We start from the raw sequence: 115,343 nt of genomic DNA on the forward strand, positions 1-115,343 counted from the left end.
ATAAATCAGTAAATAAAGAGAAATCAGAATTGATTATAAAAAAAAGGAGCTGTCCCTTTTGAGACAGCCCCGTTTTTTTATTTCCTGTGCAAGCGGTATTTTTCCCATTCGGTAATTAATTCAATAAAAAAACCTGCCTTTTGAAGGGCAGGTTCTTAAAAAAAAATTACAACACGAATTACTATTGTTGAATCAATAGTTTCTTTACAATTCCTTCAGATGTTTTTATCAGGTACATACCTGTTGCAAGTTTTGCAGTATCAATAGTAAGGGCTTGTTTGGCACTGTGTACCATTTTACCACTGTAATCATAAACCTCAATATCGGCAGCACGATTAAAGTAAACAACACCGGCTACAGACGGGTTAGGGAATACCACGAAAGAGGCAGGCTTGTGGGTGAAGTTTTCTGTACCAAGGTTTTCTGTATTTACCGAATAAATGGTAAGCGTACCGCTTATTTCATTAGCTACAATAACATAAGGTGTTTCATCCGGGCTGTCTGTTTCACTAATAAAAATGATACCTTCCGGGCCGTTATCGCCACCGTAAGCGCTTACGCTGCGTGGATTTTTATAGTCTACAAATGTAACATCGTCCGGGTCAGTAATATCATATACCATAACACCACCAATACGTTCAAGGCCTATAATGGCAAATGTTCTGCCCATCATTTGTGCAATCGCTATACCTTCCGGCTCAGGGCCTTTGGCGCGGCTACGGCCTTTTTGTTCATTATCTTCGTTATCGGCATTAAATATATCGGTAAAAGCTTCGGCAGTATACATTTCAAAATCATCGCCGCTATCAAATACCATTTCTCCGGTATCAGCATTAAAGATTGAGAAGGAACGTGCGCCCATACCATAAATTTCTTCATAAGCAGTACCAGCGTCATTCATTCCGTTTACATTGGTAACCCTCAGCCTTCCGGCATTAAATTTATTTTTAAGCATTTCAGCCTGAGGAAATGCAGTTGCATCAAGATTATAACTTTCGTCTCCTATTGTAGTCCTTTCAGAAAAACCTGAATAATCTTTTTCGTCTCCTTCGTTGGCAGTAACTATGTAATTAGTACCGTTTACGCTGTAGTGGCCAATACCATCAGGCGTAAAAAATGTATTTACCGGCCAGTTGGCTATAAGTATTTCATCACTTTTATCAGATATATCAAAACCATTACCCGGCAGGCTCATATCTTTAGTACCAAGTCCCCAAACGCTTGAAATAGCTCCAGTAGTAAGGTCAATTTCAGCAATAGCATTATTTTCCTGAAGCGCTACCCATGCTTTAGCTGAGTCATCACTACACGTAATATATTCCGGTTCAAAATCCTGAGAAAGTGTGCTGGTAGCTTTTACTTTACGTACACCCTGTGCCCAAAGTGTTTCTTCCTGGCCGTTATATGCTGTAAAGAAAAGTGTATTTACGTTAGCATCAGTAAGATTTTCAATACCACCAGTAATATCTATAATACTTACCGAACCTTCGGGGTCTACTGTATAATCATCAGATGGCTGGCCCTCGTTTGCGGTAAGCACTTTTGTACCATCTGGGGAGAAAGATACATTGTCTGGCAGTGCACCAACGCCTACCTGCTTTATAAACGTACCGTTAGTATCAAAAAATACTACTGTGCCATCAAGTTGCTCGTTTGCATTAGGCGAGGCAACCGCTACAATACCATTCATAACCGCAACGCTGGTAACACCTCCATAGGTATTCATATCTACAGAGCTAATGGTTGATGGCGCTTCAGGGTTTGAAAAGTCAATAATATCAAAACGGCCTTCAACAGCGCTGGTGGCAAATAAGCGTTTTGTTACAGGGTCATACACCACAATTTCGCACGTGCTGTTGTTTTCGCCTGAAGGGTCAAAACTCATTACATACTCCATTTGTATGTCCTGGTTTGGTACAGGGGCTGTAACATCATTATCTTTAATATAAATGGTTGCAAAAGAATCGCCTTCTATTGAAAGCCCCTGGGGATTTTCAAGGCTGATTACAAAATATTCTGCTTTTTGCTCAATTTCAGTGTCATCGGTTATCTGGATTGAGATAGTTTGCTCTGTGCTGCTTGTGGCAGTAAAATTAAGTGTTTGGGTAGTAACCGTAAAGTCATTACTATCTGCCGTGCTGAATGGTGCAGGTTTAACCACTACATCTACCGAACCTACGGCAGGGTTTGTAAGGTCAAGCATAAAGTTTATGGTACCGGCATCTTCATTTACTACCATAAAGTTTTCTTGCATAGCAACAGTAGTATCTAAAATACCTCCAATTACATTAGCCTTAACAGTTATGTTGTCAAACCTGTTATTTCCGCTATCTCCTGAAGCGTTATCGCCACCGAAGTTTATTTTTACAATAAAATCAGGATTATTGTCAGCACCTTCTATGCCGGAAAAGTCAAGTGTTACCAAATTGTACACATCTTCCTCTGGATTATAGGCTACCGTTCCCAGGCCGGCATTAGTATAAGTAGTGCCACCATCTAAGCTATAGGAATAGTTTTGTTCTGTAGCGCCAGATCCTGTACGTGTAGTGGCAAACGCAACTACTACATTTTCATATCCGGTTGTGGGAAAAGCAATAACAAGAGAACGTGTATTGCTGGGGTTACGCGGACGAAGGCCATAGCCTGCTACATCTCCATTTTGTGCATTCACAGTAGCATCACTGTTAACCCTGTCTACATATCCGTTGCCGGTACCAGGATAAGTAATAGAGGTAGTGCCTGTAATTAAAGAATAATCAGCCGTTACAGCATTTGTTAATGTACCATTTGGCAGATTATTAAAATTCCAGTAATGAATTAAAGTTTGTGCACCCGCAACATTGGCAAAAAGGCCAAAAAGCAGGATTACCAGTGCTTTTTTGTAATTGTTTGACATGAGCTTTGTGTTGTTGTTAATATGAACTGCAAAAGTCGATGTCTTAATTTACCTGACTGTTAATGTAATAAAAACGATATATTACAATAAGGTTTAGGTAATGTAAATTTTTGAGTGGTATTTTATGATAGTGTAAATATTTTGTTTATTTAAAAACAAAAGCGGCACTAAAATGTGCCGCTTTATATAATATGTATAGTTTACATAACTATTATTCAATGCCTTTAACAATTTCAAGAAAGTCACTTGCCTTTAAAGAGGCACCACCAATAAGTCCGCCGTCAACATCTGGCTTAGAGAATATTTCTTTTGCATTGGCCGGCTTTACACTGCCTCCATATAATATAGAGGTATTTTCGGCAACCTCAGCGCTAACTTCTTTTAATAAATTACGTATAAAAGCGTGCATTTCCTGAGCTTGTTCGGGTGATGCAGTTTCGCCTGTTCCAATAGCCCATACAGGTTCATAAGCTAATACTATATTATTCCATTCTGCCTGCGGTATATGGAAAAGCCCTTCACGTATCTGACTTTCTACCAAATTAAAATGATTACTACTTTGCCTATCGGCCAATTCTTCACCAAAGCAAAAAATTACCGTAAAATTATGTTTAAGGGCTGTGGTAACTTTTTCTGCCAACAGGGCATTAGTTTCTCCAAAATAAGCACGCCTTTCAGAGTGGCCCAATATAACCGTGTTTACTTTAATGCCTTTTAGCATATCGGCACTTACCTCTCCGGTATAAGCGCCGCTTTCAGCCTGGTGCATATTTTGCGCTGCAACAATAATATTACTATTATGCGTTTTGGCTACAGCGGCCTGTAAGTTTACAAAACCGGGTGCTACAACAATTTTAGCTGTGGTAAATTCCGGCTTAGTAGCCAGTATTTCATCTAAAAGAGTTTCTGTCTCCTGTAGATCATTATTCATTTTCCAGTTTCCTGCAACGATTTTTTTCCTCATTATTTCAGGGTATTTAGAGTGTTTATTAAATTTTCGTCATCTGCTTCAATAGCACGGAACAGCACAATATTTCCCTCTTTATTTACCACCATATAACGTGGAATCCAGTCCAGTTTAATATCTTCAGCAAAAGCGCCTTTTTTCATATTAGCGCCTACATGATAGTTATCGCCCTTTGTGCCAAAAGTTTCAATACCTTTTTTCCACGCATCTGTTTCCCGGTCATACGATAAGAACAAGTATTTGACATTTGGGAATTGCTCCTGTAAAGCATGTAATTTAGGCATGCCTGCTTTACAATCGGGACACCATGATGCCCAAACATCTATTACAACCACATTACCTTTATATTTTTCAAGAATATCTTTAAAGGCCAATTCGTTACCATCAACAGCTGTCATTTTTGCTTCGAGGGCTTCCTTGCCAAATTCAGTTTTGTCTTTTTTTTCTGAGCAGGAAATCATAGTAAATAGTATAGAGAGTAAAAGTAATTTTTTCATTTTTAATATATAATTATTTATAGCAAAGTTATGATTAAATCTTCAGATTTTGTGGGTTATGATAAACGTATCCTCGGGTCGAGATACGCATAAATGATGTCGACAATAATATTAATAATTACAAAGGTAGCCGCTATTACTAAAACCGCACCCATTATAACAGGCAGGTCCAGCGTATTTAAAGCTTCTACAACCTGTTTGCCTAAGCCGTTCCACCCAAAAATATACTCTACAAAAACAGCCCCGGCCAGCATACTGGCAAACCAACCCGAAACAGCTGTTACCACTGGGTTGAGTGCATTTTTGAGTGCGTGTTTCCTTATTATTTTTGACGGGCTTAGCCCTTTTGCTTTTGCGGTACGGATGTAATCCTGTCCCAATACTTCAAGCAGCGAATTACGCATCAGCTGCGTTACCACACCAATGGGGCGTATACCCAGCACTATGGCAGGAAGAATGAGGTTTTTCCATTTTATGTAGGAGCCATTACCAAAATCATCTACCTCATACAGGCTTCCGGTCATGTTCAGGTGGGTGTACTCATGTAACAGAAAACCAAATATCCAGGCAAACAAAATTGCAGCAAAAAAAGAGGGTAGGCTCATACCAAGTGTACTAACAAGCGCAATAAGCCTGTCCAGCCATGTATCTTTATACAATGCGGATATAATGCCCAGTAAAATACCGATAGCAATGGCAATAATAATAGCGCTGCAGGCCAGTACAATGGTATTTGGCAGGGTATCGCTAATAACTTCGGTTACTTTTTTGCCGCTTTTCTGGAAACTTTCCCGCAAATAAGGTGTTTTTATTACTGTAGTAGTTGTAGTACCGATAGTAAAAAGTGTTGCGGCATTATATTTTCCTTCTGTTAAGTAAGTATAATCATTATGATGTGTACTATGAAACGAAACAGGGGAGAGGTCGTTTAAATAATATAAATATTGTGTAAGTATGGGTTTATCAAATCCATATTTTTTACGGATAATATTTAATTGCTCGCTGTTTTCATTCTGGTCCAGCATCATGCGCGCCGGATCGCCCGGTAATACCGTAAATAAAAAAAAGATTACTGTTACCACGCCAAAAAGGGTAAGCAGCGCATATCCCGCTTTATATAATAAGTAGCGAATCAAATTATCCTTTTTTGCTTGTAAACCTCACAATGGCTACTACTGCGGTAACTGCTGCCAGGATAAGGCATAAATAACCTATCCACGGACCTATAGTATCCAGAAACGAGCCGTCATTTTTACGCTCTTTAGTACTATTTACTACTCCTAAAAGTAGTAAGGCACCTATTGGGAAAAGTATAGTAAATGGCTTAAAGCGGTTTTCTTTATTTTCAGGTTGATTTTGCATAATAAATTATTTTTTAAGGGCCGTTTTAAGTTCTGCAGGGTTAAATTTATTTTCGTTGATGCCTTCCCATTCTTTAACAACATTTCCGTTCCATATATATAGTACGCCCGGGGTATCTTTACTCATACCCAGCACTTTCCAGAAGGTGGCAATCTCTATTATTTTATAAGGGTATTTAGCACCGGCATACTCAAAAAAGTCAGGAATCAAATCGGCTTCTTCATTCATAAAGATAATGCGTATTTCGGGGAAGTCCTTATTGTTCTTTTTCAGTTCGGTAAGTTCTTTGGCAGCATCACGGCAATGTTCGCAACCCGGAACAAACAAAGCAATAATCTTTTTGCCCTTATCGGCATCGGCAAAATACTTAGAATAAGGTGATGTTTTTTGCGCAGGGCCCTGTGCAACAGGGGCAGGAGTTGGTTTTTGTACCGGCTGCATTACAGTATCTTTTGGCTGTTGCTCTGCTGGCATTGTGGTGCTTTCGTCCGGTGTTTCGTCTGATATGGTTTCCAAAGGCTCTTCGGTAATTATGTCGCCTTCTACCTCTACAGGGGTAATGGATTCAATGTCTTCCTGTTCTTTTATAGGGGCTACAATAAATATCCCGGCTATGGTAACCGCCAGTACTGCCAGCAATACCCAAAATTTATTTTTATCATAGCTTTTTAGTAATAGTATGTAAAGCCAAATCAATAACCCAAGCAATACAATGTTTTTAAAAACCGATTCTAACGGTGTCATAGGTAATAAATCACCAAAACAGCCACAATTGCCATTGTTACCTGTGGTTGCAATTGTAACTATAAGATGGACAGTAAATACTACCAATAAACCCATGGTGGCAGGCACTACAAAGCGCTTTAAGTAATTGCGTTGCAACATTAAAATTCCCAATGCCAGTTCTGCGCCAATAAGTATGCGTGAAAGAAACACCGCTAACCCGTTTGAAAAGCCAAGAGGCAGCAGTTGCTTAGCTTCAAAAGTAGTTATGGCAAAATAGGGTGAGGGATACATTTTTGCCACTGCCGATAGCAGAAACATAAAAGCTACTATTATGCGTAATATCCAGGAAATTGTAATTTTATTATTGTTCATTGCGTTAGTTTTATTCAAAAATAAAAATTAGGAGGGCTGTTTTTGTTAACAACATGTTATTGGGCAAAACCCATGTGTATCAATGCAAAAACAGCATAATTAAGCATGTCCTGATAGTTGGCATCTATACCTTCGCTTACCAGTGTTTTGCCTTTGTTATCTTCAATTTGCTTTACACGAAGGATTTTTTGCAAAATCAGGTCGGTTAAAGAACTTACCCGCATATCACGCCAGGCTTCACCATAATCATGGTTTTTTGCCATCATTAATTCTTTGGTAAGCGCTACTTTTTCGTCGTAAAGGCGTGTACCTTCTTCAACATTCAAATCAGGCTGCCAGGCTACGCCCAGTTCCATTTGTATAAGGGCCATAACTGAGTAATTGATAATCGCTATAAACTCGCCCTGTTCATCTTCGTTTACCATACGCACCTCATTTTCCTGTAGGCTGCGTATGCGCTGTGCTTTTATAAAAATCTGGTCGGTTAGCGAGGGCAGCCTTAGTATACGCCACGCACTGCCATAGTCTTTCATTTTATTGATGTAAAGTTGCCGGCAAACGGCAATTACCTTATCGTATTCCTGAGAGGTGTTACTCATTTAAGTACTATCTTTGTGTAGAAATTTTTCAAATGTACTAAAAAAACGCCCTTTGCTAAAAGGGACATGTAAAAATTGCATGCATGCTGATAAACTGTAAAGGCAAACTGGTTAACCTGGCTACCCCAAAAGTGATGGGTATTTTAAACTGCACACCCGACTCTTTTTTTGATGGTGGTAAGTATAAAAATGAAAAGCAATTACTGCAACAGGCCGAGAAAATGCTTACAGAAGGCGCTGATTTTATTGATGTTGGTGCCTATTCTTCTAAACCTAATGCTGAATTTGTTAGTGAGGATGAGGAACTGAAACGCATTGTGCCGGTAGTTGAACTGGTATTGAAATATTTTCCCGAAACAGTTATTTCAGTAGATACTTTCCGGGCAAAAGTTGCCAAAACTACTATTGAAGCCGGTGCTGCTATTGTGAATGATATATCGGCAGGATTGCTGGATGAAAACATATTGGAAACCGTTGGTAAGCTAAAAGCGCCTTATATAATGATGCACATGCGGGGTACACCGCAAACCATGGTGAAGCTAACCGATTATGATGACATTGTACAGGAAATGCTGTTTTATTTTTCCCAACGCATTGACGAAGCTTATAAGCACGGCATAAATGATATTATTATTGACCCCGGTTTTGGTTTTGCCAAAACACTGCAACAGAATTATGAGGTGCTGAATAAACTGGAACTTTTTAAAATTACGGATTTGCCTTTACTAGCAGGTGTTTCGCGAAAGTCTATGATTTATAAGTTGCTGAAAAACAAACCAGAGGATGCTCTTAACGGAACTACTGTTTTAAATACAGTTGCCCTGCAAAAAGGCGCTAAAATACTACGGGTACATGATGTAAAAGAAGCGGTAGAAACTGTTAAAATTATGATGAATTTTGAATTATAAATTTAAATTATTGCTACACTTATTTAAAATAGTATTTACTGGTGGTGATAGGGTTCATTACGTAATATCGTAAAAGCCCGGTATACCTGCTCGGTAAAAAACAGGCGTACCATCTGGTGGCTGAATGTCATGGCCGAAAGTGATATTTTACCCTGTGACTGTGCATACACCGTATCACTAAAGCCGTAGGGACCTCCAATAACAAATACTAAAGTCTTTATACCGCTGTTCATCTTTTTTTGCAGGTATTCGCTAAAACCCACACTGCCAAAAGTTTTACCGTTTTCATCCAGTAAAATAAGCTGGTCGGATGGGGAGAGCTTGGATAGGATTAACTCGCCCTCTTTTTCTTTTTGTTGTGCCTCGCTCAGGTTTTTTACATTCTTTATATCGGGTATAATATCCATATCAAACTTAACATAAAAGCCCAACCGTTTGGTATAGTCATCAATCAGCAATTGTAATGCTTTATTGTCGGTTTTTCCTATGGCGATGAGTTTGATGTTCATAATTATGGGTTGCTAAGAGACAAAGTTATTCTTCGCATGGCTTTAAATCGAGTTTTTGTAGCCCTGAACGATATTTTTCCGAGATAAATACCTTTTCTCCATTACTTCAAGATACATTAATATGGTTTTCAAACAGTATAGCCTCAAGGCTATCAGTGTTTTTTGTGCATAAAGCAATATCTTTTTTAAAATCAAAGCTAAATGTTCCATCACCTTGATAGTATTCAAACTCATTTCTAAAGGTTTTTAAATACTCAATATTACGTTGAGATAACCAATCTAATTTTAGTGTTTCATTTAATCTATTTACTGTAGTCTTCTTTTTTCCGGCTAATGTCTCTAACATTGTATAATTGATAAGTTCATACAAGTCTTTCTCATTTTTTTACATCAATGGCTTTTGAAATCTTATAAGCTTTTAGATATTCTTCCTGTGCGAGGTCATATTTACCCTGTAAATCAAGTATGCTCCCTTTCGCTTGAAAATAAAAAACGGAATTTTTTTCACTTTCAGGGGTGCCTTCTAATAATTCAAACGCTTTATCAAATTTTTTTTGTTCGCTATAAATACCCATTAAAGTATAACGATATTTAATATTGTTTTTATCTAAAGCAAAAGCTTTCTGAAAAAAAAATTCAGCAGAATCAACTTTCCCTTGTCCTCTATAAAGATTAGCTTTGTTTGCATATCCCACAGCAGTTGTCCTGTCCGTTTCAGTTACTCTTTTATGGCAACTGGTAAATACCGCTGTTATTATTAAAATTGGAATTATAATTTTTTTCATCTGTTTGTATTAAACTTTGAACTCTCCCACTTTGCTACTTTGAAACCAAAGCTAAAAACTCATCTTCGTTTATAATAGTTATCCCCAGTTTACCGGCTTTTTCCAGCTTGGCAGGGCCCATGTTATCCCCGGCTACTACATAATCGGTTTTAGAGGAGATAGAACTGCCTACCTTACCGCCGTTGTCTTCTATAGCTTTTTTAAGCTCGTCACGGCTGAATTTACTAAATACACCTGAAACTACCAGTGTTTTACCGGCAAGAATATCACTAACCGATGTATCGGCAGTATGCACGCTCTCAAGCTGCACGCCATAGCCTTTCAGGCGCTCAATAAGCTCGCGGTTCTTTTGGTTTTCAAAAAAGTCAATCACGCTTTGCGCAATACGCTCGCCAATTTCATCTACTAAAACCAGTTCCATTAAAGAGGCATTGGCAAGGTTATCTATAGATTTATAATGTTTTGCAAGCTTTTTGGCAACAGTTTCACCCACATACCTGATGCCTAATGCATATAATACCCGCTCAAAAGGTATCTGTTTAGATTTTTCTATCCCATCAACAAGGTTCTGGGCTGATTTCTCTGCCATACGTTCCAGAGGAATAACCTGTTCGGTAGTGAGGTCGTATAAATCGGCATAATTGTGAATCAAACCGGAATTATAAAGTAGGGCAACGGTTTCACCGCCAAGCCCCTCGATATCCATGGCTTTGCGTGAAATATAATGTTGGATTCTGCCTATAATCTGGGGCGGACACCCATAAAAGTTAGGGCAGTAATGTTGTGCCTCTCCCGCTTTACGTTCTAATAGTGTATCACATTCCGGGCAATGGGTAATATAATGCGTTGGCTCGCTATCTGCAGAACGCTTTGTAAAATCTACCGCTATAATTTTAGGGATTATTTCGCCGCCTTTTTCCACAAAAACCTCGTCGCCAACGCGTATGTCCAGTTTTTCAATCTGGTCGGCATTATGCAGCGAGGCCCGTTTTACCGTAGTTCCGGCAAGCTGTACAGGTTCTAAATTTGCCACGGGTGTAATTGCCCCTGTACGCCCCACCTGGTAGCTAATGCTGTTTAGCTTGGTACTTACACGCTCTGCCTTAAACTTATAAGCTATGGCCCAGCGTGGACTTTTTGCAGTGTAACCTAATTCTTCCTGCTGGTGTATGTTGTTAACCTTAATCACTACGCCATCAGTTTCATAGGGCAGGTCGTGCCTGTGTATGTCCCAATGGTTAATAAAGGTAAGCACCTCTTCCATGTTTTTGGCAAGGTGCGCTTCTTTGGGGACTTTAAAACCCCATTCGCGGGCTTTTTCCAGCCCTTCATATTGTGATTTAATAGATAAATTGGGTCCTATGATAGAATACAGCAAACAGTCTAACGGACGTTTGGCTACTTCGGCGCTATCCTGTAATTTCAGGCTGCCCGAAGCTGTATTACGCGGGTTAGCGTAAGGTGTACCCCCGGCTTCTATAATTTCCTGGTTCATGTGGGCAAATCCTTCAAGTGGCAATATAATTTCACCGCGTATATCAAACTTTTCAGGATAATTGCCCTTAAGCGTAAGGGGAATAGAACGTATGGTTTTTATATTGGTAGTAACTTCATCGCCCTGAAAACCGTCGCCGCGTGTAACAGCGCGTGCAAGTTTCCCATTTTCATAACTCAGGCTTATGGATGCCCCATCATATTTAAGCTCACAGGTATATTGCACATCTTCAGTGCCTAATCCGCGATAAACACGCTGTTCCCATTCCAGCAGTTCTTCTTTAGAATAGGAGTTATCCAGCGAGTACATGCGGTATTCATGTACTACCGTATTAAAGTTTTTGGTTATGGCGCCACCTACCCGGTGAGTGGGGGAGTTTTCATCAAAATACTCAGGGTTCTGGTTTTCAAGCTCCTGTAATTCTTTAAGCTTTATATCAAAATCGTAATCGGATATTACAGGGTTATCAAGTACGTAATAATTATAGTTATGCTGGTTTAGCTCTTCGCGCAGTGCGTTTATTTTTTGTCCTATATCCATTTTCAGGTAGTATGTTTGCCCCGCTAATTTAAAAACTTTTGGCCATTACAAAACAGCCCGGCTTAAGAGTTTTTAATTATGCTATTAAAACTCCGACTGGTGTTCGCGTTTAATATCTTCGCTTTCCCAGGCATGGTCTTGTGCGCCCAGTTGTGTATATAAGTCGTTCTTAATAAGTTGCTCCTGTATTTCAATTTCCTGAAGGGTGCCCATAAGCAATGCTTTTTTATCGTGCCTTTTTTCGGCAAGCCTTCGTGTGGCATCTTCATCATATTTTATAAAACGCTGCCCCTGCCGGGTAGCTGTATAGCGGCGGTGCCCCATTTCTACAAGCGCTTCAACGCCTAAATGCACCGCGCTGTACAGGTTTTCGCGGTAAAAATCGCTAATACCCATACCTACAAGCTCAAAAGCATCGCTGCGGTTTTTTGCCCTTGCCAGTATTTTAAGATGCGGAAAATGCTTTTTGATGGTTTTTACAACCTGAAGGTTTACCCTTGGGTTATCAATGGCTGCCACAAACAATTTGGCATCATCGCACCCGGCAGCTTTAAGCAATTCCAGTCGCAGGGCATCACCATAGTACACTTTAAAGCCAAGTTTACGCAACGAGTCTACCCTGTCAGAATCCATGTCCAGTACGGTAGCAGGTATTCCGTTAGATTTTAAAAGACGCCCGATAGTACTGCCAAAATTACCAAATCCGGCAATTATTACCTCGTTTTTATCATTTTCCTCAATATCATCGTACTTATCTTTATTTGATCGTTCCCTTGTGCCAAAATAGGGGGCTATCCAATATTCATTTATCAGGAGCAGGAAGGGGGTACCTATCATACTCAGGGCTATAACAGCCATCATTTGGTTGGCAAGCATGGTTGCCATAAGGTTTAGCTGCACGGCAAAGCCCAGTATGACAAAGCCAAACTCACCGGCCTGGCTCATGGCAAAAGAAAAAAGAAGGTTTTGGTCCTGGCTTTTTTTATAAATTTTACCCACCAAAAGCAGCAGGAAAAATTTTATGATATTAAAAATAGTACAAAACAGTATAATAAATACAGGGTCGGCTAAAATAAGCGTAAAGTTTATAGAAGCTCCCACCCCCATAAAAAACAAGCCTAACAATAAACCCTTAAACGGGGCAATGTCGCCTTCAAGCTCGTGTTTAAATTCGCTGTTTGCCAATACCATACCGGCTATAAAAGCACCAAGCGCGGGGCTAAGCCCCACAAGCTGCATCATAAAAGAAACCCCCATAACCAGTAAAAGGGCAGAGGCGGTAAAAAGTTCCTGCAGGCGGGTTTTTGCCACTATGTGCAATAATGGAATTATAAAATACCGCCCACCAAGATATACAAGACCTATTGCACCAAATACAATGAGCGCCTGTAACCAGCCCGCAAGGTCTGAAATTAGTGACTGGTTAATATTTTCATTTCGTATTTCGCCTCCGGCGAGTAATGGCAAAATAGCCAGTATAGGGATAACAGCAATATCCTGAAACAGTAATACCGCAAATGATGAACGCCCCATAGAGGTTTTGGTTAATCCCTTTTCGCTCAGCGTTTGCATTACAATAGCTGTTGAAGAAAGGGTTAATGCCAGAGCTATAATAAGCGTGGTTTGCCAGTTCCAGCGCAATACCAGTGAGCAAGCCATAAAAAGCACAGCCGCTGTGCCCACAACCTGTAAAGACCCCATGCCAATAATAAACCGGCGCATACGCCAGAATTTCTGTGGTTCAAGCTCCAGGCCAATAAGAAACAGCATCATTACGACACCAAACTCAGCAAAATGCATAATATCCTGCCCTTCCTGCCCTATAAGCCCCAAAACATAAGGCCCTATAATTATACCGGCAAAAAGATACCCTAATATTGAACTAAGCCCAATTTTTTTAGCAATGGGTACACATATTACTGCAGCAAGCAGGTATATTATCGCCTGGAAAAAAAATCCTTCTGTCATGAGGTTTATATTAGTTTAGTTTCGAGCCAGTCATTAAGATAGGGATATTTATTAACTTCTTTTATATCCACCTGCTTATATTCCAGGTACTGCAGCATCTGGGCATATTTTTTTGCATAGCTATTATAATCTTCCTGCTGCATAGAGTGTGTACCATGCACTACAAATGGGGGAATGTACCGCATATTGCAAACCCGTGCCGTTTGGCAAAAAGGCTCTAATAACTGCATCATGGTAAAGCGGTCGCGCCCCCCCGGATTATAATTTTCGCGTATGCCTCCCGTAGTAATAACCTGTAGCAGTAATTTGCCTTTCAGGGCAACGCCATCCCGCCCATACGCCCAGCCATGCTCCAGTACAATATCAATCCATTGTTTTAGCAACGGGGGGCAGCTATACCAGTACATAGGGTGGTGCCAAATAACAATATCATGCAAGAGCAATAATTCCTGCTCACGCCGCAAGTCTATATCAAATTCAGGATATTCCTGGTACAGGTCATGAAACGTAATATTTTCAGATTGTGGAATATGCCTTACCAGCGCCTGGTTGGCGTTTGATTTTTCAAATAGCGGATGCGCAAAAATTATAAGGATTTTGTTAGGCATAAAGTACGAATAAAACCTGCATAAAATTATTGAAAATATCAGATGATTCTCTTAATTATAGTAGAAAAACCTGATATTTTCAAAAATAGGTTTTATGCGTTTCGCCCCAATGTACTTTAAAGTAGCTTTAACATTTAGGGTTGTATCCCCAAATAATTAGCCGGGGTAATTTTTAGTAGCTCCTGCTTTACTTTATCATTAACCTCAAGGGTGCCTATAAAAGTATGTATAGCTTCTTTATTTATTACGGTATTAGTGCGCGTAAGGGCTTTAAGCGCCTCATACGGATTAGGATAGCCTTCACGACGTAGTATGGTTTGTATAGCTTCGGCAACTACTGCCCAGTTTTTCTCTAAATCTTCGGCAAATTTATCAGCATTAAGCAACAATTTATTTAGGCCTTTAAGAGTAGCTTCAAAAGCTATAAGCGTATGCCCAAACGGTACTCCAATGTTGCGCAATACCGTACTATCGGTTAAATCGCGCTGTAGCCTTGAAATTGGCAGTTTGGCGGACAGGTGTTCAAACAGAGCATTAGCAATGCCCAGGTTGCCTTCGCTGTTTTCAAAGTCTATAGGGTTAACCTTATGCGGCATGGCAGAAGAACCTACTTCTCCCGCTTTTATTTTTTGCTTGAAATAATCCATAGATACATACGTCCATATATCACGGTCAAGGTCAATTAATATGGTATTGATGCGTTTAAGGGCATCAAAAAACGCTGCAAAATGGTCGTAATGCTCAATTTGCGTGGTGGGGAATGAGTGTTTTAGTCCCAAAGTACCTTCAACAAAATCCATCCCGAATTTACGCCAGTCATTTTGCGGGTAGGCTACAAAATGCGCATTAAAATTTCCTGTAGCACCGCCAAATTTTGCCGCAAAGGGAATGTTGTGCAGGTAGCGCAATTGCTCTTCTAAACGTTCAACAAAAACATGAATTTCTTTACCTAAACGGGTAGGGCTGGCAGGCTGGCCGTGTGTGCGCGCCAACATAGGCACATCGGCCCACTCGGTGCTCAACTCTTTTAATTTGGCAATAACGTTTATAAGCAGTGGCTTATACACTTCCTCATAAGCCTGCTTGGCAGAAAGTGGTATGGCAGTATTATTAATATCCTGGCTGGTAAGCCCAAAGTGTATAAACTCTTTATATTTTTCAAGGCCAAGGTTGTCAAAAGCTTTTTTTATAAAATATTCTACAGCTTTAACATCGTGATTGGTAGTTTTTTCTATTTCCTTAATAGAAAGGGCATCTTGTGTATTAAAACTTTTATAAATATACCTCAGTTTATCAAAAACATCCTTCTCTATATCTGCGAGTTGCGGCAGTGGCAGTTCACAAAGTGCAATAAAATACTCTACTTCTACAAGTACGCGGTATTTAATAAGTGCTTCTTCAGAAAAATAAGCTGAAAGTGATTGGGTTTTGCTCCGGTACCTGCCATCAACAGGCGAAATAGCGTTCAGTTCAGATAGTTGCATAAATATTTGTGCTGTATTATTTATGCACGCAAATATAAGCCTTTTGCCGTAAACAATAAACATTAGTTTTTAGCCAAAAGATAATGCGGTATAAATAAGCCGTTTTTAGGGCTTTATAGCTGTAGACATTATGATTATAAATAGCTATATTTGCACCCTTAAAAAAACATTTTCTAAATGAAAGCAGGTATAGTAGGATTACCAAATGTGGGTAAATCAACCCTTTTTAACTGTCTGTCAAACGCTAAGGCACAAAGTGCTAATTTTCCTTTTTGTACCATAGAGCCAAATATTGGTGTGGTAAATGTACCTGATCCAAGGCTTTTAAAGCTGGAAGAGTTAGTAAACCCAGAGCGTGTGCAGCCTGCTACCGTAGATATTGTTGATATTGCAGGCCTTGTAAAAGGCGCCAGCAAAGGCGAGGGGCTGGGTAACCAGTTTTTGGGTAACATACGTGAGTGTAACGCCATTATACATGTACTGCGTTGCTTTGATAATGATAATATTGTACACGTAGACGGTAGTGTAAACCCTATACGCGATAAAGAAACTATTGATATTGAGTTACAGCTTAAAGATCTTGATACGGTTGATAAGCGACTTGAAAAAGCCAAAAAAACGGCCAAAGTGGGCAACAAAGAAGCCCAGGCAGAAGTAGCTTTGCTTGAAAGGATAAAAGAAGCCTTGCTTCAGGCTAAGTCGGCACGTACTGTAGTACCTCAAAATGATGACGAAGTAAAACTACTTGAAAGTTTTCAGCTTATAACCACTAAGCCGGTACTGTATGTTTGTAATGTAGATGAGGGCGCTGCCGCTACCGGGAATAAATATGTGGAGCAGGTGCGCGAACTGGTTAAGGATGAAAATGCCGAGGTTATGTACCTTGCCGTAGGCACCGAAGCCGATATTACCGAACTGGAAACCTATGAAGAGCGCCAGATGTTTTTAGAAGACCTGGGGCTTACTGAACCGGGGGCTTCTGCATTAATACGTTCGGCTTACAAGCTATTAAGCCTGCAAACATACTTTACTGCAGGTGTTAAAGAGGTAAGGGCATGGACTATTAATATTGGCGATACTGCTCCGCAGGCCGCAGGCGTAATACATACCGACTTTGAAAAAGGCTTTATACGCGCCGAGGTTATAGCGTATGACGATTATGTTGCCTATGGTACCGAAGCTAAAGTGAAAGAAGCCGGTAAGCTAAGGGTAGAGGGTAAGGAATATATTGTAAAAGACGGTGATGTAATGCATTTCCGCTTCAACGTGTAAATTAGTATTGAGATATAAGAATTGAGTATAGAAATAGATCCCGCCAATGGCGGGGGTTATTCTTGAAATCCAATAGTAAAATTTTTAATTAATTCCTCCGCACTGTATATTTCAGCATAATTTTCGATTGAACCAATCTCAAATCTTAATGGAAGATTTTCTTTAGTCCAAACAATGATCCTATATTCCTTTTGATAACTTAATAGATGGTTCTTATGGAAAAGTGATAAATTAATATCTTTATTTGTGAATTTTTTATAGCTAACAATTTTATGAGAAAAAGTATAATTCATCTCAGTAAGTTTAGCAAAAATTGAGTCTACAAATTTTTTTGCATCTTTTATAACTACACAATGAGTCCCAAAATTCAACATCCTTTTATCTATTCGATGCAAATTCTTTCTATGAAGTAATAAATCAGAAATTGCGTATGTAGAATAAATATTACCTATGTGTCCTTTGTGATATTTTCTAAACTGAGTATGATTAGGATTTAGAATAAATTGTTTATCATCAGCTTTTAAAATTAATTGTCCATTTTCAAAATTTTTTATTTCAAAGGCTCCCTCATATATATCTCCCACACCTTCTTTTTCATAATTATTAAACCATTTAATTGTATTCATATAGATTTCGCCTTTGGTAAAAAGTTTTTCAATATTATTTTTATCTCCAAATTTTATTAAAAAGTATTACCTCTATAGCCATAATCATATTAAATAAATTACAGTAGTGTTATTCCATTTACTGCCTACTTCATATTTATCTTAAATTTAATAAATTCATATTGTTATAGTGCGCATTTATGTATAAATTCGGATTTCTTTTTTTAAAATAACTAAGTAATATATGCACTTATGAAAATAATAGCCTTAGCAGGAAGCAGCAGTAACACATCAATAAACAAGCGTTTGGCAACTTATGCCGCAGGGCTTTTTGAGAGTGGTGAGGTAGAGGTACTTGACCTGAACGACTACGAGCTCCCGTTATTTAGTGTAGATAAAGAAAAAGAATTGGGGCAGCCCGAAACAGCGCATGCGTTTTTGGAAAAAATAGGTTCGGCAGAAGTGATAGTGCTTTCTGTTGCAGAGCATAATGCAGGGCTTACCGTAGCCTTTAAAAACATTTACGATTGGGCATCGCGCCAGCACAAAAAAGTTTGGCAGGATATACCTATGCTGCTACTAAGTACATCGCCCGGCAAACATGGCGGCAAAAATGCTATGGAAGCAGCTAAAATCAGTCTTAAATGGTATGGAGGTAACATTCGCGCTACATTTTCGCTACCATCATTTAATGAAAATTTTGATACCGAAGCCGGTAAAATATCCAATAAAGATTTAGATGACGCGTTAAAAGCTATTGTACAGAATTTTGATTATGGCAAAGAAACTTAAATGGCTGTTACGGTTCACACTGCGCTTTATGGCGGCTATTGTTATATTTGTGGTAGTATATCTGATTGCTGTTTTTGTTTTATATCATATTCCCGTAAACACAAACCCGGAAAAAGGTGAAATCCCTATATACATTAATACAAACGGGGTACATACCGATATTGTAGTACCTGTACATAATGAAATAAAAGACTGGCGGCAGGATATACTTTTTGAACATACCCTTTCAAAAGATAGTACGGCACGGTTTGTGGCGTTTGGCTGGGGCGATAAAGGTTTTTACCTTGACACGCCAGAGTGGAGCGACCTTAAAACAAGCACTGCATTTAAGGCTGCTTTTTACCTGGGTACATCAGCCATGCATACCCGCTTTTATAATAGCCTTGCCGAAGATGATGAATGTGTAAGAATAATGATTACCAAAACAGATTATGCTGATTTAGTGGAGTATATAGAAAATAGTTTTTCACACACTGTTGACCGTAAAGTGGAATATATTGAGGGTGCCCATTATAACCGATATGATGCTTTTTATGAAGGCATGGGGCGCTATAGCCTTTTTTATACCTGCAATACCTGGGCTAATAATGCCCTTAAGGCGGCACACCAGAAAGCGGCTTTATGGACGCCGTATGACAAGGGTATTTTTTATCAGTATAAATAGCTTTTCAGCTTATTGGCAAAGTATTTGTATTTAATGTTTTATGAAAAAAATACTTGTTTTATTTATCTGTTGTTGTTTTAATTTAACTGCTGTGGCCCAGGATTTTGCCAAAGTTGATGCTGCGGTTAAAAATTATCCTGCTTCTTTTGCCACCCCCGATAAATTTGCTGAACGGGTTAATGCCGATTTTAAAAATGATGAAGAAAAGGCCCGCGCCATATTTACATGGATAGCCACCAATGTAAAATATGACCTGGCTGCCTATGGCGTTAATGAAAAGCCTGTGGCATATTCTTTTAAAACAGAAGATGAAAAGCGGGCTAAGCAGAAAGAATTCAGGGATGAGCTTGCCCTTAAAACCCTTCGCTCTAAAAAAGGGGTATGCCAGGGATATTCAACTTTATTTCTTACTATAGCCGAAAAATGCGGGTTGGAAGCCGCTTTTATATCCGGTACCTCAAAATCGCACCCTATGCATATAGGCAAAGCCCCCGGCGCGAGTGACCATGCCTGGAATGCCGTAAAAATTGGTAATGAGTGGAAGCTATTGGATACGACCTGGGGGGCAGGGGTAGTAACAGGTGCGCGCCCGGCATTTCAGTTTAAATTTAATGATGCCTACTTTTTTGCCGAACCGGATGTGTTTTTTTTAAATCATTTTCCGGATGATAAAAGATGGCTCTTAACTGCCAAAACTGAAAAAGATTTTGAAAACCTGCCTTTGTTTTACGGTAATTATCTTTCTGAAGGGTATGAGTTTGTAAGCCCTGTAACGGGTACAATTTCCAATCCTGCTGTGCAGGTGGCCGATTTTAAAATTAAAAACCTTAAACCCGGCGATAAGGTGCATTATGTTTTTAGTAACGAAAAAGTTTTTAAAGAAGCTGTTTTACAACAAACAGGCACTATAGCCGAATTTAAAGTACCGCTACCACTAAGGGCAAACGGTACACTCACAGTATATATTAACCAAAAATCGGTAGCAGCGTACCGGATAGAACGTTAATAAATTAGTCAGTAAATAATCTGCCGGAGTGTTAAGATACTTTTAATAAGTTTCTTTCATCCGGCTTTCATTTTTTGTGCAGATATAATATATTAGCAGAAAATCCCTTGTTTTATGGCGGCACAAGATCAGTATACCGAAGATAACATACGTTCACTCGACTGGAAAGAGCACATCCGTATGCGTCCCGGTATGTATATTGGAAAGCTGGGTGATGGCTCTTCGCCGGACGATGGTATTTACATCCTTATTAAAGAGGTGATAGATAACGCTATAGACGAGTTTGTAATGGGTACCGGTAAGACTATAGAGGTTACCGTAAAAGATAAAACCGTTACAGTACGCGATTACGGGCGGGGCATACCCCTGGGCAAGGTGGTAGATGTGGTGAGTAAAATGAATACTGGTGGTAAGTATGATTCGCGCGCATTTAAAAAATCGGTGGGATTAAATGGTGTGGGTACCAAGGCTGTTAATGCGCTTTCCACTTTTTTCAGGGTAGAATCTGTTCGCGATAACCAACAGAAAGCCGCAGAATTTTCCGCAGGTGAAATTACACTTGACGAAGAAGTAATAGAAACCACCAAGCGCAAAGGTACCAAGGTAACTTTTGTGGCCGATGATACTATTTTTAAGAACTATAAGTACCGTAATGAGTACATAGTAAAAATGCTTAAAAATTATTGTTACCTGAATACAGGGCTTACAATAATTTTTAATGGGGAAAAATTTTTTAGTGAGGAAGGCTTAAAGGATTTACTTTCTGAAAACATACAGGAGGAAGACCGCATCTATCCCATCATCCACTTAAAAGATGAAGATATAGAAGTTGCTATGACACATAGCAAAACCCAGTACAGCGAAGAATATTATTCGTTTGTAAACGGGCAAAATACCACACAGGGCGGTACACATCTGGCAGCCTTTAGGGAAGCTATAGTACGTACGGTAAAAGAGTTTTACAACAAAAATTTTGAAGCGGCCGATATACGAAAATCTATTGTGAGTGCCATAAGCGTAAAGGTTGAAGAACCGGTTTTTGAGTCACAGACCAAAACCAAGCTGGGTAGTACCGATATGGGACCAAACCTGGCTACAGTACGCACTTTTATAAACGATTTTGTAAAAACCAAGCTGGATAATTTTTTGCACCGTAACCCCGAAGTTGCCGATGCATTACTGAAAAAGATATTACAGGCAGAGCGCGAGCGTAAAGAGCTTAGCGGCATACGCAAACTGGCGCGAGACAGGGCCAAAAAAGCCAGCCTGCATAACAAAAAACTGCGCGACTGCCGTGTGCATTTAACAGATAGCAAAAATCCGCGGAGTTTAGAAAGCACCTTGTTTATTACCGAGGGAGATTCTGCTTCGGGCTCCATAACCAAATCGCGCGATGTAAATACCCAGGCTGTATTTAGCCTGCGCGGTAAGCCGTTAAACTCGTATGGCATGAGCAAGAAGATTGTGTACGAGAATGAGGAATTCAACCTGTTGCAAGCCGCTCTTGATATAGAGGAAGATATGGAGGCATTGCGCTATAACAACATAGTTATTGCTACTGATGCCGATGTTGACGGTATGCACATACGCCTGTTACTAATTACATTCTTTTTACAATTTTTTCCTGAACTGATAAAAGAGGGGCATTTATACATATTGCAAACACCACTGTTCAGGGTGCGAAATAAAAAAGAAACTATTTATTGTTATAGTGACGAGGAGCGAAAGGCAGCCATAGAAAAACTTACCGGTAAGCCCGAAATAACCCGATTTAAAGGTTTGGGTGAAATAAGCCCCGATGAGTTTAAACATTTTATTGGAGAAAATATACGCCTTGACCCTGTAATGCTGGATGCCGCCACTTCTATACAAAATATGCTGGAGTTTTATATGGGTAAAAACACGCCGGACAGACAGGAGTTTATCATCAACAACCTGAAAGTAGAGCTTGATGTGGTGGATAAATAATGTAAAACATCCGATAACAGTGTACAGCTAAAATAATGTCATGACAAGATATGACAAAAGAATATTAAAATTCAAATAGTTATTTGAAGCAATTAAATGAGCGAAGATAATTTTGAGCCTTTAGAAGGAGAACATTTTTACAACAGGGAAGACAATTCCGGCGATACCATTACCAAGGTAACCGGTATGTATAAAGACTGGTTTCTGGATTATGCTTCATACGTAATTCTGGAACGTGCAGTGCCCGCTATTGAAGACGGCTTTAAGCCCGTACAGCGGCGTATTATGCACTCCCTTAAAGAGCTTGACGACGGGCGCTATAATAAAGTGGCCAATGTGGTGGGGCATACTATGCAGTACCACCCACACGGTGATGCCTCTATAGGCGATGCCATGGTACAGATAGGCCAGAAAGAACTGCTTATAGATACCCAGGGTAACTGGGGTAACATACTTACGGGAGATGGCGCTGCAGCATCGCGTTACATTGAGGCACGCCTCAGCAAATTTGCTTTAGAAGTTTTATACAGCCCAAAAATCACTACCTGGCAACTCTCTTATGATGGCCGCCGTAATGAACCGGTAAACCTTCCTGTAAAATTTCCGTTATTATTGGCACAAGGTGCCGAAGGTATTGCAGTAGGTTTATCTACAAAGGTATTGCCCCATAACTTTAATGAGCTTATAGATGCCTCTGTAAAAGTTTTAAAAAACAAGCCGTTTACTTTATATCCCGATTTTCCTACGGCAGGTATTGCCGACATGTCTAATTACAACGACGGTATGCGCGGAGGGCGTGTACGGGTGCGTGCAAAAATATCGCAACTGGATAAAAGTACTCTGGTTGTCACACAAATACCCTTTACTACTAATACCTCTACTTTAATAGACAGTGTCCTTAAAGCCAATGAGAAAGGCAAGATAAAAATTAAAAAAATAGAAGATAATACCGCCGCAGAAGTAGAGATTCTTATCCACCTTCCGCCGGGAGTATCGCCAGATAAAACCATAGATGCACTGTACGCCTTTACAGCCTGCGAAACTTCGGTAGCACCACTGGGCTGTGTTATTGAAGACCAAAAGCCATATTTTGTAGGGGTGAGCGACATGCTGCGTATTTCTACCCACCGCACAGTAAACCTGTTGCGGAGTGAGCTTGAAATTCAGTTAGCTGAACTTCAGGAACAATGGCATTTTCAATCGCTTGAGCGTATTTTTATAGAAAACCGTATTTATCGCCTGATTGAGGAAGAAGAAACCTGGGAGGGGGTAATACAGGCTATTGATGAAGGATTGAAGCCTTTTACAGCCCACCTGAAACGTGCGGTAACCAAAGAGGATATTGTAAGGCTTACAGAAATACGGATTAAGCGTATTTCTAAATTTGATATTGATAAGGCACAACAGAAAATAGAAGCCCTTGAAGGCGAAATCGAACAGGTAAAACATCACCTGGAGCATATTATAGATTTCGCCATTGATTACTTTATGAACCTGAAAGCCAAATATGGTAAGGGCAGGGAGCGTAAAACGGAATTGCGTAGTTTTGATAATATTGAAGCTACAAAAGTAGTATTGCGTAACACCAAACTCTATGTAAACCGCGAAGAGGGCTTTGTGGGTACCGGGCTTAAAAAAGATGAGTATGTTGCCGATTGCAGTGATATAGATGATGTGATTGTATTTTTGCGCGACGGAAATATGATGGTAACTAAAGTTGACGTAAAAACCTTTATTGGCAAAGACATCATTCATGTAGCTGTATTTAATAAAAATGATAAGCGTACCATTTATAACATGATATACCGCGATGGTAAAAGCGGGCCAACTTATGTAAAACGTTTTAATGTAAGCAGCATCACACGGGATAAGGCGTATGATATGACACAGGGCACCAAAGGCAGCCAGGTATTGTATTTTTCTGCTAACCCAAATGGAGAGGCCGAAGTGGTAACCATTTTATTACGCCAGACCGGAAATATTAAAAAACTTAAGTTTGACCTTGATTTTGCAGAAATAGGCATTAAAGGCAGGGCATCACGCGGTAACACGGTTAGCAAATATCCTATTAAGCGTATTGAACTGAAAGAAAAAGGTATTTCCACCTTAAAACCACGCCGCATTTGGTTTGATGATACGGTACAACGCCTGAATGTAGACGGCAGGGGCGAGCTTTTGGGCGAATTCAGGCCTAACGACCGATTGCTTATCATAAACCAAAATGGCAAGCTGAAAACCATTATACCCGAACTTACTACTCATTTTGATGAGGGCATGATTGTTTTGGAGAAATGGGTACCCAAAAAACCGGTTTCTGCTATTTATTATGATGGTGAAAAAGAACGGTATTACATAAAACGTTTCCTTATTGAAAATGAAAATAAAGAGGAGCTTTTTATAACCGAGCATCCTAATTCCCAGCTTGAAATTGTAAGTACCGATTACAGGCCGGTAGCCGAAATTATATTCCCGAAAATTAAAGGGGTACAAAAAGAAACATTAACGGTTGACCTTGAAGATTTTATTGCCGTTAAAGGTATTAAGGCGTTAGGAAACCAGCTCACTACAGATAAAGTAAAACAGGTAAACTTATTGGAACCATTGCCTTATGAAGCCCCTGAAGAGGAGATTCCGGAAGAAATGGATGTTAAAGGTGAGGTTGACCTGACTGATGAAAACACCAATATATCTTTGGATGAGGATGGACAGATTATTTTAAGCCTGGAATAGTATACACAAAATAAAAGAGTGCTTAATTGCACTCTTTATTCTTTATAAAAACTTAGCTTTTAGTTCAGGTGTGGGTATCATACAGGCCTCTTTTTTACCATACCATTTGTAGCGGTTACGTGCCACGTAGTCATATACCGAATTTGATATAACATTCGGTATAAATTTAAGCAGGCTAAGTAAGTTATAGCCACCACTTAAATCTTTAGAAATATTTAATGCTGCTTCAGCTTTGTAATAGTATGATTTTCCGGGAATATATAATATTATGGAATCCGTTTTGGAGGTATCAATACTTATATAGCTAACAATTTCCTGGCCTAACTCCGATTGCAGTGCCACAAACCTGAACACATCTTTTTTATCGTGTTTAATTATAAACTGCACAGCGCTGTCACACAGGTTACAAACCCCGTCAAACAAAATAATTTTTTTATTTTCTGGTAATTTCATTGTTTCAGGTTAAAGTTTTGTTTATAAACTATACTGCACAATTATGTGTTAATAGCTAAAGGCTTACAGCTATTTCTTCACAGCTTCAACCAGTTCCAGCGATTCTAAATCAACTTTACTGGTAAATATACCGTAATTTACCGTTGCCTTATTTTTTTCAATAGCATCAAGCGTACCAACAGCCTTGCCGTCTATCATACGCACGCGGTCACCAATTTTAATAGGCGCTTTAGGTTTTGGTGTAGCAGCTTCTTTAATCTTTTTCTCCTTTTTTACCTGGCGGATTTCGGCTACTTTTTCTTTTACCTCGGCTATTATCTGCTTTTGTACCACCTCTTGTTTCTTTTTTTCTTTCGGCAGCAGTTTTTTGCGTTTGGAGTTTTCAATCTCTACCGTTTTAAGCAGTTCGCCAATAAGCTCTTTTTTATTCTTATTATTAAAGTATTTTTCACTTAACTCATCCAGTTTTTGGCCCAGGTAAATAAGGCGCTGGTTGGCATCATATAACTCCTGGTAGCTTTCCAGCTTTTGCTGTATACGTGTGTTGATGTTTTCCATCTTTTTGCCTTCCTCCCGTGCGCGCTGTTCTTCTTCTTTTAAGGTTTGCGAGGTTTTCTCCAGCTTAGAACGTTCTTTTTGCAGGTTGGCAATAGTTTTATCAAAACGTACCTTGCCTTTTTCTATTTTCTTTTTAGCGCGGTTTATTAATCCGTACGGAATACCGTTTTTTTGTGCCACTTCAAACGTAAACGAGCTACCGGCCTGGCCCAGTATCAATTTATACATCGGCTCCAGTGAACGTTCGTCAAAAAGCATGTTGGCATTGGTAGCAAAAGGCAATTCATTAGCCAGCATTTTTAAATTGGTATAATGTGTGGTAATGATACCAAAAGCTTCCCTATGATAAAATTCTTCCAGAAATGTTTCGGCCAGCGCGCCACCCAACTCAGGGTCTGACCCGGTTCCGAATTCATCAATAAGAAAAAGAGTTTTATCGTTACACTTTCTTAAAAAGTAATTCATGTTTTTAAGGCGGTAGCTGTAGGTACTCAGGTGATTTTCTATACTCTGGTTATCGCCAATATCAGTAAGTATACGGTCAAACAAAAAAGTCTCGCTACGCTCATGAACAGGTATCAGCAAGCCGCTTTGCAACATTAGTTGTAGCAGCCCTATGGTTTTGAGTGTAATACTTTTACCCCCGGCATTGGGGCCTGAAATAACAATAATGCGGTTATCCTGCGCCAGCTCTATAGTTTGCGGGTATACCGGCTCATTTTTTCTGCGGTTATTTACATAAAGTATGGGGTGGTAAGCATCCCTGAAAAACATACGCTTTTCTTCGGTAATGTTGGGTAGCAGCCCGTTAATCCTCTGGGCATATTTGGCCTTGGCCGAAACTACATCTATAGCGGTTAAAAATTCCTGATAATCATTTAATAACGGCACAAACGGGCGTATCAGATCGGATAATTGTTTGAGTATGCGCTTAACTTCTTCTTTTTCTTCATATTCAAGGTTATTCAATTCCCTCGAATAGCGCAATGTGGCTTCGGGTTCAATATAAGTAATACTGCCCGTTTTAGAGCTTCCTAATATAGAGCCTTTTACTTTACGGCGGTACATGGCCAATACGGCAAGTACACGGCGGTTTTCTACCACGCTTTCACGTATATCGTCAAGGTACCCCTGGCTGTTGTATTGTGTAAGGGCAGCGGCAAAGCTTTGGTTTATTTTTCCTTTAACCTCATTCATCTGCCTGCGTATAAGTTGCAGGTTTGGCGATGCTTCATCTTTCACCTCGCCGTATTTATCAATTACCTTATCAATAAGTTTTGTAATCTCTTTGGTATACTCCACTTCGCCAGCACGGGTGTGGAGGGTGGGGTAGTAGTCCTCAAACTTTTCAAGAAATTTTATAAGCGTATTGGCTGTTTCAGAGAGTATTGCTATCTTTCTGAATGCGGCTGCATCAAGGTAGCTGTCTTCTATTGCAAGAAATTTTATCTCTTTTGATATAAGTTCAAATCCATGGTTGGGCAATGCATTATTATTAGCAAAAGAGGCAACATACTCTGATGTTTGCTTAAGCGCATCCATAAGCTGCTCTTTATTTTTAAAGGGCGCTATCTGCAACGCTTTTTCACGGCCGGGATCTGTACTGCAGCCAGAAGCTACTGTTTCAAGCACGGTACCGAATTCTAAATCTTTTAAGGTTTTATCTGTAATACTTATCATTACTGTTTTTAAAGCAAATTCTATGCAAAAATACTATATATTGGCACTTACTGCACAAATGGCAGTAAAGTTTAAAAGTTTATGGCTGCCATGCCGGTAATTATTATATTTGTGAGACAACCTGAAATAATGAATATAAATATAGAGCCCTCCTGGGAAAAAGTACTGGATAGCGAATTTGATAAGCCCTACTTTAAAAACCTGATTGATTTTGTAAAAGAAGAATATAAAAACCATGTTTGTTATCCGCCCGGGAAACAGATTTTTGCTGCTTTTGACCATTGTCCTTTTAATAAGGTAGAAGTTGTAATAATAGGGCAGGACCCTTATCATGGCCCTAAGCAGGCTAACGGGCTTTGTTTTTCGGTTAATGATGGTATACCCATGCCACCATCTTTGGTAAATATCTTCAGGGAAATTGAACAGGACCTTGGTAAGTCTTTTCCGCCAACCGGAAATTTAGAACGCTGGGCAGAGCAGGGAGTGCTTTTACTAAATGCAACATTAACCGTAAGGCAGGGGCAGGCGGGCAGCCATCAGGGTAAAGGCTGGGAAACTTTTACCGATGCTGTAATACAAAAAATATCTGACGAAAAGGAAAATGTAGTGTTTTTACTTTGGGGCGGATTTGCCAAAAAGAAAGGGGCACGCGTAGATAAAAGTAAACACCATGTATTAGAATCGGGGCATCCTTCTCCTTTAAGCGCCAATAAAGGGCATTGGTTTGGCAATAAACATTTTAGCAAGACAAATGAATTTTTAGCAAAAAACGGCAAGAAAACAATAGTATGGTAAAGGTCTATATAACCTAAGTAGCTTAATGTGTGTTATTTAATTAAATGTTAATGCCCCTAAAATTTCTTCGCTCATAAACGGCCCGCCAGGATAACGTGCGGTATAATCAAGGTTGAGCCATACCTGGCCATACTCGTCTACATGGTAATGTACTTCGTGCCCACGGCTTTCATCAGCAAAAAGCTGTTCTTTAATCAGGTAATTTGCAATTTCAAGGTCAGCTTTATCGCCCACCAGCATTTCAGGGTATAAATGCCCACCGGTATGTATAATTCGTGGTGTACCACCCACGGCCCTTATACACGCAGCCATTAATATGGCATGGTCATCACAATCTCCGGCAAAATGCTGTAACGATTCGTCAGCAGTTGCAATATATTCAGCATTATGTGGGTCATTAACATATATCCAGCGGTTACGGATGTCTTTAAAAACGGAGAAACACTGAATCATCCGGCGTTCTTTTTGGAATCCCTTAATATCCCTGAAATATTTTGTGGCAGCCCCCACGGCATAATTGCGTACCTGTGGATTGTTATAATCTACCGCATCTATAATTTTACTTTTATTAGGGAATGGCAGTAATTTAGATAAAATTACCCCCTGTGGGTTAGGGTCATATGCCATAGTATATACCATAGCCTGGTATTCTTCATATACCGAACGAAAACCATAATCGCCAAAAAGAGAACCAAACAATAGCGCAAGCACATAAAAGCCTATACAAATTATAAGTATTTTTTTTAATACCGTAAGTATAAGCTGTATTAACGTTACAAGGGTAATAAAAATTAAAACCCGGTCTATATGCAGTGGCCACTCCGGGTCTATAAGGTTTTGGTGCAGTATGATGAAAACAGGTATGGATATAAGCAGGTTTAAAATAAAAATGATAATGGAATCCCATGGCTTCGGGATGCGAAGCTTTTTAAGCAGGTTTTTTATTTTGGCAAGAAATTCCTTCACCATACGTTAAGGCAGCAATATCATCCTGCCACATTTTCAAAACTTAATTTACGGTCTATTATATTCAGGTCAAGTAATTGCTCCTGTACGGTATACAGTATATCTTGTGTGAGTTTTTGATCTGACCATTGCGTTAAAGACAACCATTCAGCAGTATCTTCTTCTTTTTGCCCGTAACGTGCTGCTAATATCCGTGTAATATTTTTTATTTCTTTAAAACCAGAAGTTTTAGTATTTATAACATCTAATATTGTTCCAATTATTTGGGGGCTGTTAACTAATACTTCATCTCTCACAGCAATAACAAAACTGGGCCAGGGGGTGGGGCAGTCTGCCACACGGCGAAATATACCTTGGTCTACTATAGGCTTTGTCATAAAACGTTCCCACATAAAATAATCGGCCGTGCCATCGGTTAATGACTTTATGGCGCCATCAAGCGTATTTATCACCTCAAAACGCAGGTTGGCTGTGTCCCAGCCTTCATTTTGTGCATTTACAAATGCCATAAGGTGCGATCCGGAACCATAACGGCTTATAGCGACAATTTTATTTTCCAGGTCGCCCAGTGTGATATAGGCAGAGCGTGCTGCCACATGTATACCCCATATAAGCGGCGATTGAACGTAAACCTGCACAATTTTAGAGGGGTTGCCTGCAGTAATATCTTTTACAATACCTTCAGTAAGTATTACGGCAATGTCTGTTTCGCCATCGCGCAACATCTGGCAAAGCCTGCCGGTACCTTCGGGTACATCCGTCCATTTTACATCAACACCCTTTTCTGCAAATTTACCTTCTTCTATGCATAGCCGCCAGGGTAAGTTAAAATGTTCCGGTACGCCTGCTATATGTATTTTACCCATTATAAACTTTCTGATATTTTATTTAATGCAAATTCAATTAATTTATTTACAACAACATGAGGGTCATTACTAAAAGTGCCACTTTCACGGTTTGCTATAATAGCACTTAGCGAAATGGCATTATGCCCCAGTAACCCGGAAAGGCCATAAATAGCTGCTGTTTCCATTTCGAGGTTGGTAATACGGTTACCGTTATAACTAAAACTATCTAATTTATGGTTGAGTTGCCTGTCCTGAATATCCAGCCGCAGTATGCGCCCCTGTGGCCCGTAAAAGCCGGGTGCTGTGGCGGTAATGCCTTTGTGAATTTCTTCTGAATCAAAAATTTCCATCAGTATTTCACTACCCTGTATGGCATATGGGCTGCCTTTGTGACTGTCCCAACCGGTATGGGCTATAAAAGCATCCTGAAGCGCCTTATCTGATAAGCCATTAACAATATACGAGCGCAGCATGTTATCCATACCAAGGCCGTAAGATGACATTACAAAACTGTCTACCGGTATATTGGCATGTAAAGAACCCGAAGTGCCAATGCGGATAATATTTAACGGGGTTAATACTGCCTTAGGCTCACGTGTTTCAAGATCTATGTTTACTAATGCATCCAGCTCATTTAGTACAATATCAATATTATCAGGCCCTATACCGGTTGAAAGCACGGTTAACCGCTTACCTTTATAGATACCCGTCTGGGTTTTAAATTCACGCTTTTGTGTAGTAAACTCTATAGTATCAAAATGCTGGGTTATTTTTTCAACCCGGTCAGGATCACCTACAAAAATTATAGTAGAGGCAATGTTTTCCGGCCTGAGGTTAAGGTGATAAATGCTCCCGTCAGGGTTAAGTATAAGTTCAGATTGTTTGATTTCCATTTTACTATTGCTTTAACCGCCTACACGTTTAACTATATAACCTTCTTTACCAAGATAGTCCATAACTTTATCCCTGAAATTTCCCTGAATAATAATTTCGCCATCTTTTGCCGATCCGCCAACGCCGCACAAGGTTTTCAATTTTTTAGCCAAGGCTTTCAGGTCATCATCTGTACCTTCAAACCCTTTTATTACAGTAGCAACTTTACCGCCACGATTTTTTTTATCCAGGTGCGCTTCAAGTCGCTGCTCATTATTAGCAAGTGTTTCCTGCTGTTGCTCATTACTATCAAACTCAAAATCACTATTTGTAGAAAATACAAAGCCTCCTAAATCTTCCAGGCTGTTACTTTTTTTTGCCATAATTCAAACTTTATAAAAAAAGGCATCAGGCGTAAAAACCCAATGCCTTTACAGGTATAAATTTATGTATTATTTTTTAATCAGGCCTAAATCTACAAGGCGTTCATATAGGAATTCTCCCGCTGTGATATCCTCATATAATTTAGGATGTTCATCATCAATACAATTTTCTAAACAATCCAGTTTCATTTCGCTAATTGGGTGCATAAAAAATGGTATAGAGTAGCGTGAGGTGCCCCATAATTCACGCGGCGGATTTACCACCTGGTGTATGGTACTTTTAAGTTTGTTGTTGGTATGGCGGCTTAACATATCACCTACGTTTATTACCAGTTCATCTGGCTGTGCAATGGCATCTATCCATTCGCCTTTATGGTTTTGTACCTGCAGCCCTTTGCCCTGCGCACCCATTAACAGGGTAATAAGGTTAATATCGCCATGCGCAGCAGCACGTACCGCATTATCCGGTTCCTGAGTGATGGGAGGGTAGTGTATGGGGCGTAATATGCTGTTGCCTTCAGCTACATATTTGTCAAAATAAAACTCGTCTAACCCTAAATACAGTGCCAGTGCACGCAATACATATACACCAGTTTTTTCAAGCATTTTGTAGGCTTGTTCACCAACTTTATTAAACTTAGGCAACTCTTTAACTTCAACATTTTCAGGATATTCCCCTGCATATTTAGAACCTTCCGGAAGATACTGGCCAAAATGCCAAAACTCTTTAAGGTCGCCTTCTTTACGGCCTTTGGCGTGTTCTTTACCAAAAGAAACATAGCCACGCTGCCCACCAATACCGGGAATTTCATATTTCTCTTTAACTTCTACCGGCAGATTAAAAAAGTTACGCACTTCTGTATATAACTCGTCTACAAGTGTATCATCCAGAAAATGCCCTTTTAGTGCCACAAAGCCTATATCTTCATAGGCTTTACCGATTTCATTTACAAATTTTTGCTTGCGTTCCGGGTCACCCGAAAGGAAATCACGCAGATCCACACTGGGGATGTTTTGCATAATAATCGTTTATTGTTAATACGTTTACAGGCTAATAGCTGTAAATACAAATGTAAGGATTATTTCTTTTTTGAAAGTAGTGTATTATACCCTCAAAAAATAAGATTAGGTAATGAAAGCATAAAGATTAACTAACAGACCTGTTAATTATTAAGCTGATTTTTGGAGAAACCAAATTACTATGAAAACACAAAACAACAGCAGGAGAAAGTTTATACAAACAACATTGTTAGCCGCCGGGGGTATTATGCTGGCCCCTAATTTTATAAGCTGTGAAAGCGATGACAATAGTGCGCCTGATTATAATCCGTCAGATTTTACAAATAAAAATTTTGACCATGGTATTGCCAGTTTTGACCCTACCAGCACATCGGTTATTATATGGACACGATACAACAGGGCAAATGCAGAAATAATATGGGAGGTGGCTACAGATGAAAATTTTAATACTGTAATCAGGACAGGTAAACTGACAACAGATGCATCAAGAGATTATACTTTGGCTGTTGAGCTTACAGAGCTTGAAGCCGATAAAAAATTGTATTACCGTTTTGCCAATACTGATGACAAGGCTATTTCTGTAACCGGAGAAACCAAAACAATGCCGGTTAATGCAGCTTCTGTAAAACTGGCTGTTTGCTCGTGCTCTAATTACCAGGCCGGATATTTTAATGTATATGATGCCATGGCAAAATCTGATGCTGATGTTATTGTACACCTCGGAGATTATATATATGAATATGAAGCAGGCGGATATGGCGCTACACCCGAAAATGCTTCTTTAGGAAGAAAACACCAGCCTGCAACTGAAATTCTTAGTTTAGAAGATTACAGGACACGTTATAAGCAATACAGGACAGACGTTTCATTACAGCTTGCCCACCAAAAAAAACCTTTTATATGCGTTTGGGATGACCACGAAATTGCCAATGATACCTATAAAAACGGTGCAGAAAATCATACTGAAGCTACCGAAGGAAGTTTTGAAGTAAGAAAACAGCATGCTTTGCAGGCATACAGCGAGTTTATGCCTTTCTCAAGGCAGGATGAAAGCAATAACGCTTTGATATACCGTACTGTTACCATTGGCGGGCTGGTAAACCTTATTATGCTGGATACCCGCGTAATTGCCCGTCACAAGCAACTTGATATAAATACTTATCTTACCGCCGGAGGTTTTGATGCTGTATCTTTTATGACAGACCTGTCTACCCCCTCAAGGACATTGATTGGTGATACACAACGTAACTGGATTATTAACCAGATAAACTCAAGCAGCGCAAAATGGCAGGTTTTAGGCCAGCAGATACTAATGGGTAAAATGTATGTACCGGCAGAGCTTTTGCTTGCTTTTGGACAACCCGGGTTTATCGAAATTCTTACCCAGTTGGTTACTATAAAAATGCGTATGCTGAATAACGACCCGACACTTACACCAGAAGAAACTGCGCGTATAACAACAACTCTGCCTTATAACCTTGATGCATGGGATGGTTACCCTGTAGACCGTGAAATTATTTATGGCTCGCTTAACGGTAAAAAAATTATCACCCTTGCGGGAGATACGCACAACGCATGGTACAATACATTATATACCCAGAATGGCGCCGAAGTAGGTGTTGAGCTGGCTACATCAAGTGTTAGCTCTCCTGGTTTTGAAATCTATTTGGGTGACGTTGATGCTGCTACTATTGCCTCTTTTGAGCAGGCTATGACGCTGCTGGTTGATGGGCTTTCTTATTTTGATGCTTCGCGGAGGGGTTATGTAATGGCTACTTTTACCAATGCCGATGTAAAAGCGGAATGGGTATTTGTAGATACTATACTATCACAGTCATATAATGCCTCAGTAGGGCATACAATAACCTATTCATAGAAATATGAATAGTATTACAACAACAAAACCATCCCGTATAAGGATGGTTTTTATTATTTTAGAAAAAGAAAACAACTATTGTTTCTTTACATACTTGGTAAGTATTACAATAAGCTGGCCGTCTATTTTACCTTCAATTTGTTCTGGGTTATCATGCACTAAACGTATGTTGCGTACTGCCGTGCCCACTTTGGCATTAATTGTTGAACCTTTTACATCAAGGTCTTTTATAAGGGTAACGGTATCGCCCTGCTGTAAAATATTGCCATTACTGTCTTTATGAAATTCTACACCGGCCTCACCTGTGTGGTCTCCGGTAGCCTTGGCATATTCCAACAGTTCATCGTCAAGGTATATCATATCCAGATTGTCTGCCGCCCAGCTTTCGTTACGGAAACGGTTTAACATGCGCCAAGATACTACCTGTACTGCAGGCACTTCGCTCCACATACTTGTGGGTAATACGCTTTCCCAAAAAGCACTATCCGGCTCTTCTTTTTTCTCTATCTGGTTAAAGCATTTTTCATCTATCAGTATAAAACCGTCTGCGCCCATATTACGCGAAGGTTGCACTTCATACACCACAAGTTTATCGGTTGCACCACAAATTTCACACTGGTTTCCGCTGCGCTCCTTTAGTTGTTGTTCAATTGTCATTTTTATTTTTTTGGCTGTAAATATAATGATTTTCGCAGAGGGATTTTTTAAAAAGATAACATGAATTATCTGACAGCTTAAATAATTGATTTATTTTTGAAACAGAAATACATTTTAAATATACTCCCGAGATAAAGTGCACAGCGGCTATATGGTTTTCGGTTAAAACCGCCCGAAACCAGCATTTACTCTCTGATAAATTCTATCTTTGGGAATTGAAAAATATGAGATATGAGATTTCACACCCGAAAATGGGTTAAGCCCGAAGATTTAAACCCTAACGGAACCTTATTTGGAGGTAAACTACTGGCGTGGATTGATGAAGAAGCGGCTTTATATGCTATTATACAGCTTGAAAACCAAAGGATTGTTACCAAATACATGTCAGAAATCAACTTTATGGCTTCTGCACGCCAGGGCGATATTATAGAAATAGGCATTGATGTAGTAAAATTTGGAGTTACCTCGCTGGTGCTCCGCTCTGAAGTGCGTAATAAAATGACACAGGAAAAAATTATTACGGTTGATAATATTACTATGGTAAGCCTGGACGGTTCTGGTAAACCATCGGCCCACGGCAAAACTAAGATAGAGTATGTAAAAGACCGCCTGGAAAAATCTTAGTTTTCTGTTTCCACAAATTTTTTACCTACACTGGGCAGTTCAAATATCTCTAAGCCAAAATAAGGCACCGCTGCAATAATATGGTCAAAAATATCGGCCATGATATATTCATAATTTACCCAGCGCTTATCAGATGTAAAAGCATATATTTCTACAGGTATACCTTTTTCGGTAGGTTGTAAATGCCTGCACATAATAGTCATTTCTTTATTAATGGCAGGGTGGGTTTGTATGTACTCATTTACATATTTACGAAAAAGCCCCAGGTTGGTTAAATTTCTGCCATTTAAAGGTATTGACTTATCAGCTTTAGCCTGTGAATTATATTTGTCTATATCAGCCTGCCTGTGTTCAATATAAGAAGTTAACATCTGTATTTTTTTATACTCTTTAAGCTCTTCGGGACTTACAAAATGTACACTGTTATTTTTAATTAAAATATAGCGCTTTATACGCCTGCCGCCGCTATTTACCATACCGCGCCAGTTTTTAAACGAATCTGATATAAGGCTGTATGTGGGCAGGGTAGTGGTGGTATTATCAAAATTGCGCACTTTTACGGTGGCCAGATTTATTTCGATAACATCACCATCGGCACCATATTTTTCCATGGTAATCCAGTCGCCAATGCGTACCATATCATTTACACTTACCTGTATGCTGGCAACAAGACCTAAAATAGTATCTTTAAAAATAAGCAGTATAATGGCAGATACCGCACCAAGTGTACCCAACAGGGCAGTAGCTTTTACATTAAATATTACCATAATAATAGCCATACCACCCAAAATCCATAATATAATCATGATTACCTGGATGTAGCTGTCAATAGGCTTATCATTATAGGCAGGCTGTAATTTAAGGTAGTCTTTTACCGAATTAAACACACTGCGTACAAGCCACAGCATGAGTATAATTATAAAAATAGTAAGCCCTTTTTGAAACAGTGCTTCTAAACGTTTAAAATCATGAAATATTATAGGTATGACTTCAAAAACAAATAATACGGGAATAAGGTGAGCAATATGCTTTGATGCTTTATTTTGTATAAGTATATCATCAAATGAGGTTTTGGTACGCTGGGCAAATATACCAAAGGCAAAAACAAACAGTTTTTTTGAAAGAAAATCAAGCACATATGCTATAATAATTACTTCAGCTATATTAATAGCAAGGTTAGCATACAACGCTGCATCATTACTAAAATTAAGATCTTTGAAAAGGGTATATCCCCAGTTAAATACCTCCATTTGTTATCATGTCTTTTTAAAATATTTCCACTCTATATAAAATGTGCCGAATGGAATTACAGAGGCCAAACACACCAAAAGGAATTTTTTTATGCCCCAGTTTTGTTCTTCTTTTAATAGAAAGGCTAAAATTATATATGCTATAAACAATATGCCATGTGCCATACCTGCAGGCCTTATAAAGCTTTCGTTATCAAACATATATTTCATAGGCATTGCAACCAGAAATAAAACAAGCAGTGATATACCCTCCAGGGTGGCAATAATTTTAAACCAACGGACCATATAGATTTTTTTTGCAAAGGTAAAAATAAAGTAATGTACCCTTAATAAAAAAGGCTGTTTAATAAAAACAGCCCCTAATTATATAACAATAAAAAATTATTAAAAGGCTAAAAAAGCTTTATTGTATTCACGCAAATCCAGCAAGTTATTTTTCTTGCTAAGGTCGCTAAAAAGAGAAAGCAGGTACTCAAGACTTTCCAAGTCATTCTCAGAAGCCGCAGCTTGTGTGGTTACTTCTCCCTCTTCTTCATCTACCGGCTCATCATCCGGAATCGGGATTAAAAATGCACCATTTTGCTCAAGGTGCTCATAAGTAAGGCGAATGGCTTTGGTAAGTACAGGATTATGTTCGTTTAAAGAATATTCCCGCAATTTTTTTAAATCTTCAACAAGTATTTCAGCATCAAAACCTTTTTTAAAAAGATCTACCTGCATTTTATTTATAAGCTTTTGCGCACTTTGGTTCTCCACAACAAGATAATTATTTATTATTTTAAAGGACAGCAAAAATAAGGTATAATAAGCTTTTGAACATAATAAAAAAGAAAAAAAATACCATTTTTTGTTAAATAAATTTTTATAAGGGTGTTTACTGCAATTGCCTGAAATAAATTGAGCCCCTTTTGGAGGGGCTCTGTACTTTTAAAATTATAACAAACTACTGGTTTATTAATACCTCTGGCGTTCAACCATCCACTGCGGATATTCTTTATTAAGCGCACTTACAGAATCTATTTTCTCCAACTCTTCTTCGGTTAAGGTAATATTTACCGATTTTAGGTTATCCTGAAGCTGGTGTGCGTTTTTTGCCCCTATAATGGTACTGGTAACCCTTGGCTGTTGCCTTACCCATGCCAGCGCAATCTGAGCTGGGCTCGCATCGCGGTTATTACCCATTTGGGTTATTACATCAATAATGTCAAAAGTTTTGTCTTTATCAATTGGAGGAAAATCAAAATTAGCACGGCGGCCTTCATTGTTTTCAGATTCGCGGGTATATTTACCGGATAGAAACCCTCCTGCAAGCGGACTCCAGGGCATAACAGCCAGGTTCTGGTCCTGGGCAAGGGGTATAATTTCACGTTCAATATCCCTTCCTGCAAGCGAATAAAAATACTGTAGCCCTATAAATTTATTCCAACCGTGTTTTTCGGCTATACCCTGTGCTTTCATAACCATCCAGGCGGGCCAGTTGCATACGGCAATGTAGCGGGCTTTGCCACTCAGCACAACATCATTAAGCGCCCGCATGGTTTCTTCTACAGGTGTGCGCTCATCTACACCGTGAACATATAGTATATCCAGGTGGTCTGTTTGTAACCTTTGCAGGCTTTGATCTATAGAATTAAATATATGAAAGCGTGAAAGGCCTTTATCATTAAGGCTTTCGCTCATTGGACCGCGCACCTTACTGGCTATAACCAGTTCATGACGGTTAAGGCCTACATCTTTAAGAGATTGCCCTAATAGCTTTTCTGATTCTCCTAATGAATAAACATTTGCGGTATCAATAAAATTAATGCCGGAATCTACCACGGTACGCATAAGCTGGTTCACTTCCTGCTGTTGTGTGCCGCCAATGGCTTTCCATATACCCTGGCTACCAAAAGTCATAGTGCCAAAGCATAACTCTGAAACCTGTATGCCGGTATTGCCTAATACATTATATTTCATGGTAAAATATTTAAATTGTACTATACAAAAATACATCCTGAACAGATGGTATAGCTTATAGTAATCAAACCATGTATTGCAAAATTCAAATAATTAATCAATTAAGATAGGTAGAGAATTTTGGGTCCATAAGGTTGGTAAAAGCATTTTTTATGCTACCGTCAGGGTTTAATATTATAGTACGGTTAATTTTAGTAAGCGCCCATTTGTCTTTTAGCGTTTCAAGATCATAAGCACGCAGTTGCAGGGCATCATTATAGGGGTAAAGCGATAATGTTTTTTTCCATTCGTTTTCGTAATCCACATTCACGGCAATAAAGTTTACATCAGGATATTCTTCTTTTAAATCCTTTACTTTATCATAAATAGCAGATAACCGTGCGCGGGCACAACTTGTCCAGAAAAAAATTACCGTTTTTTTATTGACGTTATTAATGTCATAATACTTATTATTAACATCCACCAGTTTTATCTGGGGGAGTTTATTACCCTCTTTAAGAGATTTAACACCTTTGGCAATATTGCGGATCTCATTTTCTTTACTGTCATCTGTAGAGCGCTCCAGATATTCTGATAAAAATTTCTGGTTATTTATTGTATTCTGGTCTTCAATAAGGTAACCAAAAGCTACGTTATTAAGCACATCATTTTTAACCTGCTCATTTTTAAATAAGGTGTCGGCAATGCGCAACTTGGCAATATTATCATTAAATACGTTATTTTCAAGGTTGCTTACACGCCCTTTACGGCTATAAGCTCGGTTGTTGAGCATGCCTGAAAGGTACCGCATATAAGGAGAAAAGCCTATAAATTCGGTATTATCAAGGTTAATTTCTTTACGGAAATCATAATAATTACCAGGCAGTTGGGCAATTATATTTTCACCGGTGCGTCGGTCATGCAAATAAGGGTAATATTCTTTTTTAGTATAATAATTAAGGTTAAGCCGCGCCCTTCCAAAAAAGTCAAACCCATCACTCCAGTTTATTTTTTTCTTGCCCTCTTCATAAAACTTTTTTCTTTTGCTGTATGTAGCATCTATATTTTTAATAAAGGAATTATAGTCATAACTATAAACATTATACATTTGGTTCCTGTCCTCTTCATTTTTAAGGTACAGCTCCATCATAAAATTATTTTTTTCATTACCCCGTCCGCTAAACACTACCGATTCATCAAAATTTGCGGTGTTAACCGAAAGCATTATACTGTCGTTACGGTCAAAATAAACAAACTGATAGTCTGTACCGTGTTTAAAGTTATACATACCCGGCGCAAGGGAATCATACTTAACAAAAAACCTGTTATTTTTATCCAGTTTAATAGTGTCTGCAAATTTGTTATTCTTGCTCAGTATAATATAGGGTGTACGCGGATTGGTAATTTCACCCCCGAAATATACAGTAGTATCATCATCATCACCCTGGCAGGAAGCCAACGTGAAAATAATACAAATAATAAGCAGTGATTTATAATTTCGGAACATCAGGTGATTTTAATTGTCCAAATAATTGTACTACACGCAAAAGTATTTTAATATACGATTAATTTAGTTAAAATACAGTTAAAATAAGGCTTTATAAAGCATTGGTTAAAGTGTGGGTAAGACCATATAATTTTGTACTTTTGCCAAAATTTAATTAAATGCTATCAGTTTCAAATCTATCGGTTCAGTTTGGTAAAAGAATTTTGTTTGACGAGGTAAACACCTCTTTTACACAAGGTAACTGTTATGGTATAATAGGTGCTAACGGGGCAGGTAAATCAACCTTTTTAAAAATACTTGCCGGCGATATAGACCCTACATCAGGCCACGTTCATTTAGAGCCTGGCAAACGCATGTCTGTTCTTAACCAAAATCACAACATGTTTGATGAAAATACGGTTATAGAAACCGTAATGATGGGGAATAAGACACTTTTTGCCGTAAAAAAAGAAATGGATGATATTTACCTGAAACCTGATTTTTCGGACAAAGATTCTGAAAGGGTAGGGGAGTTACAGGTTATTTTTGAAGAAATGAACGGTTGGAATGCCGATGCCGATGCTGCAGCGCTTTTATCAAGCCTTGGTATTGAAGAGGAGCACCACTATACCCTTATGGGTGATATGGACAGCAAGCTGAAGGTACGGGTGCTTTTGGCACAGGCGCTTTTTGGCAACCCTGATGTACTAATAATGGATGAGCCTACCAACGACCTGGATTTTGAAACAATTGGCTGGCTGGAAAACTTTTTATCCGGTTATGACAATACTGTAATTGTAGTATCGCATGACCGACATTTTCTGGATGCGGTATGTACCCATATATCAGATATTGATTTTGGTAAAATGAACCAGTATTCCGGTAATTATACATTTTGGTATGAGTCTAGCCAGTTAGCGGCAAGGCAACGTGCCCAACAGAATAAAAAAGCGGAAGAAAAGAAAAAAGAACTACAGGAGTTTATTATGCGTTTTAGCGCTAACGTGGCAAAATCCAAACAAGCTACAAGCCGTAAAAAAATGCTTGAGAAACTTAAGATTGACGATATTAAACCATCAAGCAGGAGATATCCTGCCATTATATTTGACCAGGAGCGTGAAGCGGGAGACCAGATACTTAATATTACAGGCCTTACAGCATCAGTAGATGGTGAATTGCTATTTAAGGATATTGACTTTAATATGGCAAAAGGCGATAAAGTGGTAGTAGTATCTAAAGATTCACGTGCTACTTCTGCTTTTTATGAAATTTTAAATGACAAAATGAAAGCCGATGCCGGTAGTTTTGAATGGGGTGTTACTACGTTACAGAGTTACCTTCCGTCTGACAACCATGAGTATTTTGAGAATGACCTTACGCTGGTTGACTGGCTGCGCCAATGGGCTAAAACAGAAGAGGAGCGTGATGAAGTTTACATACGCGGATTTTTGGGTAAAATGCTTTTTAGCGGTGAAGAGGCCCTTAAAACAGGCAGGGTACTTTCAGGAGGTGAAAAAGTACGCTGTATGTTATCGCGGATGATGATGATGCGCGCTAATGTGCTGATGCTTGATGAGCCTACCAACCACCTTGACCTTGAGAGTATAACAGCATTTAATAATTCGCTTAAAAACTTTAAAGGTTCGGTGCTATTTACCACGCATGACCATGAGTTTGCACATACTGTAGCAAACAGGGTACTGGAAATTACCCCTAATGGCGCTATAGACCGTTACCTTACTTTTGATGATTATTTTGATGACGAAAAAATAAAAGAACTGAGAAAGAAAATGTATTCATAAAACATAGAGGTGTCTCAAAAGTATTGTAATTCTTAACGTTAGAAAATACTTCGTACGGAATTACAATACTTTTGAGACACAGCTTTTTTTATTTCCTGAACTTGCTTATAAGCCATATAATAAGTGCTATTACAGCAATTACTATAAATATGCCCACGCCAATACCTGCCTGAAAAATATCTCCTACCAGTTCACAACCGGTAAGCAGCGGTAATAACATAGCAAACAGCCCGAGTATTATAATACGATTTTTCATAATAGTATGTCTTTAGGTTATTGTACATATAAAGATACAGGGCTTGAAATATAATTTAGTTAAAAGAAATGTAATTAAGTTATATTTATGTAAATAGTTTTATACTACATAATAAGCCGTACGCCACCCAGTTCAGAAACTTTATATGAAAATTTATCTCCAGGAGAACCTATAAACATAAAATTTTTAGGAATAGCCCATTTGTTAGAAAGCTTATCTATAAGTTCGGGGCCAAAAGTACCATCAATTTCAATAAACTCAATATGTATTTCAGGATAAGCCCTATCCAGAACTTCCAGGTCAATTTTAAGTGCTTCGTTATTATCGCCAGGACTTTTTACATTTACTATTTTAAGCTTTTTTGTGGTTTCATTGTCCTGAACGTACTGCATTACTTTATTAAGTATGGCTACATTATCTCCTTTGGTAAAAAACACAAATTCCTGAGAATGTATTTTTCTATGCATTTTTTGCAGATACCTGTTGCTCACAATGGCAAATTTACGAACTGGTTTATAAAAATATCCAATTGAATTTAATGCTAACTGTATTATAAAAGAACGGTTTAGCATAATTATTATAAACAATAGGGCAGGTATTAAGTATTTTATAAAAGTTATAAAAGCATCTCTGTTTAAAATTATATTACCAAAAAAGGCGAGGGCTACAAACAATATAGCAACAATAACAGAGGGTATAGGTGCACGCTCTGGGCGGGGCAGCCTTTTGCGTTTTATTTTAAGTAATATATTACCAATGCCAAACAGACACATCACCGCTAAAAAAGAAAAGGTATATACCCCTGCAAGTGATTCCAGATGGCCTTTTGTAACAAGAAGCACCGAAACACATAGCAATAAAAAGCTTATAATAATGCGGTAATTGCTTCCACGTTTGTTTTCTTTTAAAAAGTAATTGGGCAAAACCCTATCCAGTGTCATTCGTTTTAAAAGCCCACTCACACCTACAAAAGAGGTTAATACCGCACCGCATAATACCAGTACTGCATCTATAGAAATAAGCCATGACAGCCAGGCACCACCAGTTGTAGCCCCTAAAAATGACAATAAAGACTCTTTATGTGCGTCAAGCTGTACAACAGGTATAATAGCAATAAGCAAAATAGCTATAACAGGATTAAAAAAACTCACTATAGCCCACATGTTACGTAGTGTTTTGGGGAAAACCCCATTTTTTTGTTCTTCAACAAAGTTGGCAGAACTTTCAAAGCCAGATATTCCGAGCATGGCTGCCGAAAAGCCTAAAAACAATACGTAAATCATACCCCGTGGATTTATGGGCAATGACCAGTTTAACCTGAAAATATCAAAACCATTTACTGAGACAAAGTATACAGAGGCTATAACCAAAAGAAATAACGAAATAAGGTGTACTATAAAAATAAAAACGGCCACGGCAGCCGATTCTCCAATACCTATAATAGAAAGTAATGTAAAAGCTCCCAGTACTACAATGGTGGCTATACGTATGTCTAACCCTGGTATAATATTTTCCAGATAGTGCATTGCCTCGGTAGCAGAAAGTACTGCTGTTGCCATATAGGAAAGTACTGTGAGTATAGCGGCTATAGAAGCGATTCTTTTAGTAGAAGTGTTAAGTAGCACATTGTAGGCACCCCCATTAAGAGGCAAGGCCCCTACAACTTCGCCATAAATTTTCCTGAATAAAAAAAGTACAAAAGCTACTATTAGTAATGATATCCATGCATATTGCCCTGCATAGCCTATGGTAAGCGCCGATACATACAGGCAAGATGAACTGATATCGTTTCCGCAAATGGCCGTAGCCTGTAATTCATTAAGTTTATGAACAATTTTATCTTTCATTTCAGGTGTTTTGATAAAAAAATATTTTGTATTTAAAATTACAATAATACTTTACAGTACTTGTAAACTTTAGCAAATAATTTATTTTTTTAAAAGCTATTCAACAATATCCTTATGCCTACTATTACAAGGCAGGCTGCCAACGCCCTGAGTATAAACTGGCTTTTAACTTTATGCGAAAAATAAGCGCCGAGTTGTGCACCGGGTACCACGCCAATTATAAGAAATAATATCATGTACTGGGTTTCGGTATCAGAGTAAGTACCGCTTGCAACATGGGTTAATACACTTACAGTAGCCATAATGGCAAGTATAAAGTGCGATGTGGCTGTAGCAATATATACCGGAAATTTGAGCCAGTGCGCCATGGCAGGTACATGTATTATACCACCGCCTATACCTAATAAAGGGGAAATAAACCCTACAACAATACTAATAATATTTCCTACCCAGGGGTTATAGCTGTATCTGTATATAGTGCCTTTACTATCAGTTAATATATGTTGTATATGGTGCTTGGGCAGGTTTGTATTGTTTGAGTCATCTCTTTGAGCCATTCTCTTTAAAAAAAGGTAGGCAGAGAGCAGTATTAATAAAAGCCCAAAGATAAGGTTGAATGTTTTTTGCGGAATAAACTGAACGGTATACACCCCCAAAATTGAACCCGGTATGGTAAAGAGGGCAAAAATAATACCTGCTTTATAATCAATACGTCTGGATTTACCATAAGCAAATGTCCCCGAAATAGCATTAACAGCCACAACCGCTATAGAAATACCGGTAACAATTTCCGGGCTAAGCTCCGGATAAAAGATAAGAAGTAGCGGCACCAGCATAAAGCCGCCCCCGGCACCTATAAGTGTTCCGAATGTACCAATGGCAAAGCCGGATAAAATAAGTAATACGTTTGTCAAAACAAGATTCTTGTTTTGCAAAAATGATATAAAAAATAATATTAGCCTAAAATAAAAAGCAGAATTGTTTTGTAATTAACATAAAAACAAATAAAAATGTAACAATATAGAGTTAGTAGACTAATGTTGGATTTTTAAAAAACCAGTAGGTTTATATCGGTTACATCAATGGTAAACCATTCGCCAATGCTGCGGTTAGTAAGCCTGCCATGATAAAAGTAAACACCATTTTTTAAACCTGGGTTACATCTTATGGCGCTCTCTATACCTCCGTCATCTGCCATTTGCAAAAGAAAGGGACTTATAATGTTGCTGATAGAAAGTGATGCCGTTTTGCTGTAACGTGAGGGTATATTTGGTACACAATAATGCGTTACATTATGTTTTACAAAAGTTGGCTTTTCGTGGGTAGTAACATCAGAGGTTTCAAAACACCCGCCGGTATCAATAGATACATCTATTATTACTGCGCCGCGCTTCATACGCTCTACCATGGTTTCACTTACTACAACCGGGCTACGGTCTTTGCCACGCATGGCACCAATGGCAACATCACAACGCATCAGGGCTTTTAGCAGTGTTTTTTCCTGTATGGTGCTGGTAAATATACGCTGGTTAAGGTTGTTTTGCAGCCTGCGGAGTTTGTTTATAGAGTTATCAAAAACTTTTACGCTTGCGCCAAGGCCAATAGCCGTTTTAGCGGCAAATTCTGCAGCTGTGCCTGCACCTAGTATAACAACCTCTGTAGGAGATACGCCGGTAATATTACCAAAAAGCAAGCCTTTGCCCAGTTTTTGGCTTATCATAAGTTCGGCTGCTATAAGTATAGAGGCGGTGCCTGCAATTTCACTAAGCGATTTTACGGCGGGGTAAGAGCCGTCTTCGTCTTTAATATATTCAAAGGCAATGGCCGTTATTTTTTTTGCCTTTAACGACTCAAAAAATTCTTTTTTTTGGGTTTTTAACTGTAGTGCAGAAATAAGGAGGGTTTCAGGATTCATCATTTCAATCTCCTTACTGGTAGGCGGTTCAACCTTTAGTATTATAGGGCATGAAAATACCTTATGCGGGTCACTTGTTACTTCTGCACCAGCATCGCTGTATTCTTTATCACTGTAGCTGGCGCTTTTACCCGCCCCTGATTCAATTAATACCCTGTGCCCATGGGCTGTAAGGGAGTTTACCGCATCTGGTGTAAGGCATATCCTGCGCTCCTGGTATGATGTTTCTGCCGGTAAGCCAATAAAAAGCTCACTTTTATGCCTGCCTACCTCCAGTTTTTCTTCCTGTGGTATGAGCTGCTGCTTTGTAAATGGTGTTAACGACATGGCTCTGCTGGTATATTTTGATACAATTTACAAAAATTTAAAATATTACATATTAATTTACAATCAAATGCCTCATGCCATCTGGCAGGGCTTCAATCTTAATAACAGTATGGTCTAAAGGAATGAGGTTTGGCGCATTTTCAGGCCACTCTATAAGGCAGGTATCACCTGAATAAAAGTATTCGTCTATACCCATATCATACGCTTCTTCTTCATTAGTAAGCCTGTAAAGGTCAAAATGATAAATAATTTTGCCGTTGGCAGCAACATATTCATTAACAATAGAAAAAGTTGGGCTTGAAGTTAAATCGCTTACCCCAAATTGCCGGCAAAGCGCTTTTATAAAAGTAGTTTTACCTGCGCCCATGCTGCCCTCTAAAAGAATGATATTTTTTATATTATAATTTAGTACCTGTGCTGCCACATCATCTATTTCATCTAATGAAAAATGTTTCTCCATGCGGGGTATTATTTCGGATTAAATACTAAAAACGGTATAATAACCTCTTCCAGAGAAATACCTCCATGCTGGTAGGTATTGCGATAGTAGCTTACATAATGGTTATAATTGTTTACATAAGCCAGGAAATTATCATTTTTGGCAAATATATAAGAACTGCTCATATTAATGGCAGGCAGCTGTATAGATTTTGGGTCTTTTATAAAATATACATCTTTTTCTTCAAACGTAAGGCTGCGCCCGGTTTTATAACGCAGGTTAAGGCTGGTATTACGGTCGCCAATTACCTTGCTCGGGTTTTTCACGTTTATAGTACCGTGGTCTGTAGTAATAATTAAACGCATGCCCATTTGCTGTGCCTGCTGTATCATTTCCAGCAAAGGCGAATTGCGGAACCAGCTCAGGGTGAGTGAACGATATGCTTTATCATTGCTGGCAAGCTCTTTTACCACATCCATCTCTGTTTTGGCGTGGCTAAGCATGTCTACAAAATTATATACTATGGTAGTGATATCATTATCTTTTAAACCTTTAAAATTATCTACCAGTTTTTTACCATCCCTAAAATTAGTGATTTTGTAATATTCCTGTTTAAGCTCACGCATGCCAAGGCGGCGCAGCTGCTCAGTTAAAAAATCGCCTTCATACAGGTTTTTACCTCCTTCATCTACATCATTTTTCCAATATTGCGGGTACTTCTTTTCCATTTCTAATGGGGTTAACCCACTAAAAATGGCATTACGTGCATATTGGGTAGCGGTTGGCAAAATAGAGTAGTAGGGGTGCTCTTTTTCAAGTTTGTAATAATTGGCTACAACACTTTCAAAAGCTTTCCACTGGTCATAGCGCAAATTATCAATAACAACAAAAAGCAGGGGCTGTTTCTTTTTTATTTCGGGCACTACAAGTTCCCGAAACAGGGTATGTGATAGTACCGGTTTATCAGCTTTAGGTTCAAACCAGTCTTCGTAGTTTTTCTCAATAAATTTACCAAACTGCGAATTGGCTTCCAGCTTTTGCGATTCCAGTATCTCAACCAGCCCCTGCTCATTAATATTTTCAAGCTCAAGCTCCCAGAAAATAAGTTTTTTATAGAGTTCAATCCAGTCTTCCCACGAATTTACCATAGAAAGCTCCATAGATATTTTACGGAATTCTTTTTGGTAATCTAATGTGGTTTTGCTGGATACCAGTCGGCTGTTATCAAGGTTTTTTTTAAGTGAAAGAAGTATTTGGTTGGGGTTTACCGGTTTAATAAGGTAATCGGCAATTTTAGAGCCAATGGCCTCTTCCATTATATATTCTTCCTCACTTTTGGTAATCATTACTACAGGTACCGATGATTTACTCTCTTTCATTTCCGAAAGTACCTCAAGTCCGCTGATACCCGGCATGTTCTCATCAAGAAAAACAATATCAAAGTTTTCTTCGTTAAACATGTCCAGTGCATCCTGTCCATTGTTGGCGGTAGTAACTTTATAGTTCTTCTTTTCAAGAAAAAGTATGTGGGGTTTAAGCATATCTATTTCATCATCAACCCATAATATTTTTATATCATTCATGTGTAATGCGGGAATTTTCGTTCAGTGTATAACGCCTGCAAGTTAAATTTATTTAACTATTTTTATATTAATTTTTTTATAAAAATGAAATAATATATATTTTATTGAAGTCTTATTTTAAATATTTTTTTGATGGAAATAACAGAAGATAATATATTGGAAGTTAAGCAAAATATCTTTTTTCAGGCAGAAGTTTTTATAAATGATATAGGAGAATTTGCTCCTTTTGGTTTAATTTATAAAAGTGATAAAATCATACCGCTTGGATATTATACTAATGAAGAAATTATGAATGGAAGTGAAACTATTGAAAATATGAAAAAATACATGGAGGATTCTTTGAAAAAGGCGGAGATAAAAATAGCAGCATTAGCTTATGATATTTATATGGAATTGCATTCAACTTCAAATAAAAAAACAAGTGCTTTATGTTTAGAACTCTCTACAGGAAAGGGATGGGAAACTAATTATTATGTTTATAAAATTATTAGAGGAAAATGTGAATGGGGTGTATAAAAAAGGCCTGCAAAAAAAACTTTGCAGACCTCTTCTTCAATAACCTAAGTAACAAAAAATAACGTTATTATTGTCCTCGCGGTTTTTTTGAAGCTGTTTTAAAAAATTATATTTTACTCTTACGTTTTTGTTTATTTGGCTTTGATAGTAAACACATATCACTATTTCAAAAAATTCCTTCATAAAATTACTGAATAGGCTCTATAAAACCTGATTTATGCTATATGATTAACCAATGTTTAACGCATACTATTAATAAGCGTTAAAAGCCTTACAGCAACCGTTAAAATATGCCTTTGCGGTTTGGTGTAGCCTTAGTATCTTTGATAAAAATATAGCCATCCTTACATGGGACAAATAAATAAGCTGAAAATATTAAACGACCCTATATACGGGTTTATCTCCATTACAAACCCTTTATTGTACGATCTTATACAACACCCTTATTTTCAGCGACTGCGCCGTATTTCGCAAATGGGGCTTTCTTACCTTGTTTACCCGGGGGCGCACCATACCCGTTTTCATCATGCGTTGGGCTGCATGCATATTATGCAGCGCACTATTGGTGTTTTACGCTTTAAAGGCACCGAAATTAGCGAAGAAGAAGAAAATGCCCTTTGCATTGCCATACTGCTGCATGATATTGGCCATGGGCCGTTTAGCCATGCCATGGAGCACAGTATTGTAGAGGGTATTAGCCATGAAAGCATATCGCTGATGTTTATGGAAAAGCTTAATACAGAATTTAACGGAAAGCTGGACCTTGCCCTGAAAATATTTAAAGGCGAATATCCCCGTAAATTTATGCTGCAGCTTATATCGAGCCAGTTGGATATGGACCGTATGGACTACCTGAAACGCGATAGCTTTTACAGCGGCGTGGCCGAGGGTAACATTAATAGTGAACGTCTATTACAAATGTTTACCGTAAAAGACGACTTATTAATGATAGAAGAGAAAGGCATCTATTCGGTTGAAAAATTTCTGGTAGCCCGCAGGCTTATGTACTGGCAAACCTACCTGCACAAAACCAGCGTGGCGGCAGAGCTTATGCTAACCCGTGTATTAAAACGTGCTAAAGAGCTGTTGGCGCTTAACCGAGAGGTAACAGCCAGTAAACCGCTTTATTTTTTTCTGAATAACAAAATTGGCCCCGAAGAATTTACTTCGGATATTTTAGTTACATTTTCGCAGCTTGATGATTTTGATATTATAAGCGCTATTAAAGAATGGCAGTTTCACGATGATTTTGTTTTAAGCGAACTCAGCAAAAGCATAATAAACCGTGATTTACCAAAAATAACGCTCCAGTCTAAAAAAATTGATAAACCTACCTTACTAACCATAAGGCAAGAGGTGGCAGCTTTGTATAACATAAGCGAAAAAGAAGCACGCTATTTTGTTTTTAAGGGCGAGTTAAAAAACCAGGCCTATAATAAAGCGGAAGAACCCATACATATTTTGAAAAAAGACGGTACTATAGAGGATGTAGCCGAAGCATCAGACCAATTGAGTATTAAAGCTTTGTCTAAACCTGTAACCAAGTATTACCTGTGTTATCCAAAAGTACTTTTGGAAAAAGCAGCTTTTTAATTTTATTTTATATTTTTGTCAGAATGAAATTTACAGCAGAACAGATAGCAGGTATACTTGAAGGAGAGATAGTGGGCAATCCACAGGCTGAAGTATATAAATTAGCGAAGATAGAAGAAGGGGCAGAGGGGGCTATTACCTTTTTGGCTAACCCTAAATATGCATCTTATATATATACAACACGGGCATCTATTACTATAGTTAATAAAACGTTTGAGCCTGAAAACGAAATTTTTACTACTCTTATTAAGGTAGAAGATGCCTATAAAGCTTTCTCTAAACTGCTGGAATATTACAACCAGGTAAAACTAATGAAGTCTGGTATTGAACAGCCTTCTGTAGTCTCTGAAAATGTTACCTATGGTGATGACCTTTACCTGGGCAGCTTTTGCTATATTGGTAAAAATGTTACTATTGGCAATAATGTAAAAATTTATCCCAACAGTTTTGTGGGCGATAATGTGGTTATTGGAGACAATACCATACTTTTTGCCGGGGTACGCATATACTCTGAAACAGAAATAGGAAAAAATTGTGTTATACACTCCGGTACTGTAATTGGATCAGACGGATTTGGCTTTGCCCCCAATGAAGAAGGCGTTTACAGCAAAGTACCGCAAATAGGCAACGTTATTATAGAAGATAATGTTGATATAGGAGCCTGTACCACTATAGACAGGGCTACTTTAGGAAGCACTATAATTAAAAAAGGCGTAAAACTGGATAACCAGATACAAATTGCGCATAATGTGGTAATAGGAGAAAATACCGTTATAGCCTCTCAAACCGGTATTGCTGGTTCTACCAAAATTGGTAAAAACTGTATTATTGGCGGCCAGGTTGGTATTGTAGGCCATATTACTATTGGTAACAATGTGCGTATACAGGCCCAGAGCGGTGTATCTAAAAACCTAAGTGATGGTGAAGCAATACAGGGTTCGCCTGCTTTACCCTATACAGATTTTAATAAAGCATATGTCCATTTCAGGAATTTGCCTAAAATAGTATCTGATGTAAACGAACTCAAAAAAACAGCCAAAGAAACAAACAAAAACAGTATATAAATGGTTAAACAGACCACGATTAAAGATTCAATTTCTTTGAAAGGCGTTGGCCTGCATACGGGAAAAGAAGTAACAATGACTTTTAAACCCGCGCCTGTTAATAACGGGTATACTTTTGTAAGGGTTGACCTGGAAGGGCAACCTGTAATAGAGGCAGATGCTAATTATGTGGTAAATACCCAAAGGGGTACTAACCTTGAAAAAAAAGGGGTTAAAATACAAACATCAGAGCACGTTTTAGCGGCATTTGTGGGGTGTGGGGTAGATAATGTTATTATTGAGCTTGATGCACCCGAACCGCCTATAATGGACGGCTCTTCTAAATTTTTTGTAGAAGCCATTGAAAAGGCCGGGATTGAAGAGCAGGATGCCGAACGAAAAGAGTATGTTGTAAAAGAGGTAATTTCTTTTACTGACGAAACTACCGGCAGCGAAATTATTGTTATGCCTGCCGATGATTACCAGGTAACTGCCATGGTTGATTTTGGTACCAAAGTTTTGGGCACACAAAATGCAACACTTAAAAATATTAACGATTTTAAAGCTGAGATTTCTGATTCAAGAACCTTTAGTTTTTTGCATGAACTCGAAACATTGTTGCAAAACGGGCTTATAAAAGGCGGAGACCTGAATAATGCTATTGTTTATGTAGATAAAGAAATATCTACAGATACAATGGAGAGCCTGAAAAAGGCTTTTGGAAAAGAAAGTATTTCGGTAAAACCAAATGGTATTTTAGATAATCTTACACTGCATTACCCTAATGAGGCTGCACGCCATAAACTGCTTGATGTTATTGGCGACCTTGCCCTTGTAGGGGTAAGGATAAGGGGTAAAGTAATTGCCAATAAACCAGGGCATTTTGTAAATACACAATTTGCCAAAAAACTATCTAAAATAATAAAAATAGAACAACGTAACCAAGTACCTGTTTACGATCTTAATAAGGAGCCCCTTATGGATGTAAACAAAATAATGGCTATGTTGCCGCACAGACCCCCGTTTTTGCTGGTTGATAAAATTCTTGAAATGAGCGATACCCATGTGGTAGGGCTTAAGAATGTAACCATGAACGAGGGCTTTTTTGTAGGGCATTTCCCGGGGGCGCCAGTAATGCCAGGTGTTCTTATTGTAGAAGCTATGGCACAAACAGGTGGTATACTTATATTGAGTACTGTGCCAGACCCGGAAAATTACCTTACCTACTTTATGAAGATTGACAATGTAAAATTTAAACAAAAAGTATTGCCGGGCGATACGCTTGTATTTAAATGCGACCTGCTTTCTCCAATTCGCAGGGGGATATGCCACATGCAGGCTAACGCCTATGCCAATGGAAAATTAGTTGCCGAAGCAGAGCTTATGGCACAAATCACAAAATCAGCTAACAGCTAAACAGAAAGTATGAATCAACCTTTAGCATATGTACATCCGGGTGCCAAAATAGCCAAAAATGTGGTTATTGAGCCTTTTACTACCATACATAATAATGTGGAAATAGGAGAAGGCACATGGATAGGCTCTAACGTAACTATAATGGAAGGTGCCAGGATTGGCAAAAACTGTAATATATTTCCCGGTGCTGTTATTTCAGCGCCACCACAGGACCTTAAATACCAGGGAGAAGAAACTACTGCCGAAATTGGCGATAACACTACCATAAGAGAGTGTGTTACCATAAACCGTGGTACAGTAGACCGTATGAAAACCAAAATAGGCAAAAATTGCCTTATTATGGCGTATTCTCATATTGCGCATGACTGTATTGTGGGCGATTTTTGCATTTTTTCTAACAACTCTAACTTAGCAGGGCATATTACTGTAGGAGATTATGTGGTGCTTGCCGGGCTTACTGCCATACACCAATTTTGCTCTATAGGCAACCATGCTTTTGTTACGGGCGGGTCTTTAGTACGTAAAGATGTACCTCCTTTTGTAAAAGCAGCGCGTGAGCCACTCTCTTATGTGGGCATAAATTCGGTAGGGCTAAGAAGGCGTGGCTTTACGCCCGAAAAAATCAGGGAAATACAGGATATATACCGCATACTCTACCAAAAAAATTACAACAATTCTCAGGCTATAGAAATTGTAGAGGCCGAGATGGAGGCAACCCCGGAGCGTGATGAAATCATCATGTTTACAAGAAATTCTTCAAGGGGTATTATGAAGGGGTATTCAGGAAATTATTAATAAATTTGATTTTTAAACAAACATAAAATGGCAAGTACATCAGATATAAGAAACGGTTTATGCATTAAGTTTAACCACGATATCTATAAAATTATTGAATTTTTACACGTAAAACCCGGTAAAGGACCGGCGTTTGTGCGCACAAAACTTAAAAGCCTTACCACAGGTAAAGTATTAGACAATACTTTTTCTGCCGGCCATAAAATTGAAGACGTAAGGGTAGAAACGCATAAATACCAGTATTTATATGCAGAAGGAGATATGTTTAACTTTATGCATGCCGAAACATTTGAGCAGATAGCACTTAACAAAAATATACTTGATGCCCCGGATTTACTAAAAGAGGGTGAAAATGTAATGGTAATTATCAACGCCGAGACAGAAGCGCCATTATCTGTAGATATGCCGCCTTCTGTAATACTTGAAGTAACATATGCCGAACCCGGAGTAAAAGGTAATACTGCAACCAATGCTACAAAACCTGCTACTGTAGAAACAGGTGCAAGTGTTAATGTACCCCTCTTTATTAATGAAGGTGATAAAATTAAAATTGACACTGCAACAGGCTCTTACCAGGAACGGGTTAAAGAATAACTTTAAATATATAAGGGTTTGCATTTTAGTAAACCCTGTTTTTTTACCAGCCATTTAAATTTTTACTGCAATGAAATTTCCAAGTATATACCCTTTAAAGGAAATTGCAAATATTATAGGTTGTGAGTACGTTGGCGAAGATGCATTTCCGGTGCACGGCATGAACGAAATTCATGTTGTTGAACCGGGTGATATTGTATTTGTAGACCACCCTAAATATTATGAAAAGGCACTGCAATCTGCAGCTACTGTTATTTTAATTAATAAAAAAGTAGATTGCCCGCAGGGCAAGGCACTTTTAATATCTGATGACCCTTTTAGGGACTTTAACAAACTCACTAATTATTTCAATCCGTTCAGGCCATCAGCAACAGCAATTTCTGTTTCTGCAAAAATAGGTGAAGGTACCGTAATACAACCTAACACTTTTATTGGCAACAACGTCACTATTGGTAAAAACTGCGTTATACACCCTAATGTTGCTGTATATGACAATACTGTGATTGGTGATAATGTAGTAATACATGCCGGTACGGTAATAGGGGCAGATGCCTTTTATTATAAAAAACGCCCTGAAGGTTTTGACCCTTTAATTTCGGGCGGACGGGTAGTAATAGAAAATAATGTGGGCATTGGCGCGTTATGTACTATTGATAAAGGAGTAACAGGCGATACCACTATTAAAGAAGGTACTAAATTAGATAACCAGGTACATATAGGCCATGATACTGTTATTGGCAGAAGATGTCTTATTGCTTCGCAAACAGGTATTGCAGGTTGTGTGATTGTTGAGGATGAAGTAACTATGTGGGGACAGGTAGGGGTAACCAGCGCTATAACCATTGGCACTAAAGCAATTATACATGCACAGTCTGGCATTTCTAAATCATTAGAAGGTGGTAAGGTATACTTTGGATCGCCGGCAGAAGAATCGAGGGAAAAATTGAAACAGCTTGCCAATGTGAAAAAGATACCCGAAATTCTCAGCATGCTGAAAAAATAAGTTTGTTTTGTATTATTATGAGCGTTAAAGAAATTATTGAAGGGTACTATAGAGAGCTAATGACCACAAATGATGTGGAACAGTACTATCATAGAAATATGCTGGTAGACTGGCATGGCTCACGCGGTTTTTTGCAAATGAATGCCGAAGACCTTATAATGATGATTAAACAAGTAGATAAGTATTTTATATCTTCGCGTATAGAGATTACACATTTGATTGTTAGTGGTAATGAAGCATCAGTACGTTATAACCATTATGGAGTAACCAAAGACAGCTCTTTTGAAGAAAAACTAATTTCAACATCAATAGGTATATGGCAATTAAAAGATAACAAACTATACCGCGGGTATGTTATGGGGCACTCTGATTAATGGCTTATGATACCATATTCTGAAACAGACAGTATAAAGAAACAGGAGCTTGTTATAAAGTTAACCTGTTTTTTTTGGCTTATCGCCAAAGTAATGACCTACGGATCATGGCTTGCCTACAGGGAAATACCTACCATTGGTTTTTTAAAGGTTTCAGATAGTGTACCTGCAAACATTCACCTGTTTTTATTTTTATTATCATCGGCTCTGTTGGGCGCAGCCATACTAAAGCCTTCAAAAATAATACTACTGGCATTCCTTATCTTAGAAACAATGTCAGTTTCATTAGATGCGCTCAGGCTGCAGCCTTGGGAATATTTATACCTGTTTATCGTGTTTTTCTATTTGATTTTAAAATCACGCCCAAAGGCTTTTTATATTGTTTTATTATTTCTGGCTGCATCAACCTATTTTTTTAGTGGCTTACATAAATTTAGCGGTGCTTTTCTTTATAATATCTGGGATAATCTTTTATTAAGGAGGGCTTTTGGTTATAGTGTAAAAGATATACCAATACTGGTCCATTACTCCGGCCTCTTATTAAGCATGGGGGAACTGCTTGGTGGCATACTGCTACTTTTTTTAAAAAATAAAAGGCCTGCCATTATAGCGCTCATGGCCATGCATATAGTTATATTAATTGTATTGGGTATACTGCTAAAAGCAGAAAATTATAGTATACTGCCGTGGAATTTATTAATGATGTATATTTTAATTTATATAGATAAACAATCACATACAATTAGTAATAAAAACTTGTTCGCCTTACCTATACCTTCCTCTATTATTATATTGTTGTTCTGGGTTATACTACCTGTAAGTAATTATTTTGGGTTCTGGGCTTCGTCTCTCTCATCAGGTATGTATACAGGGAAAACTGCAAAAATTTATATTTGTTTAAAAGATACAGATAAGACAGAAGGATTAAGGAAATATTATTTTGAAAAAGAACATAAACGTATATGTACTGACGGAAAAATTATGGGGCTATCATCAATCCTTCTCCGGCAGTTTTCACAACCGCCTTTTCCTGCTTTATGGTATTATGAGCGAATGTACCACAGGCTAAAGGATAAATATCCTGAAAACAACATCCGTATGTACTATACATTTTATCCGTATCGGGAAATTACAGAAATCAGGTAATTTCTTGCAAATTTGGTGTATAAAAGCTAAAAAAAGCTTTAGTGGTATTAGTTAAAAAACTATTTTTGTAAGCGCAAATAAGAAATTAATAAAAAATATATCATGAGTGTTTTAGTTAATAAGGATTCCAAGATAATTGTACAGGGTTTTACAGGTAGCGAAGGTACTTTTCATGCCACCCAAATGATTGAATACGGTACAAACGTTGTTGGCGGTGTTACACCGGGCAAAGGTGGTACAACGCACTTAGACAAGCCTGTTTTTAATACTGTTAAAGATGCGGTAGAAATTGCCGGAGCCGATACTTCTATCATTTTTGTTCCGCCTGCTTTTGCTGCTGATGCAATTATGGAAGCCGCCGAAGCGGGGATTAAGGTTATTATTGCAATTACCGAAGGTATACCTGTTGCGGATATGATTAAAGCTTATGATTACATAAAAGGGAAAGCATGCCGCCTTATAGGCCCTAACTGCCCTGGTGTTATTACGCCTGAAGAGGCTAAAGTAGGTATTATGCCGGGCTTTGTTTTCAAAAAAGGAAAAGTAGGTATTGTTTCTAAATCTGGAACTTTAACATACGAAGCTGCTGACCAGGTTGTTAAACAAGGATTAGGTATTACTACAGCTATTGGTATTGGTGGTGACCCAATTATTGGCACAACTACTAAAGAAGCCGTTGAATTACTAATGAATGACCCTGAAACTGAAGCTATTATTATGATAGGGGAGATAGGCGGGCAACTTGAAGCTGATGCTGCACGCTGGGTTAAACAAGACGGTAACCGCAAGCCTGTTATTGGTTTTATTGCGGGTGAAACTGCCCCTAAAGGCCGTACTATGGGCCATGCCGGTGCTATTGTTGGCGGTGCCGATGATACCGCAGAAGCTAAAAAACGCATCATGAGGGAAAACGGCATACATGTGGTTGATTCTCCTGCTGAGATTGGTAAAAAAGTAAAGGAAGTGTTGGGTTAATTCACACTACTTATATATAAGTTAAAGCTGCCTTTTTCAGGCAGCTTTTTTTATTCCAGTTTGTTAAGTACTTCTTTGATATCTATGGCATTATCAAAAAAATCAGCCCAAAGGTCGCCTTTTTTCTTAACGCGTTCTGGTAGGGTTTTAATGGTGTAGTTTTTAATGTCAAACTTTTTTTCGTTTAATTCATCCCATTCAAGTGGGGTACTGGCAGTAGCGCCATCGCGAGGGCGAAGAGAGTAGGCGCAGGCCATAGTTTTGCCTTTACCGTTTTGTAAATAATCCAGATACACTTTCCCTACCCGTTTAGAAGGGCTACGTTCCAGGCTGGTAATATCAGGTAATGCTGCATGTACATGTTGGCTTATTATGTGCGAAAAATCACGGCTCTGATCATACGTATATTTAGGTACAATTGGAATAAATACATGTAGGCCCTTGCCTCCGGAAGTTTTTAGGTAACCTTTAATTCCCAAACTGTCAAGTACTTCTTTTACTTTATTTGCAGTAGCAATTAAATCTTTTAATGATGCCTTGTTAGGGTCAAGGTCAAAAATAATATAATCAGGATTGTTGATGCTGCCTATGCGGCTGCTCCAAGGATTGATTTCAATACACCCTAAATTAGCCATATAAATCAGCGTTTCTTTATCGTCACATACCAGATATTCAATGCTTTCCCCTTTAGAACTTGACTTAATTTTTTTGGTGCGAACCCAGTCCGGCACCATGCCTTCAACATTTTTCTGGAAGAAACCATCGCTTTTTATACCATCAGGATTGCGACGCATAGATTCCGGCCTGTCTTTTAGAAACGGAAGTATATATTTCGCCATTTCATCATAATAAGCTATCACATCACCCTTATTTATTCCACTTTTCGGCCAAAAAATCTTATCCGGATGTGAAACAGTTACTTTTTCAGTATCCCAGCCTTTGCCAGTATTTTCTGGGTTTTTTGGTTTTTGGTTAAAATTTTCTTCCACTTTTTCAGGTTGCATATCTTTCACCGATTTTAAGGCATTTTCATCAGGCGTTTCCCGCATAACATCTTTCGGGTTTTTATCATTTCGTAATGCTATAAAAACCGGATGCCGCATACTGCCAGAATCGGTCCATTCACTATATTTAATCTGGGCAACTAATTTAGGTGTAACCCAATGCACACCCCGCTCTTTGGGAGCACTATCAAAAGGGCTGGTTTTACGTTCTATATTTTTGAGCTTGCCATGAAGGTCAGTAAGCGATTCTTCATTAAAGCCGGTGCCTACCTTACCGGAGTAAATAAATTTGCCCTTATGATAATATCCAAGCAGGAGGGAACCGAAACCAGTACGAGAGCCTTTAGGATCTGTAAAGCCGCCAATTACCATTTCCTGTTCTTTTACAACCTTAATTTTAAGCCAGTCTTTACTACGCTTATTTTGGTGATATTTACTATGTATCTTTTTGGCAATAAGCCCTTCACCACCTCTTTTCTCAACTTCTTTAAGCGCTTTGGCTCCTGTGCCAATACTATGTGATGAATATACTATCTCATTACTATTGGGCAGGAGGGCTTCTAATATTTTTTTTCGCTTAATAAGGTTAAGAGGGGTAAGGTCAAAACCATTAAAGTAAAGAATATCAAATACATAAATTTTAAGATGGCCCCTCTCAGGATTATCGGCATAATACTGTAACCATTGAAAATGGCTCACGCCTTTATCATCTTCCACCACAATTTCGCCATCAAGCACTACGTCATCTTTTATAGCTTTAAAAGCATCAACAAGAGATGTATACCTGCTGTTAAATGAAATACCGTTACGCGAAACAAGGTTTACCTCCCCGTTATGCACCTGTATAATAGACCGGTAACCATCATATTTTGTTTCATAAAGCCAATCCTCATCATCAAAAATTTCATCAGTTAATGTAGCCAGTTGTGGCAACAAGCCTGAAGGAAATTTTTTAAGTGGCTTTGCCCCGGCAACATCATCCGGGGTAAAGGCTGGCTGTTCTTTAGTTGGTATATCTTTCAGAATATCATCAGTGTCTGTGACTATCTTTTTTCTGTTCTTCTTTTCTGCTTTATTACTTTGCCATATATCAGAATTTTTATCCTCTGCAATTTCATCCATAGTGCGCCCGGTGAGTACAGATGTTTGCTTAAAATCCTTTTTATCAGCAAATTCATCCTTCCCTTTCATTAGCAGCCATTCTTTATCCTTGCCGTTCATGTGTACCAAATGGTATGATCCTTTTAGTTTATCACCATTAAGCACCACTTTAAGGTTACCGCCTTTATACATTTTGCGCAGTACTTTTTCGCTCTCTTTAACATCTTCAATACCTTCCGCTAAATAAGTACCTGTATCCCAAACCATAACAGTACCTCCACCATATTGCCCTTTCGGTATGGTGCCTTCAAAATCAATATAATCCATCGGGTGGTCTTCTACGTGCATGGCCAGCCTTTTGACTGATGTATCTGCACTGGGGCCTTTTGGCACCGCCCAGCTTACCAGCACACCATCAATTTCCAGCCTAAAATCATAGTGCAGGTGGGAGGCAGCGTGTTTTTGTACCACAAACTGCAGTTGGTGGCTGCCCTTTTTTACTTTTCCTTTAGGCTCTTTGGTTTTATCAAAATCACGTTTTTTATTGTACTCGGCAAGTCTCATAACTATGATGTTTTAACAGCCGCAAGGCTGGCTTTAAGCTGCTCCAGCAGGTCATCATTTTTTGCAGAAGCAGTACGCTTTCTTTTAGGTGCAGCTATTTTTTCTCCGGGCTTGGCAGCCGCTTTTTTCTTAATAAGTTTTACAAGGTCTTCTTTATAAGTGTCTTTATATTTTGAGGGGTCAAAAGAGTCGGTAAGCTGGTCAATTATACTAATGGCCATATCCAGCTCTTTTTTAGAAATCTTAATATCTTTTGGTATGAGTCCGGCTTCATGAGGGTCGCGCAATTCATCTTCAAAACGTATCTGAATCAATAAAATAACATCTTCTTCAACTTTTAAAATGCCCAAATGCTGGGTAGTCCGCATTATAAATTTACATAAGCCAACCTTGCCAGACTTATTAAGGGCTTCCCTTAGCAGCGCATATACTTTTTTGGCTTCTTTGGCAGGCTCAACTATATAAGGTTTTTCAAGATATTTGGTGGGAATTTCTTCTTCCTTAATAAACTCAAAAATATCTATGGTTTGTGTTTTTTCGGGAGTTAATTTCTCAAAATCACTCTTATCTATTACAATATAGTCGCCGTTTTCTTTGCGGTACCCTTTAGCAATATCTTCCCACGGCACCTCTTTGCCGTCTTTTTTACAAACCCTTACATACTGTATAGCGCATTGGTCTTTTTTCCTGATCATATCCAGGTCTATCCTGTGGCTGTTAGTGCCGCTGTATAACCTGATGGGGATATTAACCAACCCAAAACTTATACTGCCTTTCCATATTGCTTTCATAACTATAGTTTTACCCTTAAAATTAATACGGGTAAATTTAAATAGCTAAGTATTTAATACTATGTTAGCAATTGGGTATAAAAAATGGGGTTTTTAAACAAAAACCCCATCTTCTAAATATACTGCCGTTAATTACTTCTTGTCATCTTCTTCTGCACCGGCAGCATCAAAATTTATAGCGTTATAAGCGGCATCTGTCAATGTGGTGTCAGCTTCTTTTTCTTCTTTAAGCGTTTCGTGTAGCAGTTGTGCTATATCATCATGGCCAAGTGTTTTTGCAAAGGCTATAATGGTACCATAAGTAGCAATTTCGTAATGCTCAATTTTTTGGCACGCCGCAATTATACCTGCATCACGCACCGCACCCGGCTGTGTGCTTTCCAGTATATCCTGTCCTTCTTTAATAAGGCCATCCATAGCCTCACATTTTTTACCTACGGCTTTTTTACCAATTTTCTCAAACACCTGCTCCAGCCTTGCTACCTGCTCTTCGGTAGTAGCTAAGTGGTCATTAAGTCCTTTAACAAGAATAGGGGTAGTGGCATTTTTAGCCATTTTTGGCAACGCTTTTACCAGGGCTTTTTCTGCCCAGTAAATATCTTTAAGGCAATCTATAAATAATTCTTTCAGTCCTTCAGCCGCATCAGATTTTGGCTTTACTTTTGATGCATCAGGTTTAGACTGTGTTTTTGCTTTGCTGGTTTTTGTTTCGGGGCTTTTTGTTGCTGTTTTCATAATGTATTATTTTTTGATTAATAGCTCATTTTTGGTTTTGGCTACACTCAAAGTTACCGTATGGGCAAGGCAAACAGTACTAACAAAATCATAAAACAAAATATGGTAACAATAGTTTAACTATCAGTGTAATACAAAACCTATATTACAGTATAAATTTTTATTTTATTTATGAAAAAAGCATTTATGCCTGTGGCCGACAGCCAGTGCACTATACTTATTTTGGGTACAATGCCCGGAGAAAAATCATTAACCTTGCAGGAATATTATGGAAACAGGGGCAACCAGTTCTGGAAAATAATGTTTACTATATTTAATACACCTCTGCATTATGATTATGAGGCTAAAAAGCAATTGCTGCTTAACCACCATATAGCGCTTTGGGATGTACTTTCGCACTGTGAACGGGAGGGAAGCCTGGACAGCAAAATTAAAAACGAGGTACCTAATAATTTTAAGGCATTTTATGCCAGCCACCCGCATATTAAACAGGTATTTTTTTCAAGTAAAAATGCAGCAGCCTATTATGATAAGTATGTTGGGCGTAAAAAAGATATTACCTATACGGTTTTACCTTCTCCCAGTGGTGCCAATGCTACAAAAACTTTTGAGGAAAAGCTCACTATCTGGAAAGACAATATAGTTAGCGCACTACAAAATATTTAACAAAATATTGTAAGGGTTTATGTATAAACATATAAACGTTATTTTTTTTAAATACTTAAATTTGTTATAAATAGCTATAAAACCGTATTATGAAAAAAGTTCTGTTTATATTATTACTTATTGTAACCTGGAGTTTTGAGGCACAGGTAAATAATTTTGTAATGCATAAAAACAAAATGATATGGGAAAATGTTTTCCTTACCGAAGGAAGCGATATCCCTAACCTTATAATACGGCACCCCCAGTTAAGCATAACATCTGTAAACGGAAAAAAATATAATGGCACCTGTAAAGATGTAAATTATGTTTGTGAAAATACTTCTGAGTATATGAGCCAGAAGATGAGTTTTGATTTTCAGATAGAAATACAAAAAGGTAAATACCGGGTAACAATTTTCAACTTACAATTCTCTAAACAAGGGTTACCTGCTGCCAAAGCTAAGGCCGAAGATTATTTTGTAGAGAAGGGCAATTTAAAAACACAGGACAAAACCGTACGGGATATGGATTGTATGGATGCTTACTTTAATAAAATTTTTACAATGACGGCAGTTTATAAAAATAAGTTATAAATTATTTTTATAAGAATTATTATCACAAATTTTCTTAATATATAAATAATTAAAACATAAATTTTACATGCTATTGCGTATATTTGAAGTTATTAACTTGAAAAAGTACGCTCATGAAAAAAATTACTTATTATTTTAAGTTTTATGTAACCATATTCATAATATTGTTTACTACAGGTGCTGTAAAAGCACAATGCCCTGATAATATTACTGTTGACAATGATGAAGGCGAATGTGGCGCTATAATAGAGTATACTATTGAAGGCGCGGGATCTTCAGCCTCTGCCAATGGTGTGGTAAACCCCAGCGGTGCCAACTCTTTTACCGGATGGAATGTTACCAATGGCGGTAGCGGGTGGGGGGTAACCGGAGACCCTGCTTTTATTACTTCATACGCAACCTGTAGCATGAATCAAATTATTGATTTAACCACTATGGGTATAAGTGATGAATATATGGATACCCAGCCGGCTATTACGGTTTCTGACGAGTATTCCGGTAGCGGCAATAACTTTTCAGACACTTATTTTTTAACGGTAGAATTAAGGGGTGAAAGCAATAATGTAATTGCTACCTATACTACCGGTAATATTACTACCACTACAAACTGGCAAACGGCCTCACATACCTTTACAGCGTATGGCACAGGTGTTAGAAAAGTTTATATTTCTCACGGGGGAAAAGATGCTGAATTTTGGGCAGGCCAGTATGGCTCAAAAATGAAAAACGCAACACTTACTGTAAATTTACCAACCAGTACTTTTGTACAAACAGCAGGTATTGAAAGCGGGGAGATGTTTCCTATTGGTACAACCACTAACACTTTTGAAATTACCGATGAAGATAACAACGTTACAACATGTTCATTTGATGTAACAGTAGTTGATGCAGAAGCCCCTGTTGTAACGTTACAGGATATTACTGTAGTATTAGACGATACAGGTAATGCAACCATAGCTTTTGATGATATTGACAATGGCAGTTATGAAAATTGTGCTTCGCCAGTAATTGAAATGGATGTTACTGCTTTTACCTGCGAAAATTTAGGTGAAAACACAGTAACGGTGAGCATGAGCGATGGAACTACTACCACAACAGAAACTGCTATTGTAACAGTAGTTGATGATATTTCTCCGGTAATTGCCGCACAGGATGTTACCTTAAGCCTTGACGAAAACGGTGAGGCACTATTAACCCCGGAAGATGCAAATAACGGGTCTACGGATAATTGCAGTATTACGGATTATATTTTTAGCCAAGGCATTTTTGATGCAAGCGATATAGGAGAAAATACCGTTACATTTACCGTATATGATGCCGCCGGAAATAGCTCTGAAACAACTATAACCGTCACTGTGGCTGATGACATGGCGCCAACTGTTATAACACAGGATATAACCGTAGCGCTTAACCCCATAACAATAGTTACCATTTCTGCAATGGATATTGACAATAGTTCAACTGATAACACTGGTATATCTTCATATTCGGTTAGTCCTGAAGTATTTACATGCGAAGATATAGGAGTAAATACTGTAACTTTAACGATAACAGACAATTATGGAAACGTTAGCACAGGAACAGCAATTGTAACAGTTACAGACCCTGAAAATTATTGCAATCTGGCAGCCACAGATACAAATTTTGCCAAAGAACTAACAGTATATCCAAATCCATCAAATGGTTTGTTTACCATAACTGCAGGAAATAACGTGATTGACAGGATTGATACCTATGACATAAGCGGCAGGCTTGTTAAAACTATAGAGCCATCAAAAAACAACGAAGTTAGTTTAGATCTTACAGAGTTTAATTCGGGAATGTATATTTTAAGAATAGTATCTAATAACAAAGTGCAGACATATAAAATCAATAAACTATAATATACGGAGAATCCGGCTATTACTGCCGGATTTTTCGCCACCATATTTTGAAATATAATTTACATTATGTAAAATAGAATATAAAGAAATGAACCGCCCTTTTAATTGGCGGTTTTATAATTATTTAATAGAAATTGGTATTTCTAAATATTCCCAGCTTAATATAACATTATTTTTATTTACTGTATATACAAGGCGTTCGTTTAATGTAGATGATTTTTTAGTTTTTACTTTAACCCGTAACTGGTCCTTAGATTCATCATATTTATAAGCGCCCCATTGTTTTGCTTCTTTATTAAAAACTATGGTGGCAGTATTATCTTTTTCAGGTATTACAAAAAAGGCATAGTCACCGGCAGGCAGTTTTTGGCCTTCTACCATAATATCTTTGTCAGTTTTAAAGGTAGTAGCTTCATTAGCCCCCGCGCGCCAAACTTTGCTGTAAGGCACTAATTCTCCCCAAATAGTACGCCCTTTAACTGATGGGCTACTGTAGTTTATAGTTATGTTAGCACCTGCTGCTTTTCCTGTGGCAACAGCTGCAGGGCTTGCAGGTTTTTCCTGAGCCATAATGCCCGCAGAAATAAATAATGCTATAAAAAGCATGGTAATCTTTGTAGTAACTTTCATTTTATTAAGTATTTGGTTAAACAATAATATTTTCAAATGTAATGAAAGTTTCATTTACAAACTTTATTAAAATATAAAGGAAATAAATTATTAAATTCTTGTTTGTTTAGCGGGCAAAATAATATGGAAAGTTGTACCTAAGCCTGGCCTTGAATCTGTGAATATCTGACCCTTATGATTAGAAACAATTCTTCGGCATATAGAAAGCCCTATACCAGATCCGCTATATTCTGTTCGCGAATGCAACCTTTTAAAAACATCAAATATTTGTTTCAGGTACTTTTCTTCAATACCAATACCATTATCAATAACAGAAATAATATAATAAATGGTGTTTTCTGGTTTTGTAATATATTGTTTAACCTGTTCCTGACTTGCAATTTCACAATTTACAGTAACTTTTGGAGATTTATCTGCACTTATAAATTTTAAGGCATTACCAATAAGGTTATAAAATAACTGGTTCATTTGTAGCGGAATGGCATCAATATCCGGCAAATCAGAAATTTCAATCTGTGCCTTCTTTTCTTCGATCAAAAGTTCAAAATCACCAATAACCCCCTTTACAATATCATTAAGGTTGGTTTTTACAAACCGTATATCGGTATTTAATAATCTCGAAAATTCAAGCAAATCCTTTATCAGTAAAGACATCCGTTGTGATGAAGTCACTATTTTATCAATAATAACTTCATGCTTTTTATCCTTATCCCGCTCTTTTAACAAGTTAGAAAACATACTTATTTTTCGTAGTGGCTCCTGCAGGTCGTGGCTTGCAACATACGCATACTGGGCAAGCTCTTCATTAGAGTGTAAAAGCCTTATATTCATGTTTTCAAGTTCTTTATTAGCCAGCATCAAATCTTCGGTACGCTCTTTAACCTGGTTCTCAAGCGCTATCTGTATCTTTTTATGCGATGTAATATCAAGTGTGGTGCCACTTAACATATACGTTTTATTATCATCATTAAAATATACTCTCCCTTGTGAATGTAAAATACGTTCTACCCCACTCTTCTTATTAATTACTGTAAATTCCTCTTCAAATAATCCGTTTGATTTTTGATTGATTGCGAAGATAGTTTTGTTTATTACACGGGCTTTATCATCCGGATGTACACATTCAAAAGCCTCATAGGCATCAATTTTTTCTTCTGCATCAAAGCCATACCATTCCCGTACCCTTTCAGAAAAATATATCTCTCCTTTCTCAGAGTCAAAACTCCAGGTACCAAGCCCTGCAAGTTCTATGGCGCCCCGTAACGATGCTTCTGCTTTTTGTAAAGCATGCTGATATTTTATAGTATCAGTTACATCTATGGCAATATCAAGCACACCATATACTTCACCGTTTGAATTATATAAAGGTGTATAACTTACATTATAATAATTAGTTGTAAGCACCCCATTTTTTATAATTTTAATCTGTCTTCCAAAATTATGGGTTTTAATACCTTTTTCAAAAACCTCCTGCATTAGCTGTATTGACTCCTGCCCGTTTATTTCGGGCATTGCTTCTGCTAATGGTTTTCCTACAAACTCATCTCGCGTACGGCCTACAAATTGTAAAAAAGCATTATTAGCAATATCAGTAACCAGATCTTTACCTTTAAATACTGCCACAGCAGCTTGAGCAGCATATATTACCGATTTAAATTTTTCTTCGCTGGCAGCAATTTCACGTAAGGCTGTTATACGTTCACTAACATCCGCTGCAATTACCAATATACCATTAGTAGTATTATTCTCATTGTGTAAGGCTGAATAAATAAAATCTACATACACATCAGTAAGTACCCCATTATGATCAAGTTTTACCAATGCATCTTCACTTCGGTGTGTTACACCTGTTTCGTAAACCTCATTTAAAAGCTCAATAAACCCCTGCCCTTTCAGTTCAGGCAGTGCTTTTTCAACAGGCATTCCGAGTACACGGTTGTCCTTACCCCATAATTTTAGCATCCTGTCATTGGCAATTTCAATATTCATATTACTGCCCTGTAAAAAGCCTATGGCTATAGGGCTTTGCTCAATAACATTCCTAAAACGAAGGTCGGTTTGTTCACGCTTTTGTTTTGATAAAACCCTTTCAGTAACATCTACAGCCATATCCATAATAGCATATATCTCACCGTCAGCGTTTTTTAAAGGTTTATAAGTATAATCAAAATAATATACCCCCAATACTCCGTCAACAATTAGCTCGGCCAAAGCATCGGTTTCTGTATATGTTTCACCCGTGGTATAAACGGTGTCCAGTATATCTAAAAATGGCTGGCCTTTAAGCTCCGGGATTGCTTCCTCTAAAGGCAGACCTAATATAGACTCATCCCTGCCCCAATACTCAAGCATTATTTTATTGGCTACTTCTATCTTTAATTCTCTGCCAACAAAAAGGCATGTGGCTACAGGGGCCTCATTAATAACCGTTTCAAAAGTATTATATTCAATTGTGTTCTTTTTAAGCAATACTGGTTGTACAGTACCATAAAATAAACCTTCCGGGCCGTTTTTTCCCCCCTTTACAGTAACGGGTATATTTGTATTATATGGTAGATAGTTAATTTGTAGTCTATTTGTTTTCAGCACCTTTTCCAATGCTTTCGCTATGGCAACACTCTCAGCTTCCGAGGCAGTAAATACATCTTTATAATATCCCGTCTGGTCTTTATATCCAAATAATTTCTGCGCTGTAGTATCAAGTTCAATCGTACCGGAGTTTACATCAAATTGCCATACACCTATCCCCGACGCATTTAGTGCCTCCTGAATATGGGATAAAGTAAACTGGGATTGATTGCTATGCATAGTTAAAGGCGGGATGTTAGTCCTCAAACAAATATATTTAATTTAGAGTATAACCCAAACGGATTTAATATTTCTATAAGAGAGATACATAAGTATGTGTTTATCTTTTTATATACACAAAAAAGCGGCTTATAAAGCCGCTTTAATATTATTAATTGAGGTTTACAGTTTTTCTTTTTTAATTTCTTCAACAATCTCAGGGTTAAGTAATGTAGAGGTATCACCAAAGTTTTCAAAATCGCCTTCGGCTATCTTTCTTAATATCCTGCGCATTATTTTACCTGAACGTGTTTTTGGCAACCCTGATACAAATTGAATTTTATCCAGCTTGGCTATAGGGCCAATGTGGCTGGATATGTGTTCATTAATTTCTTTTTTCAGGTTTTCGCGGTCACGCCATGCTCCCGCATCTTTAAGTATAATAAACCCATACAGGGCATTACCCTTAACATCGTGCGGAAATCCAACAATGGCAGACTCTGCAACCGATGGGTGTTCATTAATAGCATCTTCAATAGGTGCAGTGCCAAGGTTGTGCCCGGAAACAATAACCACATCATCCACGCGGCCCGTAATACGGTAATAGCCTACTTCATCCCTTAGGGCACCATCTCCAGTAAAATATTTACCAGGATAAGTAGAAAAATAGGTTTCTTTAAAACGCTTATGGTCGCCCCATATAGTGCGTGCCATACCCGGCCATGGAAATTTAATACAAAGGCTGCCTACTACCTGGTTGCCGTCTATTTCATTACGTTTTTCATCCATAAGCACCGGTTGTATTCCTGGCAATGGCAATGTGGCATAGGTAGGTTTAGTAGGTGTTACAAACGGTATAGGCGATATCATAATACCACCGGTTTCTGTTTGCCACCAGGTATCTACAATAGGTGATTTCTTTTTACCCACATGGTCATTATACCAGTGCCATGCTTCTTCATTTATGGGCTCTCCAACAGAACCTATAACTTTAAGGGTAGAAAGGTCATGCTTGTCTACCAGTTTCCAGTCCTGCTTTGCCAACGAGCGTATTGCTGTTGGGGCTGTATAGAACTGGGTTATTTTATGTTTATCTATAACTTCCCAAAAACGGTCATATTTTGGGTACGAAGGCACACCTTCAAACAATACTGTAGTAGCCCCGTTTAGCAGTGGCCCATATAAAATGTAAGAATGGCCGGTTATCCAGCCAATATCAGCCGTACACCAATATATATCATTTTCTTCATATGCAAATACATTTTTAAATGTATAGGCAGAATACACCATATAACCAGCGGTAGTATGCAACATACCTTTTGGTTTACCGGTAGAGCCCGATGTATATAAAATAAACAACGGATCTTCAGCATCCATTATTTCTGCAACATTATTGGCTATGGCTTCATCAAGTAACGGTTGCAGCCACTGGTCGCGGCCTTCTTTCATAGTTATTTCGGTATGTATCCTTTTTACCACCAGTACATTTTCTATAGTAGGGCATTTTTCCAGCGCTTCGTCTACAATACCTTTTAAGTCTATGGTTTTGTTGCCACGGTACCCTCCGTCAGCAGTAATGATCATTTTACAGCCGGAGTCATTTATCCTTGTTGTAAGTGCTGATGCCGAAAATCCTGCAAACACAACTGAATGTATAGCACCTATACGGGCACAGGCAAGTACAGTAACGGCAAGTTCCGGTATCATAGGGAGATAAATGCATACCCTATCCCCTTTTTTTATGCCCTGGTCACGCAGCACATTGGCCATTTTGCAAACACGGTCGTACAATTCATTATAGGTAATATGCTGTGCTTCTTCCTGCGGGTCGTTAGGTTCAAAAATAATAGCTGTTTTTTGCCCCCTTTTATTTAAATGGCGGTCTATGCAGTTTTTAGTAATGTTTACTTTTGCATTTATAAACCACTTAACATCAGCTTCCTGCATATCAAACTCCACTACCTTATCCCACTTTTGATACCAGGTAAAGTTTTCATCTGCAATACGGTCCCAAAACTTTCTGGGCTCGCGTATTGATTTGTTATAATGTTTGAAATATTGTTCCAGACTAGGAATTTGATAGTAACTCATTTTACCTTTATTTGAATTTTATGTAAATATACTAATGATTTTAAAGTATAAATGGTGAGTTTTAAAAAAATATTAATATAATATCAACCATATCAGTAACACGCTTTTTGTGATTATATTACATAAGTTTATAATATTGCTGACGGGGTAGCACACTTTGAAAAGGGGTAAAAATGGCAGTAAATTACTATCTAAAATAGTTCATATAAAACAAGGGCTGCCTCTAAAAAGGCAGCCCCTGCAAATAATTAAAGTTGGACTGGTATTTTTACTTCACGATCAGGCGTGAAATGTTATCTTCTATTTTTACAAGGTAAAGTCCGGCAGCCAGTTTTTCTATTGATATACTGTTATCTCCGGCTTTAACCGATTGTTTAAGCACCAAGGCGCCATTTATATTATATATGTATAATTCACTGTTATTTAAAGTGTTTACATGTACACTATTATGTGCCGGATTTGGGTATAAACTAATTCTGTCGGTTGCCTGCACTGTTGTTGTGCCAAGCACTGCCGTACCGCATACATCAAATTCAAATATAGAGTAGCCGTAAGTAAGGTTACGCGCAGTACCATCAACTTTTAAGTAGCGGTAATCGGCATCAATATTTTCAATCACATCCGTACGGTTGCCCTCGGGCATATCAGTATAGGCAGCAATTTGTGTCCACTCTTCCCCATCAATAGAGCCGCTAAAAGTATAATCTTTTGCATTTGCAGCTTCCCAGCTAATACTAACATTTTGTATGGTTGAAACCTCACCCATATCTACAGTAATACTTTGTGGGTCTTCAAAAGCACTTTCCCAACGGGAACCATTATTGCCATCAATCGCCAGTGAAGCATCGCCGCTTGAGGCCGTTGCCGAAGCTGGCACAAGGCCATAACACCCCTCCGGCTCCTGCCCTGTTGTTGGTAATGGCGGATACGTTACCATGGTGTAAGCGGGCACGTTAAAGGCTCCGGTTACGTTGCCGGAATAATCATATATAGTACAAACTTTTTCGGTAGCGGTTGAATTATAGGCCACAGCATGGCTAAAGGTACCGTTTTCGGTAAACACGCTACTGGTAGGGAAATCAGTATAATATTCATCAGAAAAATCACCTAAGTTCTGGTTGGCGTGAGTATAATAATACGTCATACCCGAAACGTCATAATCCATAATATAAGCGGGGTCACTTGGCGGTAATGCCATGTTTTCATCAATAAAGGCGCTTACATATTCCGGGTCCCAAAGTAGACGGAAACCCAGGGCCACATGTGCCCAGTCATCACCAAACTGTGTTTCGCTGGTAAAGCCTTCCACTGTATTAGCTTCAGCCATCATATCGCTATATTCTGTAGCAGCCCAATCGGTATCACGTGCAAGGTATCGGAAGCCGGGATTAACAGGCAGGTATTGTATACCGTGTATATGCACGGGGCTGGCACTGAAATACGTACCGTAAGCAAATCCCTGGTTACTTAAAATACCTACCATATTATGGGCATAGGCCGCAGGCAGGTTTTGCTGTTTCCAGTCAAACCAGTATTCAAGCGTAGCGTATGATTCACTCATATAACCAAAGGCAGCAGCATCAAGCACGTCCTGGTCGTTCAGCATATCACCTAACAGAAAAAGCCCTGTCCATGACTGCATAGCTTCAGAAGTTGATTCCTGGTTATTACCGGTAACTGAGCTGGTGCCTCCTGCGTAACTATGGCCAATCCAAGGGTCAAATGTCCTTAAATAAGGCAGCATTTCGTCATCTTTCATCCAGTTGGCATACTGCCTTGCTACCAATTTAACCATATCGCCATACTGGATTAAAAAATCCGGGTCAACCATAGCATACGTAGCACAGGCCTGTATTAAATAACCATAATGAAAATGATTATCAGTAAATTCAGACGAACCATACGATTCATTAAAGCCCACAATAGCGCCCCAACGCTCATAGTGCGCAAAGTATTTTTCCTGTTCGCCGGGTGTATAGGTAAGCCAGTTAATCAGTGCATTTTTAGTTTTTCCTTTCATAGCAGGATAAGCCTGGTGCCCAAGCTCTTTTGCCATAAGGGTATATTTGGCAAAGTTTACCAGGTCTTTACCTCCCCAGTACGTATCGCCTCCATAAGTTTGTTTAGACGAGTAATCGCTTATAAGGTTAAACATTGTAGTGGCATCATACGGGTGTGCATCGTCACTATTGCTGTATGGGGCATTGTAATTAGGCAAAATACCTGTAAAGTTATATGTAAAAGTATAAGAGTTACCTATGGCTGTTTTTAAGCTGCCACGCGGCGTAACGTAATTGTTTGCGGTAAAGTTTATATCATGTGTTGAGTTATCATACAAATGAGGTAAAAATCCCTGTATGGTATTGCCCGCTGCCAGCCCTTTAAGGTTTGTGGTAGTAATAGTCCAGTTAGAGGTAACTTTACCCTGCTGTGGGTTATAGCTGTAGGTAACATCAGTATCAGTTACCTTATTAAACGCATAGGCATCATAAGTAGTTAAGTGCTGTGGTGATGGCAATGCCGATATTACAAAATAACTATCGCTGCTATTAGTATCCAGCACCAGCCCTGTTTCTACATTGTCTGCTGCCCAGCGGGTACCCGTATTACCATCATTCAGGTTTACAGCGGCAAAAGGCCCCTGTACTGAAGAAACGTCTACCGGTTTACCCTGAGATAATAATGTTGAACCGTTAAAAACCTGCATTTCCCAAAGGGAATAAGGCCATTGTGTACCTTGTTCATAAAAAGCTATTTTTACATACCGTCCCGATGCTGAAACGCTTATAGTATCTATAGCGCCATTGCCATTTGCTTCGGTATAAACCGTTGTCCAGTCAGTATTGTTATCAGATACCTGTATGGCATAAGCAGACCCATAGGCAGCTTCCCAGTTTAGGGTAACATTGGTAATAGGCTGCACAGCCCCGAGGTCTATAATGGCATATTGCTGACCTTCAATACTGGCAGTAATATTATCAGCCATATGCACGCCAAAATAACGTCCGTCGGTTTGTATTACAAAAGAACCTGTTAGCGGAAATTCAGCCGAAGTCCCGTCAGCATTAAGGTAGGTAGCGCCATTATCATAAGAAAATTTAGGGTTTATGCCCTGTGTTTCTATCCAGGTAAAGGGAACCCCATGCGCCATGGTAACATCAATATTCTTATTGTTTGTAGCATCCGGCATACTCATTACAATGCCCCAGTCACTCCAGTCTTTAGCTATACCTTTTGCAGGGTTATAACCATCAGCCTTTATCATCATGCCGCCACCGTAGGCAATATTGCTGCCATCAGCAACAAAACTGTTAGGATAAAAAATCTTTGGGCCATAATTCTCGGCATCAATCATTAATGGGTAAGACCATAAAAGGCCACTGTATTGTTCCACAATAAGGCTCGTCCACCAGTCATTGGTTGGTATTGGCCTTGTTTCATCATCCGAAACATAAATAGGCTTATCATATATAAAATATTCAAGTTCAAAAGTACCGTCATCGTTCCAGTCTACATACTCCGATTCAGGAGTTTCGCTGGCATAGCTTCCGGAACCTACTGCTACCGGAGTTTGCGCTACCGCATTATATGTAGACAAAGCAAAAATGACAGCCGTGAGATAAAATTGTTTCATAAAAATATGTTTGGGTTAATTAAAGTTTGATAATATAAAAGTGACATATTAGCATTATTAAGGTAATTTTATTATATAAATATGATTTTAATAATTGTATTTCAGCTAAAATATCAAAAACAGAATACAGCTACCCTCCTATCTTAAAAAATCTTGCTGCCCCGTGTATTTATGTATAGGTTTTACAGTACTCAAACGATAGAGTTAGGCTGTTGTTTATGTAATGTTGAGGTAATATATTGTTGTGTATAGTAAGCATTTCAACAAAAAATGTTCTTATTTATTAAAAAATTAAAGGCAGTCTCTAATAAAGAGACTGCCTTTTTTTAAGTGATTAAAAAATAATTTAGTTAACTAAAAGCTTATACATTGCATCTCCAACTTTTACAAAATATATTCCTTGAGCCATATTATCAAGTTCAATCTGATTACTGCCCTGTTTTATAGATTGCTTTTTAATTAGCGCACCATTTACTTTATAGATTAATAAATTTCCATCTGCAACAGCGTTAACATTTACTAAGTTATGTGCCGGGTTAGGGTATATTACTGTAGCGTCAGAAATCGTATCAGGGTTTCCTATTCTTGCTCCGCCACCATTAGTTGTTATGCTAAGCCAGTTAATATTAAAACCACTGGTTGCAGTAAGACGAAGTGTTTGGTTACCTGCAGGCAGCGTTATATTTGCGCTTACCGTTTGCCAGGTTTGCCATGTGCCTGTGTTTGGTATGGTAATGGTTTGTATCAGGTTGTTGTTGCTACGTACCTGCACAGTGCCATCACTATACACACTTGCTACCCTTAATTGTAGTGAATACGTTCTGGCAGTAGGTGAATTTACATGGTACTCCATCCAGTCGCCTGCATCTATCCAGCCAACATTCTGCCCGCCGCCTGTATCGGCTGTTGCCTCAAGCTGCACACCACTCATGTCAGTATAATCTTCTGCCTCAATCTGCGCCGGAAGTGTAACATAGCCGGCTGAAAAGGTACTTTGCGAAGCGCTGCCGCAAACCTCAAACTCATAAATAGAATATCCGTACGGTATGGTACGCGATGTACCGTTCATCCTTAAATAGCGGTACTCACCGTTTATGTTGGTAAAGGTATCAATGCGGTGGTCTATAGAAGTCATGTTAGTTTTGGTACCTATTAATACCCAGTTACTGCCGTCTGTAGAGCCACTTACAGTATAATCTTTAGCACTGGCAGCTTCCCAGTCAATACTAACCTCTTCTACATGGCTCACTGTACCAAGGTCAAGTGTATAGGTTTGTGGGTCTGTAAAAGCACTTTCCCACCTTGAACCGTGGTTGCCATCTATTGCAGCCGAAATGCTGGTGCCTCCTGATGTGGCTGTAGCCGAAACAGGTGATAGGCCATAACAGCCTGTAGGCTGGCTGCCTGTTGTAGGTAGCGTTGGATAAGTAACAAGAGTATAAGCCGGCACATTAAATGTGGCCACTACCCCGTTGCTGCTGTTATAAATAGTACAGGTTTTAGCAGAAGCTGTAGGGTTGTATGCCGTGGCATAGCTAAAGGTTCCATTTTTTTCAAACACACTACTTTGGGGGAAGTTAGTCCTGTAATTTTCAGAAAAATCTCCCAGGTTTTGTAGTGCGTGCGTATAATAGTATGTCATCCCTCCTGTTTCATCTCCCAGGATATAATTACCGCTGGTTGGGGTAAATGTTGCCATATTGTTATCTATATACGCTGCTGTGTACTGCGGATCCCACATGGTACGGAAACCTAAAGCCACATTAGCCCAATCCCTGCCAAACTGATATTCACTGGTATAACCGTCTATAGCATTGGCTTCGCTTAACATGTTTGAATATTCTGTAGCCGCCCAAGCATTATCTCTTGAAAGATAGCGGAACCCTGGGTTAACCGGAAGGTATTGTATACCGTGTATATGTACAGGACTTGCACTGAAATACGTTCCGTAGGCCATGCCCCCATTAAACAAAATACCTACAACTTCATGCTGGTATGTACTTGGAAAAATCCTGTTTTTCCAGTCAAACCAATACTCAAGTGTAGCGTATGATTCGCTCATATAACCAAACGTAGCCGCATCTAATATATCATCGTCCTGTAACATATCGCCTAATTGCAACAGCCCTGTCCATGACTGCATAGCTTCAGATGTAGACTCCTGGTTGTTACCGGTACCTGAGCTGGTACCACCGGCATAGCTGTGCCCAATCCAAGGGTCAAAAGTACGCAGGTAAGGCAAAAACGTGTCATTACGCTGCCAGTTGGCATATTGTTTTGCAACCAGTTTTATCATGTCGCCATAATCATCTAAAAATTCGGGATCAATTGTGGCGTAAAGCGCACATGCCTGTATTAAATAGCCGTAATGGAAATGGTTATCAGTAAATTGAGATGAACCATACGATTCGTTAAAGCCTACTATTGCCTTCCAGCGGTCATAACGCGCAAAGAATTTTTCATCTTCACCCGGAGTATAGGTAAGCCAGTTTACAAGTGCTTCACGAGTTTTTGCTTTAAGTGCATCATAAGACTGGTGGTTTAGTTCTTTCGCCATAAGGGTATACTTGGCATAGTTTACCAAATCTTTACCACCCCAATAGGTATCGCCGCCATAACCTTGTTTTTTACTGAATTTGGTAAGCAGGTCAAACATTACATCCGCATCATACGGGTGCGCATCCGCACTGTTGCTGTAAGGGGCACTGAAGTTGGGCAGTATCCCTTTAAAATCATACGTAAAACTGAATGATTTGCCTATGGAAGTTTTTAAAGTGCCATGTGTTGTGGTATAACCATCGGTAGCAAAACTTATAGTATTGGCAGCATCAAGATATAGGTGTGGTAAAAATCCCTGCACCGTGTTACCGTCTGCCTGGCCTTTAAGGTTGTCTGTAGTTACATTCCATGTAGTGGCTACTTTACCTGTAGATGCTGTATAATCATACGTTACCTCTGTATCGGTAATACGGTTAAAGGCATAATTTTCATACGTACTTAACTCCGCAGGGTTGTGCAGTGCCGATACCACAAAAAAGCTGTTGCCGTTATTGGTATTAATTACAAGCTTTTCTACCTGAGAGGCATCACTGGCCCAGCGCGTACCGGTATTGCCATCGGTAATATTAGCAGCAGCATAGGCCCCTTCTGTTGATGATGCCGTAGCTGTTTTACCCTGAGAAAGCAACGTAGCGCCGTTATAAACATATACCTCAAACAGGGAGTAGGCATAAATACTGCCACGCTCGTTAAGCGTTATACGCACATACCTGGCTGTGGTATTGGCGAAAGATACACTATCATTGCCGCCATCGCCATTGGTAACGGTAGCTACGGTTGTCCAGCTTGTACCGTTGGTTGAAGCCTGTATGCTATACCCTTTGGCATAAGCGGTTTCCCATATAAAATCTACTTTATTAATGGTCTGGCTACTGCCTAGGTCAATTTGTACATACTGCTGGTTTTGTATTTCAGCCGTTGCACTGCCGGGCATGTGTATCCCAAAATAACGTCCCTGGCTTTGCACCACAAATGAGCTTGTGGTAGGAAAAGATAATGGCCCACCACTGGCAGTTAGGTAAGTAGCACCTTGTGTAAAAGAAAGTTCAGGGTTAATGCCCTGTGTTTGTAACCATACAAAAGGCACCCCATGCGCCATGGTAACATCTATATTTTTATTGGCCGATGCCATAGGCATACCCATAACAAGCCCCCAATCATTCCAGTCTCGCGCAATGGCATTATCGGGTGTGTATCCTGTTGCCTTAACCTGCAACGCTGTTTCCGGCAGCAGATTATCTCCATTGGCATTAAAATTTTTAGGAAAATAAATACTTGGGCCAAAATCATCGGCATCCACCATCAGCGGGTATGACCACAACTGGCCGCTGTATTGCTCTACCAATAAGCTTGTCCACCAGTCATTGGTAGGTATTGGCCTTGTTTCACCGGATTGAACATAAATAGGCTGCGTATTCAGGAAATATCCCAAATCGCCTACGCCATCTTCGTTCCAGTCAATGTCTTCTGATGCGGGTGGATAACTGGCATAACTACCAGAACCCACGCTTACAGGTGTTTGTGCCTGTGCCTGCCAAATGGCAAGCCCAAGAACAGATAATAGAATTTTTTTCATGTGTTAAAAAAATTTAGGCTGGTTAAAACATTAATAAATAATTAAAAACTCAAGTATTAAATTATTTTTAATTAAAATACATTTTAAATAATAATTCAATACTATTAGCTTTCTTTTACTGCTAAATTATCAAAACACAACCCGGTAAATGTTAATGAAATGTAAAAAAAGTGACTTGTGTGTTTTTGTATAGGTAGCCTTTTGAGCAATAAAAAATGCTGTTAACAAACCTGTTAACAGCATTAGAGATATAATATTTTAACACAAGCTATTTTTTAAAATTCACAAATGTTGAGGTAAAATTAAGGTGTTTTTTTACCACTACAACGATGTAATTTATAAAATAGCACTATATGGTGACGAAATATTGCACTGAATAAAATTACATCTCCAAAAAAAGCCATTCAAAAACCGGATAACACTCAAAAAAAATAAATAGCAGCATTTTATAGCGTATCAAGATCAATCAATTCATAAATTAATCTAATCTTCAGTATCAATCATCCATGGCCTATTCTTCCCTCCAAAATTTTTGGCTTCTATATATATCTTCTTAACCGAAGGATATTTCTCTTTTATTTTTTCTTCAAGGTCAGTTATCGTATTAAATAATTCATCAACTGTCATGTCTTTCTGAAATTCGACATCAAGTGCCAGTAAAATTTCATTGGGTGCCAGGTGCATAGTAAGCGGAAAATATAATGCTTTAACTTTAGGTTCACTACCTACAAGTGTATAAATACCTTTTACAATGGCGCTGTTAGCGCTCTCCCCTACCAATAACCCTTTACTTTCTCTTACCATAGTTATGGCAACAATTACCAATACCAGCCCAATAAGTATTGAAGCAACTGCATCATAAATAGGATTATTAAAATAATGGCCCAAAAACACCCCTGCCAATGCAATCAAGAGCCCTGCTATTGCTGCGCTTTCTTCATAAATTACGGCAAAAAGCCCGGGGTCTTTACTCATGCTCACTTCTTCCCAAAACCCAAGCTTACCACGGCTTTTATTAAACTGCCTTACGGCATATATTAGTGAGGATCCCTCAAAGGCTATAGACGAAAATAACACTACATAGTTCCAGAATGGTTCCCCAATTTCTACCGGGTGTTGTAAATGGCTGATGCCCTCATAAACAGACATACCGCCACCAAGGGAAAATACCAGTATGGCTACAATGAGCGACCAAAAGTATATTTCTTTACCATGCCCAAAAGGGTGCTCATTATCAGCTGGTTTTTTACTGCGTTTAATGCCCAGAAGAAGTAATAACGAATTACCGCTATCAACAGTACTGTGTATACCTTCTGAAATCATTGCCGAACTGCCCGTTATGGATGCTGCTATAAATTTTACTACCGCAATACATAAATTAGCGGCTAAGGCACCATAAATGGCTATTTTAGAATTTCCTGTCATGTAGTAGTGTTTTATAAAAAATCCCCAATACCGTAAAGATACCGGGGATGCAAAATTAGTTTAAAGTATTTTAACTGGTGTATCGTTCATTAATTTCTTCAAAGTCATCATCGTCAGTTGAAATGGATTTGTTCTGGTCTTCATCAACGTCTATATTATCATCAAGTATATATTCATCCTGGTTAAATGCATCAGAATTTCTCGGGTTACCACCTTCTTCATTCCAGATGCCCTGTTTATTGTTTTCATCAAAATTAGCATCGTCAGAAGTAAGCGCAGGTGTAGCATCGTGCGTAAAGGTTACACCGGGCTGCTCCATAGCAAGATATTTATCCGTATCATCTTCGGGGTGCTCCCTTTCAGTATTAGCTTTTTCGCTTCCTGTGTTATTGGTAGTGAAAGAAGCCTCCCTGCCTGCTCCGTTATCTTGTCCATAAGCGTCTCCCTGCAATTCGTCTTCTGTATTCTTTTTTGGTTCTTTATTCATAATTTTAATTTTTTTTAAAGCAGAACAATAGATCTTAAGTCGTTAAGCTTCAATAGTCTTAAATTTGTTTTTACTAAATTTTTAAGTAGCAGGCTGCAGGCACTGTCTGCAATATTACTTTTTTCAGTTTCATTTTCGGCAATGGTATTTTTTAAACTAAAAATATTTATTGCCCCCTTATCTTCAGGTATTTTTATTATATGCTCCATAGTCTGACTTTTTAAAAAATTTCACCACTTATAACCTTTTCTAAAAGTACTTATTTAACAGCAATACTCATACTAAAATACTATTAAAAAATTGCCAAAAAATTATAGCCGTAAAATGTACCATACAAGGTGGTGCAATACACAATTGTTAAATATACCTGCGGGGCTAGTAGCGCAATACAGCTATATGTACATTTGTGGTTATGAAAAGATCAGGATCAGCCGACTTACCATTGCATGGCGGGCATGTGCCCCCGTGGCTTTCTGAACGGATGGCCAAACTTGGGCTGGCTATTGTAGAAACTATTGCTATAGAGTTTGGCACCAATGCTGTTATAAGCAAGCTGGCCAACCCCTTTTGGTTTCAGAGTTTTGGCGCTGTAATGGGTATGGACTGGCATTCGTCCGGTATTACAACATCTGTTTTGGGCGCGCTAAAGCGTTCGGTCAACCCACATGCAAAAGAATTGGGTATTTATATTTGCGGCGGTAAAGGAAAGCATTCAACCAAAACCCCTGGTGAGCTTTTGGCTGTGGGAGAGCGTACCGGGCTTAACGGTATTGAACTTGCCGGTTTAAGCAAGCTAACGGCTAAAGTAGACAACACCGCCATACAGGATGGTTTTCAGCTTTATCAGCATAATTTTATTGTAAATACTAATGGAGAGTGGTGTGTAGTACAGCAGGGCATGAATAACCTTACAGGCACGGCTCGCCGCTACCACTGGCACAGCCAAAACCTTGAGTCTTTTATAAATGAACCTCACACCTTTATATACGGGCAAAACCAGGGCACTATACTAAACCTTACAGCGGGTACAGCAGCACCCACGCGAGAAAAAACACTAACCATAGCAAGAGAACACCCTGAAAAAATACTTAAAGAAATAAATCACCTTATGTTACCTAACCACCATGATGTAAGGATGAAAGATGTAAATATGAAACGCCTGGGTGCCATGTTGTGGACGGCACATGAAAACAAGCCCGAAGATTTTGAAGGCCTGCTGATGCTTAAGGGTATGGGGCCGCGTACTATACAGTCTTTAGCATTGGTAAGTGAGGTTATATACGGAACTCCTACGCGTTTTGAAGATCCCGCACGCTTCTCGTTTGCACACGGCGGTAAAGATGGGCACCCTTTTCCTGTGCCTGTAAAAGTGTTTGATGAAACTATTGCTACACTGCAAACAGCAATAAGCAATGCCAAAATTGGCAATAGTGATAAAATGCATGCCATTAAAAAGCTTTCAGAACTATCAATGGATGCTGAGAAGAGTTTTACACCCAATAATAATTTTGAGGCACTGATAAAAAAAGAAAGGGATGAATCGTATAAATACGGGGGAAGAACTGTTTTTGGTATGGCAAAACCTCCGGCTGCTAAGCCCAAAAAAGACGATCCGGGGCAGTTAAAGCTTTTTTAGCTCTATAATACCATCTTCACCATCCTCCTGGTATTTATAAAATATACGGCCAATAAGGGTACTGAGCCTGTTTTTATAATCTTCAATAAGCCATTCCCTGTAGTTTTTGGTAGTTTTAGAGAGTAACTTAGCATATTCTTTTACACGGAATTCAATATCGCCATCCAGTTCCCGTGCAAGTTTTCGTGCTTCCGGTATGGATTCGGTATTTTCAATACACATAAAAGCATGTTGGCGTATAGATTTTTCTATAACCATTTTAGGCTTTTGCTTTTGCTCTGCCATCAGGCGAAATTCCTCCTCCATATCAAAGCTTATATCTGCTGTTTTGCTGAATTTTTCACGCAGCTCATCAGGCATGGTATACGTATATTGGCTTTCTATTTCAGCATCGGTACGTATATTCTCTAAAAACTGTTCTGGGTTCTTAAAAATATAATGCCAGTCTATCGGATCGCTCCACAACCCAAAACGCCGCGCATTGTTACCCAGGTCAATTACTTCAAAAGTTTTCTTTTCGGGCAACCTGCGGGAGCCCCTCCCTATCATCTGGAAATAAAGGGTAAGCGAGCGTGTAGCGCGGTTAAGTATAATAGTTTCTACCGTTGGCTCATCAAAACCCGTGGTAAGTATAGAAACGGATGTTAGTATAGCATCAGGGGTTTTCCTGAACCAGCTTAATATTTTGCGGCGTTCCATTTCCGGCGTGCGGTTATCAAGATGTTTTACAGGCAAGCCTGCGGCCCGGAATGTTTCATACACATATAATGAGGTATTGATACCATTATTAAATATAAGTGTTTTTTTTCCGGAAGAACGCTGCAGGTAAGATTGAAGCAATAAATCCTGCATGGCCAGGCGCGAATACAGTTCGTCTGAAGAGCCTACGGTGTAATCGCCGTTAATCCCTATTTTTAACGATGTCAATTCTACATCATAACCATACATCACAGCTTCTGACAGGTACCCCTTATCAATAAGCGCGCGTATGGGTTCGCCCACAATAAGGTCGTCATAGGTTTCATGCATAGGCAACTCTATATTAGAACTTAAAGGAGTGGCCGTTACACCTAAAATCAATGAGTTTTTAAAATAGGCAAATAATTTACGGAACGAGTTATAATGCGCCTCATCAACAATAACAAGGCCTATATAATCCATTTTAAATTTTTTGTCTTTAAGGCGGTTGTTAAGGGTTTCCACCATTGCTACATAGCAGTCAAAATCATTATCATAGGGCAATTCTTTCACGCCACTATCTATAATAGTATTTTTTACCCCAAAGCCGGTAAGCATTTGAGATGTTTGCTTGCTAAGTTCAATCCGGTGGGTAAGCACCAGCACTTTACGTTTATAATCCTGAAGATACCTCCGGGCTATTTCCGAAAAAATAACCGTTTTGCCCCCGCCTGTAGGCAGCTGGTATAATAAATGGTAATTATCCGGCTTTCCTTCCAGTTTGGCAAATATTGCATCTATGTCTTTTTGCTGATAATTATACAGCTCTTTCCTTTCCCCTTCGTCTGCTCGCATAGTTTTTATTGGCTAAACCACAAAAATAGCCATTTTAATAGCATTATCAAGGTTAAAAAATTATAATTATTAATGTTTTAATGAATTTGTTAAACATTCGGTAAAGCCTGATTTATAGAGCCTATATTTTATTAATTTTAAAATATGCACAATCTGACTATACCAGACTACAATAAAATAACAGTTACCGAAGCTACTTCCCTGCAAAACAATTTAAAGGGCCGGCTGCTGCTTACTACAGGTACAGCAAATATAACTACTATAGCCGGGGCAGATATTTCGCACAACAAGTATGAAGAAACCGTTTATGCAGGTATTGTAATACTATCCTATCCCGGTATGGCTTTAATATCATATTCGTTAATACAGTCAACAACAAAATTTCCTTACATACCCGGTTATCTTGGCTTTAGGGAAGTGCCGGCGCTCTTGCAGGCCTGGCAGCAAATACCCGTAAAACCAAATGTAGTAGTGTTAGACGGACAAGGCATAACGCACCCTCGCCGTATGGGCATTGCCAGCCATTTTGGCCTTTTAGCCGAAACTGCCGCCATAGGCTGTGCCAAAAATATGCTGTTTGGCGAATATCCGGCACTGGGTAATGAAAAATTCAGTTACAGCCCAATTACTAAATACAATGAATTGCTGGGCTATGCACTCCGCACAAAAGCCGGGGTAAAGCCGGTTTTTATATCGCCCGGGCATAAAATTAGCGTTGAAGACAGCCTTACTATAATGACAAACTGCGTTAAAAAACACCGTATACCCGAACCTACCCGCCTGGCACATGATTATGTGAATTTACTGCGCACAGGCAAACTGTCAGCTGGTTTTCATAAAGTTGATATACAGGAAAGCTTATTCTGAAGGTTATTCAAAATTATCATAAACCTGCTAAAAATCATAGTGGTTATCCCACTTTTGGCGTAGTGTTTCCTTAAATATGGCGGTTAAACGCACTTTGAATTCAGCAGCCATACCATTGGCAATAATATATTAGGCAGCCTGGTTTATAAGAGTTATACATGCTTTTGTAAAAAGAAGTAAACGTATAGGTTTCTCGGCTGAATATTGCTGATGTATTTACGAACTCAACCTAACAAAGCAGGCTTTATCTTATAATTAAGTGTCGAGAATAAATAAACCCACCTCGTTATTATTTATGCTTAAAATGTTATATTTAGAGAAACAAACTCACTGGCAAAAGTTATATATACTTCATGATATATGAGTTGGCGGTCATTTAAACAAAAATTGATGATTGGAAAAATATATTTGATTTTTTCACTTATAATATCGCTTTTATTGCAGTAAATTGAATAAAATCAGTATCAAAGAAAATAAATCAAAAATTACTAATACAGAAAATATTAAAAAAGAAAAAAACATGGACAAGCCGCTAGTAATGGAATTTGATTATAATGTTCCAAAAAATGACGTGTGGGAAGCGATGACAAATCCCGAAAAAATGAAAATATGGTATTTTCCTCAACTGAAAGAATTTGAACCTAAAGTTGGTTATGAATTTAAATTTGAAGATAGAAATGATGAATATCGAAAAAAATGGGGTGTAACTAAAATTGAAAAACCTAACACATTTGCCCATAATTGGTCTTACAAAGGTTACCAAGGAGAATCCGAAGTTACATTCGATTTAATTGCAACGCATAATAGAACCAAAATTAGAGTAACTCATACAGGACTAGATAGTTTTCCAAATGACCCACATTTTAAAAGGGAAAGATTTGAATGGGGATGGAATAATCTACTTGGCAAAAATTTAAAAACACTTTTAGAGAACGATTAAAAAAAAAACGAACCGCCAATAATACTATCCCTTACCCGTCTGGCACATGATTATGTAAACTTGCTGCGAACCGGAAAATTATCTCCCGGCTTTTACAAGGCTAATATCCAGCAAAGTTTATTTTAAGGCGCTTACTCAAAATTATCATACACCTGTTCAAAATCATAGCGGTTTTCCCAACGCTGGCGCAGGGTTTCTTTAAATATTGCGGCTATCCGGCTTTTATATTCAGCAGCCATACCATTAGCCGTAACATATTCGGCAGCTTGTTTATACGAGTTATACATGCTTTTATAAAAGGAACTGTACCGTATGGCCCTTTCGGCTGAGTATTGCTGTGCTATCTCAATATTATAAAGCATAATATCAGCAATAATAAACGGGTCTACACCAAGCGATAAAAAATGCTTAATATATTTTTGGGCTACAGAGCGCCGCAATTTCGCCCGCTTACTTTTTACAGGAAAATACTCGTTGGCAATTTTAAGTTTTGCCTCCTGCTCCAGCTTATCCTCTTTAGGGTTAAAAACAAAATCGTAATACGCCTTTACATCCCCAAACTTTTCATATAGAGAAATGAGTTGTTCTTCCAGGGCTTCTTTTGGCAACGAGGCCACATATTTTTTTAACTGTCTTTTCATAACGTTGCAAAAATAGGATAAAACAATGGTAAGGGCTAATACAGGTAAAGTGAATATTTCACACTTATTTTTTAAAACTGACAAACATAAAACGTTATAGTATATGGTTTTATTAATTTAAAAACTATTTTTGGAATACAAACCGTAATAAAACAAACAAATGGAAACAAAAATAGCTAACCCGGCACCCCTGGGTTTATTAGGCTTTGGTATGACAACTATTTTACTGAACATACATAACATGGGGTTTTTCCCGCTGAGTTCGGTAATATTGGCAATGGGTATATGTTATGGCGGTACGGCACAGATAATAGCCGGAATCATGTCATTTAAAAAAGGAAATACATTTGCTGCAACCGCTTTTACTTCATACGGGTTTTTCTGGCTGTCGCTGGTTGCGGTATGGTTGCTACCCGGTTTGGGCATAGAAGCCGCACAGGCTACCCCACCCGACTTTTTAGCCTGGTACCTGGCAATATGGGGAACCTTTACCGCGTTTATGTGGTTTGGCACCTGGGGTAACAGTAAAGTACAGCAATTTGTATTTCTTTCGCTTACCATTTTATTCTTTTTACTGGCTATTGCCATTTGGATGCAAAGTGAAGATCTCCATAAAATTGCAGGGCTTGTGGGCGTAATATGTGGCAGTAGTGCCTTTTACCTTGCCGTTGCCGAAGTACTTGAAGAGGTTAAAGGACGTAAAATATTGCCTTTTTAAACTGTAAAAAGTTTATAGTTATAACAAACTAAAAAGAGCCGTATGAAATAAATCATGCGGCTCTTTTTTAAATCTGTAAAGCTTTCATTACCTGTTGTCCTGCTGTGTTGCTGACCGGTTTCCGCACGAGTGAGTACGCCGGCGTTAGTTTGGTATGCCCTGTACGAACGGGTGGAAAGTTCAGGGCCCGTTACAACCTCCTCAGCAGGCTGACAAACCCGTCGTCTTCGTTTCGACAGGCAATGCTAACCTTTTTGATAATGTAAAATTACACATCACAATGCTCTAATTATCTTAAAGGCATGGTAAGGTTTTGTTACAAGGGGTTAAAGTTTTAGTGCTGGTTGATAATTGGCAGTCGTCGGGTATTTGATTAAAGCTACTCCCTTCTCCTTTGGTGAGGGGCCGGGGGTCAGGACTTAACGGAACAAGTTATTCGCAACAATAAAACATTATCCGGCAATCATTACTTTGTTAAAAATTGGTTTACAGTCTTTCAGGGTAAAAAAATATACAATAGCACTTTCAGTTTTTTCATCTTCGGAATAAAATTCATAATTCAGGGCTAAAATAAGTTCATCTTCCTCGTAGTATTCAGCCTGCATAAAATATTCGGTACGTACATCGGCACCACTCTCAATTATATGCGGGGTAATAAATTTACCCTTTTCAAAAAGCTCTTTCGGCTTAATTTTGAGGAGTGCATTAATAAAATGCGGTGTAAAAATTAGATCAAAATGATTATCATAATCTGCCTCAGTAAACGGGTCATTGTATTTTTTACCTTCATAATTACCTTTACTTTTGGCAATTAGCGACCAAACCTCTGAATTTAATACCGGAAAGCTGAAATACTGCTTAAACTCTTCCTTATTCCCACTATATAAAACATCCCGTAATTCCTTAAATTTTTCAATGCAATGCCCAGCGTCATTACTCTTAGCAGCAACTGCATTTTCAGGTTGTACAGATTCATTAACGGGGTTATGTTCCTTATGCTGGCAACCCAAAAACAGAAATTGACAAATGATAAATAAGGCAATGCGTTTCATAATTTTATGATTGATTAGTAACCGTAAATTTATATGAAAAATTAAAATAACAACACAATATGGCTCCCCCTATCCTTTGGAGAGGGGGCGGGATAAGGACGGATATATAATTCCGAGGCATGACAAAGCAATAACTTCAACTTTTACTTATGTTTTCCTAATATTGGGTTTAATTCTTTAGCCAATTCATTTTCAAAAAAACTTATTAAATCTATCATTTCAGGTTCAAACTCTAAAACTGTTAATTTAACTGATAATTTCAATTCCTGAGTCCAATAATAAAGTTGTAGGCCTTGCGTGCCTTTAACTTTATAGAAACCCAAGTGCTGAATTAATCGACCCCACATGCCTCTTTTAACTTTTCCTACATATAGAATATTACTATTAGGAACTTTTGATTTGATTGCGGGAATTGATTTGGAGGCCTCAGTTGTGGCATATTTCTGTATTTCAGTAATTATTTCTTGGGGCAAATGTCCGGATGTAATCGTAAAATAATACAGGCAAGGGCCTTCAAATTTCATTAGTTTCGTAAACAAATCTTTAAACTTATCAGAATATCTAATATCAACAAAATTATAATCTTCTAATGTTGAGCAATCAATATAAAACTCTCCAATATTTTTAATTCCGTTTTCGATAAGATTGTTAAGTAATATAACAGATTTTTTACTTGTGTTTTTAATAAAACTGTGTATATCTACTTTTTTTTCAGATAAAATTTTTTCCATAATTGTTGATTATATTTTCCAAATATATAAAAAACACCAATATCTTTTAACAATCCCTTACCACTCCCCTAACCCTAAAATCTTCTCAAAAATCAGTACCTTTGCGTTTTGCACAAAAACTGCTATGCTAAATACCGAAGATACTATAGAAGTTCTGGGCGCACGCGTCCACAACCTTAAAAATATAGATGTTACCATTCCCCGCGAAAAACTTGTTGTGATAACCGGTTTGTCAGGTTCTGGTAAATCATCCCTCGCTTTTGATACCATTTACGCCGAAGGCCAGCGCCGCTATATAGAAACTTTTTCTGCCTATGCGCGCCAGTTTCTTGGTGGGCTGGAGCGGCCTGATGTAGACAAGATAGACGGCCTTTCGCCCGTTATTGCCATTGAGCAGAAAACCACCAGTAAAAGCCCCCGCTCTACCGTGGGTACTATTACTGAAATTTACGACTTTCTGCGCCTGTTATATGCCCGTGCTTCTGATGCGTATAGTTACGTTACCGGAGAAAAAATGGTGAGTTATAGCGACGACCAGATTAAAGGCCTCATAATAGAAAAATATAACGGTAAGCGCATCAACATCCTTGCCCCTATTGTGCGTTCGCGTAAAGGGCATTACAGGGAGCTGTTTGAGCAGATAAGCAAGCAGGGGTTTCTTAAAGTACGTGTAGACGGTACGATACGCGATATTGAAAGCGGCATGAAACTGGACCGCTACAAAACTCACGATATTGAAATTGTGATTGACCGCCTGGCTATTAATGAAAGCGAAGACACCGATAAGCGCCTTTCGGAAAGTATAAAAACAGCCATGCACCACGGCGATGATGTGATGATGGTGATTGAGCACGAAAGTAACGAGCCACGTTTTTACAGCCGTAACCTTATGTGCGCCACAAGCGGCATCTCCTACCCTAACCCCGAACCGAATAACTTTTCATTCAACTCGCCAAAAGGGGCGTGTGATAATTGTAATGGTTTGGGTACGGTAAATGAAATCAATGTAAAAAAAATAATCCCTAACCCTAAGCTTTCCATAAAACAAGGGGGCTTTGCACCGCTGGGCGAATATAAAAACAGCTGGATATTTAAACAGTTAGAAGCCATAGGCCAAAAGTTTGACTTTAAAATAACCGACCCGATTGACAACATTTCTCCCGAAGCGATGGAAATGATACTAAACGGCGGTAAGGATAAATTCACCATCAATAGCAAAACCCTTGGTGTGAGCCGGGAATATAAAATTGATTTTGAGGGTATTTCGGCTTTCATTAAAAACCAGTATGACGAAAATGCATCAACAGCAATAAGGCGTTGGGCAAAAGAATATATGGACGAGGTAGAATGCCCCGTTTGCCACGGTACACGCCTTAAAAAAGAGTCACTATACTTTAAAATAAACGGCCTCAATATTGCCGAGCTTGCCAATATTGATATAACCGACCTGGCAGCCTGGTTTAACGACCTTAATAGCAACCTTTCAGACAAACAAAAGGTTATAGCTAACGAAATAGTAAAGGAAATTAAGGCACGCCTTGGCTTTTTGCTTGATGTTGGCTTAACATACCTGTCTTTAAACCGCGGTTCAGGTACACTAAGCGGTGGCGAAGCGCAGCGTATAAGGCTGGCTACGCAAATTGGCTCACAGCTTGTGGGGGTATTATATATACTGGACGAGCCGAGCATTGGCCTGCACCAGCGTGATAATGAAAAACTGATACGCTCTTTAGAACAATTACGCGATATAGGCAATTCTGTTATAGTAGTAGAGCATGATAAAGACATGATTGAACGTGCCGATTATGTTATAGACATTGGCCCGGCAGCGGGGCGCTTCGGCGGACAGATAGTAAGTAAAGGCACCCCTGCCGAACTGCATAAAGAGCACACGCTTACCGCAGCCTACCTTAACGGTGAAAAAGAAATTGCCATACCTGAAAAACGCCGCGAAGGCAACGGAAAAAAATTAAAACTCTCCGGTGCAACAGGCAATAACCTTAAAAATGTTTCGGTTGAATTTCCATTAGGCAAAATGATTTGTATTACAGGGGTTTCTGGTAGCGGCAAAAGTACCCTGATAAACGGAACACTGTACCCTATACTCAACGCCCATTTTTTTAATGGTGTAAAAAAACCGGCACCGTATAAAAAAATTGAAGGCCTTGAGCATATCGATAAGGTAATAGATATAGACCAAAGCCCTATCGGGCGCACTCCACGCTCTAACCCAGCAACATATACTGATGTATTCAGCGAAATACGCAGGCTGTTTACCCAAACCCCCGAAGCCATGATACGTGGCTACAAACCGGGGCGTTTTAGTTTTAACGTTAAAGGCGGGCGTTGCGAAACCTGCGAAGGTTCAGGGTTACGGGTTATAGAAATGAACTTTCTGCCCGACGTATATGTAGAATGCGAAACCTGCCAGGGCAAACGCTTTAACCGCGAAACGCTGGAAATCCGTTACAAGGGCAAGTCCATTGCCGATGTGCTTGAAATGACGGTTGACGAAGGTGTGGAATTTTTTGAAAACATACCTAAAATATACCGTAAAATTAAAACCATACAAGATGTAGGCCTGGGCTATATTACCCTGGGGCAGCAAAGTACTACCCTTAGCGGTGGAGAGGCACAACGCATTAAACTGGCCAGTGAGCTTTCTAAAAAAGATACAGGAAATACGTTTTACATTCTGGACGAGCCTACTACCGGCCTTCATTTTGAAGACATACGTGTGTTGATGGAAGTGATTAACAAACTGGTAGATAAAGGCAATACTGTGCTTATTATAGAGCATAATATGGATGTGATTAAGCTGGCCGACTATATTATTGACATCGGTTATGAAGGTGGTAAAGGCGGCGGACAGCTTATTGCCAAAGGCACTCCCGAAGAAGTGGCAAAAAACAAAAAAAGCTACACGGCACAGTTCCTTAAAAAAGAATTATCTTAGCAGGCTGTTCAGTTATCAGCCGAAAAAAAATAATGCGAAATAACAGGCTAACAATTTTAAACCTGAAACCAGACCCGAGGCGATAGCCGAACGGACGAAGTAAACAAAAGAAAAATGTCAAAAGAACAATATAGCAGCGAAGAAGAACGTATACACGAAAGGTTAAAACAAAAACCATGGAATGAGATACGCAGTAATGATTCCTGGGCTATTTTTAAAATAATGTCAGAGTTTGTTAATGGTTTTGAAACCATGGCACGCATAGGCCCCTGTGTTTCTATTTTTGGTTCAGCACGTACCAAGCCCGAGGATAAATATTACCTGTTAGCGGAAGAAATTGCCGAAAAAATAGCCAATGCCGGTTATGGTGTAATTACCGGGGGCGGGCCGGGTATTATGGAGGCCGGTAACAAAGGTGCCAGCCGTGGCACGGCGCCATCGGTAGGTTTAAATATAGAACTCCCTTTTGAGCAGCATTTTAACCCCTACATAAGCCACGATAAAAACCTTAATTTTGACTACTTTTTTGTGCGCAAAACCATGTTTGTTAAATATTCACAGGGCTTTGTAGTAATGCCGGGAGGTTTTGGCACCCTTGATGAACTTTTTGAGGCCATTACGCTTATACAGACAAAAAAAATAGCAAAATTTCCCATCATACTGGTGGGCAGCGAATTTTGGGGCGGATTGATTGACTGGATAGAAAATACCATGATCAATAAATTTCATAATGCCAGCCCTGATGACCTGAAACTTATAAAACTGGTAGATACTTCAGAAGAAGTTTTACAGGTTATTGAAGGGTTTTATAAAAAATACAGCCTTAGCCCAAATTTTTAATGCCGCGTTGTTAACAACAATACAATTTTATAGGCCAAATTAAGTTATAGTAGCAGCCAGGTAACCATATAGCAAACAAAGCAAATTATTAACTAAGTCAAATTGAAAAAAAGGCTATTATTTTTATTTTCTCTGTTTACAATACTGGTACAGGCGCAACACCATAACAGGATTATGGCTGATGTAGATTATGCCTCTAAAACTATAACGGTAAGGCAGGATATTACCTATTTTAACCAGACGGAAGATACACTTAGTAAAATTATCCTGAACGATTGGGTTAATGCCTATTCCTCTAAAACCTCTCCCCTTGCCCGGCGTTTTTCAGATGAATTTGTAAAATCGTTTCACCTCGCTAAAGATGAAGATAGGGGCAGTACCACAATAGCAAATGTTGTAGACCAGAATGGGTTGTTTTTAACCTGGAGCCGCCCGGATAAACATCCTGATATTGTTACTATACACCTTAAAAATCCAATATATCCAAACCACAAATTTACCATAAGCCTTACTTATACCGTTAAAATTCCTAATAACCGTTTTACCCATTTTGGTTATGATGAAAAAGAAGGAAAATGGTATTTAAAAGACTGGTATCTTACCCCCGCCAGATTTGAAAACGGCAATTTTGTAGTATACAGCAACGAAAACATTGATGATATTGCCAATGCCGCATGTAATTATGAAGTAACGCTTACCCTGCCAAAAGGGCTATCGGTTACTACCGACCTGCATAACGCAAATAAAACGGATAAGGGTACAACTGATGAATATTACCTGCGGGGTAATAACCGCATGAATTTTGAACTTGTACTGGAACAGCAAAACAGTTTTGAAACATTCGGTTTTAAAGGCGTACAGGTAAACTGCAACCTTAAAGACCAAAATATAAGCGGTATAGAACGGGCTGCAATCATCTCTAAAGTTGTCAGTTACACCTCAGAAAACCTTGGTAAGTTCCCTAATGAAAAACTACTGGTTACACAAACCAATTATGACCGTAACCCCGTTTATGGGCTCAACCAGCTACCATCATTTTTAAGACCGTTCCCTGATTCTTTTATATATGAAATAAGGTTTTTAAAAACCTATCTCGAAGCTTATCTCAAAGCATCCCTAAAGCTGGATCCCCGCAAAGACAACTGGATATATGATGCCATAGAGATGGAACTTATTATAAAATACATTCAGGCTAACCACCCGGATATGAAAATGATGGGGTCGCTTGGCGAATGGGGTATTTTAAAAGGCTATAACATTTTCAGCATAAAAGTTAATGACCAGTATGACTATGTGTACCTTTTAATGGCGCGCAGAAACCAGGATCAGCCAATCGGAGATAAAAAAAATACCTTTTTAAAATTTAATGCCCAAATTGCCGGAAAATATAAAGCAGGCTTAAGCCTTGATTATTTAGACAACTACCTTGGCAATAATACCATAGCAAAAAGCATAAAACAGTTTTACAGCCTTAACACCGATAACCTACAGGTAAGCCGTGAAGATTTTGAACAGATACTAAAAACCAACAGTAATAAAAATATCAACTGGTTTTTTACTACTATGGTGCAAAGTCGCGATATTATTGACTATAAATTTAAAGAGGTAGATAAAAAAGGGGATTCACTGCAAATTACCATAAAAAACAAAACCGGTACTTCCGTGCCCATACCCTTATATGGCTTAAAAGACGATAAGGTTATATTTAAATACTGGCTTAATGATGTGGATAAAGACAGTACTTTTACCATACCAAGAAATAATGCCGACAGGCTGGCTTTAAATTATAATAACGAAGTACCCGAATATAACCGCCGTAACAACTGGTATAACCTTAAAACCTTTGCCTTTAATAAGCCTGTAAAAGGCACACTGCTCAGGGATATTGAAAACCCTAAATACAACCAGTTTTTTTATGTCCCCAATTTTGTATTCAATTTATATGATGGGGTTTCCCCTGGTTTAAAAATCAATAACAAATCCATCATAGAAAAGCCTTTTATATTTGACCTCACCCCAACCTATTCGGTAAAAACAAAACAGCTTATCGGTTCTTATTACCTTATGTACAACCAGTATATCCGCGATGGTGAATTATATAATATCCGCTACAGCACATCGGGGTCTACCTACCACTATGCTCCCGATGCCCGGTATATAAAATTTACCCCGGCCATACAATTTCGCATGCGCGATGAAAATTTAAGGTCTAATAAAAGAGAATTCATCACACTACGATATGTATCTGTAAACCGTGAAAAATCTGCATTTTTGGCAACTGAACAGCAAAATGAAAATTATTCCGTTTTCAATGCCGCTTATAGCAAATACGAAAATGAAATTACACGCTATTATGGTTTTAATACCGATGTGCAGATAGCCAATGCTTTTGGAAAACTTTCGGGCGAGCTACAGTTTAGGAGGCTTTTTAACGATAACAGGCAGATAAACCTGCGTTTTTATGCCGGTATGTTTATGTACCGCGATACACAATCAGAGTATTTTAGTTTTGGGCTGGACCGCCCTACTGATTACCTGTTTGATTATAATTTTTATGGGCGAAGTGAAGCCACAGGAATTATGAGCCAGCAGTTTATACTGGCCGAAGGTGGATTTAAGTCTATATTAGATACCCGCTATGCCAACCAGTGGATGACTACCGTAAACGGAAGTTTCAATATCTGGAACTGGGTAGAAGTATATGGCGATGCAGGGTTGTTTAAAAATAAATATAATAGTGCCCGCTTTGTGTATGACAGCGGCATCAGGCTCAACCTGCTGCCTGATTATTTTGAACTCTACTTCCCCGTATATTCCAGTAACGGTTTAGAGTTTGAAAATGGCGATTACAGTAAAAAAATACGGTTTGTAGTAACCATATCACCCAATACCCTCATCAACTTGTTTACCAGAAAATGGTTTTAGATGTTTGCTTAGCGTATAACTATTAAAAGCAGCAAAATAATACATAATCTTCATTATGTATATCCTAAATTAATCATTTACTAACAATAATATAATAAATTTCAACAGGTATTATATAAGTTGAAATCTTTTGATTAAATTTGTGAATCTACAATCCCGTTTACAATATGACTGAAGCAGAAATTAAGCAGGCTCTTTCTTTTGAAGATTTTAAGGCCGAAGTACTTAACGATTACAAAATTGCCGTACTAAGCCGCGAATGCAGCCTGTTGGGCAGGCGCGAAGTGCTTACCGGTAAAGCCAAGTTCGGTATTTTTGGAGACGGTAAAGAAGTGCCTCAGCTGGCTATGGCCAAAGCTTTTAAAAACGGTGATTTCAGGTCGGGGTATTACCGGGACCAAACCTTTATGATGGCGTTGGGCCTGCTAACGCCAGAACAATTTTTTGCAGGCTTATATGGCGACCCTTCTATTGAAAATGACCCTATGAGCGCCGGACGCCAGATGGGAGGGCACTTTGCTACACACAGCCTTGATGAAAATGGCAACTGGAAAAATCTTACACAACAAAAAAATTCAAGTAGCGACATCTCCCCTACTGCCGGGCAAATGCCAAGGCTTTTAGGACTGGCTCAGGCAAGTAAAGTATATCGCAATGTAAGTGTGCTTAAAGGATTTGAAAAATTTTCAGACGGTGGTAATGAAGTAGCCTGGGGAACCATTGGCAATGCCAGTACCAGCGAAGGCTTGTTTTTTGAAACCGTAAATGCTGCCGGGGTACTACAGGTGCCCATGGTTATTAGCGTTTGGGACGATGATTATGGCATATCGGTACATGCGCGCCACCAAACCACCAAAGAAAATATCTCTGAAATACTGAAGGGCTTTCAGCGTGACGAAAATAATAATGGCTACGAAATCATCAAAGTTAAAGGATGGGATTACCCTGAGTTGATAGCGGCATACGAAAAAGCAGGTGAAATTGCCCGTACTGAGCATGTGCCGGTACTAATACATGTATACCAGCTTACACAGCCGCAGGGCCACTCTACATCAGGTTCACATGAGCGATATAAGGATGCCGACAGGCTGTCTTGGGAAAGTGAATACGATTGTATTACACAAATGCGCAACTGGATTGTAGAAAACAATATATGTACAGAAGAAGAAGTTAGGCAAATAGATACTGATGCAAAAAACACAGTACGCAGCAGCAGGAAAACAGCTTGGGAAGCCTATCAAAACCCCATAAAACATGAGCGCGATGCGCTTATTAGCGTATTAAATTCTATTGCGGCCAAAAGCGACAATAAGGTTTTTATAGACCGTTACAGCAATGATTTAGCTGTACAAAAAGAATTATTGCGTAAAGATTTGCTGGTTACGGCACGCAAGGTTTTAAGGCTCATTGTTAATGAACCGGGTAAAGCCACCCTTGCAAATTGGATAACAAAATATACTGAGGAAGTACAACCAAAATATAGTTCACACCTTTACTCACAGTCAGAAAAAAACGTCTTTTCTGTGAAAGAAATTGCTCCGGAATATGGGGATACCCCTCAGGAAGCTGATGGGCGTATCATTATCCGCGATAATTTTGATGCACTGTTTGCAAAACACCCGGAAGCGCTTGTTTTTGGCGAAGATTGCGGAAATATAGGTGATGTAAACCAAGGGCTGGAAGGTATGCAGGATAAATACGGCGAAACCCGTGTGTGCGATGCCGGTATTCGCGAAGCAACTATATTAGGGCAGGGAATTGGTATGGCTATGCGCGGCCTGCGCCCCATTGCCGAAATACAATACCTTGACTATCTACTGTATGCCATACAAATAATGAGCGATGACCTGGCTACGGTACATTACCGCACTATGGGTCGCCAAAAAGCGCCGCTTATTGTCCGTACCCGTGGCCATAGGCTTGAGGGCATCTGGCATTCAGGTTCGCCAATGGGCATGATTATTAATGCAGTAAAAGGTATTAATGTACTGGTTCCCCGTAATATGACTAAAGCAGCCGGTTTTTATAATACACTTATACAAGCTGATGAGCCTGCACTGGTAATAGAATGCCTTAATGGGTACAGGCTTAAAGAAAAGCTGCCCGTAAATATGGGCGAATTTAATACCCCATTAGGTGTAGTAGAAACCATTAAACAAGGTGCAGATATCACAGTAGTATCTTATGGCTCAACCCTGCGTTTAATTGAGCAGGCTGCCAAAGAATTGCTTGAGGTAGGTATTGATGTTGAAATTATTGATGTACAATCGCTTATACCGTTTGATATTAAGCAAGATATTGTAAAAAGTGTTGCAAAAACCAACAGGCTTTTAGTAATTGACGAAGATGTACCCGGCGGGGCATCAGCTTTTATACTGCAACAGGTAGTAGATGTACAAAATGCTTATAAACACCTTGACAGTAAACCGGATACACTAACCGCAAAAGAACACCGCCCGGCTTATGGTACTGATGGCGATTATTTCTCTAAACCTTCAGCAGAAGATATTTACGAAAAAATATACGATATAATGCACGAAGCACAGCCGCAAAAATACCCGCCATTATATTAGCGGGTATTTAGGTTGTTTTTTTATTTTTTCTCAAGAAATTTTCTGGCCTTTTCCAAATCCTCCGGGGTGTCTATACCAATACCTGCATGGCTGGTAAGCACCATTTTTATACGTTTGCCGTATTCCAGGTAGCGTAACTGCTCCAGCTTTTCAGTAGCTTCAAGGCTTTTCATAGGCAAATGGTAAAAATCCATAAGTGCATGTTTTCTAAAGGCATAAATACCAATATGCCTGTAATACTGCGCTCCGGCCTTTTTATCTCTCGGGTACGGAATTACCGAACGTGAAAAATACAACGCAAAATTACGCTGGTCGGTTATTACCTTTACATTGTTAGGATTCTCAATATCTTCCCACTCACTAAGAGGCATCATGAGCGATGCCAGGTCTATTTCATGGGCGGTGTCCCCTTTAAAAACCTGTAACAGATCTGCAAGCGGCTCTTTATTAATAAAAGGCTCATCTCCCTGCACATTTACCACTACGTCTACATCAAGGGTTTCTATCGCCTCAGCAATACGGTCGCTGCCGCTTTCGTGTTCTTTGATGCTCATTATAGCCTTCCCCCCTGTTGAAAGTATCTCTTTATAAATTATATCAGAGTCGGTTACCACAAAAACATCCTCAAACAGGTTGGTTTTAACGGCAGCCTCATAGGTACGGCTTATCACAGGCTTGCCGCCCAAATCCTGCATCAGCTTGGCAGGAAAACGGGTTGACTCATACCGGGCGGGTATTACAGCTATTATTTTCATTTCAATATATTTTAATTCCTCTCCTTCGTAAAGGAAAATAAATGAGATTTTACTCCTCAAAAAAGTCATTTTTAAACCCTATCAGGTAAAGTTTTTCTTTCGCCCGGGTTACTGCCGTATACAGCCAGCGGATGTAATCCCTGTCAATACCGTTAGGCAAATAGGGCTGCTCTATAAATACAGTATTCCATTGACCACCCTGTGCCTTATGGCACGTCATGGCATAGCTAAACTTTACTTGCAGTGCATTAAAATGCGGATTATTTTTTACTTTAAGCAGCTTGCGGTATGAGCTGGTTTCACTTTCATAATCTTTCATAACCTCCTGATAGAGCTGATTTGACTCTTCATAACTTAAAGAAGCTGTTTCACTATGCAGGGTATCCAAAATAAGCACCGTTTCTAACGGGGGCTGGTTAGGGTAATCTACTAAACGTACTTTCACACGGGCAAATTTAAAACCGTACAATTCCTCTATCCTGAAAATTTCCAGCACTTCAATAATATCACCATTGGCAATAAATCCGGCTTCGCTTTTTTCATCCAGCCAAAAATAATTATTCTTTACTACCATCAGGTAATCGCCGCTGGATAATTCACTTTCCCTATCCAGAATTTTAGTACGTATCTGCTGGTTATACTGGTTAGCTCGCTTGTTAGAGCGCACAATAAATGCCGTATCTTCTATACTATAGCTGCTATACGCCTGGTTGATTGCATCCTGAATTTCATACCCATCTATCAGCCTCACCACATCTTTAAACCCCTGTAGACGGAAACGGAACGCATCATAAAAAGCCGATTTCAGCATTTCGCGCAATTCCGTAGCATTATATAATATGCCCGATGTTTCTGCCTGCCGCATTACTTCATCCAGTTCTATATGCTGCACATCCTTAAAATAATGCGTAGTAAGGGAGTTTATATCAAGTGCCGGGCTTAAATCAGAATTTACAGGGGGCAACTGCGCGGTATCGCCTATCAAAACCATCTTGCAGTTAGTGCCAGAATATACGTAAGACATCAAATCATCAAGCAATGAGCCGTTCTCATACATTTTAGATTCTGAAGATGTATCAGATATCATAGAGGCTTCATCAACAATAAAAACCGTGTTTTTCAGCTTATTTTGTTTTAGTGTAAAGCCCATCGCCCCGCCACTCTTTTTTTTAGGGTAATAAATTTGTTTATGTATAGTATAGGCAGGTTTTTGTGAGTATCCTGCAATTACCTTGGCCGCACGCCCGGTTGGGGCCAGTAGCACATATTTTTGTCCCGCTTCGCGCAAGTTATTCACCAACGTAGAAATTATAGTCGTTTTACCGGTACCGGCATAGCCTTTGAGTACAAAAAGATCGTCAGTATTACCCAATACTGTAAACGCCGCAACTTTCTGGAAGAAAATATCCTGTTTCAGCGTAGGGCTAAAAGGAAAATTCTGCATCAGTATTTTATAAAATTGCGGGGGCATCATTACTATAATCTGTTTTTTAATTGTAGCCCAAAGATAACATCATTTTGCGCTTTGGCCCCTGCCAAACCAAAAAAGAATGTAAATTTGTAACAAACCGTACAGGCCACATGAACGAGACGATTACCCAAAAAAATTATCAGAAACTTACCCTTCTGGTAGGCACAGGCAGACTGAGCTTTTGCTGCACTAACGTGTTGGATAACAGTATAAGCAACCTCACCTCGGCAACATTTCCGGCCAATATACCAACAGAAGACGCTTTATGGAAAACGTTTGTAGAGCACCCGGAACTTAAAATGCCGTATGACAATATTATGGTACTGCACGAAAACAGCTTTAATACTTTTGTACCCGATGCCCTGTTTGATGAAAATTACGCTGCCAGCTACCTGCAATACAACACCCAGGTTTTTGAAACCGATTCTTTTGAGTTTGATAATATTGGCCACCAGCATATAAAAAATGTATATGTACCTTTAGTAAATATAAACAACTACCTGCTTGAAAAAATAGGGTCTTTTGAGTTTAAAAACAGTAATACGGTATTAGTTAGCAAGCTGCTTGAAGCTGCCCGTAACAACATTGGTAAACAGGTTTATATCCACATACAGGATGTTCATTTTGAAATAGTTGTAACCGATAATCAAAAGCTTTTGTTTTACAACTCTTTTACATACAACACCCCGGAAGATTTTTTATATTACCTGTTATTTACACTGGAGCAACTGGAGCTTAACCCCGAAACGGTAAGTATAAAATTACTGGGCAAAATTGATGAAGATTCACCATTGTTCAAAATAGGTTATGAATACATACGGAATATAGCACTATATACCCAAACAACTACTAACGGACTTACAGAACACCAAACTCGCGAACATTTTATTTTAATTAACGCATGAGGATAATTTCCGGAAAATTTAAAGGACGAAGGATAACAGCGCCAAAAAACCTGCCCGTACGCCCTACCACCGATATGAGCAAGGAGTCTGTTTTTAATATACTCAATAATTATTTTGACTTTGCCGGACTTAAAGTGCTGGACCTGTTTGCCGGTACGGGCAACCTGAGTTATGAATTCGGCTCGCGCGGGGCAGATAATATTACCGCAATAGATGCCGACTTTGGCTGTGTAAAATTTATGAAACAAACCGCTGCAGATCTAGATTTAAATATAACCCCCATAAAAAGCGATGTATATAAATTTTTGGGCAGCCATAAATCAGTTTATGATATTATAGTAGCCGATCCCCCTTATCATTTTACCCAGGAACAGTTTGAACAAATACCCTTATTAGTTTTTGAAAAAGAGCTGTTAAACACAGATGGCATGATGATTATAGAACACTCTAAACATACCACGCTGGATCATGTCATGAATTTTTCGTTCAGTAAAAAGTATGGCGGCAGTATCTTTAGCTTTTTTGAATTTGAAACTGAAGAAGAACAGGAAGTGTATGAAGAGGAAGAGGATTAATTTATATAATTTAAAAAATGTCATTAGGTAAGAGTATTAGAATATATTTAAAAGATGGAACTGTTTTTGGCATTAAACAAGCCGAAGTTGTAAATCATACAATACAATCTTTATCTTCCCCAAGAAAAAAAATATCAGACTTAAATATTTTATTTCAGAGGGAATTAAATAAACCCGGAGTATATTTTTTAATTGGTGAAGATAGAGGTAATAATTCAGTATATATTGGAGAAGCTGAAAATGTGTGGGAGCGCTTAAAAAGCCATGACACCCAAAAAGATTTTTGGAATGAGGTAATCTTATTTACTAGCAAAGATGAAAATTTAACTAAATCTCATGTAAAGTATTTAGAAAGTAGACTTATTTCAATAGCAATTGATGCGGATCGTTATAAAATTAAAAATTCTAATTCTCCAAATTTAAGTTCTTTACCTTTAGCAGATAAGACTCCATGGAGGATTTTATAATAAATGTTAAAGTTTTAAATGGAGTATTTGGTCATAAATTTCTTGAAAACCCTGTCATTTTAAATAATAAATCAATTGATGATTTTAAATTTACTCAAGAAAAAATATTAGATTCTAATGAGGATACAAATCTCTTTTTAAATGTTAAAGATTTAACTGCCAAAGCTATTCAAACCGATGAAGGAATTGTAGTTTTAAAAAGGTCACAAGTAGCTATAAGTTCAAGAAAATTTGGATATAGTTCTTTAAGAGATAAATTGATAACTGATAAAATTATATCTACAAATTCATTAGGAGAATTATATTTTACTAAAAACTGTCCTTTTAGTAGTCCTTCGGCTGCTGCAGCTGTAATACTTGGTTATTCTGTTAATGGTCGCAATATCTGGAGAAATTCTGAAGGTAAATCTCTAAAAGAAATTGAAAATTATAATATCAAATAAAGCAGGCCTGTAAGCCGGATTCTGTTACTTAATTAAAATTAAGTACCTTATCATTTATCTGGGCGCAACATTGCTGTTACACTCTATCTGCCTACCCCCCGGCATCGGGCGGGCAGCCCTACATATAGCCGGTATACATGGCATTGCACCGCATAGAGTTTACCTGGTTTCACTACAGCATTACCTGTACATACTTTCTGTTGCACTTGTCCTCCCGCGCCTTGCGGCACAGTGACGGGCGTTACCCGCTATGCTGCCCTGTGGTGTCCGGACTTTCCTCCCCACATGCGTGGAGCGATAAGGCGGCCTGCGGGCGCAAAGATAGTCTTTCTTAGTCATAAAGGAAAAAGTCATAGAGTAAAAGTTAAGACCTGAGAAAAGGGTATCATTTTTTTTGACTTAATGACTTTTTCCTTAATGACTTTCTACTAATAATTGTTTAACATTTCATTGGCAGCACGCAAATGGTATTATCAGTAATTTTAATTCTATAAAACAAACTGATAATAAAAATACAGTATCATGGATAAACAAATGTATCATTATGCAACAGTTTCTAAAGCATTAGAAGAACTGGCACAAAAAGGATTTACTACAGATTTTAACCTGGAAGAAGACAGGATTATAAACAGCGATAATTTTGTTATAGAGCACATTTATAGATATGAAGGCGAAAGCGACCCGGGTGATGAAGCTACTGTTTACGGAGTTACCTCGGGTGAAGGTGAAAAAGGCGTGTTTGTGGCTAGCCAGGGCGCTTATGAAAATAGCAATGCAGCACGTAAACTGCTTGACATGACAATACAGGGCCGTAGCGAGAATTAATATACAGAATGAACCGGCTCCAGAAAAAGCTTGAAAAAATAGGTAACGACCCTAAAGTTACTGCCAAAGCCGTTGGCCTGCGCTACTGTTTAACGTCTGATAAAGGCTATTACAGAAAGCGGCATGCCAGCGGTTTTTCTTATAAAGATGAGAAAGGTAATACCGTAAAAGATAAAGAAATCTTAAACCGTATAAAAAATCTCGTCATCCCCCCGGCCTGGGAAAACGTGTGGATATCCCCCTACCCTAACGGCCATTTACAGGTAACCGGAATTGATACCAAAGGGCGCAAACAATACCGCTATCACCCAGATTGGAATAAAATACGCAACCAAAGCAAATTTTACCGCCTGCGCCGTTTTGCCGAAGCACTGCCAAATATACGCGCCCAGGTTGAAAAAGATTTGGCCCGCCGTGGCATGCCGTATGAAAAAGTAGTGGCATTAGTAGTAAAGCTTATAGAACTCACAAACATACGTATAGGTAATGATGCCTATAAAAAACTGTATGGTTCATTCGGGCTTACTACTTTAAGAGATAAACACGTAAAATTTAGCGGCAACCAGGTTACATTTGATTTTACCGGAAAAAAAGGCGTTAAACACAAAATTAAACTGCAAAGCCGCCGCATGGCCAATATGGTAAAAAAATGCCGCGACATTCCAGGATACGAACTGTTTCAGTATTATGATGATGACGGCACCCACCACTCTATAGGCTCAGCAGATGTTAACCATTATATCAAAGAAATTACGGGAGAAGACTTTACTGCCAAAGATTTTAGATCTTGGGCGGGTAGCCTTAATGCGCTGTGTGCTTTTCATGAAATTGGCGAACATACCAGCATTACCGATTGCAAAAAGAAGATTGTTAGCGTGTTAGACAGCGTTGCCAAAAAACTTGGCAATACCCGCACGGTTTGCAAAAAATATTACGTACATCCCACCGTTATCAGCGCTTATGAAAACGGGGCTATCTGGAACTATAATGTAACAGAGGCACAGGATACAATAGAACTCAACCCACAGGAAAAAATACTGATGGAATTACTCTCAACCGAAAAAATAGCCGAAGTTGTGGCTTAATCAATTTAAAATACAATAACATGTATTTTCTTGATTTTCAACATACCTCTATAATTTGGCATTGATAAATTTTCAAATTTTTAAATTTTCAAATCACAATTGTTATCTTTGCCCGTAATGGAACAGTTCATTGTATCAGCCCGTAAATACCGCCCGCAAACCTTTAAAGATGTTGTGGGGCAGCAGGCTATTACCAATACGTTGCTCAACGCTATAGAACACAACCATTTAGCACAAGCACTACTGTTTACAGGGCCGCGCGGTGTGGGTAAAACCACTTGTGCACGCATATTAGCCCGTAAAATAAACCAGGAAGGGTATGATGACCCCACTGAAGATTTTGCGTTTAATGTGTTTGAGCTGGATGCTGCCAGTAATAACTCGGTTGATGATATCCGTAACCTGATAGACCAGGTGCGTATACCACCCCAAACGGGTAAGTATAAAGTATATATTATAGACGAGGTACACATGCTCTCTCAGGCAGCGTTTAACGCTTTCCTCAAAACGTTGGAAGAGCCGCCACGCCATGCTATATTTATACTGGCTACTACCGAGAAGCATAAAATAATACCCACCATATTATCGCGTTGCCAGATATTTGATTTTAAACGTATAACCGTTAAAGATGCCAAAGAACATCTGGCAGAAGTAGCCCGTAGCCAAGGCATTACGTTTGAAGATGATGCTTTGCATATTATAGCCCAAAAGGCCGATGGTGCCATGCGCGATGCCCTTTCTATATTTGACCGCGTGGTGAGTTATTGCGGCACTAACCTTACACGGCAGGCAGTTACGGAGAACCTTAATGTACTAGACTATGAGTACTACATTAGGGTAACCGATCTGATTTTAAATAACCAAATTCCGGAATTACTGCTTGCTTACAATGAAATTTTGGCCAAAGGGTTTGATGGCCACCATTTTATAGCAGGGCTTGCCTCACATTTCAGGGATTTACTGGTATGCCAAAACCCGGCAACATTGGTTTTGCTGGAAGCCGGCGAAACCGCCCAGCAAATGTATGGGCAACAGGCTCAAAAAGCCAGCCAGCAATTTTTATTGCAGGGGATTGACTTGGCTAACGATTGTGACCTTAAATACAAAACAAGCCAGAACCAAAGACTTTTGGTTGAATTATGCCTTATGCAACTTGCCTCCATCACCTTTGATGGAGAAAAAAAAAAGCTAAAGGATTTATAATACCTCCGCATTACTACCAAGGTAATAACGCTACCGGTAGTAATTCGACTCCCCAACAACCTGTTGTGCAGCCATCTTTCGAACAGGAAAAAATAAAGCCATTACCTGTTAATGAGCTTGAGGTTGAAGCACCTAAAATTATATTGCCGCCAAAACCACAACCCAAAGATGATGGTACACCCAAAGTGTCAGCTTTTTCACTTTCCAGCATTAAACGCAAAAAAGAAATTGAGCAAAACCAAAAGGCATCGTCTTTAAAGCATGATGAGTTACCAAAAGAAGCGTTTAATGAAACGGATATGTTGTTGCAGTGGAATAAATTTGCACAGCGTATGAGTGATAACGGTCAAAAAATATTTGCTACCTACATGCAGATGAATGACCCTGTTTTGGCCAAAGACGGCTTTACCATAAAACTGGAGTTACCCAATGAGGGCAGTAAAGTAGATTTTGATAATAATAAACTGGAATTATTAGGGTACCTGCGCGGTAAACTGCACAACCATGATATTGTTATAGAAACTCATGTAAATGAGCAGGTAGCTATCCGTCATGCTTTTACCCCTGAAGAAAAATATGAAAAGCTGAAAACCCTAAATCCCGCAGTTGAAATATTACGAAAAATGTTTGACCTTGACATTTAATCTGTGTTATTATTTCTTACCTCGTTTACTTTTTGTAAAAATTCCTGTAACTTTTCATTTTTATTTAAGGCTAAAAATTGCGTAAGTAATATATGCATTTCATTCTGTATTATCCGGTCTTTATGCCCATAATCCCATATTGGGAGTATCGATGTTTTAAAAATAGTATCAAAATCCGGATATGTAATATATATATAGCTAATGCCTTTATCGTCCCGCAGAATATTTTCAGGGAAAAAGCAAAAGCGATACGCAAACAATTTGAATAAAGCCCTAAGTGCCAGTGCTGCTGTACCGGGGTCATTAATACCCGGGCTTAATGCCTTAATAGAAATTTCTGTAAGTTGCCTGAAACCATATAAAAAATTATTACTAATCGTTTCATCATCATGCAAATAAAGTGTTTCCTGTATTTTATTCACAAGGGTTTCATCCGGGTTAATATTAATTTCTAATATTGGGGTACCTTCTAATACAAAAGTTCCCGGAATAACCTTTATAAATATTTTAAAGTCATGCTCTTTACACAATTTCAGCAGGGCTTTATGCTCCACGCCTTCATACACTCCCGCAGTTGGAGCTTTAATTTTATATTCAAAACCTTTACCAGAAATTGCTACAGGCTCCCGTTCTGCCTGGCAAATATCTTTCAATGCTAGCAATGTAACACTATATATCCTGTCTATAATAACCTCATATTTTACAGATTGTGTTATATAGTGTAAAAAGTATATAAAAATAAAAATATCAACAATAGCCAAAAATATAAGGATATACGTGCTGATGGCCGGCACGTATATGCCTGAATTTATATCTCTTATCGTGCTCAGTAAAAAAAGTGCAAATACTATAGTACCAATATAAATACCTAAAACTACCTGCTGAAAACGGTTGCCAATAAGTTTATTCAGCACCCGGTTAGACATTTGCGAGGCTGCCTGGTTAAGTACAATCATTACCATAGAAAAGCTAAATACGGTAAGCGATAATATACCTGCGGCAACCACACCTATAATATTACGCGCTGTAGAAGCATCCTGTAAACTCAGCCAGGTCAACTGGCTTTTAAGGTGTTTACCGGTTTCAGAAAAATCAAACTCAATCAGCAATACAGAAATAATTAAAAATACCAGCGAAATAAAAGCAGGGTAAAATGCTATACTGTTTACAATACGGTTATAATTATTTCTTATCCAGAATTTAATCCTGCCTAATACATCACCCATAAATTATTAATTATATTTTTGTTGTTTGCAGCTAATAAAGTTACGTATTTTAGTAGCACTTTTCCTAACTAATTACAAATATACACTCCGTGCACCATCATTACGCTATATATAAACCTTACGGTTATTTAAGCCAGTTTATATACAATCTTAAACGCAAAAAAAAACTATTGGGAGAGATTTATCCGTTTCCCGATGGCACAATGGCTATAGGGAGGCTTGACGAAGACAGTGAAGGGCTACTGTTGCTAACCACAGATGGAATGATGAGTGAAATTGTACGTAGTAAAAATGTTGAAAAGGAGTATTATGCACAGGTAGATGGACTTATTACTGAAGAAGCCATCTCCTACCTTAAAAAAGGCGTAGAAATTGGCGTGAATGGAAGTAAATACACTACTTTACCATGTAAAGCATTTATTTTGCCTGGATCCCCTACCCTGCCGGAACGGAGTAAAAAAATACGTGATGAACGGCATGGGCCAACTTCATGGGTTTCTATAACTGTTACCGAGGGAAAATTCCGTCAGGTACGTAAAATGACATCTGCTGTAGGATTTCCTACGTTACGGCTTGTGAGGGTGCGCATTGGAAATATACATTTAGGAAGCCTGCAGCCGGGTAAAGTACAGGAATATACTGATTTTGATGTATAAAAAAATCCGGTTTGGGACGCCAAAACCGGATTTAATAAGTTACTATCTTTTATTACTGTGTAACCTCTTTTTTTCTGTGGTCAAACATATACATCCATAACATACGCGAAAGCCTGAAGTTAAATGTGCTTAGTAAAATGGCAACAACAGCTATAACACTTAGTAATATTTTTATTTCTGTAGAAAAAAACTGTACAATAGCTACAACAATAAGCATTTCGGCAACAGTAAGCCCATAGCTCACATACATTGCCCCGTAAAAGAAGCCGGGTTCTTTCAAAAATTTATGGTGGCATACGGCACAGTGTTCCTCCATTTTGGGAAGCTGAAATAATAGTGGGTTTCCTTTTGTTTTAAACACATGGCCCTCTCCACATACCGGGCATTTTTCCGTAATTATATCTTTAAATTGTGACATACCTAAAAGTTTTATACAAATGTAAGCCTGTTATATAAAACAGGCACTGGCATTTTTACCCTTTAATTTGCACTTTTAGGACATTTTAATATTTGAATCACGTTACCTCAATCGCATAATTTTTATTTCGCTATACTATATACCTGGATCAAATTACCCATTGATGATAATCCCCGTTTCTTCATTAAAAAAACATCAGTCGGGTACGCACACGAAATTTGGTTGAGAAAAAGCCCTTAATTTTTAATTACTCTGAAATTTGCAGTACCCTGATTAGTAGTTACAGACAAAACATAAATCCCAACGGCAATATTTTTTACATTAATCGTATCGGCATCTATAGAAAAGGAAAACAGTTCGCTTCCCTGAATATTGAAAATTTTTACTGATTCAACTGCAACACCCTGCGAAGCTTGAATTTTTATTAAATCTGTTGCCGGGTTAGGATATACAGCAAGCTTCGATTTTAAATTAAAGTCTTTTATACTATTAGTATTTTCTATCACGGTTGTGTTTACAGTGTTTGTAATAATAGGTTCATTATAGTCAAAATAGATTGCAGCCGTACCTTCAATAATATCTCCTACAGCAATTGAAGTTACAGGTTTTACCTTAAAAGCTATAAAACCATGGCTTCCGGGCTCATCATCGCTTTCGGCAGGAAGGTTGATGTCATTAAAGATAAACTCAACATGATTATTTTCAGAAATTTCAACATGATAATCATGACTGGCACTAACGGGACTGAAAGTTGTCCAATCTAATTTTTCATCAAGCACATCTTCAATACGTACTGTAATGGCGCTTGCTGTACCGGTATTCTGAAACCTGACAATATAATCTAAATAACCCGTGGCCTGATCCATAGTAATTGCATCACCCTGTACTACGGTTTTATCATTAGGGTCAAATGCATTTACAATAACCTGGTTAAATTCAAAACTGTTGTCATCAGGTGTATAATCATTAGTATTAGGGGTAACTGTTGCCGTAAAATTCAATATGTCGCCGCCATTTACGGTTGGAGGTGTAAAGGTTTGCATTACCAGGTTTATAACCCTACTCTCAAACGGCTGTAAAGTTGCTATGGTAAATCCAAGTTGTCCGGCAGTATTTGTAGCGGGGATTTGATCGGCATTTATAAAACTTTGGGCTGTTTCATCATATACCAGATTTACAGAAACGCCTGACACTGTTTGTGTACCTATATTTTCAACAACTAACTGATAGATTGCCTCAAAACCCGGGCGTGCTTCTGTAACCGGAATTATAATAACATTAATATCTTCAACAGCCTGATTGGCGGTAAGGCAAAAATCAAGCTGCTCTATATTACCAGAGCCGGAAAAAGTAACATTCTGCGAAGCAGGGCTTGCTGTAAAATAAGAAGGTATATTAAGCAATTGTACCGTATATGTATCTTCAAAAAGATTAATATTAAACTCTCCTTCTAACGAAGAAAGTGTAGAATATGTAAAAGTACCGTTATTTGCGGCAACTAAAATATTATCAATTATCATATCATCTGCATTACAGCCGTCGGCATTTTCATCAAAGCGTACATTTCCTGATATTGTATTGCCTATACATTGGGCACTTAATCCGTCACCGGAAATATTCCAGTTAAGTTGGTTGATGAGATAATTACGCACGCCTGCATCACAATATTTCAGGTTGTTGGCACCTAAGTATTTATTCTGTAAGCCCAATTGTGCAAACCTATATAATAAAGCATCATAATTATCTGTATCTAAGCCGCTGTAACCTAAAAAAGCTTGTGAGCTACCATAACCAAAATCAACATTTGTATTAAAATTCCAACCTGAAAGATCCTGGTTAAAATCCTGGGCATTTCTAAACATACCTGTCATGTTTGTTACATTGGAAACATCCCAGTTATCCAAAGGTTGATTAAAAGAATATGCCTGATAAAACATAGATGGCATCGCTGTTACATTTGATACATCCCAGCTGTTTAATGGCTGGTTAAAACTAGATGCATAATTAAACACATTAAACATTGAAGTAACATTAGATACATCCCAACTATCTAAAGGCTGATTAAACGCATATGCTTTATAAAACATTGAATCCATTAGTGTAAGGCTTGAAAGATCCCAGGAATTTATATTTTGATTAAAAACATCTGCATGCGCAAACATATCTGACATAGTTGTTACATTAGACACATCCCAGTTATCAAGAGGTTGATTAAATGAACTTGCATATACAAACATTCCATCCATATTTGTTACACTTGAAACATCCCAATTATTCAATGGCTGGTTAAAGGACATTGCAATTGCAAAGGCATTTTGCATTGTGGTAACATTAGATACATCCCAAGCATCAAGTGGTTGGTTAAATGCAGTTTGAGTAAATATATTTTTTATATTAGTGACATTAGAAATATTCCAATTATTTAAAGGTTGGTTAAATTCCGTAGCACTTGCAAATAATGATTCCATATTTACAACGTTAGAGACATCCCAGTTATTTATTGACTGGTTCAATGATGAGCAACCAGCAAACATATAGCTCATATCGGTAACCTGACTCAAGTCTGGGCTGTCAACAGCTGTAATAGTTAAATTAGGGCAATTTGAAAATGCGCTGTTCATGCTTGACCACTCCACATCGCCCCATTGCTCTATTGTCATAATTTTATCTGAACCAGAATAAAAATTAAACTTATTAAAATCACCTGAGATTGTTACTGTATAAGTACCGGGGCTAACATACTCATGAGATACTTGACCAGTTTGGTTATTTAAAATAACGCCATCACCAAAATTAATTGTGAAATCATTATTAGTACCATCTACAGGCACTATGATAGTAAGATCATCTGCTTCAACTTGCCAGGTTGTTATAAATGGCTCCTGAGCATTAACATAATAACTTGCAAATAATGCAATACAATAAAAGTAGAATTTTTTCATGGTTGTTGATTTTGGTGTGAAAATAGTAATTTTAACAATATAATTAACATAAACTTATAAAAAAACTACCTGCACTGACTTTAGAGAAGTATTGTAAGAATTTTTTTAAATATTATACATAAAACAGGGACTGGCATTTTTATGTCTTAATTTGTACTTTTAGGACATATTTATATATGTATGAAACAGGTTGCTATACTTGATATAAAGCAGTTTCCACGGCAAAGCAGCATTAACGGATTTTATGCCAACAAGCTAAAAGATCATCTTATTACAAGCCATAAAGATATTGTATTACCTCATTCACATAACTTCTATCTCGCCATACTATTTACACATGGTAGCGGCATACATGAGGTTGATTTCAGTATATATCATATTAAGCCGGGAAGCCTGTTTTTTTTAAATCCCGGTCAAACCCACCATTGGGAATTATCCGAAGATATTAACGGTTATGTGTTTTTCCATACACAGGAGTTTTATAATCTGGCATATACACAGGCAAACATAAACCAGTTTCCTTTTTTTTACAGCATGCACAATTTGCCCGTGCTTTACCCGGAAGGGGATTCGCTGCTTCATATCACATCTTTATTCAGGCAGGTATATGAAGAAAATCTCACAGAAAAAATATTAAAACAACAGCTCATATTAAACCTTATTAATCTAATATATATCCAAAGCACACGTATTTACCTCTTGCACAACCCTGCCGATGATATCAACAGAAATACGTATTATTTAAAATTCCGTAAATTAGAAAAATTGGTAGAAGAGTATTTTAAAACCGAAAAATCTCCTGCTTTTTATGCAGATAAACTCAACATCTCACCAAAACATTTAAACAGGATAACACAATCAGTTTCAGGTAAAACAGCGACAGATGTTATATTGGAGCGTGTATTACTCGAAGCCCGAAAAGAACTTGTGCTTCAAAAGAGAAATTTTAATGAAATTGCTTATGGCCTTGGCTATAATGATTATGCCTATTTTTCGAGGTTATTTAAAAATAAAACCGGCGAAACACCTTCGGTATTTTTATCACGGTATACTAAAGGCTGAGTAGTATATATCTATCGAAATTTCAGTACCTTTGCCCCTCAATTTTTTATAATGAGATTACACAGAAATTTAGTTTTTACGGTAATAGACTCGCTTGGCTTTATTTTTAATGAAGGTGAGTATGCCGATAAAGTAGTAGCGCGCGCACTAAAAAAAGATAAACGCTGGGGCAGTGCAGACCGCCGTTTTGTTGCCGAAACCATATATGAAATAGTACGCTGGAAACGCCTTTATTCTGAAATTGCCGAGGTAAAAGAACCTTATGACAGGGATAACCTTTGGCGCATTTTTGCCGTTTGGGCTGTATTGCGCGGCTATAAACTGCCAGACTGGAAATATTTTGAAGAAACACCGCTGCGCCGTATAAAAGGCAGGTTTGATGAGCTTAGTAAAATAAGAAAATTTAGGGAATCCATTCCGGATTGGATGGATGAACTTGGAGCTAAAGAGCTTGGAGAAAAAACCTGGGAGAAAGAACTTGCTGCACAAAATGAGCAGGCGCAGGTAATTTTACGCGTAAATACCCTTAAAACAACAAAACAAAAGCTCAGGGCAATTTTAATGGATAATGATATTGAAACATATTTTGATGATCAATATCCTGATGCCCTTATACTTAAAGAACGTGCCAACGTGTTTTTAACCCAGGCTTTTAAAGATGGCTTTTTTGAAGTACAGGATGCCTCATCGCAACTTGTAGCGCCATTTCTTGAAGTAGCGCCCGGTATGCGCGTGGTAGATACCTGTGCCGGTGCAGGAGGCAAAACACTACATATGGCATCTCTTATGGAAAATAAAGGCCAGCTTATTGCGATGGATTTATATGAGAGCAAGCTTAAGCAGCTTAAACTCCGCGCTAAACGCAATAGTGCATTTAATATAGAGTACCGCATTATAGATAGTACCAAAGTGATAAAAAAATTGCATGAAAAGGCAGACCGTGTTTTAATTGATGCCCCCTGCAGCGGACTTGGTGTTATGAAACGTAACCCGGACAGTAAGTGGAAACTGCAACCTGAATTTATTGACAACATAAAAAAAACACAGGCTGAAGTGCTTGAAAGTTACAGCAAAATAGTAAAACCAGGCGGCAAACTGGTATATGCAACCTGTTCGGTTTTGCCTTCTGAAAATCAGCAACAGGTAGAACGGTTTTTATCTACCGAAACAGGTAGTCAGTTCAAGTTTGTTAAAGACCGTAAAATTATGGCATCAGAGTCTGGTTTTGATGGTTTTTATATGGCACAATTAGAACGAAAGATATAACTACAACAGGTTAAATTACCGGCATTTTAAAAATTCATTTTAAATTTGCCGTCCAAAAATTAAATAATGAAAAAAATTTACACACTATCGGCCTTACTGTTTTCAGTAGCCGTATTAGCACAAATTCCGGCAGGATATTATGATGCTGCTACAGGTACCGGATATACCTTAAAAACCCAATTGCACAATATTATTAAAGATCATACAGACCAGGGCTACGGTGGGCTGTATGAAACCTATACAGCATCAGATAAAGATTTTTACTACGAAAATGACGGTACATTACTGGATATGTATTCAGAAAACCCTGACGGGGAAGATGCCTATGAATATACGTATGGCTCTGATGCACAGGATGACGGTAGTGGCGGTACCTCCGAAGGGCAAAAATTTAACCGTGAGCATATAATACCGCAATCTTATTTTAGCTCTCAATCTCCAATGCGCAGTGATGCTCATTTTGTTGTACCAACAGATAAATATGTAAATGCGCAACGCAACAACCTGCCTTTTGGCAAAGTGGCTACTGCAAATTACACCAGTACCAACGGCTCTAAAAGGGGGAGCAACTTAAACTCAGGCTATTCTGCCGGATATAGCGGTACCGTATTTGAGCCTATTGACGAATTTAAAGGCGATATTGCCCGTATGTTCTTTTATTTTGCTACACGCTATGAAGGGCAATTAACTGATTTTTATACCGCTACAGAGGCCACATCTACACAGGCCAAAGTGATGTTTGACGGTACAGAAGGGCATACTTTTTCTCCTACCTTTTTAAGTATATTACTTAGCTGGAATGCCCAGGATCCTGTAAGCCAGCGTGAAATTGACAGAAACAATGCAATATATGATCGCCAGGATAACAGAAACCCATATATAGACCACCCTGAATATGTAACAGCTGTTTGGGGCACAATAGCAGGAACTGGCGTTTATCAAACAATTAAAATTTCTGTTTACCCAAACCCGGTTACCAATGGCCAGGTAAATATTTCAACGGATGCAGTTCTTAATGAAATACAGCTAATAAATATTAATGGGCAACTGGTACAGGATATTAAAAATCCTAATTCTGTTAACCATACCTACACGATTACGTTAAGCGGAATAGCCAAAGGGTTTTATTTTATAAAGACTATCTCTGCAGATAAAACCAATACAGAAAAAATAATAGTAAACTAAATTGTTTCTATAAAATGATATACTAAACCTCCCTTTGGGAGGTTTTATTATTTATAAAGGTATATTTACTCAAACCAAACTGACATGAAGCTATTCAAAATAATCTTACTCTTTATTTTTGTTACTCCCTGTTTAGCGCAAAATGATAGTCTTATAACTACAATATCTTTAGTTAAAGTTGATAAGGTATACCGAGGCATCACTAATCAAATAAAAATTGCGGTACCAAACACAAAAACATTTACAGCTACTGCCCCAGGTATATTGAAAAAGATTGACAGCCTGGGAAATTACCATTGGAATGTTACATCAGTACCAGATGAAACAGCAACGATAAAAATTGATATGGTTTTGGCCGATGGTTTAAAAAAGCATGAAGAAATAGTTTTTAAAATAGCTGAAATAGCTGCTTCACAGGCAATACTAAAGAGCGACTTTCAGGATATTATTTACACAATGACACGTGAGCAGTTAGCAAATATTAAACTTGAAGTTGTAATACGTGACTTTTATT

At 38.5% G+C, this 115,343-nt stretch carries 100 protein-coding genes and 1 other RNA gene (1 of these 101 running past the window's edge); 45 read left to right on the forward strand and 56 right to left on the reverse strand.

All coding sequences use genetic code 11. The features are described 5' to 3' along the window. Positions 1-181: 181 nt before the first annotated feature. The 7 genes from ABS766_RS08270 to ABS766_RS08300 all read right to left on the reverse strand — a co-directional run bounded on the left by ABS766_RS08270 (position 182) and on the right by ABS766_RS08300 (position 7,419). Positions 182-2,896, reverse strand: a complete 2,715-nt coding sequence (locus ABS766_RS08270; RefSeq protein ID WP_408084662.1) for a choice-of-anchor I family protein — start codon at positions 2,894-2,896, stop codon at positions 182-184. A gap of 211 nt (positions 2,897-3,107) precedes the next feature. Continuing rightward, positions 3,108-3,860, reverse strand: a complete 753-nt coding sequence (gene tpiA, locus ABS766_RS08275) for a triose-phosphate isomerase (protein WP_408084663.1) — start codon at positions 3,858-3,860, stop codon at positions 3,108-3,110. After that, complete coding sequence (locus ABS766_RS08280; RefSeq protein WP_408084664.1) at positions 3,860-4,360, reverse strand: TlpA family protein disulfide reductase; 501 nt, start codon at positions 4,358-4,360, stop codon at positions 3,860-3,862. Before ABS766_RS08280 ends, tpiA begins: the two co-directional genes overlap by 1 nt. Before the next feature lie 56 nt (positions 4,361-4,416). Further along, complete coding sequence (locus tag ABS766_RS08285) at positions 4,417-5,496, reverse strand: ABC transporter permease (protein ID WP_408084665.1); 1,080 nt, start codon at positions 5,494-5,496, stop codon at positions 4,417-4,419. Position 5,497: 1 nt separating this feature from the next. Beyond that, positions 5,498-5,722, reverse strand: a complete 225-nt coding sequence (locus ABS766_RS08290; RefSeq protein ID WP_408084666.1) for a hypothetical protein — start codon at positions 5,720-5,722, stop codon at positions 5,498-5,500. Positions 5,723-5,728: 6 nt separating this feature from the next. Beyond that, positions 5,729-6,820, reverse strand: coding sequence for a MauE/DoxX family redox-associated membrane protein (locus tag ABS766_RS08295; protein ID WP_408084667.1), 1,092 nt, complete (start codon positions 6,818-6,820; stop codon positions 5,729-5,731). A gap of 56 nt (positions 6,821-6,876) precedes the next feature. Continuing rightward, positions 6,877-7,419 carry a DUF1599 domain-containing protein gene (locus tag ABS766_RS08300; RefSeq protein WP_408084668.1) on the reverse strand — a complete coding sequence of 181 codons (543 nt, stop codon included), beginning with the start codon at positions 7,417-7,419 and terminating at the stop codon, positions 6,877-6,879. 83 nt (positions 7,420-7,502) lie between these two features. On the opposite strand from ABS766_RS08300, the gene folP reads away from it, so the two are divergent. Then, positions 7,503-8,327 carry a dihydropteroate synthase gene (folP, locus tag ABS766_RS08305; protein ID WP_408084669.1) on the forward strand — a complete coding sequence of 275 codons (825 nt, stop codon included), beginning with the start codon at positions 7,503-7,505 and terminating at the stop codon, positions 8,325-8,327. A 35-nt stretch (positions 8,328-8,362) separates the two neighbouring features. Here the strand turns inward: folP and rlmH are convergent, their stop codons facing one another. The 7 genes from rlmH to purB all read right to left on the reverse strand — a co-directional run bounded on the left by rlmH (position 8,363) and on the right by purB (position 15,716). Beyond that, positions 8,363-8,836, reverse strand: a complete 474-nt coding sequence (gene rlmH / locus ABS766_RS08310; RefSeq protein ID WP_408084670.1) for a 23S rRNA (pseudouridine(1915)-N(3))-methyltransferase RlmH — start codon at positions 8,834-8,836, stop codon at positions 8,363-8,365. Positions 8,837-8,942: 106 nt separating this feature from the next. Then, positions 8,943-9,182 (reverse strand): hypothetical protein, encoded by a 240-nt coding sequence (locus ABS766_RS08315; protein WP_408084671.1) that lies wholly within the window; start codon positions 9,180-9,182, stop codon positions 8,943-8,945. 31 nt (positions 9,183-9,213) lie between these two features. Further along, positions 9,214-9,621: a tetratricopeptide repeat protein gene (locus ABS766_RS08320; RefSeq protein ID WP_408084672.1), complete on the reverse strand. Its 408-nt coding sequence runs from the start codon at positions 9,619-9,621 to the stop codon at positions 9,214-9,216. Positions 9,622-9,655: 34 nt separating this feature from the next. Next, positions 9,656-11,656 carry an NAD-dependent DNA ligase LigA gene (ligA, locus tag ABS766_RS08325; RefSeq protein ID WP_408084673.1) on the reverse strand — a complete coding sequence of 667 codons (2,001 nt, stop codon included), beginning with the start codon at positions 11,654-11,656 and terminating at the stop codon, positions 9,656-9,658. Between the two features lie 84 nt (positions 11,657-11,740). Next, on the reverse strand, positions 11,741-13,624 hold the full coding sequence (locus ABS766_RS08330; RefSeq protein ID WP_408084674.1) for a monovalent cation:proton antiporter-2 (CPA2) family protein: 1,884 nt from the start codon (positions 13,622-13,624) through the stop codon (positions 11,741-11,743). A 5-nt stretch (positions 13,625-13,629) separates the two neighbouring features. Then, positions 13,630-14,232 carry an NAD(P)H-dependent oxidoreductase gene (locus tag ABS766_RS08335; protein ID WP_408084675.1) on the reverse strand — a complete coding sequence of 201 codons (603 nt, stop codon included), beginning with the start codon at positions 14,230-14,232 and terminating at the stop codon, positions 13,630-13,632. 134 nt (positions 14,233-14,366) lie between these two features. Beyond that, entirely contained in the window at positions 14,367-15,716 is a 1,350-nt protein-coding gene (gene purB, locus ABS766_RS08340; protein WP_408084676.1) for an adenylosuccinate lyase, read from the reverse strand. 177 nt (positions 15,717-15,893) lie between these two features. Between purB and ychF the strand changes: the two genes are divergently transcribed. Continuing rightward, a complete protein-coding gene (ychF, locus tag ABS766_RS08345; protein ID WP_408084677.1) occupies positions 15,894-16,988 on the forward strand; it encodes a redox-regulated ATPase YchF in 1,095 nt (364 codons plus the stop codon). A 56-nt stretch (positions 16,989-17,044) separates the two neighbouring features. Here the strand turns inward: ychF and ABS766_RS08350 are convergent, their stop codons facing one another. Continuing rightward, positions 17,045-17,614, reverse strand: a complete 570-nt coding sequence (locus tag ABS766_RS08350; protein WP_408084678.1) for a hypothetical protein — start codon at positions 17,612-17,614, stop codon at positions 17,045-17,047. Between the two features lie 231 nt (positions 17,615-17,845). Between ABS766_RS08350 and ABS766_RS08355 the strand changes: the two genes are divergently transcribed. The 5 genes from ABS766_RS08355 (at position 17,846) to ABS766_RS08375 (ending at position 24,753) form a co-directional block, all read left to right on the forward strand. Beyond that, positions 17,846-18,385 (forward strand): NADPH-dependent FMN reductase, encoded by a 540-nt coding sequence (locus ABS766_RS08355; protein ID WP_408084679.1) that lies wholly within the window; start codon positions 17,846-17,848, stop codon positions 18,383-18,385. Beyond that, entirely contained in the window at positions 18,369-19,049 is a 681-nt protein-coding gene (locus ABS766_RS08360; protein ID WP_408084680.1) for a TIGR02117 family protein, read from the forward strand. The genes ABS766_RS08355 and ABS766_RS08360 overlap by 17 nt, the downstream gene beginning before the upstream one ends. Before the next feature lie 91 nt (positions 19,050-19,140). After that, positions 19,141-20,055, forward strand: a complete 915-nt coding sequence (locus ABS766_RS08365) for a transglutaminase domain-containing protein (protein ID WP_408084682.1) — start codon at positions 19,141-19,143, stop codon at positions 20,053-20,055. Between the two features lie 114 nt (positions 20,056-20,169). Next, positions 20,170-22,023, forward strand: a complete 1,854-nt coding sequence (locus tag ABS766_RS08370; protein WP_408084683.1) for a DNA topoisomerase IV subunit B — start codon at positions 20,170-20,172, stop codon at positions 22,021-22,023. 96 nt (positions 22,024-22,119) lie between these two features. Further along, positions 22,120-24,753 (forward strand): DNA gyrase/topoisomerase IV subunit A, encoded by a 2,634-nt coding sequence (locus ABS766_RS08375; protein ID WP_408084684.1) that lies wholly within the window; start codon positions 22,120-22,122, stop codon positions 24,751-24,753. Positions 24,754-24,795: 42 nt separating this feature from the next. Here the strand turns inward: ABS766_RS08375 and ABS766_RS08380 are convergent, their stop codons facing one another. Both ABS766_RS08380 and ABS766_RS08385 read right to left on the reverse strand, forming a co-directional pair. Continuing rightward, positions 24,796-25,206 carry a thiol-disulfide oxidoreductase DCC family protein gene (locus ABS766_RS08380; protein WP_408084685.1) on the reverse strand — a complete coding sequence of 137 codons (411 nt, stop codon included), beginning with the start codon at positions 25,204-25,206 and terminating at the stop codon, positions 24,796-24,798. A gap of 69 nt (positions 25,207-25,275) precedes the next feature. Next, positions 25,276-27,444 (reverse strand): endonuclease MutS2, encoded by a 2,169-nt coding sequence (locus ABS766_RS08385; RefSeq protein ID WP_408084686.1) that lies wholly within the window; start codon positions 27,442-27,444, stop codon positions 25,276-25,278. A gap of 129 nt (positions 27,445-27,573) precedes the next feature. Between ABS766_RS08385 and ung the strand changes: the two genes are divergently transcribed. Beyond that, positions 27,574-28,239 carry a uracil-DNA glycosylase gene (ung, locus tag ABS766_RS08390; RefSeq protein ID WP_408084687.1) on the forward strand — a complete coding sequence of 222 codons (666 nt, stop codon included), beginning with the start codon at positions 27,574-27,576 and terminating at the stop codon, positions 28,237-28,239. Between the two features lie 36 nt (positions 28,240-28,275). Here ung and ABS766_RS08395 read toward each other — a convergent pair whose 3' ends face one another. The 5 genes from ABS766_RS08395 to ABS766_RS08415 all read right to left on the reverse strand — a co-directional run bounded on the left by ABS766_RS08395 (position 28,276) and on the right by ABS766_RS08415 (position 32,329). Then, positions 28,276-29,208: a transglutaminase gene (locus ABS766_RS08395; RefSeq protein WP_408084688.1), complete on the reverse strand. Its 933-nt coding sequence runs from the start codon at positions 29,206-29,208 to the stop codon at positions 28,276-28,278. A 17-nt stretch (positions 29,209-29,225) separates the two neighbouring features. Beyond that, on the reverse strand, positions 29,226-30,071 hold the full coding sequence (locus ABS766_RS08400) for a substrate-binding domain-containing protein (protein ID WP_408084689.1): 846 nt from the start codon (positions 30,069-30,071) through the stop codon (positions 29,226-29,228). Beyond that, complete coding sequence (locus tag ABS766_RS08405; protein ID WP_408084690.1) at positions 30,071-30,946, reverse strand: nucleoside phosphorylase; 876 nt, start codon at positions 30,944-30,946, stop codon at positions 30,071-30,073. Before ABS766_RS08405 ends, ABS766_RS08400 begins: the two co-directional genes overlap by 1 nt. Positions 30,947-30,958: 12 nt before the next feature. After that, positions 30,959-31,309, reverse strand: coding sequence for a translation initiation factor (locus ABS766_RS08410; RefSeq protein ID WP_408084691.1), 351 nt, complete (start codon positions 31,307-31,309; stop codon positions 30,959-30,961). 69 nt (positions 31,310-31,378) lie between these two features. Next, on the reverse strand, positions 31,379-32,329 hold the full coding sequence (locus ABS766_RS08415; protein ID WP_408084692.1) for an isopenicillin N synthase family dioxygenase: 951 nt from the start codon (positions 32,327-32,329) through the stop codon (positions 31,379-31,381). A 181-nt stretch (positions 32,330-32,510) separates the two neighbouring features. Here ABS766_RS08415 and ABS766_RS08420 point away from each other — a divergent pair, with 181 nt between their 5' ends. After that, positions 32,511-34,205, forward strand: a complete 1,695-nt coding sequence (locus tag ABS766_RS08420; RefSeq protein WP_408084693.1) for an alkaline phosphatase D family protein — start codon at positions 32,511-32,513, stop codon at positions 34,203-34,205. Positions 34,206-34,280: 75 nt separating this feature from the next. Here ABS766_RS08420 and ABS766_RS08425 read toward each other — a convergent pair whose 3' ends face one another. Next, complete coding sequence (locus ABS766_RS08425; protein WP_408084694.1) at positions 34,281-34,862, reverse strand: PhnA domain-containing protein; 582 nt, start codon at positions 34,860-34,862, stop codon at positions 34,281-34,283. Positions 34,863-35,093: 231 nt separating this feature from the next. Between ABS766_RS08425 and ABS766_RS08430 the strand changes: the two genes are divergently transcribed. Then, positions 35,094-35,486 (forward strand): acyl-CoA thioesterase, encoded by a 393-nt coding sequence (locus ABS766_RS08430; RefSeq protein WP_408084695.1) that lies wholly within the window; start codon positions 35,094-35,096, stop codon positions 35,484-35,486. On the opposite strand, the gene ABS766_RS08435 is transcribed toward ABS766_RS08430, so the two are convergent. From ABS766_RS08435 to ABS766_RS08455, 5 genes are all read right to left on the reverse strand, one after another. Continuing rightward, complete coding sequence (locus tag ABS766_RS08435) at positions 35,483-36,736, reverse strand: mechanosensitive ion channel family protein (RefSeq protein ID WP_408084696.1); 1,254 nt, start codon at positions 36,734-36,736, stop codon at positions 35,483-35,485. The two genes, ABS766_RS08430 and ABS766_RS08435, sit on opposite strands and share 4 nt — an antisense overlap. 6 nt (positions 36,737-36,742) lie before the next feature. Beyond that, positions 36,743-37,021 carry a DUF3817 domain-containing protein gene (locus tag ABS766_RS08440; RefSeq protein ID WP_408084697.1) on the reverse strand — a complete coding sequence of 93 codons (279 nt, stop codon included), beginning with the start codon at positions 37,019-37,021 and terminating at the stop codon, positions 36,743-36,745. A gap of 99 nt (positions 37,022-37,120) precedes the next feature. Then, positions 37,121-37,492, reverse strand: a complete 372-nt coding sequence (locus tag ABS766_RS08445) for a hypothetical protein (protein WP_408084698.1) — start codon at positions 37,490-37,492, stop codon at positions 37,121-37,123. A 198-nt stretch (positions 37,493-37,690) separates the two neighbouring features. Continuing rightward, positions 37,691-38,695, reverse strand: a complete 1,005-nt coding sequence (locus ABS766_RS08450) for an aldo/keto reductase (protein ID WP_408084699.1) — start codon at positions 38,693-38,695, stop codon at positions 37,691-37,693. 97 nt (positions 38,696-38,792) lie between these two features. After that, positions 38,793-40,181, reverse strand: a complete 1,389-nt coding sequence (locus ABS766_RS08455) for a TlpA family protein disulfide reductase (RefSeq protein WP_408084700.1) — start codon at positions 40,179-40,181, stop codon at positions 38,793-38,795. Positions 40,182-40,339: 158 nt separating this feature from the next. Between ABS766_RS08455 and ABS766_RS08460 the strand changes: the two genes are divergently transcribed. Beyond that, on the forward strand, positions 40,340-41,962 hold the full coding sequence (locus ABS766_RS08460) for an ABC-F family ATP-binding cassette domain-containing protein (RefSeq protein ID WP_408084701.1): 1,623 nt from the start codon (positions 40,340-40,342) through the stop codon (positions 41,960-41,962). An 88-nt stretch (positions 41,963-42,050) separates the two neighbouring features. On the opposite strand, the gene ABS766_RS08465 is transcribed toward ABS766_RS08460, so the two are convergent. The 6 genes from ABS766_RS08465 to porX form a co-directional block, all read right to left on the reverse strand. Further along, on the reverse strand, positions 42,051-42,218 hold the full coding sequence (locus tag ABS766_RS08465) for a hypothetical protein (RefSeq protein ID WP_408084702.1): 168 nt from the start codon (positions 42,216-42,218) through the stop codon (positions 42,051-42,053). Between the two features lie 104 nt (positions 42,219-42,322). Further along, complete coding sequence (locus tag ABS766_RS08470) at positions 42,323-44,065, reverse strand: APC family permease (RefSeq protein WP_408084703.1); 1,743 nt, start codon at positions 44,063-44,065, stop codon at positions 42,323-42,325. Positions 44,066-44,154: 89 nt separating this feature from the next. Continuing rightward, positions 44,155-44,979 carry a sulfite exporter TauE/SafE family protein gene (locus ABS766_RS08475; protein WP_408084704.1) on the reverse strand — a complete coding sequence of 275 codons (825 nt, stop codon included), beginning with the start codon at positions 44,977-44,979 and terminating at the stop codon, positions 44,155-44,157. Between the two features lie 134 nt (positions 44,980-45,113). Further along, a complete protein-coding gene (locus ABS766_RS08480) occupies positions 45,114-46,307 on the reverse strand; it encodes an alanine dehydrogenase (protein ID WP_408084705.1) in 1,194 nt (397 codons plus the stop codon). A gap of 52 nt (positions 46,308-46,359) precedes the next feature. Continuing rightward, the gene (tsaE, locus tag ABS766_RS08485) at positions 46,360-46,767 is read right to left on the reverse strand and encodes a tRNA (adenosine(37)-N6)-threonylcarbamoyltransferase complex ATPase subunit type 1 TsaE (protein ID WP_408084707.1); all 408 of its coding nucleotides are present in this window, start codon (positions 46,765-46,767) and stop codon (positions 46,360-46,362) included. Between the two features lie 8 nt (positions 46,768-46,775). Further along, the gene (gene porX, locus ABS766_RS08490; protein WP_408084708.1) at positions 46,776-48,329 is read right to left on the reverse strand and encodes a T9SS response regulator signal transducer PorX; all 1,554 of its coding nucleotides are present in this window, start codon (positions 48,327-48,329) and stop codon (positions 46,776-46,778) included. A 132-nt stretch (positions 48,330-48,461) separates the two neighbouring features. Here porX and ABS766_RS08495 point away from each other — a divergent pair, with 132 nt between their 5' ends. The 10 genes from ABS766_RS08495 to sucD all read left to right on the forward strand — a co-directional run bounded on the left by ABS766_RS08495 (position 48,462) and on the right by sucD (position 57,784). Then, complete coding sequence (locus tag ABS766_RS08495; protein WP_408084709.1) at positions 48,462-48,845, forward strand: hypothetical protein; 384 nt, start codon at positions 48,462-48,464, stop codon at positions 48,843-48,845. 348 nt (positions 48,846-49,193) lie between these two features. After that, the gene (locus ABS766_RS08500; RefSeq protein ID WP_408084710.1) at positions 49,194-50,438 is read left to right on the forward strand and encodes an HD domain-containing protein; all 1,245 of its coding nucleotides are present in this window, start codon (positions 49,194-49,196) and stop codon (positions 50,436-50,438) included. 23 nt (positions 50,439-50,461) lie between these two features. Further along, positions 50,462-51,502 carry a UDP-3-O-(3-hydroxymyristoyl)glucosamine N-acyltransferase gene (lpxD, locus tag ABS766_RS08505; protein ID WP_408084711.1) on the forward strand — a complete coding sequence of 347 codons (1,041 nt, stop codon included), beginning with the start codon at positions 50,462-50,464 and terminating at the stop codon, positions 51,500-51,502. Further along, a complete protein-coding gene (locus ABS766_RS08510; RefSeq protein WP_408084712.1) occupies positions 51,503-52,897 on the forward strand; it encodes a bifunctional UDP-3-O-[3-hydroxymyristoyl] N-acetylglucosamine deacetylase/3-hydroxyacyl-ACP dehydratase in 1,395 nt (464 codons plus the stop codon). 9 nt (positions 52,898-52,906) lie between these two features. Next, entirely contained in the window at positions 52,907-53,692 is a 786-nt protein-coding gene (gene lpxA, locus ABS766_RS08515; protein ID WP_408084713.1) for an acyl-ACP--UDP-N-acetylglucosamine O-acyltransferase, read from the forward strand. 27 nt (positions 53,693-53,719) lie between these two features. After that, complete coding sequence (gene efp / locus ABS766_RS08520; RefSeq protein WP_408084714.1) at positions 53,720-54,286, forward strand: elongation factor P; 567 nt, start codon at positions 53,720-53,722, stop codon at positions 54,284-54,286. Between the two features lie 70 nt (positions 54,287-54,356). Then, positions 54,357-55,289 (forward strand): UDP-3-O-(3-hydroxymyristoyl)glucosamine N-acyltransferase, encoded by a 933-nt coding sequence (locus ABS766_RS08525; protein ID WP_408084715.1) that lies wholly within the window; start codon positions 54,357-54,359, stop codon positions 55,287-55,289. A gap of 17 nt (positions 55,290-55,306) precedes the next feature. Continuing rightward, on the forward strand, positions 55,307-55,663 hold the full coding sequence (locus ABS766_RS08530; RefSeq protein ID WP_408084716.1) for a hypothetical protein: 357 nt from the start codon (positions 55,307-55,309) through the stop codon (positions 55,661-55,663). Between the two features lie 6 nt (positions 55,664-55,669). Then, positions 55,670-56,809, forward strand: coding sequence for a hypothetical protein (locus ABS766_RS08535; RefSeq protein ID WP_408084717.1), 1,140 nt, complete (start codon positions 55,670-55,672; stop codon positions 56,807-56,809). Positions 56,810-56,911: 102 nt separating this feature from the next. Then, a complete protein-coding gene (gene sucD / locus ABS766_RS08540) occupies positions 56,912-57,784 on the forward strand; it encodes a succinate--CoA ligase subunit alpha (protein WP_408084718.1) in 873 nt (290 codons plus the stop codon). Between the two features lie 50 nt (positions 57,785-57,834). Here sucD and ligD read toward each other — a convergent pair whose 3' ends face one another. The 3 genes from ligD to ABS766_RS08555 form a co-directional block, all read right to left on the reverse strand. Beyond that, positions 57,835-60,453: a DNA ligase D gene (ligD, locus tag ABS766_RS08545; RefSeq protein WP_408084719.1), complete on the reverse strand. Its 2,619-nt coding sequence runs from the start codon at positions 60,451-60,453 to the stop codon at positions 57,835-57,837. A 2-nt stretch (positions 60,454-60,455) separates the two neighbouring features. Then, a complete protein-coding gene (gene ku / locus ABS766_RS08550) occupies positions 60,456-61,244 on the reverse strand; it encodes a non-homologous end joining protein Ku (RefSeq protein ID WP_408084720.1) in 789 nt (262 codons plus the stop codon). A gap of 132 nt (positions 61,245-61,376) precedes the next feature. Beyond that, on the reverse strand, positions 61,377-61,979 hold the full coding sequence (locus ABS766_RS08555; RefSeq protein ID WP_408084721.1) for a YciE/YciF ferroxidase family protein: 603 nt from the start codon (positions 61,977-61,979) through the stop codon (positions 61,377-61,379). A gap of 171 nt (positions 61,980-62,150) precedes the next feature. Here ABS766_RS08555 and ABS766_RS08560 point away from each other — a divergent pair, with 171 nt between their 5' ends. The 3 genes from ABS766_RS08560 to ABS766_RS08570 all read left to right on the forward strand — a co-directional run bounded on the left by ABS766_RS08560 (position 62,151) and on the right by ABS766_RS08570 (position 65,100). Next, the gene (locus ABS766_RS08560) at positions 62,151-62,645 is read left to right on the forward strand and encodes a DNA-deoxyinosine glycosylase (RefSeq protein WP_408084722.1); all 495 of its coding nucleotides are present in this window, start codon (positions 62,151-62,153) and stop codon (positions 62,643-62,645) included. A gap of 89 nt (positions 62,646-62,734) precedes the next feature. Next, positions 62,735-63,217: a hypothetical protein gene (locus ABS766_RS08565; RefSeq protein WP_408084723.1), complete on the forward strand. Its 483-nt coding sequence runs from the start codon at positions 62,735-62,737 to the stop codon at positions 63,215-63,217. Between the two features lie 113 nt (positions 63,218-63,330). Then, a complete protein-coding gene (locus ABS766_RS08570; RefSeq protein ID WP_408084724.1) occupies positions 63,331-65,100 on the forward strand; it encodes a T9SS type A sorting domain-containing protein in 1,770 nt (589 codons plus the stop codon). A gap of 120 nt (positions 65,101-65,220) precedes the next feature. Here the strand turns inward: ABS766_RS08570 and ABS766_RS08575 are convergent, their stop codons facing one another. From ABS766_RS08575 to ABS766_RS08610, 8 genes are all read right to left on the reverse strand, one after another. Further along, positions 65,221-65,730 carry a DUF2911 domain-containing protein gene (locus ABS766_RS08575; protein WP_408084725.1) on the reverse strand — a complete coding sequence of 170 codons (510 nt, stop codon included), beginning with the start codon at positions 65,728-65,730 and terminating at the stop codon, positions 65,221-65,223. A gap of 90 nt (positions 65,731-65,820) precedes the next feature. Next, on the reverse strand, positions 65,821-68,538 hold the full coding sequence (locus tag ABS766_RS08580; protein ID WP_408084726.1) for a PAS domain-containing protein: 2,718 nt from the start codon (positions 68,536-68,538) through the stop codon (positions 65,821-65,823). Positions 68,539-68,700: 162 nt separating this feature from the next. Next, entirely contained in the window at positions 68,701-70,608 is a 1,908-nt protein-coding gene (gene acs, locus ABS766_RS08585; protein ID WP_408084727.1) for an acetate--CoA ligase, read from the reverse strand. Between the two features lie 268 nt (positions 70,609-70,876). After that, positions 70,877-74,242: a glycosyl hydrolase gene (locus ABS766_RS08590; protein WP_408084728.1), complete on the reverse strand. Its 3,366-nt coding sequence runs from the start codon at positions 74,240-74,242 to the stop codon at positions 70,877-70,879. A gap of 346 nt (positions 74,243-74,588) precedes the next feature. Beyond that, complete coding sequence (locus tag ABS766_RS08595) at positions 74,589-78,377, reverse strand: glycosyl hydrolase (RefSeq protein ID WP_408084729.1); 3,789 nt, start codon at positions 78,375-78,377, stop codon at positions 74,589-74,591. Positions 78,378-78,860: 483 nt separating this feature from the next. After that, a complete protein-coding gene (locus ABS766_RS08600; RefSeq protein WP_408084730.1) occupies positions 78,861-79,802 on the reverse strand; it encodes a cation diffusion facilitator family transporter in 942 nt (313 codons plus the stop codon). Positions 79,803-79,872: 70 nt separating this feature from the next. Further along, positions 79,873-80,289 carry a hypothetical protein gene (locus ABS766_RS08605; protein ID WP_408084731.1) on the reverse strand — a complete coding sequence of 139 codons (417 nt, stop codon included), beginning with the start codon at positions 80,287-80,289 and terminating at the stop codon, positions 79,873-79,875. A gap of 14 nt (positions 80,290-80,303) precedes the next feature. Further along, on the reverse strand, positions 80,304-80,498 hold the full coding sequence (locus tag ABS766_RS08610; RefSeq protein ID WP_408084732.1) for a hypothetical protein: 195 nt from the start codon (positions 80,496-80,498) through the stop codon (positions 80,304-80,306). Between the two features lie 203 nt (positions 80,499-80,701). Between ABS766_RS08610 and ABS766_RS08615 the strand changes: the two genes are divergently transcribed. Continuing rightward, positions 80,702-81,925, forward strand: coding sequence for a DUF763 domain-containing protein (locus ABS766_RS08615; protein WP_408084733.1), 1,224 nt, complete (start codon positions 80,702-80,704; stop codon positions 81,923-81,925). On the opposite strand, the gene ABS766_RS08620 is transcribed toward ABS766_RS08615, so the two are convergent. After that, positions 81,911-83,458, reverse strand: a complete 1,548-nt coding sequence (locus ABS766_RS08620; RefSeq protein ID WP_408084734.1) for a DEAD/DEAH box helicase — start codon at positions 83,456-83,458, stop codon at positions 81,911-81,913. The genes ABS766_RS08615 and ABS766_RS08620 overlap by 15 nt on opposite strands. A 144-nt stretch (positions 83,459-83,602) precedes the next feature. Between ABS766_RS08620 and nfi the strand changes: the two genes are divergently transcribed. Further along, entirely contained in the window at positions 83,603-84,325 is a 723-nt protein-coding gene (gene nfi / locus ABS766_RS08625; protein ID WP_408084735.1) for a deoxyribonuclease V, read from the forward strand. Positions 84,326-84,352: 27 nt separating this feature from the next. Here nfi and ABS766_RS08630 read toward each other — a convergent pair whose 3' ends face one another. Beyond that, positions 84,353-84,451, reverse strand: coding sequence for a DUF6155 family protein (locus tag ABS766_RS08630; RefSeq protein ID WP_408084802.1), 99 nt, complete (start codon positions 84,449-84,451; stop codon positions 84,353-84,355). A 322-nt stretch (positions 84,452-84,773) separates the two neighbouring features. On the opposite strand from ABS766_RS08630, the gene ABS766_RS08635 reads away from it, so the two are divergent. Next, a complete protein-coding gene (locus ABS766_RS08635; RefSeq protein ID WP_408084736.1) occupies positions 84,774-85,265 on the forward strand; it encodes an SRPBCC family protein in 492 nt (163 codons plus the stop codon). Positions 85,266-85,396: 131 nt separating this feature from the next. Here the strand turns inward: ABS766_RS08635 and ABS766_RS08640 are convergent, their stop codons facing one another. Continuing rightward, positions 85,397-85,906: a DUF6155 family protein gene (locus ABS766_RS08640; RefSeq protein WP_408084737.1), complete on the reverse strand. Its 510-nt coding sequence runs from the start codon at positions 85,904-85,906 to the stop codon at positions 85,397-85,399. 160 nt (positions 85,907-86,066) lie between these two features. Here ABS766_RS08640 and ABS766_RS08645 point away from each other — a divergent pair, with 160 nt between their 5' ends. Further along, positions 86,067-86,624, forward strand: a complete 558-nt coding sequence (locus tag ABS766_RS08645; RefSeq protein ID WP_408084738.1) for an acetate uptake transporter — start codon at positions 86,067-86,069, stop codon at positions 86,622-86,624. Positions 86,625-87,076: 452 nt separating this feature from the next. On the opposite strand, the gene ABS766_RS08650 is transcribed toward ABS766_RS08645, so the two are convergent. Together ABS766_RS08650 and ABS766_RS08655 are read right to left on the reverse strand one after the other, a co-directional pair. Beyond that, positions 87,077-87,676 (reverse strand): hypothetical protein, encoded by a 600-nt coding sequence (locus tag ABS766_RS08650; protein WP_408084739.1) that lies wholly within the window; start codon positions 87,674-87,676, stop codon positions 87,077-87,079. A 143-nt stretch (positions 87,677-87,819) separates the two neighbouring features. Beyond that, entirely contained in the window at positions 87,820-88,407 is a 588-nt protein-coding gene (locus tag ABS766_RS08655) for a hypothetical protein (protein ID WP_408084740.1), read from the reverse strand. 124 nt (positions 88,408-88,531) lie between these two features. Between ABS766_RS08655 and uvrA the strand changes: the two genes are divergently transcribed. The 4 genes from uvrA (at position 88,532) to ABS766_RS08675 (ending at position 97,701) form a co-directional block, all read left to right on the forward strand. Beyond that, positions 88,532-91,363 (forward strand): excinuclease ABC subunit UvrA, encoded by a 2,832-nt coding sequence (gene uvrA, locus ABS766_RS08660; protein WP_408084741.1) that lies wholly within the window; start codon positions 88,532-88,534, stop codon positions 91,361-91,363. A gap of 114 nt (positions 91,364-91,477) precedes the next feature. Continuing rightward, positions 91,478-92,203 (forward strand): LOG family protein, encoded by a 726-nt coding sequence (locus tag ABS766_RS08665; RefSeq protein ID WP_408084742.1) that lies wholly within the window; start codon positions 91,478-91,480, stop codon positions 92,201-92,203. A 102-nt stretch (positions 92,204-92,305) separates the two neighbouring features. Further along, on the forward strand, positions 92,306-95,128 hold the full coding sequence (locus ABS766_RS08670) for a gluzincin family metallopeptidase (RefSeq protein ID WP_408084743.1): 2,823 nt from the start codon (positions 92,306-92,308) through the stop codon (positions 95,126-95,128). A gap of 167 nt (positions 95,129-95,295) precedes the next feature. Beyond that, on the forward strand, positions 95,296-97,701 hold the full coding sequence (locus ABS766_RS08675) for an alpha-ketoacid dehydrogenase subunit alpha/beta (protein ID WP_408084744.1): 2,406 nt from the start codon (positions 95,296-95,298) through the stop codon (positions 97,699-97,701). Positions 97,702-97,721: 20 nt separating this feature from the next. Here the strand turns inward: ABS766_RS08675 and kdsB are convergent, their stop codons facing one another. Together kdsB and ABS766_RS08685 are read right to left on the reverse strand one after the other, a co-directional pair. Continuing rightward, positions 97,722-98,456: a 3-deoxy-manno-octulosonate cytidylyltransferase gene (gene kdsB / locus ABS766_RS08680; protein WP_408084745.1), complete on the reverse strand. Its 735-nt coding sequence runs from the start codon at positions 98,454-98,456 to the stop codon at positions 97,722-97,724. 49 nt (positions 98,457-98,505) lie between these two features. Continuing rightward, positions 98,506-99,930 (reverse strand): ATP-dependent DNA helicase, encoded by a 1,425-nt coding sequence (locus ABS766_RS08685; protein WP_408084746.1) that lies wholly within the window; start codon positions 99,928-99,930, stop codon positions 98,506-98,508. A gap of 107 nt (positions 99,931-100,037) precedes the next feature. Between ABS766_RS08685 and ABS766_RS08690 the strand changes: the two genes are divergently transcribed. From ABS766_RS08690 to ABS766_RS08705, 4 genes are read left to right on the forward strand one after another with little or no spacing between them, the layout of a single operon-like run. Next, positions 100,038-100,832, forward strand: a complete 795-nt coding sequence (locus ABS766_RS08690; RefSeq protein ID WP_408084747.1) for a DUF3822 family protein — start codon at positions 100,038-100,040, stop codon at positions 100,830-100,832. Further along, positions 100,829-101,407, forward strand: coding sequence for an RsmD family RNA methyltransferase (locus ABS766_RS08695; RefSeq protein ID WP_408084748.1), 579 nt, complete (start codon positions 100,829-100,831; stop codon positions 101,405-101,407). The genes ABS766_RS08690 and ABS766_RS08695 overlap by 4 nt, the downstream gene beginning before the upstream one ends. Positions 101,408-101,424: 17 nt before the next feature. Continuing rightward, complete coding sequence (locus ABS766_RS08700; RefSeq protein WP_408084749.1) at positions 101,425-101,874, forward strand: GIY-YIG nuclease family protein; 450 nt, start codon at positions 101,425-101,427, stop codon at positions 101,872-101,874. Next, positions 101,859-102,317, forward strand: coding sequence for a DUF4357 domain-containing protein (locus ABS766_RS08705; RefSeq protein WP_408084750.1), 459 nt, complete (start codon positions 101,859-101,861; stop codon positions 102,315-102,317). The genes ABS766_RS08700 and ABS766_RS08705 overlap by 16 nt, the downstream gene beginning before the upstream one ends. Here the strand turns inward: ABS766_RS08705 and rnpB are convergent. Then, positions 102,312-102,631: RNase P RNA component class A (rnpB, locus tag ABS766_RS08710), an RNA gene on the reverse strand. The genes ABS766_RS08705 and rnpB overlap by 6 nt on opposite strands. A gap of 208 nt (positions 102,632-102,839) precedes the next feature. Between rnpB and ABS766_RS08715 the strand changes: the two genes are divergently transcribed. The 4 genes from ABS766_RS08715 (at position 102,840) to ABS766_RS08730 (ending at position 106,074) form a co-directional block, all read left to right on the forward strand. Continuing rightward, positions 102,840-103,142, forward strand: a complete 303-nt coding sequence (locus tag ABS766_RS08715) for a hypothetical protein (RefSeq protein WP_408084751.1) — start codon at positions 102,840-102,842, stop codon at positions 103,140-103,142. 8 nt (positions 103,143-103,150) lie between these two features. Continuing rightward, positions 103,151-104,227: a DNA topoisomerase IB gene (locus ABS766_RS08720; RefSeq protein WP_408084752.1), complete on the forward strand. Its 1,077-nt coding sequence runs from the start codon at positions 103,151-103,153 to the stop codon at positions 104,225-104,227. A gap of 117 nt (positions 104,228-104,344) precedes the next feature. Next, the gene (gene dnaX, locus ABS766_RS08725; protein ID WP_408084753.1) at positions 104,345-105,430 is read left to right on the forward strand and encodes a DNA polymerase III subunit gamma/tau; all 1,086 of its coding nucleotides are present in this window, start codon (positions 104,345-104,347) and stop codon (positions 105,428-105,430) included. Positions 105,431-105,495: 65 nt separating this feature from the next. Further along, on the forward strand, positions 105,496-106,074 hold the full coding sequence (locus tag ABS766_RS08730; protein WP_408084754.1) for a DNA polymerase III subunit gamma/tau: 579 nt from the start codon (positions 105,496-105,498) through the stop codon (positions 106,072-106,074). Here the strand turns inward: ABS766_RS08730 and ABS766_RS08735 are convergent. Continuing rightward, positions 106,071-107,300 carry a DUF2254 domain-containing protein gene (locus tag ABS766_RS08735; RefSeq protein WP_408084755.1) on the reverse strand — a complete coding sequence of 410 codons (1,230 nt, stop codon included), beginning with the start codon at positions 107,298-107,300 and terminating at the stop codon, positions 106,071-106,073. The genes ABS766_RS08730 and ABS766_RS08735 overlap by 4 nt on opposite strands. A gap of 89 nt (positions 107,301-107,389) precedes the next feature. On the opposite strand from ABS766_RS08735, the gene ABS766_RS08740 reads away from it, so the two are divergent. Then, complete coding sequence (locus ABS766_RS08740; RefSeq protein WP_408084756.1) at positions 107,390-107,956, forward strand: pseudouridine synthase; 567 nt, start codon at positions 107,390-107,392, stop codon at positions 107,954-107,956. Between the two features lie 52 nt (positions 107,957-108,008). Here ABS766_RS08740 and ABS766_RS08745 read toward each other — a convergent pair whose 3' ends face one another. Continuing rightward, positions 108,009-108,374 carry a DUF983 domain-containing protein gene (locus tag ABS766_RS08745; protein ID WP_408084757.1) on the reverse strand — a complete coding sequence of 122 codons (366 nt, stop codon included), beginning with the start codon at positions 108,372-108,374 and terminating at the stop codon, positions 108,009-108,011. Positions 108,375-108,610: 236 nt separating this feature from the next. Next, positions 108,611-111,316 carry a BspA family leucine-rich repeat surface protein gene (locus ABS766_RS08750; RefSeq protein ID WP_408084758.1) on the reverse strand — a complete coding sequence of 902 codons (2,706 nt, stop codon included), beginning with the start codon at positions 111,314-111,316 and terminating at the stop codon, positions 108,611-108,613. Between the two features lie 180 nt (positions 111,317-111,496). Between ABS766_RS08750 and ABS766_RS08755 the strand changes: the two genes are divergently transcribed. The 4 genes from ABS766_RS08755 to ABS766_RS08770 all read left to right on the forward strand — a co-directional run. Next, positions 111,497-112,378: an AraC family transcriptional regulator gene (locus tag ABS766_RS08755; protein ID WP_408084759.1), complete on the forward strand. Its 882-nt coding sequence runs from the start codon at positions 111,497-111,499 to the stop codon at positions 112,376-112,378. 51 nt (positions 112,379-112,429) lie between these two features. Continuing rightward, entirely contained in the window at positions 112,430-113,644 is a 1,215-nt protein-coding gene (locus ABS766_RS08760; RefSeq protein ID WP_408084760.1) for an RsmB/NOP family class I SAM-dependent RNA methyltransferase, read from the forward strand. Between the two features lie 66 nt (positions 113,645-113,710). Then, positions 113,711-114,829, forward strand: a complete 1,119-nt coding sequence (locus tag ABS766_RS08765; protein ID WP_408084761.1) for an endonuclease — start codon at positions 113,711-113,713, stop codon at positions 114,827-114,829. An 84-nt stretch (positions 114,830-114,913) separates the two neighbouring features. After that, positions 114,914-115,343, forward strand: partial view of a hypothetical protein gene (locus ABS766_RS08770; protein WP_408084762.1) — the beginning only. It continues 836 nt past the right edge of the window; 430 of the gene's 1,266 nt are visible here — the first part of the coding sequence; the start codon lies at positions 114,914-114,916; the stop codon falls past the right edge of the window.

Source organism: Flavobacterium rhizosphaerae, from assembly GCF_046000445.1.
Lineage (GTDB): Bacteria > Bacteroidota > Bacteroidia > Flavobacteriales > Flavobacteriaceae > Flavobacterium > Flavobacterium rhizosphaerae.

Bases quoted from the DNA above. Each gene is read 5' to 3' on its own strand.
- purB (WP_408084676.1), bottom strand. From the start codon at position 15,716: ATGCAACTATCTGAACTGAACGCTATTTCGCCTGTTGATGGCAGGTAC.
- ABS766_RS08690 (WP_408084747.1), top strand. From the start codon at position 100,038: ATGAACGAGACGATTACCCAAAAAAATTATCAGAAACTTACCCTTCTG.
- acs (WP_408084727.1), bottom strand. From the start codon at position 70,608: ATGAGTTACTATCAAATTCCTAGTCTGGAACAATATTTCAAACATTAT.
- ABS766_RS08695 (WP_408084748.1), top strand. From the start codon at position 100,829: ATGAGGATAATTTCCGGAAAATTTAAAGGACGAAGGATAACAGCGCCA.
- ABS766_RS08600 (WP_408084730.1), bottom strand. From the start codon at position 79,802: ATGACAGGAAATTCTAAAATAGCCATTTATGGTGCCTTAGCCGCTAAT.
- ABS766_RS08645 (WP_408084738.1), top strand. From the start codon at position 86,067: ATGGAAACAAAAATAGCTAACCCGGCACCCCTGGGTTTATTAGGCTTT.
- sucD (WP_408084718.1), top strand. From the start codon at position 56,912: ATGAGTGTTTTAGTTAATAAGGATTCCAAGATAATTGTACAGGGTTTT.
- ABS766_RS08650 (WP_408084739.1), bottom strand. From the start codon at position 87,676: ATGAAACGCATTGCCTTATTTATCATTTGTCAATTTCTGTTTTTGGGT.
- ABS766_RS08700 (WP_408084749.1), top strand. From the start codon at position 101,425: ATGTCATTAGGTAAGAGTATTAGAATATATTTAAAAGATGGAACTGTT.
- ABS766_RS08315 (WP_408084671.1), bottom strand. From the start codon at position 9,182: ATGTTAGAGACATTAGCCGGAAAAAAGAAGACTACAGTAAATAGATTA.
- ABS766_RS08715 (WP_408084751.1), top strand. From the start codon at position 102,840: ATGGATAAACAAATGTATCATTATGCAACAGTTTCTAAAGCATTAGAA.
- porX (WP_408084708.1), bottom strand. From the start codon at position 48,329: ATGAATGATATAAAAATATTATGGGTTGATGATGAAATAGATATGCTT.
- ABS766_RS08675 (WP_408084744.1), top strand. From the start codon at position 95,296: ATGACTGAAGCAGAAATTAAGCAGGCTCTTTCTTTTGAAGATTTTAAG.
- ABS766_RS08525 (WP_408084715.1), top strand. From the start codon at position 54,357: ATGAAATTTCCAAGTATATACCCTTTAAAGGAAATTGCAAATATTATA.
- lpxA (WP_408084713.1), top strand. From the start codon at position 52,907: ATGAATCAACCTTTAGCATATGTACATCCGGGTGCCAAAATAGCCAAA.
- ABS766_RS08570 (WP_408084724.1), top strand. From the start codon at position 63,331: ATGAAAAAAATTACTTATTATTTTAAGTTTTATGTAACCATATTCATA.
- ABS766_RS08685 (WP_408084746.1), bottom strand. From the start codon at position 99,930: ATGATGCCCCCGCAATTTTATAAAATACTGATGCAGAATTTTCCTTTT.
- ABS766_RS08300 (WP_408084668.1), bottom strand. From the start codon at position 7,419: ATGAGTAACACCTCTCAGGAATACGATAAGGTAATTGCCGTTTGCCGG.
- ABS766_RS08480 (WP_408084705.1), bottom strand. From the start codon at position 46,307: ATGTCGTTAACACCATTTACAAAGCAGCAGCTCATACCACAGGAAGAA.
- ABS766_RS08560 (WP_408084722.1), top strand. From the start codon at position 62,151: ATGAAAAAAGCATTTATGCCTGTGGCCGACAGCCAGTGCACTATACTT.
- ABS766_RS08580 (WP_408084726.1), bottom strand. From the start codon at position 68,538: ATGCATAGCAATCAATCCCAGTTTACTTTATCCCATATTCAGGAGGCA.
- ABS766_RS08760 (WP_408084760.1), top strand. From the start codon at position 112,430: ATGAGATTACACAGAAATTTAGTTTTTACGGTAATAGACTCGCTTGGC.
- ABS766_RS08470 (WP_408084703.1), bottom strand. From the start codon at position 44,065: ATGAAAGATAAAATTGTTCATAAACTTAATGAATTACAGGCTACGGCC.
- ABS766_RS08270 (WP_408084662.1), bottom strand. From the start codon at position 2,896: ATGTCAAACAATTACAAAAAAGCACTGGTAATCCTGCTTTTTGGCCTT.
- ABS766_RS08375 (WP_408084684.1), top strand. From the start codon at position 22,120: ATGAGCGAAGATAATTTTGAGCCTTTAGAAGGAGAACATTTTTACAAC.
- ABS766_RS08405 (WP_408084690.1), bottom strand. From the start codon at position 30,946: ATGGAAATCAAACAATCTGAACTTATACTTAACCCTGACGGGAGCATT.
- ABS766_RS08615 (WP_408084733.1), top strand. From the start codon at position 80,702: ATGAAAAGATCAGGATCAGCCGACTTACCATTGCATGGCGGGCATGTG.
- ABS766_RS08420 (WP_408084693.1), top strand. From the start codon at position 32,511: ATGAAAACACAAAACAACAGCAGGAGAAAGTTTATACAAACAACATTG.
- ABS766_RS08640 (WP_408084737.1), bottom strand. From the start codon at position 85,906: ATGAAAAGACAGTTAAAAAAATATGTGGCCTCGTTGCCAAAAGAAGCC.
- ABS766_RS08720 (WP_408084752.1), top strand. From the start codon at position 103,151: ATGAACCGGCTCCAGAAAAAGCTTGAAAAAATAGGTAACGACCCTAAA.
- ABS766_RS08595 (WP_408084729.1), bottom strand. From the start codon at position 78,377: ATGAAAAAAATTCTATTATCTGTTCTTGGGCTTGCCATTTGGCAGGCA.
- ABS766_RS08655 (WP_408084740.1), bottom strand. From the start codon at position 88,407: ATGGAAAAAATTTTATCTGAAAAAAAAGTAGATATACACAGTTTTATT.
- efp (WP_408084714.1), top strand. From the start codon at position 53,720: ATGGCAAGTACATCAGATATAAGAAACGGTTTATGCATTAAGTTTAAC.
- ABS766_RS08465 (WP_408084702.1), bottom strand. From the start codon at position 42,218: ATGAAAAATCGTATTATAATACTCGGGCTGTTTGCTATGTTATTACCG.
- ychF (WP_408084677.1), top strand. From the start codon at position 15,894: ATGAAAGCAGGTATAGTAGGATTACCAAATGTGGGTAAATCAACCCTT.
- ABS766_RS08435 (WP_408084696.1), bottom strand. From the start codon at position 36,736: ATGGAGGTATTTAACTGGGGATATACCCTTTTCAAAGATCTTAATTTT.
- tsaE (WP_408084707.1), bottom strand. From the start codon at position 46,767: ATGGAGAAACATTTTTCATTAGATGAAATAGATGATGTGGCAGCACAG.
- ABS766_RS08425 (WP_408084694.1), bottom strand. From the start codon at position 34,862: ATGACAATTGAACAACAACTAAAGGAGCGCAGCGGAAACCAGTGTGAA.
- ABS766_RS08745 (WP_408084757.1), bottom strand. From the start codon at position 108,374: ATGTCACAATTTAAAGATATAATTACGGAAAAATGCCCGGTATGTGGA.
- ABS766_RS08565 (WP_408084723.1), top strand. From the start codon at position 62,735: ATGAAAAAAGTTCTGTTTATATTATTACTTATTGTAACCTGGAGTTTT.
- folP (WP_408084669.1), top strand. From the start codon at position 7,503: ATGCTGATAAACTGTAAAGGCAAACTGGTTAACCTGGCTACCCCAAAA.
- ABS766_RS08495 (WP_408084709.1), top strand. From the start codon at position 48,462: ATGGAAATAACAGAAGATAATATATTGGAAGTTAAGCAAAATATCTTT.
- lpxD (WP_408084711.1), top strand. From the start codon at position 50,462: ATGAAATTTACAGCAGAACAGATAGCAGGTATACTTGAAGGAGAGATA.
- ABS766_RS08665 (WP_408084742.1), top strand. From the start codon at position 91,478: ATGTCAAAAGAACAATATAGCAGCGAAGAAGAACGTATACACGAAAGG.
- ABS766_RS08400 (WP_408084689.1), bottom strand. From the start codon at position 30,071: ATGGGTAAAATACATATAGCAGGCGTACCGGAACATTTTAACTTACCC.
- ABS766_RS08605 (WP_408084731.1), bottom strand. From the start codon at position 80,289: ATGAATAAAGAACCAAAAAAGAATACAGAAGACGAATTGCAGGGAGAC.
- ABS766_RS08360 (WP_408084680.1), top strand. From the start codon at position 18,369: ATGGCAAAGAAACTTAAATGGCTGTTACGGTTCACACTGCGCTTTATG.
- ABS766_RS08510 (WP_408084712.1), top strand. From the start codon at position 51,503: ATGGTTAAACAGACCACGATTAAAGATTCAATTTCTTTGAAAGGCGTT.
- ABS766_RS08295 (WP_408084667.1), bottom strand. From the start codon at position 6,820: ATGAACAATAATAAAATTACAATTTCCTGGATATTACGCATAATAGTA.
- ABS766_RS08290 (WP_408084666.1), bottom strand. From the start codon at position 5,722: ATGCAAAATCAACCTGAAAATAAAGAAAACCGCTTTAAGCCATTTACT.
- tpiA (WP_408084663.1), bottom strand. From the start codon at position 3,860: ATGAGGAAAAAAATCGTTGCAGGAAACTGGAAAATGAATAATGATCTA.
- ABS766_RS08410 (WP_408084691.1), bottom strand. From the start codon at position 31,309: ATGGCAAAAAAAAGTAACAGCCTGGAAGATTTAGGAGGCTTTGTATTT.
- ABS766_RS08755 (WP_408084759.1), top strand. From the start codon at position 111,497: ATGAAACAGGTTGCTATACTTGATATAAAGCAGTTTCCACGGCAAAGC.
- ABS766_RS08590 (WP_408084728.1), bottom strand. From the start codon at position 74,242: ATGAAACAATTTTATCTCACGGCTGTCATTTTTGCTTTGTCTACATAT.
- ABS766_RS08330 (WP_408084674.1), bottom strand. From the start codon at position 13,624: ATGACAGAAGGATTTTTTTTCCAGGCGATAATATACCTGCTTGCTGCA.
- ku (WP_408084720.1), bottom strand. From the start codon at position 61,244: ATGAAAGCAATATGGAAAGGCAGTATAAGTTTTGGGTTGGTTAATATC.
- ABS766_RS08430 (WP_408084695.1), top strand. From the start codon at position 35,094: ATGAGATTTCACACCCGAAAATGGGTTAAGCCCGAAGATTTAAACCCT.
- dnaX (WP_408084753.1), top strand. From the start codon at position 104,345: ATGGAACAGTTCATTGTATCAGCCCGTAAATACCGCCCGCAAACCTTT.
- ABS766_RS08460 (WP_408084701.1), top strand. From the start codon at position 40,340: ATGCTATCAGTTTCAAATCTATCGGTTCAGTTTGGTAAAAGAATTTTG.
- ABS766_RS08705 (WP_408084750.1), top strand. From the start codon at position 101,859: ATGGAGGATTTTATAATAAATGTTAAAGTTTTAAATGGAGTATTTGGT.
- ABS766_RS08750 (WP_408084758.1), bottom strand. From the start codon at position 111,316: ATGAAAAAATTCTACTTTTATTGTATTGCATTATTTGCAAGTTATTAT.
- ung (WP_408084687.1), top strand. From the start codon at position 27,574: ATGAATATAAATATAGAGCCCTCCTGGGAAAAAGTACTGGATAGCGAA.
- ABS766_RS08455 (WP_408084700.1), bottom strand. From the start codon at position 40,181: ATGTTCCGAAATTATAAATCACTGCTTATTATTTGTATTATTTTCACG.
- ABS766_RS08335 (WP_408084675.1), bottom strand. From the start codon at position 14,232: ATGCCTAACAAAATCCTTATAATTTTTGCGCATCCGCTATTTGAAAAA.
- ABS766_RS08355 (WP_408084679.1), top strand. From the start codon at position 17,846: ATGAAAATAATAGCCTTAGCAGGAAGCAGCAGTAACACATCAATAAAC.
- ABS766_RS08450 (WP_408084699.1), bottom strand. From the start codon at position 38,695: ATGAAATATAATGTATTAGGCAATACCGGCATACAGGTTTCAGAGTTA.
- ABS766_RS08620 (WP_408084734.1), bottom strand. From the start codon at position 83,458: ATGCGAGCAGACGAAGGGGAAAGGAAAGAGCTGTATAATTATCAGCAA.
- ABS766_RS08280 (WP_408084664.1), bottom strand. From the start codon at position 4,360: ATGAAAAAATTACTTTTACTCTCTATACTATTTACTATGATTTCCTGC.
- ABS766_RS08610 (WP_408084732.1), bottom strand. From the start codon at position 80,498: ATGGAGCATATAATAAAAATACCTGAAGATAAGGGGGCAATAAATATT.
- ABS766_RS08575 (WP_408084725.1), bottom strand. From the start codon at position 65,730: ATGAAAGTTACTACAAAGATTACCATGCTTTTTATAGCATTATTTATT.
- rlmH (WP_408084670.1), bottom strand. From the start codon at position 8,836: ATGAACATCAAACTCATCGCCATAGGAAAAACCGACAATAAAGCATTA.
- ABS766_RS08320 (WP_408084672.1), bottom strand. From the start codon at position 9,621: ATGAAAAAAATTATAATTCCAATTTTAATAATAACAGCGGTATTTACC.
- kdsB (WP_408084745.1), bottom strand. From the start codon at position 98,456: ATGAAAATAATAGCTGTAATACCCGCCCGGTATGAGTCAACCCGTTTT.
- ABS766_RS08370 (WP_408084683.1), top strand. From the start codon at position 20,170: ATGGCGGCACAAGATCAGTATACCGAAGATAACATACGTTCACTCGAC.
- ABS766_RS08350 (WP_408084678.1), bottom strand. From the start codon at position 17,614: ATGAATACAATTAAATGGTTTAATAATTATGAAAAAGAAGGTGTGGGA.
- ABS766_RS08530 (WP_408084716.1), top strand. From the start codon at position 55,307: ATGAGCGTTAAAGAAATTATTGAAGGGTACTATAGAGAGCTAATGACC.
- ABS766_RS08440 (WP_408084697.1), bottom strand. From the start codon at position 37,021: ATGGTCCGTTGGTTTAAAATTATTGCCACCCTGGAGGGTATATCACTG.
- ABS766_RS08535 (WP_408084717.1), top strand. From the start codon at position 55,670: ATGATACCATATTCTGAAACAGACAGTATAAAGAAACAGGAGCTTGTT.
- ligA (WP_408084673.1), bottom strand. From the start codon at position 11,656: ATGGATATAGGACAAAAAATAAACGCACTGCGCGAAGAGCTAAACCAG.
- ABS766_RS08395 (WP_408084688.1), bottom strand. From the start codon at position 29,208: ATGGTGAAGGAATTTCTTGCCAAAATAAAAAACCTGCTTAAAAAGCTT.
- ligD (WP_408084719.1), bottom strand. From the start codon at position 60,453: ATGAGACTTGCCGAGTACAATAAAAAACGTGATTTTGATAAAACCAAA.
- ABS766_RS08735 (WP_408084755.1), bottom strand. From the start codon at position 107,300: ATGGGTGATGTATTAGGCAGGATTAAATTCTGGATAAGAAATAATTAT.
- ABS766_RS08765 (WP_408084761.1), top strand. From the start codon at position 113,711: ATGAAAAAAATTTACACACTATCGGCCTTACTGTTTTCAGTAGCCGTA.
- ABS766_RS08555 (WP_408084721.1), bottom strand. From the start codon at position 61,979: ATGAAAACAGCAACAAAAAGCCCCGAAACAAAAACCAGCAAAGCAAAA.
- nfi (WP_408084735.1), top strand. From the start codon at position 83,603: ATGCACAATCTGACTATACCAGACTACAATAAAATAACAGTTACCGAA.
- ABS766_RS08380 (WP_408084685.1), bottom strand. From the start codon at position 25,206: ATGAAATTACCAGAAAATAAAAAAATTATTTTGTTTGACGGGGTTTGT.
- uvrA (WP_408084741.1), top strand. From the start codon at position 88,532: ATGCTAAATACCGAAGATACTATAGAAGTTCTGGGCGCACGCGTCCAC.
- ABS766_RS08415 (WP_408084692.1), bottom strand. From the start codon at position 32,329: ATGCAAAACATCCCCAGTGTGGATCTGCGTGATTTCCTTTCGGGTGAC.
- ABS766_RS08385 (WP_408084686.1), bottom strand. From the start codon at position 27,444: ATGATAAGTATTACAGATAAAACCTTAAAAGATTTAGAATTCGGTACC.
- ABS766_RS08500 (WP_408084710.1), top strand. From the start codon at position 49,194: ATGGGACAAATAAATAAGCTGAAAATATTAAACGACCCTATATACGGG.